The organism is Bacillus sp. LQ01 (genome assembly GCF_057624735.1).
In genome coordinates, this window is the sequence record NZ_JBYEZL010000002.1 from 915,813 (window position 1) to 1,031,155 (window position 115,343).

Annotated in this window: 106 protein-coding genes and 1 riboswitch (2 of these 107 cut by a window edge); of the genes, 100 read left to right on the forward strand and 6 right to left on the reverse strand. The window is 37.3% G+C overall.

Features of this window, described 5'->3' with window-relative positions; genetic code table 11:
* The 14 genes from ileS2 to pyrE all read left to right on the forward strand — a co-directional run.
* On the forward strand, positions 1-1,409 hold the 3' portion of the coding sequence (ileS2, locus tag AC22L0_RS17270; protein ID WP_000455952.1) for an isoleucine--tRNA ligase. 1,357 nt of this gene lie to the left of the window's left edge; the window shows 1,409 of its 2,766 coding nt (coding positions 1,358-2,766); its start codon lies beyond the left edge, outside the window; its stop codon occupies positions 1,407-1,409.
* Between the two features lie 155 nt (positions 1,410-1,564).
* Entirely contained in the window at positions 1,565-1,894 is a 330-nt protein-coding gene (locus tag AC22L0_RS17275; RefSeq protein WP_001002956.1) for a TraR/DksA C4-type zinc finger protein, read from the forward strand.
* 124 nt (positions 1,895-2,018) lie between these two features.
* Positions 2,019-2,477: a lipoprotein signal peptidase LspA gene (gene lspA, locus AC22L0_RS17280; RefSeq protein ID WP_000642184.1), complete on the forward strand. Its 459-nt coding sequence runs from the start codon at positions 2,019-2,021 to the stop codon at positions 2,475-2,477.
* Between the two features lie 4 nt (positions 2,478-2,481).
* Positions 2,482-3,390, forward strand: coding sequence for an RluA family pseudouridine synthase (locus AC22L0_RS17285; protein WP_000005830.1), 909 nt, complete (start codon positions 2,482-2,484; stop codon positions 3,388-3,390).
* 202 nt (positions 3,391-3,592) lie between these two features.
* Positions 3,593-4,135 (forward strand): bifunctional pyrimidine operon transcriptional regulator/uracil phosphoribosyltransferase, encoded by a 543-nt coding sequence (pyrR, locus tag AC22L0_RS17290; RefSeq protein WP_001156491.1) that lies wholly within the window; start codon positions 3,593-3,595, stop codon positions 4,133-4,135.
* A 146-nt stretch (positions 4,136-4,281) separates the two neighbouring features.
* Positions 4,282-5,565 carry a uracil permease gene (uraA, locus tag AC22L0_RS17295; protein WP_000435928.1) on the forward strand — a complete coding sequence of 428 codons (1,284 nt, stop codon included), beginning with the start codon at positions 4,282-4,284 and terminating at the stop codon, positions 5,563-5,565.
* Positions 5,566-5,713: 148 nt separating this feature from the next.
* Positions 5,714-6,628, forward strand: a complete 915-nt coding sequence (pyrB, locus tag AC22L0_RS17300) for an aspartate carbamoyltransferase (RefSeq protein ID WP_087967397.1) — start codon at positions 5,714-5,716, stop codon at positions 6,626-6,628.
* The gene (gene pyrC, locus AC22L0_RS17305; RefSeq protein ID WP_001108367.1) at positions 6,612-7,898 is read left to right on the forward strand and encodes a dihydroorotase; all 1,287 of its coding nucleotides are present in this window, start codon (positions 6,612-6,614) and stop codon (positions 7,896-7,898) included. The genes pyrB and pyrC overlap by 17 nt, the downstream gene beginning before the upstream one ends.
* Entirely contained in the window at positions 7,895-8,992 is a 1,098-nt protein-coding gene (locus tag AC22L0_RS17310; RefSeq protein ID WP_000828684.1) for a carbamoyl phosphate synthase small subunit, read from the forward strand. Before pyrC ends, AC22L0_RS17310 begins: the two co-directional genes overlap by 4 nt.
* A complete protein-coding gene (gene carB, locus AC22L0_RS17315; RefSeq protein WP_001126097.1) occupies positions 8,977-12,195 on the forward strand; it encodes a carbamoyl-phosphate synthase large subunit in 3,219 nt (1,072 codons plus the stop codon). The genes AC22L0_RS17310 and carB overlap by 16 nt, the downstream gene beginning before the upstream one ends.
* The gene (pyrK, locus tag AC22L0_RS17320; protein WP_000983359.1) at positions 12,192-12,971 is read left to right on the forward strand and encodes a dihydroorotate oxidase B electron transfer subunit; all 780 of its coding nucleotides are present in this window, start codon (positions 12,192-12,194) and stop codon (positions 12,969-12,971) included. The genes carB and pyrK overlap by 4 nt, the downstream gene beginning before the upstream one ends.
* Complete coding sequence (gene pyrD, locus AC22L0_RS17325) at positions 12,968-13,897, forward strand: dihydroorotate oxidase B catalytic subunit (RefSeq protein ID WP_001081049.1); 930 nt, start codon at positions 12,968-12,970, stop codon at positions 13,895-13,897. Before pyrK ends, pyrD begins: the two co-directional genes overlap by 4 nt.
* Positions 13,882-14,598 carry an orotidine-5'-phosphate decarboxylase gene (pyrF, locus tag AC22L0_RS17330; RefSeq protein WP_000083496.1) on the forward strand — a complete coding sequence of 239 codons (717 nt, stop codon included), beginning with the start codon at positions 13,882-13,884 and terminating at the stop codon, positions 14,596-14,598. Before pyrD ends, pyrF begins: the two co-directional genes overlap by 16 nt.
* Positions 14,595-15,227 carry an orotate phosphoribosyltransferase gene (gene pyrE, locus AC22L0_RS17335; protein ID WP_000711449.1) on the forward strand — a complete coding sequence of 211 codons (633 nt, stop codon included), beginning with the start codon at positions 14,595-14,597 and terminating at the stop codon, positions 15,225-15,227. Before pyrF ends, pyrE begins: the two co-directional genes overlap by 4 nt.
* 108 nt (positions 15,228-15,335) lie before the next feature.
* Here the strand turns inward: pyrE and AC22L0_RS17340 are convergent, their stop codons facing one another.
* The 4 genes from AC22L0_RS17340 to AC22L0_RS17355 all read right to left on the reverse strand — a co-directional run bounded on the left by AC22L0_RS17340 (position 15,336) and on the right by AC22L0_RS17355 (position 19,002).
* Complete coding sequence (locus tag AC22L0_RS17340; protein ID WP_001003933.1) at positions 15,336-15,590, reverse strand: YbeF family protein; 255 nt, start codon at positions 15,588-15,590, stop codon at positions 15,336-15,338.
* A 167-nt stretch (positions 15,591-15,757) separates the two neighbouring features.
* The gene (locus AC22L0_RS17345; RefSeq protein ID WP_000537865.1) at positions 15,758-17,143 is read right to left on the reverse strand and encodes a hypothetical protein; all 1,386 of its coding nucleotides are present in this window, start codon (positions 17,141-17,143) and stop codon (positions 15,758-15,760) included.
* Between the two features lie 181 nt (positions 17,144-17,324).
* The gene (locus AC22L0_RS17350) at positions 17,325-17,849 is read right to left on the reverse strand and encodes a DinB family protein (protein ID WP_001012043.1); all 525 of its coding nucleotides are present in this window, start codon (positions 17,847-17,849) and stop codon (positions 17,325-17,327) included.
* Between the two features lie 82 nt (positions 17,850-17,931).
* Positions 17,932-19,002 (reverse strand): M24 family metallopeptidase, encoded by a 1,071-nt coding sequence (locus AC22L0_RS17355; RefSeq protein ID WP_087967399.1) that lies wholly within the window; start codon positions 19,000-19,002, stop codon positions 17,932-17,934.
* 304 nt (positions 19,003-19,306) lie between these two features.
* On the opposite strand from AC22L0_RS17355, the gene AC22L0_RS17360 reads away from it, so the two are divergent.
* Positions 19,307-20,488 (forward strand): lysozyme inhibitor LprI family protein, encoded by a 1,182-nt coding sequence (locus AC22L0_RS17360; RefSeq protein WP_000736527.1) that lies wholly within the window; start codon positions 19,307-19,309, stop codon positions 20,486-20,488.
* Between the two features lie 50 nt (positions 20,489-20,538).
* Here AC22L0_RS17360 and AC22L0_RS17365 read toward each other — a convergent pair whose 3' ends face one another.
* On the reverse strand, positions 20,539-22,248 hold the full coding sequence (locus AC22L0_RS17365) for an Rqc2 family fibronectin-binding protein (RefSeq protein WP_087967401.1): 1,710 nt from the start codon (positions 22,246-22,248) through the stop codon (positions 20,539-20,541).
* A gap of 105 nt (positions 22,249-22,353) precedes the next feature.
* Between AC22L0_RS17365 and AC22L0_RS17370 the strand changes: the two genes are divergently transcribed.
* The 17 genes from AC22L0_RS17370 (at position 22,354) to spoVM (ending at position 40,294) form a co-directional block, all read left to right on the forward strand.
* Positions 22,354-25,077, forward strand: a complete 2,724-nt coding sequence (locus AC22L0_RS17370; RefSeq protein WP_001104775.1) for a calcium-translocating P-type ATPase, SERCA-type — start codon at positions 22,354-22,356, stop codon at positions 25,075-25,077.
* Between the two features lie 99 nt (positions 25,078-25,176).
* Positions 25,177-26,052: a YicC/YloC family endoribonuclease gene (locus AC22L0_RS17375; protein ID WP_000625869.1), complete on the forward strand. Its 876-nt coding sequence runs from the start codon at positions 25,177-25,179 to the stop codon at positions 26,050-26,052.
* Between the two features lie 67 nt (positions 26,053-26,119).
* Complete coding sequence (gene remA, locus AC22L0_RS17380) at positions 26,120-26,383, forward strand: extracellular matrix/biofilm regulator RemA (RefSeq protein ID WP_001251456.1); 264 nt, start codon at positions 26,120-26,122, stop codon at positions 26,381-26,383.
* 13 nt (positions 26,384-26,396) lie between these two features.
* Positions 26,397-27,014 (forward strand): guanylate kinase, encoded by a 618-nt coding sequence (gene gmk / locus AC22L0_RS17385; RefSeq protein ID WP_001257741.1) that lies wholly within the window; start codon positions 26,397-26,399, stop codon positions 27,012-27,014.
* Between the two features lie 2 nt (positions 27,015-27,016).
* Entirely contained in the window at positions 27,017-27,229 is a 213-nt protein-coding gene (gene rpoZ / locus AC22L0_RS17390; RefSeq protein WP_000933960.1) for a DNA-directed RNA polymerase subunit omega, read from the forward strand.
* 172 nt (positions 27,230-27,401) lie between these two features.
* Complete coding sequence (gene coaBC, locus AC22L0_RS17395) at positions 27,402-28,607, forward strand: bifunctional phosphopantothenoylcysteine decarboxylase/phosphopantothenate--cysteine ligase CoaBC (RefSeq protein ID WP_087967404.1); 1,206 nt, start codon at positions 27,402-27,404, stop codon at positions 28,605-28,607.
* The gene (priA, locus tag AC22L0_RS17400) at positions 28,604-31,009 is read left to right on the forward strand and encodes a primosomal protein N' (protein WP_000666715.1); all 2,406 of its coding nucleotides are present in this window, start codon (positions 28,604-28,606) and stop codon (positions 31,007-31,009) included. The genes coaBC and priA overlap by 4 nt, the downstream gene beginning before the upstream one ends.
* 11 nt (positions 31,010-31,020) lie before the next feature.
* The gene (gene def, locus AC22L0_RS17405) at positions 31,021-31,491 is read left to right on the forward strand and encodes a peptide deformylase (RefSeq protein ID WP_000279455.1); all 471 of its coding nucleotides are present in this window, start codon (positions 31,021-31,023) and stop codon (positions 31,489-31,491) included.
* Positions 31,492-31,514: 23 nt separating this feature from the next.
* Entirely contained in the window at positions 31,515-32,459 is a 945-nt protein-coding gene (fmt, locus tag AC22L0_RS17410; RefSeq protein WP_087967405.1) for a methionyl-tRNA formyltransferase, read from the forward strand.
* Positions 32,456-33,790, forward strand: coding sequence for a 16S rRNA (cytosine(967)-C(5))-methyltransferase RsmB (gene rsmB, locus AC22L0_RS17415; RefSeq protein ID WP_087967407.1), 1,335 nt, complete (start codon positions 32,456-32,458; stop codon positions 33,788-33,790). The genes fmt and rsmB overlap by 4 nt, the downstream gene beginning before the upstream one ends.
* Positions 33,791-33,794: 4 nt before the next feature.
* A complete protein-coding gene (rlmN, locus tag AC22L0_RS17420; RefSeq protein ID WP_000450541.1) occupies positions 33,795-34,883 on the forward strand; it encodes a dual-specificity RNA methyltransferase RlmN in 1,089 nt (362 codons plus the stop codon).
* A 4-nt stretch (positions 34,884-34,887) separates the two neighbouring features.
* On the forward strand, positions 34,888-35,640 hold the full coding sequence (locus AC22L0_RS17425) for a Stp1/IreP family PP2C-type Ser/Thr phosphatase (protein ID WP_000648703.1): 753 nt from the start codon (positions 34,888-34,890) through the stop codon (positions 35,638-35,640).
* A gap of 8 nt (positions 35,641-35,648) precedes the next feature.
* Positions 35,649-37,622, forward strand: a complete 1,974-nt coding sequence (gene pknB / locus AC22L0_RS17430; protein WP_087967409.1) for a Stk1 family PASTA domain-containing Ser/Thr kinase — start codon at positions 35,649-35,651, stop codon at positions 37,620-37,622.
* 246 nt (positions 37,623-37,868) lie between these two features.
* Positions 37,869-38,750, forward strand: coding sequence for a ribosome small subunit-dependent GTPase A (gene rsgA / locus AC22L0_RS17435; protein WP_001113932.1), 882 nt, complete (start codon positions 37,869-37,871; stop codon positions 38,748-38,750).
* A gap of 2 nt (positions 38,751-38,752) precedes the next feature.
* Positions 38,753-39,397: a ribulose-phosphate 3-epimerase gene (rpe, locus tag AC22L0_RS17440; RefSeq protein WP_000589974.1), complete on the forward strand. Its 645-nt coding sequence runs from the start codon at positions 38,753-38,755 to the stop codon at positions 39,395-39,397.
* A gap of 69 nt (positions 39,398-39,466) precedes the next feature.
* On the forward strand, positions 39,467-40,147 hold the full coding sequence (locus tag AC22L0_RS17445; protein WP_000752663.1) for a thiamine diphosphokinase: 681 nt from the start codon (positions 39,467-39,469) through the stop codon (positions 40,145-40,147).
* A gap of 66 nt (positions 40,148-40,213) precedes the next feature.
* Positions 40,214-40,294, forward strand: a complete 81-nt coding sequence (gene spoVM / locus AC22L0_RS17450; RefSeq protein WP_001213599.1) for a stage V sporulation protein SpoVM — start codon at positions 40,214-40,216, stop codon at positions 40,292-40,294.
* Positions 40,295-40,367: 73 nt separating this feature from the next.
* Here spoVM and rpmB read toward each other — a convergent pair whose 3' ends face one another.
* Positions 40,368-40,556, reverse strand: coding sequence for a 50S ribosomal protein L28 (rpmB, locus tag AC22L0_RS17455; protein ID WP_000124776.1), 189 nt, complete (start codon positions 40,554-40,556; stop codon positions 40,368-40,370).
* Between the two features lie 376 nt (positions 40,557-40,932).
* On the opposite strand from rpmB, the gene AC22L0_RS17460 reads away from it, so the two are divergent.
* From AC22L0_RS17460 to AC22L0_RS17795, 68 genes are all read left to right on the forward strand, one after another.
* Positions 40,933-41,295, forward strand: coding sequence for an Asp23/Gls24 family envelope stress response protein (locus AC22L0_RS17460; RefSeq protein WP_000021109.1), 363 nt, complete (start codon positions 40,933-40,935; stop codon positions 41,293-41,295).
* A gap of 22 nt (positions 41,296-41,317) precedes the next feature.
* A complete protein-coding gene (locus tag AC22L0_RS17465) occupies positions 41,318-42,994 on the forward strand; it encodes a DAK2 domain-containing protein (protein ID WP_487272368.1) in 1,677 nt (558 codons plus the stop codon).
* A 290-nt stretch (positions 42,995-43,284) separates the two neighbouring features.
* Complete coding sequence (gene recG / locus AC22L0_RS17470) at positions 43,285-45,333, forward strand: ATP-dependent DNA helicase RecG (RefSeq protein ID WP_001000813.1); 2,049 nt, start codon at positions 43,285-43,287, stop codon at positions 45,331-45,333.
* 88 nt (positions 45,334-45,421) lie between these two features.
* A complete protein-coding gene (gene fapR, locus AC22L0_RS17475) occupies positions 45,422-46,015 on the forward strand; it encodes a transcription factor FapR (RefSeq protein ID WP_000747349.1) in 594 nt (197 codons plus the stop codon).
* Positions 46,012-47,004, forward strand: coding sequence for a phosphate acyltransferase PlsX (gene plsX, locus AC22L0_RS17480; protein ID WP_000684098.1), 993 nt, complete (start codon positions 46,012-46,014; stop codon positions 47,002-47,004). The genes fapR and plsX overlap by 4 nt, the downstream gene beginning before the upstream one ends.
* Before the next feature lie 14 nt (positions 47,005-47,018).
* On the forward strand, positions 47,019-47,963 hold the full coding sequence (gene fabD / locus AC22L0_RS17485; RefSeq protein WP_000515903.1) for an ACP S-malonyltransferase: 945 nt from the start codon (positions 47,019-47,021) through the stop codon (positions 47,961-47,963).
* Complete coding sequence (fabG, locus tag AC22L0_RS17490) at positions 47,963-48,703, forward strand: 3-oxoacyl-[acyl-carrier-protein] reductase (protein WP_087967411.1); 741 nt, start codon at positions 47,963-47,965, stop codon at positions 48,701-48,703. The genes fabD and fabG overlap by 1 nt, the downstream gene beginning before the upstream one ends.
* Positions 48,704-48,772: 69 nt before the next feature.
* Positions 48,773-49,006 carry an acyl carrier protein gene (acpP, locus tag AC22L0_RS17495; RefSeq protein WP_000786062.1) on the forward strand — a complete coding sequence of 78 codons (234 nt, stop codon included), beginning with the start codon at positions 48,773-48,775 and terminating at the stop codon, positions 49,004-49,006.
* 58 nt (positions 49,007-49,064) lie between these two features.
* The gene (gene rncS, locus AC22L0_RS17500; RefSeq protein WP_001146875.1) at positions 49,065-49,802 is read left to right on the forward strand and encodes a ribonuclease III; all 738 of its coding nucleotides are present in this window, start codon (positions 49,065-49,067) and stop codon (positions 49,800-49,802) included.
* Positions 49,803-49,948: 146 nt separating this feature from the next.
* Entirely contained in the window at positions 49,949-53,518 is a 3,570-nt protein-coding gene (gene smc / locus AC22L0_RS17505; RefSeq protein WP_087967413.1) for a chromosome segregation protein SMC, read from the forward strand.
* A 15-nt stretch (positions 53,519-53,533) separates the two neighbouring features.
* A complete protein-coding gene (gene ftsY, locus AC22L0_RS17510) occupies positions 53,534-54,523 on the forward strand; it encodes a signal recognition particle-docking protein FtsY (protein WP_000007655.1) in 990 nt (329 codons plus the stop codon).
* Positions 54,524-54,656: 133 nt separating this feature from the next.
* Positions 54,657-54,989 (forward strand): putative DNA-binding protein, encoded by a 333-nt coding sequence (locus AC22L0_RS17515; RefSeq protein WP_000891062.1) that lies wholly within the window; start codon positions 54,657-54,659, stop codon positions 54,987-54,989.
* A 12-nt stretch (positions 54,990-55,001) separates the two neighbouring features.
* Positions 55,002-56,351 carry a signal recognition particle protein gene (gene ffh / locus AC22L0_RS17520; protein WP_000863460.1) on the forward strand — a complete coding sequence of 450 codons (1,350 nt, stop codon included), beginning with the start codon at positions 55,002-55,004 and terminating at the stop codon, positions 56,349-56,351.
* 101 nt (positions 56,352-56,452) lie between these two features.
* The gene (rpsP, locus tag AC22L0_RS17525) at positions 56,453-56,725 is read left to right on the forward strand and encodes a 30S ribosomal protein S16 (RefSeq protein ID WP_000268750.1); all 273 of its coding nucleotides are present in this window, start codon (positions 56,453-56,455) and stop codon (positions 56,723-56,725) included.
* Between the two features lie 14 nt (positions 56,726-56,739).
* Positions 56,740-56,967: a KH domain-containing protein gene (locus AC22L0_RS17530; RefSeq protein ID WP_000737401.1), complete on the forward strand. Its 228-nt coding sequence runs from the start codon at positions 56,740-56,742 to the stop codon at positions 56,965-56,967.
* Between the two features lie 120 nt (positions 56,968-57,087).
* Positions 57,088-57,603 (forward strand): ribosome maturation factor RimM, encoded by a 516-nt coding sequence (gene rimM, locus AC22L0_RS17535; RefSeq protein WP_087967416.1) that lies wholly within the window; start codon positions 57,088-57,090, stop codon positions 57,601-57,603.
* Positions 57,603-58,337: a tRNA (guanosine(37)-N1)-methyltransferase TrmD gene (trmD, locus tag AC22L0_RS17540; protein ID WP_000686903.1), complete on the forward strand. Its 735-nt coding sequence runs from the start codon at positions 57,603-57,605 to the stop codon at positions 58,335-58,337. Before rimM ends, trmD begins: the two co-directional genes overlap by 1 nt.
* Positions 58,338-58,483: 146 nt before the next feature.
* On the forward strand, positions 58,484-58,828 hold the full coding sequence (gene rplS / locus AC22L0_RS17545) for a 50S ribosomal protein L19 (protein ID WP_001186516.1): 345 nt from the start codon (positions 58,484-58,486) through the stop codon (positions 58,826-58,828).
* Positions 58,829-58,929: 101 nt separating this feature from the next.
* Positions 58,930-59,481, forward strand: coding sequence for a signal peptidase I (lepB, locus tag AC22L0_RS17550; RefSeq protein WP_000711851.1), 552 nt, complete (start codon positions 58,930-58,932; stop codon positions 59,479-59,481).
* 20 nt (positions 59,482-59,501) lie between these two features.
* Entirely contained in the window at positions 59,502-60,392 is an 891-nt protein-coding gene (gene ylqF / locus AC22L0_RS17555; RefSeq protein ID WP_000236702.1) for a ribosome biogenesis GTPase YlqF, read from the forward strand.
* Positions 60,393-60,448: 56 nt separating this feature from the next.
* On the forward strand, positions 60,449-61,222 hold the full coding sequence (rnhB, locus tag AC22L0_RS17560) for a ribonuclease HII (protein ID WP_001193513.1): 774 nt from the start codon (positions 60,449-60,451) through the stop codon (positions 61,220-61,222).
* A gap of 194 nt (positions 61,223-61,416) precedes the next feature.
* The gene (gene sucC, locus AC22L0_RS17565) at positions 61,417-62,577 is read left to right on the forward strand and encodes an ADP-forming succinate--CoA ligase subunit beta (protein ID WP_001020791.1); all 1,161 of its coding nucleotides are present in this window, start codon (positions 61,417-61,419) and stop codon (positions 62,575-62,577) included.
* 19 nt (positions 62,578-62,596) lie between these two features.
* Positions 62,597-63,499: a succinate--CoA ligase subunit alpha gene (gene sucD / locus AC22L0_RS17570; protein WP_000115178.1), complete on the forward strand. Its 903-nt coding sequence runs from the start codon at positions 62,597-62,599 to the stop codon at positions 63,497-63,499.
* 87 nt (positions 63,500-63,586) lie between these two features.
* Complete coding sequence (dprA, locus tag AC22L0_RS17575; protein ID WP_000818039.1) at positions 63,587-64,456, forward strand: DNA-processing protein DprA; 870 nt, start codon at positions 63,587-63,589, stop codon at positions 64,454-64,456.
* A 144-nt stretch (positions 64,457-64,600) separates the two neighbouring features.
* Positions 64,601-66,679: a type I DNA topoisomerase gene (gene topA / locus AC22L0_RS17580; protein ID WP_087967420.1), complete on the forward strand. Its 2,079-nt coding sequence runs from the start codon at positions 64,601-64,603 to the stop codon at positions 66,677-66,679.
* Between the two features lie 48 nt (positions 66,680-66,727).
* Positions 66,728-68,032, forward strand: coding sequence for an FADH(2)-oxidizing methylenetetrahydrofolate--tRNA-(uracil(54)-C(5))-methyltransferase TrmFO (gene trmFO / locus AC22L0_RS17585; protein ID WP_000213002.1), 1,305 nt, complete (start codon positions 66,728-66,730; stop codon positions 68,030-68,032).
* A gap of 65 nt (positions 68,033-68,097) precedes the next feature.
* The gene (gene xerC / locus AC22L0_RS17590) at positions 68,098-68,997 is read left to right on the forward strand and encodes a tyrosine recombinase XerC (RefSeq protein WP_001101241.1); all 900 of its coding nucleotides are present in this window, start codon (positions 68,098-68,100) and stop codon (positions 68,995-68,997) included.
* 42 nt (positions 68,998-69,039) lie between these two features.
* A complete protein-coding gene (hslV, locus tag AC22L0_RS17595; protein WP_000526272.1) occupies positions 69,040-69,582 on the forward strand; it encodes an ATP-dependent protease proteolytic subunit HslV in 543 nt (180 codons plus the stop codon).
* 22 nt (positions 69,583-69,604) lie between these two features.
* Positions 69,605-70,996, forward strand: coding sequence for an ATP-dependent protease ATPase subunit HslU (gene hslU / locus AC22L0_RS17600; RefSeq protein WP_000550087.1), 1,392 nt, complete (start codon positions 69,605-69,607; stop codon positions 70,994-70,996).
* Between the two features lie 77 nt (positions 70,997-71,073).
* Positions 71,074-71,853, forward strand: coding sequence for a GTP-sensing pleiotropic transcriptional regulator CodY (codY, locus tag AC22L0_RS17605; protein ID WP_000421290.1), 780 nt, complete (start codon positions 71,074-71,076; stop codon positions 71,851-71,853).
* Positions 71,854-72,202: 349 nt separating this feature from the next.
* A complete protein-coding gene (rpsB, locus tag AC22L0_RS17610) occupies positions 72,203-72,904 on the forward strand; it encodes a 30S ribosomal protein S2 (RefSeq protein ID WP_000111485.1) in 702 nt (233 codons plus the stop codon).
* A 103-nt stretch (positions 72,905-73,007) separates the two neighbouring features.
* Positions 73,008-73,895, forward strand: coding sequence for a translation elongation factor Ts (gene tsf, locus AC22L0_RS17615; RefSeq protein WP_001018578.1), 888 nt, complete (start codon positions 73,008-73,010; stop codon positions 73,893-73,895).
* Between the two features lie 66 nt (positions 73,896-73,961).
* Positions 73,962-74,684, forward strand: coding sequence for a UMP kinase (gene pyrH / locus AC22L0_RS17620; protein ID WP_000042668.1), 723 nt, complete (start codon positions 73,962-73,964; stop codon positions 74,682-74,684).
* Positions 74,685-74,686: 2 nt separating this feature from the next.
* Entirely contained in the window at positions 74,687-75,244 is a 558-nt protein-coding gene (gene frr / locus AC22L0_RS17625; RefSeq protein ID WP_000531501.1) for a ribosome recycling factor, read from the forward strand.
* A gap of 85 nt (positions 75,245-75,329) precedes the next feature.
* Positions 75,330-76,106, forward strand: coding sequence for an undecaprenyl pyrophosphate synthase (gene uppS / locus AC22L0_RS17630; RefSeq protein ID WP_000971296.1), 777 nt, complete (start codon positions 75,330-75,332; stop codon positions 76,104-76,106).
* Between the two features lie 17 nt (positions 76,107-76,123).
* Positions 76,124-76,915, forward strand: a complete 792-nt coding sequence (gene cdsA / locus AC22L0_RS17635; RefSeq protein ID WP_000813592.1) for a phosphatidate cytidylyltransferase — start codon at positions 76,124-76,126, stop codon at positions 76,913-76,915.
* A gap of 23 nt (positions 76,916-76,938) precedes the next feature.
* Positions 76,939-78,081, forward strand: coding sequence for a 1-deoxy-D-xylulose-5-phosphate reductoisomerase (gene dxr / locus AC22L0_RS17640; protein WP_000790377.1), 1,143 nt, complete (start codon positions 76,939-76,941; stop codon positions 78,079-78,081).
* Between the two features lie 17 nt (positions 78,082-78,098).
* Positions 78,099-79,355 carry an RIP metalloprotease RseP gene (gene rseP / locus AC22L0_RS17645; protein WP_001090243.1) on the forward strand — a complete coding sequence of 419 codons (1,257 nt, stop codon included), beginning with the start codon at positions 78,099-78,101 and terminating at the stop codon, positions 79,353-79,355.
* A 109-nt stretch (positions 79,356-79,464) separates the two neighbouring features.
* Positions 79,465-81,165 (forward strand): proline--tRNA ligase, encoded by a 1,701-nt coding sequence (locus tag AC22L0_RS17650; RefSeq protein WP_000814299.1) that lies wholly within the window; start codon positions 79,465-79,467, stop codon positions 81,163-81,165.
* A gap of 124 nt (positions 81,166-81,289) precedes the next feature.
* Positions 81,290-85,591 carry a PolC-type DNA polymerase III gene (locus tag AC22L0_RS17655; protein WP_087967422.1) on the forward strand — a complete coding sequence of 1,434 codons (4,302 nt, stop codon included), beginning with the start codon at positions 81,290-81,292 and terminating at the stop codon, positions 85,589-85,591.
* A 336-nt stretch (positions 85,592-85,927) separates the two neighbouring features.
* Positions 85,928-86,398 carry a ribosome maturation factor RimP gene (gene rimP / locus AC22L0_RS17660; protein WP_000359096.1) on the forward strand — a complete coding sequence of 157 codons (471 nt, stop codon included), beginning with the start codon at positions 85,928-85,930 and terminating at the stop codon, positions 86,396-86,398.
* A gap of 17 nt (positions 86,399-86,415) precedes the next feature.
* Complete coding sequence (gene nusA, locus AC22L0_RS17665) at positions 86,416-87,522, forward strand: transcription termination factor NusA (protein ID WP_000102604.1); 1,107 nt, start codon at positions 86,416-86,418, stop codon at positions 87,520-87,522.
* An 11-nt stretch (positions 87,523-87,533) separates the two neighbouring features.
* Positions 87,534-87,806, forward strand: a complete 273-nt coding sequence (rnpM, locus tag AC22L0_RS17670) for an RNase P modulator RnpM (RefSeq protein ID WP_000071127.1) — start codon at positions 87,534-87,536, stop codon at positions 87,804-87,806.
* A complete protein-coding gene (locus tag AC22L0_RS17675) occupies positions 87,807-88,118 on the forward strand; it encodes a YlxQ family RNA-binding protein (RefSeq protein ID WP_001286524.1) in 312 nt (103 codons plus the stop codon). It begins immediately after the preceding gene.
* Between the two features lie 4 nt (positions 88,119-88,122).
* Positions 88,123-90,183 carry a translation initiation factor IF-2 gene (gene infB / locus AC22L0_RS17680; RefSeq protein ID WP_000036343.1) on the forward strand — a complete coding sequence of 687 codons (2,061 nt, stop codon included), beginning with the start codon at positions 88,123-88,125 and terminating at the stop codon, positions 90,181-90,183.
* Positions 90,180-90,461 carry a DUF503 domain-containing protein gene (locus AC22L0_RS17685; protein WP_000582367.1) on the forward strand — a complete coding sequence of 94 codons (282 nt, stop codon included), beginning with the start codon at positions 90,180-90,182 and terminating at the stop codon, positions 90,459-90,461. The genes infB and AC22L0_RS17685 overlap by 4 nt, the downstream gene beginning before the upstream one ends.
* 15 nt (positions 90,462-90,476) lie before the next feature.
* Complete coding sequence (gene rbfA / locus AC22L0_RS17690) at positions 90,477-90,833, forward strand: 30S ribosome-binding factor RbfA (RefSeq protein ID WP_000776437.1); 357 nt, start codon at positions 90,477-90,479, stop codon at positions 90,831-90,833.
* Between the two features lie 86 nt (positions 90,834-90,919).
* The gene (truB, locus tag AC22L0_RS17695; RefSeq protein WP_087967423.1) at positions 90,920-91,843 is read left to right on the forward strand and encodes a tRNA pseudouridine(55) synthase TruB; all 924 of its coding nucleotides are present in this window, start codon (positions 90,920-90,922) and stop codon (positions 91,841-91,843) included.
* A 43-nt stretch (positions 91,844-91,886) separates the two neighbouring features.
* Positions 91,887-92,858 carry a bifunctional riboflavin kinase/FAD synthetase gene (ribF, locus tag AC22L0_RS17700; protein WP_000766704.1) on the forward strand — a complete coding sequence of 324 codons (972 nt, stop codon included), beginning with the start codon at positions 91,887-91,889 and terminating at the stop codon, positions 92,856-92,858.
* Positions 92,859-92,958: 100 nt separating this feature from the next.
* Positions 92,959-93,228, forward strand: a complete 270-nt coding sequence (gene rpsO / locus AC22L0_RS17705; RefSeq protein ID WP_001229392.1) for a 30S ribosomal protein S15 — start codon at positions 92,959-92,961, stop codon at positions 93,226-93,228.
* Between the two features lie 160 nt (positions 93,229-93,388).
* Positions 93,389-95,527 (forward strand): polyribonucleotide nucleotidyltransferase, encoded by a 2,139-nt coding sequence (pnp, locus tag AC22L0_RS17710; RefSeq protein WP_000076737.1) that lies wholly within the window; start codon positions 93,389-93,391, stop codon positions 95,525-95,527.
* Positions 95,528-95,681: 154 nt separating this feature from the next.
* The gene (locus AC22L0_RS17715; protein WP_087967425.1) at positions 95,682-96,581 is read left to right on the forward strand and encodes a polysaccharide deacetylase family protein; all 900 of its coding nucleotides are present in this window, start codon (positions 95,682-95,684) and stop codon (positions 96,579-96,581) included.
* Between the two features lie 86 nt (positions 96,582-96,667).
* The gene (locus AC22L0_RS17720) at positions 96,668-97,909 is read left to right on the forward strand and encodes a M16 family metallopeptidase (RefSeq protein ID WP_000592989.1); all 1,242 of its coding nucleotides are present in this window, start codon (positions 96,668-96,670) and stop codon (positions 97,907-97,909) included.
* Between the two features lie 134 nt (positions 97,910-98,043).
* On the forward strand, positions 98,044-98,295 hold the full coding sequence (locus tag AC22L0_RS17725; protein WP_087967427.1) for a YlmC/YmxH family sporulation protein: 252 nt from the start codon (positions 98,044-98,046) through the stop codon (positions 98,293-98,295).
* Positions 98,296-98,465: 170 nt separating this feature from the next.
* Complete coding sequence (dpaA, locus tag AC22L0_RS17730; protein WP_000954735.1) at positions 98,466-99,368, forward strand: dipicolinic acid synthetase subunit A; 903 nt, start codon at positions 98,466-98,468, stop codon at positions 99,366-99,368.
* On the forward strand, positions 99,365-99,964 hold the full coding sequence (gene dpaB / locus AC22L0_RS17735) for a dipicolinate synthase subunit B (RefSeq protein ID WP_000053596.1): 600 nt from the start codon (positions 99,365-99,367) through the stop codon (positions 99,962-99,964). Before dpaA ends, dpaB begins: the two co-directional genes overlap by 4 nt.
* Positions 99,965-100,114: 150 nt before the next feature.
* A complete protein-coding gene (gene asd, locus AC22L0_RS17740) occupies positions 100,115-101,161 on the forward strand; it encodes an aspartate-semialdehyde dehydrogenase (protein WP_000414846.1) in 1,047 nt (348 codons plus the stop codon).
* A 23-nt stretch (positions 101,162-101,184) separates the two neighbouring features.
* Positions 101,185-102,417: an aspartate kinase gene (dapG, locus tag AC22L0_RS17745; RefSeq protein ID WP_000692451.1), complete on the forward strand. Its 1,233-nt coding sequence runs from the start codon at positions 101,185-101,187 to the stop codon at positions 102,415-102,417.
* Positions 102,418-102,428: 11 nt separating this feature from the next.
* Positions 102,429-103,307 carry a 4-hydroxy-tetrahydrodipicolinate synthase gene (gene dapA, locus AC22L0_RS17750; protein WP_000564763.1) on the forward strand — a complete coding sequence of 293 codons (879 nt, stop codon included), beginning with the start codon at positions 102,429-102,431 and terminating at the stop codon, positions 103,305-103,307.
* A gap of 736 nt (positions 103,308-104,043) precedes the next feature.
* On the forward strand, positions 104,044-105,714 hold the full coding sequence (locus tag AC22L0_RS17755) for a ribonuclease J (protein ID WP_000823096.1): 1,671 nt from the start codon (positions 104,044-104,046) through the stop codon (positions 105,712-105,714).
* Between the two features lie 101 nt (positions 105,715-105,815).
* Positions 105,816-106,565: a translocation-enhancing protein TepA gene (tepA, locus tag AC22L0_RS17760; RefSeq protein WP_000139806.1), complete on the forward strand. Its 750-nt coding sequence runs from the start codon at positions 105,816-105,818 to the stop codon at positions 106,563-106,565.
* Positions 106,562-106,765, forward strand: a complete 204-nt coding sequence (locus tag AC22L0_RS17765) for a YlzJ-like family protein (protein ID WP_000605020.1) — start codon at positions 106,562-106,564, stop codon at positions 106,763-106,765. Before tepA ends, AC22L0_RS17765 begins: the two co-directional genes overlap by 4 nt.
* A 212-nt stretch (positions 106,766-106,977) precedes the next feature.
* Positions 106,978-109,359 carry a DNA translocase FtsK gene (locus AC22L0_RS17770; protein WP_001118776.1) on the forward strand — a complete coding sequence of 794 codons (2,382 nt, stop codon included), beginning with the start codon at positions 106,978-106,980 and terminating at the stop codon, positions 109,357-109,359.
* A 203-nt stretch (positions 109,360-109,562) separates the two neighbouring features.
* Positions 109,563-109,664, forward strand: a riboswitch (purine riboswitch).
* A 232-nt stretch (positions 109,665-109,896) separates the two neighbouring features.
* The gene (locus AC22L0_RS17775; protein WP_000114182.1) at positions 109,897-110,622 is read left to right on the forward strand and encodes a GntR family transcriptional regulator; all 726 of its coding nucleotides are present in this window, start codon (positions 109,897-109,899) and stop codon (positions 110,620-110,622) included.
* Positions 110,623-110,714: 92 nt separating this feature from the next.
* Entirely contained in the window at positions 110,715-111,800 is a 1,086-nt protein-coding gene (locus AC22L0_RS17780; RefSeq protein ID WP_000725771.1) for a BMP family lipoprotein, read from the forward strand.
* 117 nt (positions 111,801-111,917) lie between these two features.
* On the forward strand, positions 111,918-113,450 hold the full coding sequence (locus AC22L0_RS17785) for an ABC transporter ATP-binding protein (protein ID WP_000456908.1): 1,533 nt from the start codon (positions 111,918-111,920) through the stop codon (positions 113,448-113,450).
* Positions 113,443-114,501, forward strand: coding sequence for an ABC transporter permease (locus tag AC22L0_RS17790; protein ID WP_001085254.1), 1,059 nt, complete (start codon positions 113,443-113,445; stop codon positions 114,499-114,501). The genes AC22L0_RS17785 and AC22L0_RS17790 overlap by 8 nt, the downstream gene beginning before the upstream one ends.
* Positions 114,502-115,343 carry the 5' portion of an ABC transporter permease gene (locus AC22L0_RS17795; RefSeq protein ID WP_000008857.1) on the forward strand. 118 nt of this gene lie beyond the right edge of the window, so 842 of the gene's 960 nt are visible here — the first part of the coding sequence; it begins with the start codon at positions 114,502-114,504; the stop codon falls past the right edge of the window. It begins immediately after the preceding gene.

Sequence of the window (115,343 nt, forward strand, 5' to 3'; positions counted from 1 at the left end):
GTCAGCGTGCATGGGGTGTGCCAATTCCGGTATTCTATGCTGAGAATGGTGATCCAATTATTACGGATGAAACAATTAACCATGTAGCAGATTTATTCCGTGAACACGGTTCTAACGTATGGTTCGAGCGTGAAGCGAAAGATCTATTACCAGAAGGATTTACACATCCAGGTAGCCCAAATGGTGAATTCCGTAAAGAAACAGACATCATGGATGTATGGTTCGATTCAGGTTCTTCTCACCAAGCGGTATTAGAAGAGCGCGAAGATTTACAGCGTCCAGCTGATTTATATTTAGAAGGATCTGACCAGTATCGTGGTTGGTTTAACTCTTCATTATCAACAGCAGTTGCTGTAACAGGTAAAGCTCCATATAAAGGCGTACTAAGCCACGGTTTCGTACTAGATGGTGAAGGACGTAAAATGAGTAAGTCGATTGGAAACATCGTCGTACCGAAGAAAATCATGGATCAATTAGGCGGAGACATTTTACGCTTATGGGTATCTTCTGTTGACTATCAATCTGACGTACGTATTTCAGATGATATTTTAAAACAAGTAGCAGAAGTGTATCGTAAAATCCGTAACACATTCCGTTTCTTATTAGGAAACTTAGACGACTTTAAGCCAAGTGAAAATGCAGTAGCTGTAGCTGAACTTCGTGAAGTAGATCGTTACATGTTAGTAAAATTAAATGACTTAATTACAAAAGTTAAAGAAGCATATGAGACATACGATTTCGCTGCTGTGTATCATGCAATTCATAACTTCTGTACAATTGATTTAAGTTCATTCTACTTAGACTTTGCAAAAGACATCTTATACATTGAAGGTGCAAACCACGAAGATCGTCGTGCAATTCAAACTGTATTATATGATGTTCTTGTTGCGTTAACGAAACTTGTAACACCAATCTTACCGCACACAGCTGATGAAGTATGGCCATATATTCCAGGCGTAACAGAAGAAAGTGTACAATTAACTGATATGCCAGAAGCTGTACAATTAGATGACGCGGAAGCGTTAAAAACAAAATGGGATGCATTTATGACATTACGTGATGACGTGTTAAAAGCACTAGAAGTAGCTCGTAATGAAAAAGTAATCGGTAAGTCATTAAATGCAAGCATTACGCTATATCCAACTGCAGAAATGAAAGCTATGTTAGAGTCTATTAGCGAAGACTTAAAGCAATTATTCATCGTTTCTGAGTATAAACTTGGTGGTATGATGGATGAAGCGCCAGCAGATGCACCGAAGTATGAACATACAGCGGTTGTTGTTGTTCAAGCAACTGGTGAAACATGTGAACGTTGTTGGGTAGTTTCAGAAACAATTGGTAAAGATGCTGAACATGAAACATTATGTGAGCGTTGTGCAACAGTTGTTAAAGAAAACTATGTAAAATAATAAAAAACTGACTGCTATTGATGCGGTCAGTTTTTTTGTTGATGGTATATCAAGATCACTTTCAGACTCTTTCCTGTGAAGGAAAAATGTGTGTGAGGTAAGCAAATAAATTTCGGACACACTAACTGTACATTACAGCTAGGAGGAATGTACACGTGAATGAAATTTACATGGAAATAAAAGAAGAATTGCAATTGATGAGAAAAGAGTTGCAAGAGAGACTAGCTAAAGAAGTAATGCACAAATATGATGTCGAGTTCAGCCAAGAGCTTGGATATGAAATTAAGGAAGAGATAAAGAAAAAATTGCTATTACATGATATAAAAGAGGATTTAAAGGATGTAGAACGCGCATTATTTAAAATGGAAATAGACATGTATGGTATTTGTGAAGAGACGGGGAGATTAATTTCGACAAAGCAAATGAAGACAATGCCGACTGCCCGTACGATTCATGAATTCTTCTACGAAAAGGTAAATGTATGAATACGCACAACGATATTATATTACCTTTTTTTAATTTATTTTATTCTTCTATAAAGGTTCATTGTGAAAAGGTAGCAGCTATGCTAAAATTTTGAGGTACACTGTCTTTGTGGGGGAAATGAAAATGATATATTATGTAATAGCGTTATTCGTCATTGCTATCGATCAAATATCGAAGTGGTTAATTGTAAAGAACATGGAATTGGGTACGAGTATTCCGATTATCGACAATGTATTATACATAACATCACATCGAAATAGAGGCGCTGCTTGGGGTATTTTAGAAAATAAAATGTGGTTCTTCTACATTATTACAGTTGTTTTTGTAGTGTTTATTGTATTTTATATGAAAAAGTATGCGAAAACAGACAAGCTTCTAGGTATTTCGTTAAGCCTAATTTTGGGCGGGGCAATTGGTAACTTTATTGATCGTGTATTTAGACAAGAAGTAGTGGATTTCATTCACGTGTATATTTTCTCGTACAACTATCCAGTATTCAATATAGCTGATTCAGCATTATGTATTGGTGTTGTATTAATTATTATTCAAACATTATTAGAAGGCAAGAAAGCGAAGGAGTAATTGAATGAGTGAAGTAGTACAAGTAACAGTTGCAGCAGAGCAAAAAAACGAGCGAATTGATAAATTCGTTGCAGGGATAAATAACGAATGGTCACGTACGCAAGTGCAGCAATGGATTAAAGATGACGTTGTGACAGTAAACGGAAAAGCGGTAAAAGGGAATTATAAAGTAAAAGAAGAAGATGAAATTACAGTAACAATTCCTGAACCAGAAGAGTTAGATATTCAACCAGAGGATTTAAATTTAGAAATTTATTATGAAGATGCAGATGTGCTTGTTGTAAATAAGCCACGTGGTATGGTTGTACATCCAGCACCAGGGCATACAAGTGGTACACTTGTAAACGGCCTTATGCACCATTGTACAGACTTATCAGGCATTAACGGTGTAATGCGTCCAGGTATCGTGCATCGTATTGATAAAGATACATCTGGACTATTAATGGTTGCTAAAAATGATATGGCACATGAATCGCTTGTAAATCAGCTTGTAGCAAAAACAGTAACGAGACGTTACAAAGCGATTGTACACGGTGTGATTCCGCATGATAAGGGAACGATTGATGCTCCGATTGCTCGTGATAAGAAAGAGCGTCAAAGTATGACAGTTGATGAAAATGGTAAGAACGCTGTTACGCACTTCCAAGTGTTAGAACGCTTTAAAGACTTTACGCTTGTAGAATGTCGCTTAGAAACGGGACGTACGCACCAAATTCGTGTTCATATGAAATATATTGGCTATCCACTTGCAGGAGATCCAAAGTATGGTCCGAAGAAAACGTTAGATATGAATGGACAAGCACTTCATGCGGGTATTTTAGGCTTTGATCATCCTCGTACTGGTGAATATATTCAGTTTGAGGCACCGATTCCAGAAGTGTTTGAAGACGTATTAAATATTTTACGAAAATAGTATTGACAAATCATAAGAAAACTGAGATACTGACAACAGTTAAATAATGATCCTTTAACACAGCCCCGTGAGGTTGAGAAGGTAACGGTTTGAAATACTTAGGGTATGTTGTACCCTTTTTTCAAAAGTCCTCTCGCACACGCTGAGAGGACTTTTTTTATACCATTCTCTCACGCAAGAAAAAAGCTTGGAGGTGTAGAGCATGCAAGAGAAAGCTGTCGTTTTAGATGACCAAATGATTCGCCGCGCTTTAACACGAATTAGTCATGAAATCGTGGAACGAAATAAAGGTGTCGATAATTGTGTTCTTGTCGGAATTAAAACTCGTGGAATTTTTATTGCACAACGTTTGGCAGAACGAATTGGTCAAATTGAAGGAAAAGAAATGGAAGTTGGAGAGTTAGACATTACGTTATATCGTGATGATTTAACACTACAATCGAAAAATAAAGAACCACTTGTAAAAGGTTCTGATATCCCTGTAGATATTACGAAGAAGAAAGTTATCCTTGTGGATGACGTATTATATACAGGAAGAACAGTTCGAGCAGCAATGGATGCTCTTATGGATTTAGGTAGACCATCTCAAATCCAATTGGCGGTTCTTGTTGATAGAGGTCATCGCGAATTACCAATTCGCGCTGATTATGTAGGGAAGAACATTCCAACATCAAGTGAAGAGCGTATCGAAGTTGATTTGCAAGAGACAGATCAACAAGATCGAGTAAGCATATACGATAAGTAAAGCCCTTTTAAATGTAGTCCTGTGAGGCTGCCAAAGGGTCTTGGCTTTCATATGTCAAATTTGGCATACGAAAGTGTAGGACTCTTTGTGCACAGGCACAAAGAGTTTTTTTATTGCAAAGATTTAAACTGAAGGAGGATGTAACAATGGAACAAAAGCCAGTGTTAGACGTTAATGAAGTACCGAAACCGGGAAAATGGTTATTTTTAAGTATACAACATTTGTTCGCGATGTTTGGATCAACAGTGCTTGTTCCGTTTTTAACAGGATTGAATCCATCAGTAGCATTAATATCAAGTGGATTAGGAACGTTAGCGTTCCTTCTTATAACGAAAGGTCAAGTACCTGCCTATCTAGGATCATCATTCGCCTTTATCGCACCGATTATAACAGCGAAAACGGCAGGTGGACCGGGAGCAGCAATGCTTGGTGGTTTGCTAGCAGGACTTGTGTACATCTTAATCTCACTCGGAATTAAGAAATCAGGATCAGAGTGGATTATGAAATTACTACCACCAATCGTAGTTGGTCCAGTAGTAATGGTAATCGGTCTAGCTTTAGCACATACAGCAGTTAACATGGCGATGAACGGTGCGGATGGCAAATATAGCTTTACACACTTTTCAGTAGCATTAGTAACATTAGCAATTACCATTATATGCTCGATATTTGGAAGAGGATTTTTCAGTATAATACCAGTGTTACTTGGCATTATCGGCGGATATATCTTCGCTTACTTCCAAGGGCTAGTAGACTTAAAGCCGGTAGCTGAGGCAAAATGGTTTGTTGTACCAGATTTCACAGTACCATTTGTAACATATACACCAGAGTTTTCATGGAAGATTGTACTCTTGATGGTACCAGTTGCACTAGTAACAATATCAGAACATATCGGACATCAAATTGTTCTTGGAAATGTTATTAAAAGAGATTTAATTGAAAAACCAGGTTTACACCGTTCAATCTTCGGTGACGGAGTAGCAACATTAATTGCGTCACTAATCGGTGGGCCACCGAATACAACGTATGGGGAAAACATCGGTGTGCTAGCAATTACGAGAGCATACAGTGTATACTTATTCATCGGTTCAGCAGTATTCGCAATCATGTTCGGGTTTATCGGTAAGATTTCTGCACTGATTCATTCGATCCCAACACCAGTTATGGGTGGTGTATCAATCTTACTATTCGGTGTAATCGCATCAAGCGGATTACGCATGATGGTAGATGATAAAACAGATTTAAGTGACAAACGAAACTTAATGATTGCATCAGTAATATTAGTAATCGGTATTGGTGGAGCGGTACTTCACGTAGGAGAATCATTCCAAGTAGAAGGAATGGCACTAGCAGCAATTGTAGGTGTACTGTTAAATCTACTACTACCGGAAACGAAACAAATAAAACAATCTAAGCAGATTGCTTCATAATAATAACCTTTTAATTCAGTCCTGTGAGACCGGAAAGGGTGGCTTCTTTCTTGCACCCTAGTCTCACATGACTAGGGTATTTTTATGCAAAGGTTGTTATAAAAATTCAAAAGTGGTAACATAAAAATCAGAAAGATGAGGGATGACGATGAGCCATTTGTTAACGATGAGTGAATTATCGGAAGTAGAAATTTCAGAAATCCTAAAAGATGCAGAAGATTTTGCGAATGGAAAAGAGAGCAAAACGGCAGAGCAAACTTTTGTTGCGAACTTGTTCTTTGAGAATAGTACGAGAACGAGATTTAGCTTTGAAGTTGCTGAGAAGAGATTAGGACTTGATGTTTTAAACTTTTCAGCTGATGCATCTAGCGTACAAAAAGGAGAAACTTTATACGATACGATAAGAACACTAGAATCAATCGGAACAAAAGCAGTGGTCATCCGCCACGAGCAAGATCGCTACTTCGATGAACTAAAAGATCAGGTGAATATTCCAATCTTAAACGCTGGAGATGGATGCGGAAACCACCCAACGCAGTGCCTACTCGATCTTCTTACAATTAAACAAGAGTTTGGAAGATTTGAAGGTTTGAAGATTGCAATAGTAGGAGATGTTCGTCATAGCCGAGTAGCACGTTCTAATGCAGAAGCATTAACGAAGCTTGGTGCAACAATTTACTTTGCAAGTCCAGAAGAGTGGAAAGATGAAGACAACACATTTGGAACATACAAACCATTAGATGAACTTGTTCCAGAAGTTGATGTAATGATGTTACTCCGTGTACAACATGAGCGTCATGATCATTATGAAACAGACATTATGAAAGAATATCATGAGAAACACGGATTAACAGTAGAAAGAGAAAAGCGTATGAAAGAAGGAAGCATTATTATGCATCCAGCTCCTGTAAACCGTGATGTTGAAATTGCAAGTGAACTTGTTGAGTGTGAGCGTTCACGCATATTTAAACAAATGGAAAATGGAGTTTACGTAAGAATGGCTGTACTAAAACGCGCCTTACCAAATGTATTAGGAGGAATGAAACATGAATTATTTGTTTAAAAATGGTCGTTATATGAATGAAGAAGGAAAAATCGTAGCAACGGATCTTCTCGTACAAGACGGTAAAATCGCTAAGGTAGCAGAAAATATTACGGCAGATAATGCTGAAGTAATCGATGTGAACGGAAAGTTAATCGCACCTGGATTAGTAGATGTACACGTACATCTTCGTGAACCAGGTGGTGAACATAAAGAAACAATTGAAACAGGTACACTAGCAGCGGCAAAAGGTGGATTCACTACAATTTGCGCAATGCCAAATACACGCCCGGTACCAGATTGCAGAGAACATATGGAAGACTTGCAAAAACGTATTGAAGAAAAAGCTCATGTTAACGTACTACCATACGGAGCAATTACAGTACGTCAAGCTGGTTCTGAAATGACAGATTTCGAAACATTAAAAGAACTTGGAGCATTTGCTTTCACAGATGACGGCGTAGGCGTACAAGATGCGAGCATGATGTTAGCGGCTATGAAACGTGCAGCAAAATTAGATATGGCAGTAGTTGCGCACTGTGAAGAGAATACGCTTATTAATAAAGGTTGTGTACATGAAGGGAAGTTTTCTGAGAAACACGGATTAAACGGTATCCCATCAGTATGTGAATCTGTACATATTGCAAGGGATATACTGCTTGCTGAAGCAGCAGATTGCCACTATCACGTATGTCATGTAAGTACGAAAGGTTCGGTACGTGTAATCCGTGATGCGAAACGCGCTGGAATTAAAGTAACAGCAGAAGTAACACCGCATCACCTAGTGTTATGTGAAGATGATATCCCATCAGCTGATCCTAACTTTAAAATGAACCCACCGCTTCGTGGAAAAGAAGACCATGCAGCATTAATTGAAGGTTTATTAGATGGAACGATCGATATGATTGCAACTGACCATGCACCGCATACAGCGGAAGAGAAAGCACAAGGAATTGAAAGAGCACCGTTTGGAATTACTGGTTTTGAAACAGCATTCCCGCTTCTATACACAAACCTTGTGAAAAAGGGAGTTATTACGCTAGAACAGTTAATTCAATTCTTAACAGAAAAGCCAGCTGATACATTCGGCTTAGAAGCAGGTCGCCTAAAAGAAGGTAGAGCAGCTGATATTACAATCATTGATTTAGAACAAGAAGAAGAGATTGACCCAACAACATTCTTATCAAAAGGAAAAAATACACCATTCGCAGGTTGGAAATGCCAAGGATGGCCGGTAATGACAATCGTTGGTGGTAAGATCGCATGGCAAAAGGAGAGTGCATTAGTATGAAAAGACAACTTATCTTAGAAGATGGAACAGTATTAATTGGAACAGGTTTCGGAGGCGAAATCGAAAAGTCAGGTGAGGTTGTATTTACAACAGGAATGACTGGATATCAAGAAACATTATCTGATCCATCATATTGCGGTCAAATCGTAACATTCACGTACCCATTAATCGGAAACTACGGCATTAACCGTGACGATTTTGAATCCATTCACCCATCTGTAAATGGTTTAATCGTAAACGAAATTTGTGATCATCCATCAAACTTCCGTAATGAAATTTCGTTAAATGATTACTTGAAAGAAAGAAATATCCCAGGATTAGCAGGGATTGATACGAGAAAATTAACGAGAAAAATTCGTCAATACGGTACATTACGCGGACGCCTTTGTAATATGGATGCAGATGTAGAGTACATTGTAAGTCAATTAAAAGCGACAGTATTTACAGATCATGTAAAACGCGTATCAACGAAAGATCCATACCCAAGCCCAGGTCGTGGTCACCGAGTTGTACTAGTAGACTTCGGTATGAAACATGGTATTTTACGAGAATTAAATAAGCGTGACTGTGATGTAATTGTAGTTCCTTACAACACAACAGCAGAAGAAATTTTACGCCTTAGCCCAGATGGAATTATGTTAAGTAATGGACCTGGAGATCCGAAAGATGTATCAGAAGCAATTGAAATGTTAAAAGACATTATCGGTAAAGTTCCTTTATTCGGAATTTGCCTAGGACATCAATTGTTCGCTCTAGCATCAGGTGCAAATACAAGTAAGTTGAAATTTGGTCACCGTGGTTTAAACCATCCAGTAAAAAATCTTGCAACTGGAAAAGTAGCAATTACATCTCAAAACCACGGATACGCAGTAGAAGAAGAATCAGTTGAAAATACAGATCTTGAAATTACACATGTTGCTTTAAACGATGGAACGGTAGAAGGTCTTCGTCATAAGAAGTTCCCAGCATTTACAGTACAATACCATCCAGAAGCTTCAGCGGGACCAGAAGATGCAAATGATTTATTCGAAGATTTCTTAACAATGATTGAAAACTTCAAGAAAGAAGGGGAAGAGTTATGCCAAAACGCCTAGACATTAACACAATTTTAGTAATCGGATCAGGACCAATTGTAATTGGGCAAGCAGCGGAGTTTGACTACTCTGGTACACAAGCTTGTCAATCTCTTAAAGAGGAAGGTTACAAAGTAATCCTTGTTAACTCTAACCCAGCAACAATTATGACGGATACTGCAACAGCAGATAAAGTATACATCGAGCCATTAACATTAGAATTCGTAAGCCGTATTATTCGTAAAGAACGTCCTGATGCAATCCTACCAACATTAGGTGGTCAAACAGGTTTAAACATGGCTGTTGAACTTGCAAAATCAGGCGTACTTGACGAGTGCGGAGTTGAAATTTTAGGAACAAAATTATCAGCAATCGAGCAAGCGGAAGATCGTGATTTATTCCGTACATTAATGCAAGATTTAAATGAACCAACACCACCAAGTGAAATTATTCATAACCTTGATGAAGCATATGGATTTGTAAATGAAATTGGTTATCCAGTAATCGTTCGACCAGCGTTCACATTAGGAGGAACGGGCGGCGGAATTTGCCATAACGAAGAAGAGCTAATTGAAATCGTAACAAGTGGTTTAAAACATAGTCCAGTAACACAATGTTTATTAGAGAAAAGTATTGCTGGCTGTAAGGAAATTGAATATGAAGTAATGCGTGATTCAAATGATAACGCGATTGTAGTATGTAACATGGAAAACATCGATCCAGTTGGTGTTCACACAGGTGATTCGATTGTAGTAGCACCGAGCCAAACGCTAAGCGACCGTGAATATCAAATGTTACGTAACACTTCATTACGAATTATTCGTGCACTAGGAATTGAAGGTGGATGTAACGTTCAGCTTGCGCTTGATCCATATAGCTTCCAATACTATGTAATCGAAGTAAATCCACGTGTAAGTCGTTCATCTGCACTAGCATCTAAAGCAACTGGATATCCAATTGCGAAATTAGCAGCAAAAATTGCAGTCGGCTTAACGTTAGATGAAATTGTAAACCCAGTAACACAAAAAACTTACGCTTGCTTCGAGCCAGCGTTAGACTATGTTGTTTCAAAAATTCCACGTTGGCCGTTTGATAAGTTTGAATCAGCGAACAGAACGCTTGGAACACAAATGAAAGCAACTGGTGAAGTTATGTCGATCGGACGTAACTTAGAAGAATCATTACTAAAAGCAGTTCGTTCTTTAGAGCTTGGCATTTATCACTTAGAATTAGACCACTTAAAAGAACTTGATAAAGAAACGATGAAAAAACGTATCATTAAAGCGGATGATGAACGACTGTTTATTGTAGCAGAAGCAATTCGCCAAGGTGTAACGAAAGAAGAAATCAATGAATGGTGTGAAATGGACTTCTTCTTCTTACAAAAAGTTGAAAACATCGTAAATATGGAACGTGAAGTAAAAGCGAATGTAGGAAATATAGAAGTACTACAAACTGCAAAAGAAATGGGCTTCAGCGATCACTACATTGCAGCAGCTTGGAACAAAACGGAGCGCGAAATTTACGATATGCGTAAAGAAAATAATATGATGCCAGTATTCAAAATGGTAGATACTTGTGCGGCAGAGTTTGAATCTGCAACGCCATATTACTACAGCACATATGCGGACGAAAATGAATCGATTGTAACAGATCGTAAGAGTGTAGTAGTTCTAGGATCTGGTCCGATCCGAATTGGTCAAGGTGTTGAGTTTGATTACGCAACAGTTCACTCAGTATGGGCAATTAAAGAAGCTGGATATGAAGCAATTATCATTAACAACAACCCAGAAACAGTTTCAACAGACTTCAGTATTTCTGACAAATTATACTTTGAACCATTAACGATTGAAGATGTAATGCACATTATCGATTTAGAAAAACCAGAAGGTGTTATCGTTCAGTTCGGTGGACAAACGGCAATTAACTTAGCAGCGAAACTAGAAGAACACGGTGTGAAAATTTTAGGAACATCACTTGAAGACTTAGACCGTGCAGAAGATCGTGATAAATTCGAAGCTGCTTTAACAAAACTTGGCATCCCGCAACCAGTTGGTAAAACAGCAACGACTGTAGAACAAGCGGTAGCAATCGCAGAAGAAATTGGTTACCCAGTATTAGTAAGACCATCTTACGTACTAGGTGGACGTGCAATGGAAATCGTATATCGTCAAGAAGAACTGCTGCACTACATGAAAAATGCAGTTAAAGTTCATGCAGATCACCCAGTATTAATCGACCGTTACATGGTTGGTAAAGAAATTGAAGTAGATGCAATTTCGGATGGTGAGAATGTATTCATTCCAGGTATTATGGAACATATTGAACGCGCTGGAGTTCACTCTGGTGACTCAATTGGAGTATATCCACCACAAAGTTTATCTGAAAAACTAAAAGAACAAATCATTGAACATACAATTGCACTTGGAAAAGGATTAAACATTGTTGGATTACTAAATATCCAGTTTGTAGTATTCAAAGATCAAGTGTACGTAATTGAAGTAAATCCACGTGCAAGCCGTACAGTACCGTTCTTAAGTAAAATTACAGGCGTACCGATGGCGAATGTTGCAACGAAAGTTATTTTAGGGCAAGACCTAGTAGAGCAAGGATACGGAACTGGCTATCACCCAGAAGAGAAAGAAGTATATGTAAAAGCTCCGGTATTCTCATTCGCGAAACTACGCTCAGTTGATACAACATTAGGACCTGAAATGAAATCAACAGGGGAAGTAATGGGTAAAGACTTAACGCTTGAAAAAGCATTATATAAAGGATTAGTTGCTTCTGGAATTAACATCCCAACGCACGGCTCAGTAATCATTACTGTAGCTGATAAAGATAAAGAAGAAGCGATGGAAATTGCAAAACGTTTCCACGAAATCGGCTATAACTTATTAGCAACAGCTGGAACAGCACAATCATTAGAAGAGCAAAATATCCCAGTACAAGTTGTAAACAAAATTGATTCTGAAGACTACAACTTACTAGATATTATCCGTCAAGGAAAAGCACAGTTTGTAATTAACACATTAACAAAAGGTAAACAACCAGCGCGTGATGGTTTCCGCATTCGCCGTGAATCAGTAGAAAATGGTGTGGCTTGCTTAACATCACTTGATACAACGAGAGCAATCTTACGAGTATTAGAATCTATGACATTCTCAGCTCATTCAATGAAAGAAATTACGCAAACAAAGCGTCACGAGGTGGTACATGCATGATGCAAAAGCAAAATATGATCGTCGTTAATCAAAAAGAAATCGCAAAAAATATTTACGAATTAGTGCTTCAAGGAACGTTAGTACAGCAAATGAACGAACCAGGGCAGTTTGTACACATTAAGGTAGCAGAGGGCATTGCGCCCCTTCTGCGCCGCCCAATTAGTATTTGTAATGTAGATCAAGAGAAGAACGAATTTACAATGCTATATCGTGCCGAAGGACAAGGGACAAAAACATTAGCAACTAGAAAACAAGGTGAAATGGTAGATGTACTAGGACCATTAGGACACGGTTTTCCTGTAGAAGAAGCAGAAGCTGGTCAAACAGCTTTACTAGTAGGCGGGGGAATTGGTGTACCACCACTTTATGAATTATCACAGCGCCTCGTTGCAAAAGGTGTACGTGTTATTCACATCTTAGGCTTTCAAACGAAAGATGTAGTTTTCTATGAAGAAAAATTTGCAGAACTTGGTGATACGTACGTTGCAACAGTAGACGGTACACACGGTACAAAAGGATTTGTCACAGATGTAATTGATAATTACGGAATTGACTTTGATATTCTTTATTCATGTGGTCCGTTAGCGATGCTTCGTGCATTAGAAGGACGTTACAAAGAGAAAAAAGCCTATATTTCATTAGAAGAACGTATGGGCTGTGGTATTGGAGCTTGTTTCGCATGTGTATGCCACTTACAAGAAGATCCAAGTGGACATTCTTACAAGAAGGTGTGTAGCGACGGACCAGTATTTCCAATCGGGGAGGTTGTACTATGAACAGATTGCAAGTTGAATTACCAGGATTATCATTAAAAAATCCAATTATACCGGCATCTGGATGCTTTGGGTTTGGTCGTGAATATGCACAGTTTTACGATTTAAGTGTATTAGGATCAATCATGATTAAAGCGACGACAGAACAACCACGTTATGGAAATCCGACGCCTCGTGTTGCTGAAACACCAGGCGGCATGCTAAATGCAATCGGACTTCAAAACCCGGGATTAGACAAAGTAATGAATTCGGAATTACCATGGTTAGAACAATTTGACCTTCCAATTATTGCAAACGTTGCAGGCTCACAAGCTGAGGATTACGTAGCGGTTGCGAAGGAAATTTCTAAAGCGCCTAATGTCCATGCACTAGAATTAAATATTTCTTGTCCGAACGTAAAAACAGGTGGTATCGCCTTTGGTACAAATCCTGAAATTGCTGCTGATTTAACGAAGCGAGTAAAAGAGGTTTCTGAAGTACCTGTATACGTGAAGTTGTCACCGAACGTGGCAAACATTGTGGAAATTGCAAAAGCGATTGAAAATGCAGGTGCAGATGGTTTAACGATGATTAATACATTGCTTGGTATGCGTCTAGATTTAAAAACAGCTAAACCAATTTTAGCAAACCGTACAGGTGGATTATCAGGTCCTGCGATTAAGCCAGTAGCAATTCGTATGGTACATGAAGTAAGCCAAGCGGTAAACATTCCGATTATCGGAATGGGTGGTATTGAGACAGCGGAAGATGTAATTGAATTCTTCTATGCTGGCGCAAGCGCAGTTGCAGTAGGTACAGCGAACTTTATTGATCCGTTCGTATGTCCGACAATTATTGAAGAGTTACCAGCATTACTAGATGAATTAGGATTTGATCACATTTCGGAATGTCAAGGAAGGAGCTGGAAGCAAACATGTCACAGTCGTTAATCGTTGCATTAGATTTTCCAGGGAAACAAGATGTAGAACAATTCTTGCGCCACTTTGAAGGGGAAGAGTTATTTGTCAAAGTTGGTATGGAGTTATTTTACAAAGAAGGCCCTGCGATTATTACGTACTTAAAAGAAAAAGGACATAAGATTTTTCTAGATTTAAAACTTCATGATATTCCGAATACAGTAAAAAGCGCTATGCGTAGCCTAGCTAGTCTAGATGTTGATATGGTAAATGTTCATGCTGCAGGGGGAAGCAGTATGATGAAAGCTGCGATTGAGGGATTAGAGGAAGGTAAGCAAGAAGGAAAAGAGAGACCGATTTGTATTGCAGTTACACAACTAACAAGCACTTCGGAAGCTATGATGAAAAAAGAGATCGGCATTGAGAAAACGTTAGAAGAAGCGGTTGCTCATTATGCAAAACTAACGAAAGAAAGTGGACTTGATGGCGTTGTTTGTTCAACACTTGAAGTTCCAAAATTACGTGAAGTATGCGGAAATGAATTTGTAACAGTAACACCGGGGATTCGTCTTGCAAGCGATGATGTAAATGACCAGGTGCGCGTAGCAACACCGAAACGTGCGAGGGAACTTGGCTCAAGCTACATCGTAGTTGGACGTAGTATTACAAAAGCAGAAAATCCGCTTGAAGCGTATAAAACAGTAAAACAACAGTGGGAAGGTGTAACAGTATGAAAAAAGAAATCGCATCGCATTTATTAGAAATTGGAGCAGTATTTTTACAACCGAACGATCCATTCACATGGTCTTCAGGTATGAAATCACCAATTTATTGTGATAACCGTTTAACTTTATCTTATCCAAAAGTACGTCAAGCGATTGCAGCTGGATTAGAAGAGTTGATTAAAGAGCACTTCCCAACTGTAGAAGTTATTGCAGGAACAGCAACTGCTGGTATTGCGCACGCTGCATGGGTAAGCGATCGTATGGATTTACCAATGTGCTACGTACGTAGTAAAGCAAAAGGTCACGGTAAAGGGAACCAAATCGAAGGAAAAGCTGAAAAAGGTCAAAAAGTAGTAGTAGTAGAGGACCTAATTTCAACTGGCGGTAGTGCAATTACATGTGTAGAAGCACTTCGCGAAGCTGGCTGTGAAGTATTAGGGATCGTATCAATCTTCACATACGAGCTAGAAGCAGGAAAAGAAAAGTTAGAAGCAGCGAACGTAGCATCATATTCTTTAAGTGATTACAGTGCATTAACTGAAGTTGCAGCAGAAAAAGGTATGATTGGACAAGCTGAAACGAAGAAATTACAAGAGTGGCGTAAAAATCCAGCTAACGAAGCTTGGATCACAGCGTAACACGAAAAAAGACGACCGCGGGGGAACGCGGTCGTTTTTTATATCATTGTTAAAACTTCAAGTAAAGTTCCATCAATATCAAAGAAAATCATATTACAATCTCCTTAACTACTTAGCGCTTTCTGCAAGCTCATATCCTCTTACAAACAATAAAGTCATATAAGAAACAATAAATGAGAAGATGCTGTACATGCCAACCCAAAAGAAAAATTTTGGAGTAAAGGCGATAACACCTATTATTAAAAAACTAGCAAACGTTACAATCGGCATTACGTAATACGTTTTCGTCTTGCGCGTTCCAATAACAGAAACGATAAAGATAAGTAATGGACAAATTAATAAGACGAAAATCAATTCATTCATAGGTATGTCCCCTTTTCTAATTGCAGTAATCTGTTTCTCGTAAACGTTTTGAAATAATTACTCTCCTAATATAATTTCGCTAAGTAATAACGAATCCCTCTTGAAAACTGATAATTCATGATGAATTTTACAAGCAAAAAACGTAAGCAAGAGAACACTTGCTTACGTTATAGAATAAACATCGCAACGATCGTGGTGACAATTAAACCGATAACAACCGGTAAAAAGTTTCGGCGTGCAAGTTCAAATGGATCGACTTTACAAATCGCAGCAGCAGGAATAAGTGCCCAAGGAATTAACGTCCCGCCCCCGGTCCATATAGCTGCAATTTGCCCGAGTGCTGTTAATGTAGCTGTTCCATGGCCAAGTGCTGTTCCAAAAAGATTGGCAATGGAACCAGCAAGTGATATACCTGAAAAACCTGATCCATCTAAGCCGGTAATGACACCAACGATGGTTAATGTCCCTGCCGATACATATTGATTTAAAGGAACAGTTTGAGATAAAGCGATGCCTAAGTCGTTAATGATTCCGTGTGAACCTTTCGGTAAATAGTCCCCGATAATTTTTACAAATCCACTATCTCCTAAATAAAAGAGTGCAGCGATAGGAATAACTGGTCCGAAAATTTTAAAGCCAAATTGGAGCCCTTCTATGAAATAATCGGTCGTTTTATTCAGTCCATTTCCTTTGTAGGCGATGAGGGAAATGATGATAATCATAATAACAGTCGTTCCGCCGATAAGTGCAGTTGCGTCGCTTCCTTGTAATTTAAATTGAATCATGCAAAGGATATCAATGATATATATGATAGGGATACAAATAGCGAGCCATTTTTTTATGCGAGAAGATAATGAAGTGAGCGTTTTAGAAGACTCAGTTGATGGAATAGCTTCTTGTATAGATAAGCCTGTATGAAACTCTTTTCGTAAGAAGAAAAAAGCGACAGAAGTTGTCACAATGCCCATAACGATAACGAGTGGAACACTTGCAGATACGATGCTGGAAACAGGGAGACCAGCCGCGTCTGCAGTTAATTTCGGTGCACCTTGAATAACGAAGTCTCCAGATAAGGCGATGCCGTGTCCAAATAAGTTCATAGCAATTGCGACCCCAATTGGAGGAAGGCCGACACGTACAGCAACCGGTAATAAAATAGCTCCCATTAAGGCGACAGCTGGAGAAGGCCAAAAGAAGAAAGAAATGGTCATCATTAAAAGGCCGATAATCCAGTAGGCGAGTGTAGGTGTACGAATCATTTTTGTAAATGGTGAAATCATCGTATCATTTATGCCAGTATGAACGAGTAAATTGCTCATTGATACGATAATGGAGATGATTAATATAGTTGGTAATAGCTCAGTAATGGCGTAAATGAAACTTTGAAAAATTCCGCTAATGGCAAGAGGGATAGAACTTGTTGCAGTTAATGCTAATAAAAAGATAAAAACGATACAAATGATAGTCGTATCTTTTCGGAGAATAAAAAAGGTAATAATAGTGAGTAAACAAATAATGTAGAGAGCGTGTAATAGCGTTAATTCAACTCCCATAACATTCACATCCTTTAGGCATTCGTGTAGTGTATTGTATGAAAGCAGTGAAAGTATGTGAGTATAGGAAAAAGAAAAAATTTCATGTACTGTAATGGTGAGAACGATAAATGGATGTTACAATACAGTTAATCCTAAAAAATGAATAAAAGAAAGTGCCACCTTATATGGTGGCACTTTCTTATTTTACTGCATGAGCTTTTTGCATCTTTTTAATTAAACGAATTTGTCCACGATGATTGATTTCATCTTCAAAAACGTGAAACCACTTAAAATAGTTATTTGCTGGTTTGTCATACCAAAAGTCTGTCGTTTTAAATAACCATTCATCAGGTAACGATTGAAAAGTCTCGATTGTTTTGGAACGTACTTCTTGTAATGTATTTATGTAAAATTCTATAGCGTTTCCTTTTATTTTCTCACGTCCAAGATCGCCTAATTCAATGCCAGGTAACCAGCGTTCTAATTCAGCCTCCGTTGGTTCACGGTCTTCAAAAGTATGAATCTGGTAGTAAAATTCAATAGCGGCCATATGGTACAATAACATGCCAATTGAATTTGTGTCCTTATCATATAAATAATCAAGTTCCTCAATTGTTAAACCTTCCACCCCTTGCATTGTTGTATAGCGAGCGTAATTCATCATGGAAACAAGATTTGAAAATTCAGGCTGTAACCCATCTATCTTATCAATTACAAAATTCAATTTAAATTCCCCCTCTTAAACGATGACTCCAGAGAAAGAATTCTATGTGCAACGAAAAACTCCTTTAAAAAAGGTCGTGATTTCAACAAGAAATAACAATTAGTTCTCGATTTGATTTTGTAATAACTTCATATCCATCTTTTGTAATGACGATATCATCTTCAATTCTACAACCGCCCCAGTTCGGAATGTAAATACCAGGTTCAACTGTAACAACCATACCTTCTTCTAAAGTAGCCGTACTTTCTTGAGATAAGCGAAGAGGTTCATGTATTTCTAACCCAAGACCGTGCCCAGTAGAGTGGCCAAAGTATTGACCGTATCCATGTTCTGTAATGTAATCCCTCGTTATATCATCGATACTTTTCGCAGTTTCTCCAGGCTTAATCGCTTCAGTCCCACGTTTTAACGCTTCTCGTACAACATTGTATATTTTTTTGAATTCTTCCGATGGTTCCCCTATTGCTACAGTACGTGTTATATCGGAACAATATCCGTCGTAAAGTGCACCGAAGTCTAATGTAACGATATCCCCTCGTTCGATTATTTTATTTGATGCAACTCCATGGGGAAGTGAAGAACGAACGCCTGAGGCTACAATGATTTGGAATGAAGAAGATGTAGCCCCTTTTTTTCGCATGAAAAATTCTAATTCATCTCGTACAGCATTTTCACTTATTCCTGGTTTTAGAAACGTAAGAATGTGGTGAAATGCTTCGTCCGCGATATTAGCTGCAATTTTCATTGTTTCTATTTCAGGCGTGTCTTTAATGATACGAATATTTTCGATAATTTCGCACACTTGAATCATTTCCGCCTGTACGTATTTTTGCAAGTTTTTATATTGTTGCAATGTCATGTTGTTTTCTTCAATTCCAAGTTTTTGAATGTTTAATTTCGATACTTGATGTGCAATTTCTTTTTCTAAATTTCCTTTATGCATAATAATTTCAGCATCTTTTATTTGTGATTTCGCTTGATCTACATAGCGGAAATCAGTGATAAAAACAGCTTGATCGGCAGAGATTAAGACGACGCCAGCGCTACCTGTAAAGCCTGTTGCATATTGACGGTTTTCTTTCTTTGTAATAAGTAACCCGTCGATTCCGTAATTATGTAGTTGTTTTTGGATGTTAGTTATTCTTATATTCATTTTAATTCCTCCTTTTTACATTAATAAAGCAAGAATTGTGCCAATATATTTATTTAGAATAAAAGAGAAGAGGGTAGCTGTGTGTCAAAAAAACTAGACGGATGTAAAATAAATATATATATAATTTTTACAGTAAGTTTTTATGCGAATGAACAATAATGTAAACTTGCAAACAAAATCTTTTTAATTTAAGTATTATATTTTTTGTATAAATAAATTAAAAAATTGGTATAATAAGGGATTGTTACGTTTTTTTGTAGGTAAAGAGATGTAACGAAAAAATTGGGTTAAGGAATGTAAATGTATGAAGAAATTAAGTAAAGTAATGTCATTTTGTTTGGCCGCTAGTATGCTTGTTATAACGGGGTGTGAAACAAGTGAAAACAAAGTTCAAGTGAATAAAATGATTGACCAGCTTGATGAAGCGCCAGAAGTGACAGAAAAAGAAGCAAAAAAGATTGTAAGAAAGAGTGTAGATGGAATAGCAAACGCGTTTAGTGAGATGGAAAAAGAAAATGGATGGAGCCGAAATAATCCTGGGGATTTAGAGACAGTTAAAAAAGGAGTTAAGGGATTAGTTTCAAAAAAGTTTGTAGAGAATCAGCTTCCTGAATTGCTTAATAACTTTAATAGATCGAGAGAGACTGATATGTTACCATTCCCAAATTATTTTCAATCTGAAATAAGATTTTCTTCTTCACAAGATAAAGAAAATTTAACGGTACATACATTAAGTTTAGAAGATGAAATAGGTCATGCGGCCCAAGAATGGGAATTTCATTTGGTGTATAAAGAAGGGGAATGGTTAATGGATAAATGGTCATTCGTTTTTCCTGAAGATTTAAAACTTACAAAAGAAGAAGCAAATAGAATTTTACAAATGCCAGACGATAAGAATGTGTCATTTGTAAGTGAAGAAAATAGTGGCGATAAGAAATATATATTCAAAGATAGTAACGGATTAATTACTGTAAATGCGAAAACATCTCTTATTTCATACAATGTAGATGAAAATAGGTATGAAAAAGTAACGAAAGAAAGAAATATTCAAGAAACAGAACAAGTACAGAGAAAGGATTCCAGTGCGTATACAGGCTCAAAAGACGAGAAACAATCGCAAAAAGAATCTTCTTCAAAGATAGATAGAGCAAATGTTTTAAGCGAATTAGCTGCTATAGATAAACAAGAAAAACATACGAATGCTATGTCAACCAATGATATAGTAAATGAAATAGAAGGAAATTATGAACTGTGGGATAATAAACTAAATGAAATTTACAGTACATTAAAAAGTACGATGTCAGCTGATGCGTTCCAGTCGTTAAAAACGAAACAAATTGCGTGGGTTAAAGAAAAAGAAAGTAAAGTTAAAGCAATTGGTACTGATACAAATAACGGAACGATGAGGCGTATCGAAGCCTCAGAAGAGAAATATAAGATGACAAAAGCAAGGTGTTATGAATTAGTAAATGGGTATATGAATTAGTGTGAACGAATATAAAAAAATGCGTTGCTTATAAGCAACGCATTTTTTATTTACGCTTTTAATTTCATTACAATATCAGCATCTGGTGTTACATATACGGTTTGCTGATTGTCGTACGTAACAAAACCAAGTTTTGCACCACTCGGTTTTTTGACATGGCGTATTTTGGTGAAATCAACAGGTACAGAGCTAGACTCTTTCGCTTTACTGTAATAGGCAGCAATTTTGGCAGCTTCTAGTAAAGTTTCTTCAGCAGGTTCTAAAGAACGAATGACAACGTGAGAGCCAGGTATGTCTTTCGTATGTAACCAAATTTCATCACGGCGGGCAAACTTCGTTGTTAAATAATCATTTTGTTTATTGTTTTTACCAACGAAAATCTCTGTGCCATCACTTGCTACATATTTATCTAATACTGGTTTAGTAGGCTTTTTCTTTGCGTTTTTCGTTTTACGATTGCGCACATAACCTTCTTCAGCTAATTCCTCACGAATTTCTTCAATATCTTTTGAAGAAGCAGCTTCCATTTGTTGAAGTAAGCTATCAAAATAAAGAATTTCTTCATTTGTTTTTTCGATTTGTTCTTCTACAACAACAACTGAATTTTTTGCTTTTTGATACTTTTGGAAATAGCGTTGTGCATTTTCAGATGGTGTTTTTAAAGGATCTAATGTAATTTTTACAGTTCCACCATTCTCATCGTAATAATTAACGACCTCAATATCTTTATCGCCCTTTTTTAAAGCGTACATATTGGCTGTAAGTAGCTCTCCAAATAGTTGATATTTATCTGCTTTTCCAGCATCTTGCAGTGTTTTTTCGAGTTTAATGAGTTTTTTCTCGTTTTTATTTTTTTCGTTTTGCATAAAGCGTTCTAAATCATGAGCTTGTTGTTTTACACGATCACGTTCTGCTTTGCCAAAGAAGAAACGATCTAACAATTCGCTTACTGATGAGAATGTTTTTTCTTCTCCTTGCAAGTGTGTAAGAGGGAAAAGATAAAAGAATTCTTTTCCATTTGCAGTAATCATTGTAGGTGTATATGCATGAGATAGTAATGGTGTTTGTATAGAGAAAAATGCTTCTGATAATGCTTTCTCGTTTACCATACCGGCTTTCTTTACTACTTCTTTTGCAAATAATGGGGATATTCCCATGAAAGCACCGACGAGTTGTTTATCCATATTTCCAGATAGAAAGTCTAGCGGTCTAATAAAATTATCTGCGGTTTCAATTTGCAGAGGATTGATTTTATGTTGGGCTGGTGGCGCGACGTACTCAGCACCAGCATATACAGTTCGGTGACGGTTTACGGCTAATGAAACGTGTTTTAAGCTATCTAAAATCACGTTTGTTTTCGTATCTAATAAGATAATGTTACTATGTCGTCCCATTATTTCAATTACTAATGTTTTTAATGATTCGTCTCCGATTTCATTACGACTGCGAACTGTAATTTGAATAATGCGTTCTAAGTCGATTTGTTCAATTTTTTCAATAAATCCACCTTCTAAATGTTTGCGAAGAAGCATACAGAACATCGGCGGTATTGCTGGCGAATCGTAGTTTTGATTCGTTAAGTGCATACGCGCATATGTAGGATGAGATGAAAGAATTAGTTTTTGGTTCTTTCCATTCGCTCGAATATGTAATAAAATCTCGTATTTTGAAGGTTGATATATTTTGGAAATTCTTCCTGTGTAAAGAGAATTTTCAATTTCATGTGTAATCGCTCTTGTAAATAATCCATCGAATGCCATAAATGAACACTCCTTTCTAACTAAATGTTAATTATAGCATTTTTTTGGACGAGGCTGAATAAGCTTTCAATAGAGTATGTCTGGAATCAGGAGGTCGATAGCAGGATGAACTGGTATGGAATGCGAGCACATGAAGTGGAAGAAAGAACGAATACGAATGTAAAGGTTGGACTTACAGAGAAAGAAGCAGAAGGGCGAGTAAAGAAATTTGGTACTAATGAATTAGAAGAAGCAAAAAGGCCTTCTGCACTAATGGTATTTTTAGCACAGTTTAAAGATTTCATGGTACTCGTTTTGTTTGGAGCAACAATTGTTTCTGCGTTTTTAGGTGAATACATTGATTCTATTGCTATTGTTGCCATTGTTATTATCAATGGTATTCTCGGCTTTTTTCAAGAAAGAAAAGCTGAAAAATCATTGGAAGCTTTAAAGGAACTAGCCGCTCCGCAAGTTACTGTAATGCGGAATGGAAAGTGGGTAAAAGCACCATCTAAAGCACTTGTTTTAGGGGATATTATTAAGTTTTCCAGTGGTGATCGTATTGGGGCTGATGTGCGTCTTGTTGAGGCATCAAGTTTATATATTGAAGAGTCTGCTTTGACAGGGGAGTCCGTACCTGTACAAAAGAAGGTAGAAGCATTGCAAGGGCAAGATGTTGCAATTGGGGATCAAAAAAATATGGCTTTTATGGGGACAATGATTACGCGAGGATCTGGTACAGGAGTCGTTGTAGCAACTGGTATGAATACAGCGATGGGGCAAATTGCAAATATGTTGCAAAATGCAGAGCAAATGGAAACGCCACTGCAAAGAAGGTTAGAACAGCTCGGAAAAATATTAATTATTGTAGCTCTTATTTTGACAGCGCTCGTTGTATTGGCTGGTGTGTATCAAGGGAATGAAGTATATCATATGTTTTTAGCTGGCGTATCGCTAGCTGTTGCGGCTATTCCAGAAGGATTGCCAGCAATTGTTACAGTAGCTTTATCACTTGGTGTACAGCGTATGATAAAAAAGAGAGCAATTGTAAGGAAGTTACCGGCCGTAGAAACGTTAGGCTGCGCTTCTGTTATATGCTCTGATAAAACGGGAACAATGACGCAAAACAAAATGATGGTAACACATATGTGGTCAGGCGGAGAATTGTGGAAAGTGACAGGGCAAGGATATGAACCTAATGGCTCTTTTATGAAAGGTGAAAAAGAAGTGAATCCAGCTAAGACAAAATCACTTTATCAGCTACTTACATTTGGTTCACTATGTAACAATGCAAATATTATTCAAAAGAAAAAGGCGTACGTATTAGATGGAGATCCAACAGAGGGAGCGCTTGTAGCTGCAGCAATGAAAGCTGGGATAACACGTGAGGCATTGAAAGGGAAATTTGAAATTATTCGTGAATTCCCCTTTGATTCAACTCGAAAAATGATGAGTGTTATTGTACGAGATCGAGAGGGGAAAAAGTTTATTGTTACGAAAGGAGCACCGGATGTTCTTTTGCAACTGAGTCAAACAATCTTATGGGGGGATAAGCAGCAGCCGTTAAGTGAGCTATATAGAAAAGAAGTACAGGCGGCTATTCATAGCTTAGGTAGTCAAGCGCTTCGAACAATTGCAGTTGCGTTTAAACCTTTAAAAGTCACGGATTCTATTGAACATGAAAGAGACGTTGAAAAAGATTTTATGTTGGTTGGAATACAAGGTATGATTGACCCGCCAAGGCCAGAAGTGGCGCAGGCGGTAAAAGAGTGTAAAGAAGCTGGTATTCGAACAGTAATGATTACAGGTGATCATAAAGTGACAGCAATGGCGATTGCTGAACAATTAGGAGTTTTACCACCAGATGGACGCGTTGTTGAAGGAGTAGAACTCGCGAATATGGATGTGGAGGAATTAGAAAATGTTGTAGAAGATACGTATGTATTCGCTCGTGTATCACCTGAGCATAAATTGAAAATTGTTAAGGCACTGCAAAATCAAGGACATATAGTAGCGATGACAGGTGATGGAGTGAACGATGCTCCAGCGATAAAAACAGCGGATATTGGGATAGCGATGGGAATTACAGGGACAGATGTTGCGAAAGAAGCCTCTTCACTTGTTTTACTAGACGATAATTTTGCTACAATTAAATCAGCAATTAAAGAAGGAAGAAATATATATGAGAACATACGTAAGTTCATTCGCTACTTATTGGCGTCAAATGTTGGAGAAATTTTAGTTATGTTATTTGCGATGTTACTTGCATTACCACTGCCGATGGTTCCTATTCAAATTTTATGGGTGAACTTAGTTACTGATGGTTTACCAGCGATGGCATTAGGTTTGGATAAGGCTGAAGGAGATGTGATGAAGAGAACACCGCGTCACCCGAAAGAAGGGGTATTCGCTAGAGGGCTTGCGTGGAAAATAATAAGTCGAGGGTTTTTAATTGGAGCAGTGACGTTAGTGGCGTTTATTATTGCGTATAACCAACATCCAAATGAACTGAAATATGCACAAACTGTAGCGTTCGCGACGTTGGTACTTGCTCAGCTTATTCATGTATTTGATTGTCGTAGTGAGCATTCTGTCTTTCACCGTAATCCATTTGGGAACGTGTATTTAGTAGGGGCGGTTATTATTTCGTTACTACTCATGCTAGTGGTTATATATTATCCACCGTTACAACCAATCTTTAGCACAATGCCGATACAAGCAAGAGATTGGTTATTAATTGGAGGTTTGTCATCAATTCCGACTTTCTTACTAGTAGGTTCTTTATTAACAGGGAAAAAGGCTAAGAAGAAAAAGCCGATATTATATAAGAAGGGATTAAACTTGAAATAGTCAATGTTATGAAAATGTGATATAATTTACAGAAGGTAGTAGAGCCTTGTCTCTATTACCTTTTTCATTGAGTTATTTTATGGCTTGGATGTGATAAAAATGATTTCTAGTATGACAGGGTTTGGAAGATCGAAAGTAGAAAGTGATACTTTTCAAATTACAGTAGAAATGAAATCGGTGAACCACCGTTTTTTAGAGATGAGTATTCGACTTCCTAAGCAAATGATGGTATTTGAGGACAAAATTCGTAAAATAATTGCACAGCAAGTTCGACGTGGACGCATTGAAGTGTCTATTAGTATAGCGGGTGAAGGACTTGTTGAAAGAAAATTAAGTGTGAATTGGTCACTTCTTGAGCAGTACCAATCGATGATGGAAGATATAAAAGGAAAATTTCAATTACAAGATTCTATTACACTTCAGCAATTAATGGCAATGCCAGAAGTAACAGCAATTGAAGAAATAGAAAATGTAAATGAACATTTTGAGAACAGTTTATATGAGGCTGTTCGTCAAGCTGCTCATATGTTGAAAACGATGAGAGATGGCGAAGGAGAACGATTACATAAAGATATAGCGTATCGTTTACAAGAGATTAGCAATTGTGTAAATGCAATTATTCCACATGCACCAATTGTTACACAAAAATATCGTGAACGATTAGAAAATCGCTTAAAAGAATTACATAATCAAGATCTAGATGAACAAAGATTGCTAACAGAAGTCGCAATCTTTGCAGAGCGTTGTGATATTCATGAAGAGTTAGTTCGTTTGCAAAGTCATTTAGAGCAATTTCGTGAAACATTGCAGATTGAAGAGCCTGTTGGAAGGAAAATGGATTTCATCGTGCAAGAGATGCATAGAGAAATTAATACGATTGGTTCTAAGGCAAATGACTTAACAATTTCAAAATATGTTGTAGAAATGAAAAATAACCTTGAAAAAATTCGTGAACAAGTACAAAATATTGAGTAGCTTTCAAAAAATATATAAAGTTATACGTGGTGGAGAAATCGGATAGACTTACTAGGAGGCGCAAACTATGGCCATGCGGTTTTTAAATATTGGATACGGAAATATTGTATCTGCTCATCGAATTATTGCTATTGTAAGTCCGGAGTCAGCTCCTATTAAACGGACAGTACAGGAAGCACGCGAACATAATGCTTTGCTTGATGCTACGTATGGGAGAAAAACAAGGGCGGTTATTGTTATGGATGATGGGCATGTTGTATTAAGTCCAATTCAACCAGAGACGATTGCACATCGTTTGAATAATAAAGAAGATTTAAGTGAGGAAGGGTAGGTTTTACATATTTATGAGAAGTAGAAGAGGATTGCTCATCGTTCTTTCAGGGCCTTCTGGGGTTGGAAAAGGGACGGTTCGTAAAGAGCTGTTTAGCCATGAGGATACACGTTTTCAGTACTCTATTTCAGTAACGACACGTAAGCCGCGTGAAGGTGAAGTAGATGGTGTGGATTATTTCTTTAAAGAAAGAGAAGAATTCGAGGAAATGATTCGTAATGAAAAATTACTTGAGTGGGCTGAGTTCGTAGGTAATTATTACGGAACACCGATTGACTATGTTGAAAAAACATTACAAGAAGGAAAAGATGTATTCTTAGAAATTGAAGTGCAAGGAGCAATTCAAGTTAAGAAAGCTTTCCCAGAAGGTGTATTTATTTTCTTAGCACCTCCAAGTTTATCTGAACTAAAGAGCCGTATTGTCGGACGTGGTACAGAGACTGAAGATGTTATTGAAAATCGTTTAACTGTAGCGAAAGAAGAAATCGAGATGATGGACGCTTACGACTATGTAGTAGAAAACGATCAAGTTGAATTAGCTTGTGATAGAATTAAAGCAATTGTGGTTGGCGAACATTGCCGCCGCGAAAGGGTAGCAAAATATTATAAAGAAATGACGGAGGGTCTATAATTATGTTAAATCCATCAATTGACTCATTACTACAAAAAATCGATTCTAAGTACACATTAGTAACAGTAGCTGCAAAACGCGCGCGTGAAATGCAACTTGCTAATAACTGTGTTGTAGAAAAACCTGTTTCTCATAAATGTGTAGGTAAAGCATTAGAAGAAATCGATGCAGAAGCATTAAGCTACGTACCAAGTGAAGATAAAGTAGCTGAATAAGCCTTTGCCTTCGACAAAATAAAACATAGACTTTATAATTTTCTATGTAACGGTAACAACCTATTTACAAGTAGGTTGTTATTTTTTTACGAAAGGAATGAAATATTGGTACTGACGAGCTGAGAATTCTATTTCAGTATTATAAGTTTGAAAAAGAAAGAGGACGAGTCATATGCTAAAAGGGAAAAAGATACTTCTATGTGTAACAGGAGGCATTGCGGTTTTTAAAGCAGCTGCGTTAACGAGTAAATTGACACAATCTGGCGCGATTGTAAAAGTAATGATGAGTGAGTCGGCAATGAAGTTTGTTACGCCTCTTACATTCCAAGCGCTTTCTCGCCATGATGTATATACGGATACATTTGATGAGAAAGACTCAGCTGTTATTGCTCATATTGATTTAGCAGATTGGGCGGATGTTGTACTTGTCGCACCTGCTACTGCCAATTGTATTGGAAAGTTAGCTGGTGGTATTGCAGATGATATGATTACAACTACTTTGTTAGCTACTACAGCTCCGGTATGGATTGCGCCTGCTATGAATGTGCATATGTATGAAAATAAAATAGTTCAAAAAAATATGATGACATTGAAAACGCTAGGATATACATTTATTGAGCCTGGGGAAGGCTTTTTAGCATGTGGATATGTGGCGAAGGGACGACTAGAAGAACCTGAAGCAATTATTGCACGGTTAGAGGAAGCTTTCTCAGAACACAAACCATTGCAGGGAAAAAGAATGTTAATAACTGCTGGCCCAACACGTGAAAAGGTTGATCCAGTTCGTTTTATGACAAATTTTTCTTCTGGAAAAATGGGGTATGCGATTGCGGAAGTGGCAGCGAATTTAGGCGCTGATGTTATACTCGTTTCAGGACCGACAGCATTAAATCCACCGTTACATGTAACGACAGTGCAAGTGGAATCTGCACAAGATATGTTAGAAGCGGTTCTTCAACATTATCAAAACGTAGACGTTGTCATTAAAACAGCAGCAGTTGCAGATTATCGTCCGAAATATGTTCATGAGAATAAAATGAAAAAGCAAAATGGTGATGCTGTCATTGAACTTGAAAGAACGGTGGATATTTTAAAAACGTTAGGTCAGAAAAAGGATAAACAGTTACTTATCGGTTTTGCTGCTGAAACGACAAATGTAGAGGAATATGCAACGAAAAAACTACGTGAGAAAAATGCAGATATGATTGTCGCGAATGATGTAAAAGCGCAAGGAGCTGGATTTGGCACGGATACGAATATTGTAACAATGTATAGAAAAGATGGAAAAGTTATTGAGTTGCCAATTTTAATGAAAAAAGAGGTAGCTCGTGAAATATTGAAGCAAATTGAAATGATGTTAGAAGATGATCGTTTATGAAATTTGCAAGTGTAATTGTTGATGTACCTGCCCGTCAGACAGATCGACCATTTGATTACATTATCCCTAAAAAATGGGAAGATATTGTACAGACAGGAATGCGTGTAGTAGTTCCGTTTGGCCCAAGAAAATTGCAAGGTTTTATTATTGGGATTAAAGATTCGGTGGATGTAGAAAGTAAGAAGTTAAAGACAATCCATGAAATATTAGATGTAACACCGGTTTTAAATGATGAATTATTAAAGCTTGGATATTGGCTTACAAGTGAAACGTTATGCTACATGATTTCAGCTTTTCAAGTGATGCTTCCAACTGCGATAAAAGCAACGTATAAAAAACGTCTACAACTTTGTAAACAGGAAGAAATAGCACCTGAAATACTATATTTATTTCAGGATAAAGAAGCAATTGATTTTGAAGTAATCGAGCAACAGCCACATTTATACCGAACTATTCAACAAGAAATTAAAAATGGTACGGTTGAAGTCGTTTATCAAGTGAAAGATAAAGTACAAAAGAAGAAGCAAAGAGTGGTTCAGCCGGAGTTGCCAGAAGATAAATTGGAATTAGCGGCATTTGAACTGAAAAGTAAAAAACAACAAGATGTACTTTATTATTTTGTGGAAAATTATAAAAGTGCACCGTTGAAAGTAATTACAGAAGAGTTACAAATAACAGATGCTCCAATAAAAGCACTTGTTAAAAAGGGATTCATTTCAGAAAAGTATGTGGAAGTATACCGAAATCCGTATGACGATGATGATTTTGAACAAACAAAACCATTTCCACTTACGGAGGAACAAAAACAAGTTATTACACCGATTTTATCATCAATTACAAATGAAACTTATAATCCATTTTTACTATATGGTGTTACAGGAAGTGGAAAGACAGAAGTATATTTACAATCTATAGCAGCAGTGCTCAAGAAAGGAAAAGAAGCTATCGTTCTTGTTCCTGAAATTGCACTAACGCCCCAAATGGTGGATCGTTTTAAAGGTAGGTTTGGCTCACAAGTTGCAGTTCTTCATAGTGCGTTGTCTGTTGGAGAAAAGTATGACGAGTGGCGTAAGATTTTAAGAAAAGAAGTGAAAGTTGTAGTTGGTGCGCGTTCAGCTGTTTTTGCGCCTTTTGAGAATTTAGGGATTATTATTATTGATGAAGAGCATGAATCAAGTTACAAACAAGAAGATAATCCGAGGTATCATGCAAGAGATGTAGCTGTCTGGAGAGGACAATATCATAAATGTCCTATCGTTCTTGGTAGTGCGACACCAACACTTGAATCGTTTGCAAGGGCGAAAAAAGGTGTTTATGAACTATTAACAATGGAAAAACGTATGAATGAACAAGCTTTACCAACGGTAGAGATTGTTGACATGCGAGAAGAACTTCGTGACGGGAATCGATCAATGTTTTCTAAGGCGCTGCATGAAAAAATAGCAGATCGATTAGAAAAGAAAGAACAAATGGTACTCTTTTTAAATAGAAGAGGTCATTCTACATTTGTTATGTGCCGTGATTGTGGGTATGTTGTTCAATGTCCGCATTGTGATATTTCATTGACATATCATAAAATGAATCATCGTTTAAAATGTCATTATTGTAGTTACGAAGAGAATATGCCAACTGAGTGTCCAGCTTGTCAAAGTACATACATTCGTTTCTTTGGTACAGGTACACAAAAGGTAGAAGAAGAAATTACAAAACTATTTCCAGAGGCACGAGTCATTCGAATGGATGTAGATACGACAAGTCGAAAAGGAATGCATGAAAAATTATTAAAGGCGTTCGGGGAAGAAAAAGCAGATATATTACTCGGAACACAAATGATTGCTAAAGGATTAGATTTTCCGAAAGTAACGCTCGTTGGGGTGTTAACTGCAGATACGATGCTTCACTTACCTGATTTTCGGGCGAGTGAAAAGACATATCAGCTATTGACGCAAGTAAGTGGACGAGCGGGTAGACATGAATTGCCAGGGGAAGTTGTGATTCAAACGTATACGCCAGAACATTACAGTATAGAGTTAGCGAAGAACCAACAATATGATGTGTTTTTTGACCAAGAAATGCAAATGAGACGAACAAGACAATATCCCCCATATTACTATGTTGTACTCGTAACTGTATCTCATCCTGAATTATTAAAAGCGGTACAAGTGACGGAAAAAATTGCCTCGTATTTACGAACGCATTGCTCACAGCAAACAATGGTGCTAGGACCAGTTGCTTCAGCGATTCCAAGGATAAAAGATAGATATCGTTATCAATGCATGATAAAATACAAACGGGAACCAAACTTAAAGAACGTGCTCAAAATGGTAAATGAACATTATCAAGCAGAAATGCAAAAAGAGCTACAAATCTCAATTGATTTTAATCCAACAATGTTAATGTAGCGGAGGGAAATATGGCAGTTTTAGAAATAATAAAGCATCCAAATGAAGTGTTAGAAACACCATGCGAAAGAGTAATTAACTTTGATAAAAAGTTAGTGAAATTGTTGAAAGATATGCATGAAACAATGTTAATTGCGGACGGAGTCGGTTTAGCTGCGCCTCAAGTAGGTGTAAGCTTGCAAGTAGCGGTTGTTGATGTCGATGATGATACTGGGAAAATCGAGTTAATCAATCCATCAATATTAGAAAAACGTGGTGAACAAGTAGGTCCCGAAGGCTGTTTAAGCTTCCCGGGACTTTATGGTGAAGTAGAACGTGCCGATTATATTAAAGTAAGAGCGCAAAATCGCCGTGGGAAAGTATTCTTATTAGAAGCGGAAGGATTTTTAGCGCGTGCAATTCAACATGAAATTGATCATTTACACGGTGTTTTATTTACATCGAAAGTGACAAGATATTATGAAGAAAACGAACTAGAATAGGTGTTAAAAGGAGCGGTTTTTAAATGATAAAAGTAGTGTTTATGGGAACACCGGACTTTTCAGTGCCGGTGCTTCGTCGTCTTATTGAAGATGGCTATGAGGTAGTAGGTGTTGTGACGCAACCTGATCGTCCAGTAGGTAGAAAAAAAGTATTAACACCTACACCTGTTAAAGTTGAAGCGGAAAAACATGGTATCCCTGTGTTACAGCCGTTAAAAATTCGTGAAAAAGATGAATATGAAAAAGTATTGGCATTAGAGCCAGATTTAATTGTAACAGCTGCATTTGGGCAGATTGTACCAAATGAAATTTTAGAAGCACCGAAGTATGGATGTATTAATGTTCACGCTTCTTTACTTCCTGAACTTCGTGGTGGTGCACCAATTCATTATGCAATTATGGAAGGTAAAGAAAAAACAGGTATTACAATTATGTATATGGTAGAAAAATTGGATGCTGGTGATATCTTAACGCAAGTGGAAGTTGAAATTGAAGAGCGTGAAACGACAGGCTCATTATTTGATAAATTAAGTGAAGCAGGAGCACACCTTCTATCTAAAACAGTACCTTTATTAATCCAAGGTAAGTTAGAACCGATTAAACAAAACGAAGAAGAAGTAACGTTTGCGTACAATATAAAACGTGAGCAAGAGAAAATTGATTGGACAAAAACAGGTGAAGAAGTATACAATCACATTCGCGGATTGAATCCATGGCCAGTTGCTTATACAACTTTAGCGGGACAAGTTGTTAAAGTATGGTGGGGAGAAAAAGTGCCTATAACTGAACCGACTGAAGCAGGTACGATTGTTGCAATCGAAGAAGATGGTTTTGTTGTAGCAACGAGTAATGAAACAGGTGTTAAAATTACTGAATTGCAACCTTCTGGTAAAAAGCGTATGAGTTGTTCACAATTTTTACGTGGAACAAAACCTGAAATTGGAACGAAGTTAGGAGAAAATGCATGAGACAAAATGTTCGTGAATTAGCTCTTGATGGTTTAATTCAAGTGGAAAAAAGTGGTGCATATAGCAACTTACTTTTAAATAATCTAATTGAAAAAAGTGCAATTGATAGAAAAGATATTGGTTTATTAACTGAAATTGTATATGGAACGATTCAACGTCGTGACACATTAGATTATTATTTACAGCCTTTTTTAAAAAAGAAGGTTGAGGCGTGGGTAAGAGTATTGCTTCGCTTATCTTTATATCAAATGATTTATTTAGACCGAGTGCCAGAAAGAGCGGCTATTCATGAAGCGGTTGAGATTGCAAAGCGTCGCGGGCATAAAGGAATTGCTGGTATGGTGAACGGTGTATTACGTTCGATTCAGAGAGAAGGTGTACCTTCTGTAGATGAAATCAAGGATCCAGTAGAACGTCTTGCAATTACAACAAGTCATCCAGTTTGGCTTGTCCAAGAGTGGACTTCAGAATACGGTTTAGAAACTGCAGAAAAAATGTGCGAAGTAAACATGTTACCCCCTGTACCAACAGCGCGTGTGAATGTTGATAAGGTAACGGTAGAAGAAGCGATTGAGTTGTTGGCAAGTGAAGGTATAGAAGCAAAACGTGGTGACTTATCAGATGATGCAATTCAGATTGAAAGAGGAAATGTAGCGCATACAGAAGCGTTTAAAAAAGGATTTCTTTCTATTCAAGATGAAAGTTCTATGCTTGTAGCACGCGCTTTAGAACCGAATACGGGAGATGCAGTTCTTGATAGTTGTGCTGCTCCAGGCGGAAAAACAACGCATATCGCGGAACGATTAAAGGGAACTGGTAAGGTTATGTCCCTTGATTTACATGCACACAAAGTACGTTTAATTAAACAGCAAGCAGAGCGACTTGGTCTAGAAAATGTCGAAACTAAAGCGCTAGATGCTAGAAAAGTGCAAGAGCACTTTGCAAATGAAACGTTTGATAAAATATTGGTAGATGCACCGTGTTCTGGATTTGGTGTAATTAGACGTAAGCCTGATATTAAGTTAGGAAAAGATAAAGGCGATAGTGAAAGATTATCGACGATTCAAATTGCAATACTAGAAAAAGTAGCACCATTATTAAAACAAGGCGGTCGTCTTGTTTATAGTACGTGCACAATTGAGAAAATAGAAAATGAACAAGTAATAGAGAAATTTTTACAAGAACATCCTGAATTTGAATGGGATACTACGCTTAAAGAGCGTATGCCAGAAAAATTAACTCCGTATATTGATGAAGGTCAAGTACAAATTTTACCGCATTATTTTGCGACGGATGGCTTTTATATTGCTTGTTTAAGGAAGAAGGTGTAGCATCATGGAAACGACTGTAAGAAAACAAAAGAAAAATTTAGAAACGAAGAAACCATCAATTTACTCTTTACAACTTCATGAAATGCAAGATTGGTTAAAGGAACAAGGAGAACCGAAGTTCCGTGCTGGACAAATTTTTGATTGGTTATATAAAAAACGTGTAAAAAATTATGAGGATATGTCAAACCTTTCTAAAGGATTGCGTGATAAATTGTCGAATTCCTTTGATATTACTACTTTAAACACGTTAGTAAAACAAACGTCTTCGGATGGAACAATTAAATTCTTATTCCAATTATATGACGGATATTCTATTGAAACGGTATTAATGCGACACGAATATGGAAATTCCATTTGTGTAACAACGCAAGTTGGTTGTCGTATTGGGTGTACGTTCTGTGCTTCGACACTTGGTGGATTAAAGCGAAACCTAGAAGCTGGAGAAATCGTAGCGCAAGTAGTAGAAGTTCAGCGTGCGCTTGATGAAACAGAAGAACGTGTAAGTTCTCTTGTTGTTATGGGGATTGGAGAACCATTTGATAACTATGATAATTTAATGGGATTCTTACGCATCATTAACCATGAAAAAGGACTTCATATTGGTGCAAGACATATGACTGTTTCGACAAGTGGAATTATCCCGAAAATTTATAAGTTTGCTGAAGAAGATCTACAAATTAATTTTGCGATTTCATTGCATGCTCCAAACTCAGAATTACGTTCAAAATTAATGCCGATTAACCGTGCTTATAAATTACCAGATTTAATGGAAGCTATTAAATACTATGTAAATAGAACAGGGCGTCGTATTACTTTTGAATATGGATTATTTGGAGGAGAAAATGACCAAGTAGAGCATGCTGAAGAGCTTGCTGCGCTCTTAAAAGGTGTAAAATGTCATGTGAACTTGATTCCGGTAAACTACGTACCTGAACGTGATTATGTACGTACGCCACGTGAACAAATTTTCTTGTTCGAGAAAACGTTAAAAGATCGTGGAGTGAATGTAACGATTCGCCGTGAACAAGGTCATGATATTGATGCAGCCTGCGGTCAGTTGCGTGCGAAGGAGCGCAAAGAAGAGACGAGGTGACGAGATGAAAGCCGTATTTCTATCGGATAAAGGAAAAGTTCGTCAACATAATGAAGATAGTGCAGGAGTTTTTCACAATTTAGATGGAAATGTATTAGCGGTAGTAGCAGATGGAATGGGAGGTCATCGAGCTGGTGATGTAGCTAGCTCGATGGCCATTCAATTATTCCATGATTATTGGAAGCAAACACATAATATGAATGAGCCGAAAAAAGTAGAACAATGGTTACATACTAGTGTTGGGATTATTAATGAGCGTATATATGAATACGCTCAGCAAAATGCAGAATGTAATGGTATGGGAACAACGCTTATAATAGCTGTTTGTACACCAAGCTTTGTGACAATAGGGCATATAGGAGATAGTCGTTGCTATATGGTATCAGAAGGAGAAATGACGCTAGTAACGGAAGATCATTCACTTGTAAATGAGCTTGTGAAACATGGTGAAATTTCAAAGGAAGACGCAGAGTATCATCCGAAAAAGAATGTGTTATTAAGGGCATTAGGAACAGAAGAAAAAGTTGGGTTAGATGTTAAAACGTTGGTGATTGAGGAAGATGATCAATTACTTCTTTGCTCTGATGGGTTATCAAACAAAGTTTCTATTGATGATATGCGACAAATTTTACAGTTAAATGAACAGCTTGAAGGTAAAGGGCAGTGTCTCATTCAATTGGCAAATGATCGCGGTGGAGAAGATAATATCACACTTGTTCTTATTGATTATGCGGGTTCGACAAACGAAAGTAGGTGAAGTGCAACGTGCTGATTGGAAAACGCTTAAATGACCGTTATAAGCTGCTGAAAATGATTGGTGGTGGCGGAATGGCCAATGTATATTTAGCTCATGATGATATACTTGGCCGAGATGTAGCGGTAAAAATATTAAGACTCGACTACTCAAATAACGAAGAGTTTATTAAACGTTTCCATCGAGAAGCGCAGTCTGTTACAACGTTGTCGCATCCAAATATTGTGAATATGTATGATGTCGGAGAAGAAGATGGTATATACTATCTTGTCATGGAATATGTACCAGGGCAAACATTGAAGCAATACATAATTGAGCGAGGGATGTTACCTATAGGAGAAGCTCTTGATATTATGGAGCAGTTAACATCCGCTATGGCACATGCCCATCATTTTGAAATTGTGCATCGTGATATAAAGCCGCACAATATTTTAATTCGAGCTGATGGAATAATAAAAGTAACAGATTTTGGAATTGCGACAGCTACAAGTGCAACAACAATTACACATACAAATTCAGTGCTCGGTTCAGTCCATTATTTATCACCAGAACAGGCACGTGGCGGGATAGCAAATAAACAATCAGATATCTATTCTCTTGGAATAGTTATGTTTGAATTGTTAACAGGAAGACAACCGTTTTCTGGCGAATCTGCTGTTGCCATAGCTTTAAAACATTTACAAAGTGAAATTCCATCACCAAAAAGATGGAATGAAAATATTCCGCAAAGTGTTGAAAATATTATATTAAAGGCAACTGCAAAAGATCCGTTTCACCGATATCAATCTGCCAATGCGATGAAGCGAGATATTGAAACTGCGCTATATCCAGAGAGGATAAATGAGCAACCATTTTACATACCGGAAGATATGGAAGCGACGAAAGCGATTCCGATTATTCAACAAGAACAATTATTTGAAAATGTAAGTGATGAAACGATTGTTTTAAATGGGAGTAAGATGGAAGAACCGATAAGAGCAGAAGCAGCTGAGTTAGATAAGAAGAAAAAACGGAGTAGCAAGTGGCTTAAAGTTTTAATTTCAACATTTTTATTTTTAGCAATAGGAATAACATTAGCACTTACGGTTATTCCAGGATTATTTATTCCGAAAGATGTGAAAGTTCCTGATGTGGCTGGTATGAAATACACGACAGCTGTAAATACATTAGTAGAAAAGGGCTTTGAGGTGACGGAGCCTAATATTGTATATACAGATGATGTTGAGGTTGGGGATGTAATAAAAACGGATCCTGTAGCAGGAAGAGTCGTAAAAGAAAACGCTAAAATTACTATCTATCAATCAGGTGGAAAAAAGAAAAGTAAGATGGCAAATTTCACAGGTCAAAACTTTGAGAGTGTAAAAGCTGAGTTAGAAGAAAAATATAAACAAGTTACGGTAAATTATATTGAAAATGATAAGCCGAAAGGTGAAATTGTAGAACAAATTCCGACGCCTGATCAAATGGTTATAGAAGCGGAGCAAGAACTGAAAATCTGGGTAAGTAAAGGCCCTTATCAAATTAGACCAGGTGACTTTTCGGGGTGGACTGAAAATAGTGTAACTGGTTATTTGAATGAGAGAAAACTAACGTCAGATATAAAACGAGAGTATTCAGATACAGTCGAAAAAGGACTTGTAATTTCGCAATTTCCAAAACCAGGTACACCATTAAAAGAGGGAGATAAAGTAACTATTATTATCTCTGATGGTCAAAAGCCTAAAGTGACTAAAACGGTAAAAGTGGACAATATCTCTATCCCATATGAGCCTGCTGTAACAGGTGAAAAAAAGCCGCAAACAATAGAAATTTATAAAGAAGACATGCAGCAAAAAATGGATAGACCGGTTGAAACGAGAACAATTACTGAATCAGCGACTATTTCTTTAGAATTTGTAATTCAAGAAGGTTCAAAGGGACACTATAAAATTGTACGGGATGGAGTAACGATTATTGATAAAGAAGTACCATATCCAACTCAATAATAGTGAAAGTCTACTTATTATTATTGCCTGTTATGCTGTCTACAAAGTGGACGGTATAGCAGGCAAAAATATATGATTCAAAAAGCTAGTAAAGTGATGCAGCTGTAAATGTTTTTTTGCATTTAATGGGAAATTTAATATATATTAGCGAAAGTATATATGGTAGGTTTTGAAATCGTTATTTGGAAAATTTAAATCTATTCATTTTTAAATTCAGCATCACCTTATACAAAAAAGGAGAATTCTATGCCAGAAGGAAAAATTATAAAAGCTTTAAGTGGGTTTTATTACGTGCAGCATGAAGAAGGGGTTACGCAATGTCGTGGGCGAGGTGTATTTAGAAAAAATAAAATTACACCACTTGTAGGAGACCAAGTTGTTTTTCAGGCAGATAATCCAACTGAAGGTTATGTGCTTGAAGTGTTTGATCGAAAAAATGAACTTGTTAGACCTCCTATTGCTAATGTCGATCAAGCGATCCTTGTGTTCTCTGCAGTAGAACCAGATTTTAATCCTGGACTGTTAGATCGATTTTTAGTGCTGATTGAATATCATAACATTAAGCCAATTATTTGTATTAGCAAGATGGATTTAGTAGATGAAAAAATGAAAGCAACTGTTGAAGCTTATGCGAATGATTATCGTGAGATGGGTTATGATGTTTTATTTACTTCTATTAATACGTCAGAAAGTATTGATATATTAAAACCATACTTAGAAAATTGTGTTTCTGTCGTTGCGGGTCAATCTGGTGTTGGGAAATCTTCAATGCTTAATGTGCTACGTCCAGAATTAGAGCTGAAAACAAATGATATTTCCTCCCATTTAGGACGCGGGAAGCATACGACAAGACACGTAGAATTAATTGCAATTGGGAGTGGACTAGTAGCAGATACACCGGGTTTTAGTTCACTAGATTTCATTGATATAGAAGTAGAAGATCTTACATATTGTTTTCCAGAGTTGAAAGAAGCGAGCCAATACTGTAAATTTAGAGGGTGTACACATCTTTCTGAACCGAAATGTGCGGTGAAAGCTGCGGTTGAAGAAGGGAAGATTACAGAATATCGCTATAAGAACTATAAACAATTCGTAGAAGAAATTAGAGAGAGAAAGCCGAGGTATTAGTTATGATTAAAATTGCACCATCGATTTTATCAGCAGATTTTTCAAAATTAGGGGAAGAGATTAAAGATGTAGAAAAGGGCGGAGCGGATTACATTCACGTTGACGTAATGGATGGACATTTCGTACCAAATATTACGATTGGACCGTTAATTGTAGAAGCAATCCGTCCGATTACATCATTACCATTAGATGTACATTTAATGATTGAAAATCCTGATAACTATATCCCGACTTTCGCACAAGCGGGAGCGGATATTATTACTGTTCACGTAGAGGCGTGTCCGCATCTACATCGTACAATTCAGTTAATTAAATCTCATGGTATTAAAGCGGGCGTTGTATTAAATCCACATACGCCAGTTTCAGTGATTGAGCATGTATTAGAAGATATAGATATGGTATTACTTATGACAGTAAACCCTGGATTTGGTGGACAGAAGTTTATCCATTCTGTATTACCGAAAATTAAACAAGTTGCAGACATGGTGAAAGAGCGCAATCTAGAAGTGGAAATTGAAGTTGATGGTGGTGTAAATGCTGAAACAGCAAGACTTTGTGTGGAAGCAGGAGCAAATGTACTTGTAGCTGGGTCAGCAGTATACAATCAAAAAGACCGCGGTGAAGCAATTCGCGTAATTCGTGGGTAGTGATGAACTTTTATCCTGGTAAGGCATTTATAGGATAGGATAAAAATATGTAAAAAGGCAATCTACCAAATGGCAGATTGCCTTTTTACAATGGAAGGAGAAGAAAAAATGATTATTCATATTTTGGCAGGAGGACCTTCGGAATATTGCGCAGATTTTGCTCGATACGAGAATGAGGAAGTAGTGTGGGCAGCGGTTGATAGGGGAGTATACCGTCTATTAAAGAAAGGGATTACCCCGGCTGTTGCGTTTGGAGATTACGATTCAGTTACTGAAGAAGAATTAGTATGGATGGGACAGCAAACGAACGAATTACATATTGTTCCGCGGGAAAAAGATCAAACGGATTTAGAAATTGCAATCAACTGGGCATTAGAACAGAAGCCGGCACTAATTCGTATTTTTGGTGCTACTGGTGGAAGGCTTGATCACGGTTTGGCAAATATACAGATGCTTTTAAAAGGGTTAGAAGTAGAGATAGAAATGTGTATTGTGGACAATAAAAATGAAATAACAGTTAAAAAAATGGGTACACATATAATTGAAGAAAATAAAAATTTTCCTTATGTATCTTTTGTACCAGTTACTGAAATAGTGGAAGGGATTACATTGTTTGGTTTTAAGTACCCTCTTACTAATAAAACAATAGAGTGGGGATCAACACTTTGTATTAGTAACGAACTCGTTGAGGAAAAAGGTACTTTTTCATTTACTTCTGGCATATTAATGTTGATAAGAAGCACTGATTGAAGAAACAATTTTGCTCCTTACATCATATAGTGACCAAGTGGAGTAATAGGGATTAGGAGGGAAACCATGAGATTTTATACAATTAAGTTACCTAAATTTCTTGGTGGAATAGTTCGTGCAATGTTAAATACCTTCAAAAAAGATTAAAAAAAGCACCTATCACCGGTGCTTTTTCCATTGTTATAGTAAAAAAAGAGCCTATCGGCTCTTTTTTTTATTATTAAACACGTTCGATTTTGCCAGATTTTAATGCTCTAGCAGAAACGTAAACACGTTGAACTTTTCCGTCGATGCGTACGCGAACTTTTTGAAGGTTAGCGCCCCATTTACGTTTTGTAGCGTTCATTGCGTGAGAACGAGAGTTACCAGAACGAGCTTTTCTTCCAGTAATAGCACAAACACGAGCCATTTATATTTCCCTCCCTTGATACCTTACCATACGTAATTTTTCAATGTTAGTCTTTTATGCGATGCTAAAAACACTACTATAATTTAACACAACTAAAAAGAGAATGCAACACCGTAGAAAAAAGAAATCAAGAAAATTTACTTGACACTATATGTCAATGAAGAAAAGTTGAAATCCATAAAAATTGCTTGACATATTATAGTGGTACATGTTGTATAATAACAATGGACTATTTTGCTCATCATAAAAAAGTGTAATTTAAAACATAAAATATGAGAGTGAAAAGAAAGAACGATGGAATTTTCTTTAAAAAGATTATATGATAGTAACTAAAGTAGTCTAGCTCACTTTCACCATTTATGAAGGGGGAAACGAGATGTCAATTGAAATTAAAACGAAGTACGGTCAAATTGATATTAGTACAGATGTAATTGCAACAATTGCTGGAGGTGCCGCGGTAGATTGCTACGGTATCGTAGGTATGGCATCAAAAAATCAGTTAAAAGATGGATTAACAGACATTTTACGAAAAGAAAACTTCACTAGAGGTGTTATTGTTCGTAAAGATGAAGATGAAGTACATATTGATATGTATATTATTGTGAGCTATGGTACGAAAATTTCAGAAGTGGCACATAATGTGCAGACGAAAGTGAAATATACATTAGATCAAACTGTAGGACTAGCAGTAGATTCTGTAAACATCTACGTACAAGGAGTTAAAGTAATAAACTTGTAATGTGCATTAAGGAGGAAAATCTGTGTCAATTCAAAAAATTGATGGAAAACGTTTATCACAAATGATCATGCAAGGAGCGAATAATTTAACAAACAATGTTCAGCTTGTTGATGCATTAAACGTATTTCCAGTTCCAGATGGCGATACCGGTACAAACATGAACTTATCTATGACTTCAGGTGCGCGTGAAGTGAAAGCAAACCCTTCACAGCATGCTGGTAAAGTCGGCGTAAGTTTAGCCAAAGGATTATTAATGGGAGCTCGTGGTAACTCTGGAGTTATTTTATCTCAGTTGTTCCGTGGTTTCTCTAAATCCATTGAACAAAAAGAAGAATTAACAACAGTTGATTTTGCTGCAGCACTAGAAGCTGGAGTAGAGGCGGCTTATAAAGCGGTTATGAAACCGATTGAAGGAACGATTTTAACGGTTGCAAGAGAAACGGGTAAATATGCAGTAACAGTTGCGAAAAAACAGCGCGACTTTGTTTTGTTTATGGAAGACGTTGTGAAAGAAGCAAACGCATCGTTAAATCGTACGCCAGATTTATTACCTGTATTAAAACAAGTTGGCGTTGTAGATAGCGGTGGTAAAGGTCTTGTAGTGGTATACGAAGGATTTTTAGCTGACTTAAAAGGAGAAACGATTTCTTCTGATGCACCGACGCAACCATCTATGAATGAAATGGTACGCGCAGAACATCACCGTAGTGTACAAAGCCAATTGAGTACAGAAGATATTAAGTATGGATATTGTACGGAATTCATGGTGAAATTAGAGGCTGAAAAGGTGAAAGAGCATCATTTCTCTGAACAAAAATTCCGTGAAGATATTAGTGTATATGGTGATTCTCTACTAGTTGTGTCTGATGATGAAATTGTAAAAGTTCATATCCATGCAGAACATCCTGGAGACGCTATGAACTACGGGCAAAAATACGGTAGTTTAATTAAGATTAAAGTAGAAAATATGCGTGAACAGCATACTGCTTTATTAGATGAACCTACTATGGTTCCTGAACAACCAGCTCAATCGAAAGAAAAACAACCATATGGTATCGTAACTGTAGCTATGGGGTCTGGTATTAAAACTTTATTTGAGAGCATCGGCGCAACGAAAGTTATCGAAGGTGGTCAAACGATGAATCCAAGTACGGAGGATATCGTGAAGGCAATTGAAGAAGCAAATGCTGAAAAAATCATTATTTTACCGAATAACGGAAATATTGTAATGGCAGCAGAACAAGCGGCATCAGTTGTAGATCAAGAAGTTATTGTTGTTCGTTCGAAAACAGTTCCTCAAGGTATGGCAGCAATGTTAGCATTTAACCCAGTTGGAACGTTAGAAGAGAATGAAGAAAACATGCAAGAAGCTTTATCTCATGTGAAAACAGGTCAAATTACGTATGCTGTACGTGATACGGAAATTGATGGTGTAGCAATTCAAAAAGATGATTTCATGTGTATTGCAGATGGGAAAATTGTATCTACAAATGCTGAAAAAGTAGGAGCTGCGAAGCAATTACTAGAAGCGCTTATTGATGAAGATTCTGAAATCGTAACGATTCTACAAGGTGAAGATGCAACTGACGAAGAAGTAGCGGAGTTAGTTGAATTTGTAGAAGAGAAATTTGAAGATGCAGAAGTAGAAGTGCATGCTGGAAACCAACCAGTGTATTCTTTCATCTTCTCTGTAGAATAAGATAAGATTCGTTTTGAAAATAAATGGATTACTTACTTGCTAATGGATAAGAAGTAGTAATATGAAGTTTATTACTAGTTTTTATTCAAAAGGCTAGCATATTGAAGAGAGAAAAGAGCCTTGCTGCTAATAGTGAGGCTCTTTTTTACTTGTTTTATATAAGGGATTTGAGTAGTTTCTCTTAGAATGCCTATGATAGAATATATAAGGTGAAAGAGAGCGATTACAGATGCTAATTGGTACTCAAATAAAATGCAATAAAGAAAATAATGTGACGGGGTGTGAGAATCTTGAATGATGTTGTACAAGTTCCTGTTACGGATGTAAAGGGGATCGGAGGAGAAACATCTGAGTTACTACATGAGATGGGTATTTATACAGTTTCTCATCTATTAGAACATTTTCCATACCGTTATGAAGATTATGCGATGAAAGATCTTGCTGAAGTAAAGCATGATGAACGTGTAACGGTTGAAGGGAAGATTCATAGTGCTCCTTTGCTGCAATATTATGGTAAGAAGAAATCGCGTTTAACAGTTCGTGTTCTCGTCGGTCGTTATTTAATTACGGCGGTATGTTTTAATAGGCCTTACTATAAGCAAAAATTAAAGTTAGATGAAACGGTAACGATTACTGGTAAATGGGATCAACATCGTCAAACAATTGCTGTATCAGAACTTCATTTTGGGCCGGTTGTACGTCAACAAGAAGTGGAACCTGTTTATTCAGTAAAGGGGAAACTTACAGTAAAACAGATGCGTCGTTTTATTGCTCAAGCGTTAAAGGAATATGGAGATTCTATAGTCGAAGTGTTACCGGATGGTTTGTTAGGGCGATATAAATTATTACCAAGATATGAAGCGCTTAGGGCATTGCATTTTCCGGTAGGACAGGAAGATTTGAAGCAAGCGCGTCGCCGTTTTGTATATGAAGAATTTTTCTTATTTCAGCTGAAAATGCAAACGCTCCGGAAAATGGAGAGGGAAAATTCAAAAGGGACGAAGAAAGAGATTCCGTCAGTAGAATTACAAGAATTTATCGATGCACTGCCGTTTCCATTAACGGGTGCGCAGCGCCGAGTTGTAGATGAAATTTTGAAAGATATGACATCTCCTTATCGGATGAACCGACTATTGCAAGGTGACGTTGGTTCTGGGAAAACAGTTGTTGCTGCGATTGGCCTTTATGCATCGAAATTAGCTCATTATCAAGGTGCTTTAATGGTTCCTACAGAAATTTTAGCTGAGCAACATTATCAGTCGCTTGCTGAAACGTTTTCGCATTTTGGTATGAAGGTGGAACTGTTAACAAGTTCTGTTAAAGGTGCGAGACGTCGAGAAATTTTAGCGAAGTTAGAACAAGGAGAAATAGATATTCTTGTTGGAACGCATGCCTTAATTCAAGATGAAGTTATATTTCATAGGTTGGGTCTCGTTATTACAGATGAACAGCATCGATTTGGTGTAGCGCAGCGCCGAGTTTTACGGGAGAAAGGTGAAAGTCCAGATGTATTATTTATGACAGCGACACCAATTCCGCGTACGCTTGCAATTACTGCATTTGGAGAGATGGATGTTTCGATAATCGATGAGATGCCAGCAGGTAGAAAGGTGATTGAAACATATTGGGCAAAACATGATATGTTAGATCGCGTTCTCGGTTTTGTTGAAAAGGAGATAAAAAAAGGAAGACAGGCATACGTTATTTGTCCTCTAATTGAAGAATCTGAGAAACTTGATGTGCAAAATGCTATCGACTTACATAGTATGCTGACGCATCATTACCAAGGGAAATGCCAAGTTGGATTGATGCATGGGAGATTATCGTCTCAGGAAAAAGAAGAGATAATGGGACAGTTTAGTGAAAATAAAGTGCAAATTCTTGTATCGACAACAGTTGTTGAAGTAGGTGTGAACGTACCTAATGCGACTGTAATGGTTATTTATGATGCAGAACGTTTCGGTTTATCGCAGCTTCATCAGCTTAGAGGGCGTGTCGGCCGTGGTAGTGAGCAATCATATTGTTTATTAATAGCAGACCCTAAATCAGAAACAGGGAAAGAAAGAATGCGCATAATGACTGAAACAAACGATGGATTTGTATTGTCAGAAAAAGATTTAGAATTACGAGGTCCTGGAGATTTCTTTGGGAGTAAGCAAAGTGGCTTACCAGAATTTAAGGTTGCTGACATGGTACATGATTATCGAGCGTTAGAAACAGCAAGGCAAGATGCGGCGATACTAGTAGATTCAGAAGCGTTTTGGCACAATGATCAGTACGCTGCCTTGCGTACGTATCTTGATGGGACAGGGGTGTTCCAAGGAGAGAAGCTCGATTAAAGGGAGTCAACAAAAGTTTTTGTTGCATTCTACTTTTAATGATTATATACTACTGTTAGTACCTAGTCATAAAAATGGATGGTGCGGTATGAAAAAAAGAAGAAGTAAAAAAGAAAGACAAGAGTTATTACAACAAACAATCGAATCAAATCCTTTTATTACGGATGAAGATTTAGCGGAAAAATTTCAAGTGAGTATACAAACAGTACGACTTGATCGTATGGAATTGTCTATTCCTGAATTAAGAGAGAGAATTAAACATGTAGCTACAAAGCAACATGAAGAAGATGTGAAATCTTTACCGTTAGAAGAGGTTGTTGGAGAAATTATTGATATTGAATTAGATAGACATGCAATCTCTATCTTTGAAGTAAAGGTAGAACATGTATTTAAAAGAAATCAAATTGCCCGTGGGCATCATCTGTTTGCGCAAGCAAACTCACTAGCTGTTGCAGTTATTGATGAAGAATTAGCTTTAACTGCAAAGTCTACCATTCGATACATTCGCCCTGTAAAATTAGGAGAGCGTGTTGTTGCAAAAGCGCGCGTTGAAGATGTAGAGAATGATAAGGGACGGACGGTTGTCAAAGTGCGTAGCTTCGTTGGAGAAGAACTTGTTTTTACAGGCACTTTTGAAATGTATCGATCTAGTAATTATAGTGAGGAAGGTAACAACTTATGAAAATCGCAATAGATGCAATGGGCGGAGATCACGCTCCAAAGGCTGTAGTATTAGGGGCAATGAAAGCTATTAAGGAATATTCTGATTTACATATTACGTTAGTAGGGAAAGAAGAGGAAATTCGTCAATACTTAACGAGTGATGAACGAATTACTATTCTTCATACAGACGAAAAAATAGAATCAACGGAGGAACCAGTAAGAGCGGTTCGTCGAAAAAAACAAGCTTCAATGGTGCTTGCGGCACAACAAGTAAAGGATGGAGAAGCAGACGCTTGTATATCCGCAGGTAGTACAGGAGCTTTAATGGCAGCTGGATTATTTGTTGTCGGTCGTATGGAAGGAATTGAGCGACCAGCTTTATCGCCTACAATGCCAACTGTAGATGGAAAAGGTTTTGTTATGTTAGATGTTGGAGCAAATGTTGATGCAAAACCAATTCATTTATATCAATATGCAGTAATGGGATCTGTTTATGCTGAGAAGGTAAGAGGAATTGAAAATCCTCGCGTTGGACTATTAAACGTTGGAACAGAGGATGGAAAAGGAAACGAGCTTTCAAAGCAAGTATTTGCAATGCTTAAAGATGCGCCAATTAATTTCGTTGGGAACATTGAATCAAGAGATTTATTGCAAGGTGTAGCAGATGTTGTTGTATGTGATGGTTTTACAGGGAATGTAGCGTTGAAATCATTAGAGGGAACAGCACTTGCGCTATTCTCTATGTTGAAAGAACAATTAATGAGTTCATTTACGAGTAAATTAGCAGCGGCGGTATTAAAGCCAAAACTTATGGTATTAAAAGATAAAATGGATTATTCGGAGTATGGAGGAGCTGCATTATTTGGATTGAAAGCACCTGTCATTAAGGCTCACGGTTCTTCTAATGACCAGTCGATATTTAGTGCGATTCGTCAAACGAGAGAAATGGTAGCGAAAGAAGTAATTCCTACGATTTCAAGCGTAATGGAGAAAGAGTCACTCCAATAAGAGGAGGATTTGAAATGGGAAAAATAGCATTTCTTTTTCCGGGCCAAGGTTCACAGGCAGTTGGAATGGGTAAACAATTAGCAGAGAATAATAAAGAGGTTGCAAAAGTGTTTGCAAAAGCAGATGAGGTGTTGCAAGATTCACTTTCAGAAGTGATTTTTGAAGGACCGCAGGAAAAGCTTACATTAACAACAAATGCGCAGCCTGCATTATTAACAACGAGTTTTGCTATTTTGACAGCTTTGAAAGAGTATGACATTACACCTGACTTTGTCGCTGGTCATAGTTTAGGTGAATATAGCGCTCTTGTAGCAGCTGGTGCATTAACTTTTGAAGATGCGGTATATGCTGTAAGGAAACGCGGGGAATATATGGAAGAAGCTGTTCCGGGCGGGGAAGGTGCAATGGCAGCTATATTAGGTGCTGACCCACATATGCTGAAACAAGTTACAGAAGAAGTAACAAGTGAAGGATATGCAGTGCAAATCGCTAATATGAATAGTACGAAGCAAATTGTAATTTCTGGAACGAAGCAAGGCGTAGAGGTTGCTTCTCAAAGAGCGAAAGAAAATGGTGCAAAGAGAGCAATTCCACTAAAAGTAAGTGGGCCATTCCATTCTTCACTTATGAAGCCGGCAGCTGAGAAGTTTCAAAGTGTTTTGAATGAAATTACAATTCATGATACGAACATTCCTGTTATTGCAAATGTTACGGCGGATGTTATTACACGTGGTGCCGACATTCAAGAAAAGTTAATCGAACAGCTTTATTCGCCTGTATTATGGTACCCGTCTATTGAATGTATGGTGAAGCAGGGAGTAGATACATTTATTGAAATTGGGCCTGGAAAAGTACTTGCTGGACTTATGAAGTCAATTGATTCATCAGTGAAAGCATATGCGATATATGATGAAGAGACATTAAAAGATACCATTTCAAATTTGAGAGGAGAAAACTGATGTTAAAAGGGAAGGTAGCATTAGTAACTGGCGCTTCACGTGGAATTGGTCGCGCGATTGCGATCGATTTAGCGAAACAAGGGGCAAATGTAGTAGTAAATTATGCAGGTAATGAACAAAAAGCAAATGAAGTAGTAGATGAAATTAAGAAATTAGGTTCTGATGCAATTGCGGTAAAAGCAGATGTTGCAAATGTTGATGATGTTACAAATATGGTGAAACAAACAGTAGATACATTTGGACAAGTTGATATTCTTGTAAATAATGCTGGTGTAACAAAAGATAATTTATTAATGCGTATGAAAGAAGAAGAATGGGATACAGTTATTAATACAAACTTAAAAGGTGTATTCTTATGTACAAAAGCAGTATCTCGTTATATGATGCGTCAACGTCACGGTAGAATTATAAATATCGCTTCTGTTGTGGGTGTTATAGGAAACCCAGGGCAAGCTAATTATGTTGCTGCTAAAGCGGGTGTTATTGGATTAACAAAAACATCTGCAAAAGAGTTAGCAAGTCGAAATATTACTGTGAATGCAATTGCGCCGGGCTTTATTGCGACTGATATGACGGATGTACTAGATGAGAATATTAAAGCTGAAATGTTAAAAGTTATTCCAGCTGCTCAATTTGGTGAAGCGAAAGATATCGCGAATGCTGTAACGTTTTTTGCTTCTGATCAAAGCAAATATGTTACAGGTCAAACGTTAAATGTTGATGGCGGTATGGTAATGTAATAAAAGAATCGATTTCACCTAGTTTTTTTGGTCAATATTTAATATAATATTTGAGGGGAGGTGAATGGAATGGCAGATGTTTTAGAGCGCGTAACAAAAATCATCGTTGATCGTTTAGGAGTAGAAGAGACTGAGGTAGTACCAGCTGCAAGCTTCAAGGAAGATTTAGGAGCAGACTCCCTAGATGTAGTAGAACTTGTAATGCAATTAGAAGATGAATTCGAAATGGAAATTTCTGATGAAGATGCTGAAAAGATTGCTACTGTTGGCGATGCTGTGACTTACATAGAGAGTCATCTATAATGCTTAAGTGAAGTCCCGTTTTTTAGCGGGGCTTTCTGGCTTATATCTGGAGGGACCTATGCCGTACCGAAAATATAGAGAAAAAAAATACGAAACAAAATATCGTGAAGCATTTAAAGTGTTTCAAGAAAAGATAGGTATTACGTTTACAGATGAAAAATTATTGATTCAAGCATTTACGCATTCATCGTATGTGAATGAGCATCGAAAAAAACCGCATGAAGATAATGAGCGTCTTGAATTTCTTGGAGATGCAGTATTGGAACTGACTGTATCACAGTATCTGTTTCAAAAATATCCGACAATGAGCGAAGGAGAGTTAACAAAACTACGTGCAGCTATTGTATGTGAGCCATCTCTTGTTCGTTTTGCGAACGAATTGTCATTTGGCAGCCTTGTTTTATTAGGAAAAGGTGAAGAAATGACAGGTGGACGTGAACGACCAGCTTTATTAGCGGATGTCTTTGAAGCGTTTATTGGTGCCCTTTATCTTGATCAAGGGCTAGAAACAGTTTGGGAATTCTTAAAAGAAATTGTATATCCGAAAATTAATGAGGGTGCTTTTTCTCATGTGATGGATTATAAGAGTCAGTTGCAAGAATTGATTCAGCGTGATGGCAGTGGCAATGTTGAGTATCAAATTTTGCAAGAAAAAGGACCAGCTCACAATCGAGAATTTGTGTCACGTGTTACGTTAAATAACGTAGCTTTAGGTCTTGGTAGTGGTAAGTCGAAAAAAGAAGCAGAGCAACAAGCTGCTGCAGAAGCATTGAAAAAATTAAAAGAACAACTATAAGGAATCCCCCTTTGAATGAGGGGGATTCCTTATGCATAGAATGAAACTTTCTTTTTGTTTATAAAGAAAAAGAAGGTAAATCCGTATAATACTTGTTTTTATATAGAGAACATTTATAATGACGGAGAATAGGAGGAAGGCCTTTCGTGTTTTTAAAAAGATTAGAAATAGCAGGGTTTAAGTCTTTTGCTGAGCGTGTATCTGTTGATTTTGTCCCAGGTGTAACTTCTGTAGTAGGACCTAATGGAAGCGGGAAAAGTAATATTACTGATGCAATTCGCTGGGTACTTGGTGAACAATCTGCAAAATCATTACGTGGTGCAAAGATGGAGGATATTATTTTTGCAGGCAGTGATACGAGGAGAGCGGTTAATGTTGCTGAAGTAACAATAACTTTAAATAATGAAGATCAACGTTTACCAATTGAATACAATGAGGTGTGTGTAACACGTCGTGTATCTCGTTCAGGTGATAGTGATTTTTATATTAATAAACAATCATGTAGATTGAAAGATATTATCGATTTATTTATGGACTCTGGTATGGGAAGAGAAGCTTTTTCAATTATTAGCCAGGGGAAAGTGGAAGAGATTTTAAGTAGTAAGTCAGAAGAGCGTCGAGGTGTATTTGAAGAAGCGGCAGGCGTACTAAAATACAAACTTCGCAAAAAGAAAGCTGAAGGGAAACTAGCAGAAACACAAGAAAACTTAAATCGTGTACAAGATATAATTCATGAATTAAGTAGTCAAGTAGAACCTTTAGAAAGACAAGCTTCTATTGCGAAAGATTATCTTGAGAATAAAGAAGAATTAGAGAAAGTAGAAGCTGCGCTTATTGTTCATGAAATTGAAGAATTGCATGAGAAATGGGAAGCGCTTCGAAATCAGTTTGGGCATAATAAAAACGAAGAAGCTAAAATGTCAACGAATTTACAAAAAAGTGAAGAAGAGCTTGAGGAATTACGAGGACAATTACAAGCGGTAGACGAGTCTGTAGACTCGTTGCAAGAAGTACTTCTTCTTTCTAGTAAAGAGCTAGAAAAACTAGAAGGGCAGCGTGAGTTGTTAAAAGAAAGAAAGCAAAATGCTACGACGCATTGTGCGCAACTTGAGCAGTTAATTGTTGAATTAACTGAGAAAGCTAAAAGTTACGATGGTGAGATTGAGTCAAGTACAGAATCTTTAATGCAATTTGTGAATGAAGTAAAAGAGTTGGAGCAAAAATTGCATGATAATGAGCAACTGATTGCTACTTTTGCTGACAATTTAGAGGAACAGATTGAGAATTTAAAAGGTGACTATATTGAGCTTTTAAATCAACAAGCTAGTCATCGTAATGAATTATCTATGATTGAAGAACAATCGAAACAGCAAACGTCTAAAAACGAGCGTCTAGATGAAGAGAATGCGAAATATGTAGAAATGCGTATGGAAATTACAGCGAAAAAGACGAAACTTGTAGAAAGTTACGAACAAGCGAAAGAAAAAGTAGCTGGCATTCTCTCAAATATACAGAAGACAGAGGCGGCGCTTGGGAAATGTAAGACGCAGTATAGTGAAAATGAAACAAAACTGTATCAAGCATATCAATTTGTGCAACAGGCACGTTCTCGAAAAGAAATGCTTGAAGAGATGCAAGAAGATTATTCTGGATTCTATCAAGGTGTACGTGAAGTATTGAAAGCTAGAGAAAATAGGTTGCAAGGTATCGAGGGTGCTGTTGCGGAACTGTTAACGGTACCGAAAGAATACGAAGTTGCAATGGAAATCGCTCTAGGTGCAGCGATGCAGCATATTGTTGTACAAACAGAGGAACATGCTCGTAATGCGATTGCATTTCTAAAGCAAAATAAACATGGACGTGCAACGTTTTTACCGCAAGCTGTTATTAAAAGCAGATCGTTATCATTTGAGCAATTACGCATTGCAAATCAACACCCATCGTTTGTAGGTGTGGCGGCAGAACTTGTGCAGTACAACAATAAATATGAAAATGTAGTTTCAAATTTATTAGGTACTGTTATTGTTGCGAAAGATTTACGTGGAGCAAATGAGTTGGCGAAACAACTGCAATACCGTTATCGCATTGTAACAATCGAAGGTGACGTAGTGAATCCTGGCGGTTCTATGACTGGTGGGGCGGTAAAGCAAGCGAAATCTTCTTTATTAGGACGCCAACGTGAACTGGAAGAGTGGACTCGCAAGTTAACTGATATGGAAGAAAAAACAACGAAGTTAGAAAACTTTGTTAAAGCAGTAAAACAAGAGATTCAAGAAAAAGAAGTGAAAATACGCGAACTAAGGCAAACTGTAGAAGCAGATCGTGTAGATGAGCAGAAATTAAGAGAAGAGATTAATCGTTTAGAATTAGAAGAACATCGTATTAATGATCGGTTGTCTATTTATGATTTAGAGATTGAAGGGTTTTTACAAGATCGAGTAAAAATGCAAGGGCGTAAAGAGGAGTTAGAAGGGGTTTTAACGAATCTTCAAGCTGAAATCACTAAGTTAGATAGTAAAATTGTAGCTTTAACAAAACAAAAAAGTGAGCAACATTCTTCGAAAGAAAAAGTTCAAAAAGAAATGACTGAGTTAAAAGTGCTGGCAGCTGAAAAGCAACAACGCTTATCTAATCAAAAAGAAAAAGTTGAACGATTGACGAAGGAAAAAGAAGAAACGGATGCGACACTTGTAAAAACGAAAGAGGATTTAGCGTTCTTAAAACAAGAAATGACATCTAATTCAAGTGGTGAAGAGCAAATTACGAATATGATTGAGAAGAAAGCATATGATCGTAATCAAACTTCAGAATTAATTCGCTCTCGTCGTGAACAACGTGTATCGTTGCAAGAGAGAGTAGAACATTTAGAGCGCAATTTGAAAGAAACGACAGGTAAACATAAATATGTTCTTGAAATGTTGAAAGATCAAGAAGTGAGAATAAATCGACTGGATGTAGAGTTGGAAAATAGATTACAACATTTACGTGAAACATATACGATTTCATTTGAAGCGGCAAAACTAAAATATACAATGACAATGCCTGCAGAAGATGCGCGTAAGAAAGTAAAATTAATCAAATTATCCATAGAAGAGTTAGGTACAGTGAACCTAGGGGCAATTGATGAATATGAACGTGTAGCGGAGCGTCATACATTCTTACTAGAGCAGAGAGACGACTTAGAAGAAGCGAAAGCGACATTGCACCAGCTTATTACCGAAATGGATGAAGAAATGAAAAAACGCTTTTCTACTACGTTTGAAGGCATTAGAATGGAGTTTCAATCGGTATTCTCTGAATTATTTGGAGGCGGTAGAGCGGATTTAGTAATGACTAATCCAGAGGATTTACTAAATACGGGTATTGATATTGTAGCACAACCGCCAGGGAAGAAACTGCAGAACTTAGGTTTACTTTCAGGTGGAGAGCGTGCTTTAACAGCAATTGCGCTTTTATTTGGTATTTTAAAAGTACGCCCAGTACCGTTCTGTGTACTAGATGAGGTAGAGGCAGCCCTTGATGAGGCGAATGTAGCTCGTTTTGCACAGTATTTAAAGAAATTCAGTGATGAGACGCAGTTTATTGTAATTACACATAGAAAAGGTACAATGGAAGAGTCTGATGTGTTGTACGGTGTAACAATGCAAGAATCGGGGGTATCTAAACTTGTTTCGGTTCGTTTAGACGCCGGAGAAGAACTTATTGCAAGTGAATAGGAAGGATGGGAAAGTATGAGTTTTTTTAAAAAACTAAAAGAAAAAATTTCAAAACAAACGGATACAGTTACAGAGAAATTTAAACAAGGATTAGAAAAAACGAGAAATTCATTTGCGGATAAAGTGAATGATTTAGTGTATCGTTACCGTAAAGTGGACGAAGATTTCTTCGAAGAGTTAGAAGAAATTTTAATCGGTGCAGACGTTGGCGTTGCGACGGTAATGGAATTAATTGACCAATTGAAAGAAGAAGTACAACGTCGTAACATTCAAGATCCAAAAGAAGTACAAGCTGTTATTTCAGAAAAACTAGTAGGAATTTACAAAGGTGACAGCGATTTTAGTAACGAAATTAATATGCAAGAGGACCAATTAACGGTCGTTTTATTTGTTGGTGTTAATGGTGTAGGAAAAACGACGACAATTGGTAAACTGGCGCATAAGTTTAAATCAGAAGGTAAGTCAGTCCTATTGGCGGCAGGAGACACATTCCGTGCTGGAGCGATTGAACAATTAGAAGTATGGGGCGATCGCGTTGGTGTAGAAGTGATTAAACAAGGATCTGGATCTGATCCAGCGGCGGTTATGTATGACGCTGTACAAGCAGCGAAAGCACGTAAGGTAGATGTATTACTATGTGACACAGCAGGACGCTTGCAAAATAAAGTGAACTTAATGAAAGAGTTAGAGAAGGTGAAGCGTGTAATTGAGCGTGAAGTACCAGGTGCTCCTCATGAAGTATTGCTTGTTATTGATGCAACAACAGGACAAAACGGTTTAAGCCAAGCGAAAACATTCCGTGAAGCAACGAATGTAACTGGTATTGTTTTAACGAAGTTAGATGGAACTGCTAAAGGTGGTATTGTATTAGCGATTCGTAACGAAATGGATGTACCGGTGAAGTTTGTTGGATTAGGAGAGCAAATGGATGACTTGCAGCAGTTTGATCCAGAACAATATGTGTATGGTTTATTTGCGAACTTAGTAGAAACAGAAGAAGTATAAGCGAAAGAAGCGGTATTTCCGCTTCTTTTTCTATAAAAAATATATGATGTTAAGAAAAAAACTTGACACTCTTTTGGACTACATGTAAACTAATTCATGTAAAGGGAAATCACTTAACAAAGGATGATCCAACATGCTCGAAAAAACAACGAGAATGAACTATTTATTTGATTTTTATCAATCGTTGTTAACGCAAAAACAAAGAAGTTATATGTCGCTTTATTATCTAGATGATTTATCTCTTGGTGAAATTGCGGAAGAATTTGATGTAAGTCGCCAAGCCGTGTATGATAACATTAAACGGACTGAAGCGATGCTTGAAGAATATGAAGAAAAATTAGTATTACTTCAAAAGTTTCAAGAGCGACAGCGACTTGTTGCAAAGCTAAAACAGCTAATCAGCGAAGAAGAGCATGTGAATGAAGAAATGAAACAAGTTGTTGAAGCTATCGAAAAATTAGATTAGGAGGGCGGCAATATGGCATTTGAAGGATTAGCCGACCGACTTCAACAGACAATGCAAAAAATCCGCGGCAAAGGAAAAGTTTCTGAAGCCGATGTGAAAGAAATGATGAGAGAAGTTCGTCTAGCTCTTTTAGAAGCGGATGTTAACTTTAAAGTAGTAAAAGATTTTGTGAAGCGTGTGTCTGAACGTGCTGTCGGACAAGATGTAATGAAAAGTTTGACACCTGGACAACAAGTAATTAAAGTTGTACAGGAAGAACTTACAGAACTTATGGGCGGAGAGCAAAGCAAAATTGCTGTTGCTAATAAGCCACCGACTGTTATTATGATGGTTGGTCTGCAAGGTGCGGGTAAAACAACGACGACAGGTAAGCTTGCGAATTTGCTTCGTAAAAAGCATAATCGTAAACCGATGCTTGTTGCAGCGGATATTTACCGTCCAGCAGCGATTAAACAGCTTGAAACATTAGGGAAGCAATTGGACATGCCTGTATTTTCTTTAGGAGATCAAGTAAGTCCTGTTGAAATTGCGAAACAAGCGATTGCAAAAGCAAAAGAAGATCATCACGATTATGTTTTAATCGATACAGCGGGTCGCCTGCATATTGATGAAGAATTAATGGATGAATTAGCGAAAGTGAAAGAAGTTGCGAAACCGGATGAAATTTTCCTTGTTGTCGATGCGATGACGGGGCAAGACGCGGTAAATGTTGCACAAAGTTTCCATGAACAGTTAGGTTTAACAGGTGTTGTATTAACGAAATTAGATGGTGATACGCGCGGTGGTGCTGCATTATCTATTAAGGCTGTAACAAACACGCCGATTAAATTTGCTGGTATGGGTGAAAAACTAGATGCAATTGAAGCGTTCCATCCAGAGCGTATGGCATCCCGTATTTTAGGGATGGGCGATGTCTTAACGTTAATTGAAAAAGCGCAAGCTACAGTTGATGAAGAGAAAGCAAAAGAACTTGAGCAAAAAATGCGTACGCTTTCGTTTACGCTTGACGATTTCCTAGAACAACTTGGACAAGTGCGCCAACTTGGGCCGCTTGATGAATTGTTAGGAATGCTTCCTGGTGCAAATAAAATTAAAGGGCTGAAAAATGCGCAAGTTGATGAAAAACAAATTGGGCATATTGAGGCAATTATTCGTTCTATGACTAAATTAGAACGAGAACAACCGGAAATAATCAATGCTAGTCGCAAAAAGCGCATTGCCAAAGGTAGCGGTACAACTGTACAAGAAATCAATCGTCTAATTAAGCAATTCGATGACATGAAAAAAATGATGAAGACGATGACGGGAATGCAAAAAGGTAAGAAAAAAGGACTAGGTGGATTGAAGTTTCCATTCATGTAAGGAAAAAAAGATGGCTCTGTTAAGAAAAAATACTTTACAAAGCAATAGTCTTTTTGCTAATATAATTATCTGTGTGAAATAAATTCGGAGGTGCTTTATAAATGGCAGTTAAAATTCGTTTAAAACGTATGGGAGCTAAAAAAACTCCTTTCTATCGTGTAGTTGTTGCAGATTCTCGTTCTCCTCGTGACGGACGTTTCATTGAGGAAATCGGAACTTACAATCCAGTTGCTCAACCAGCTGAAGTTAAGATCAACGAAGAAGCAGCATTAAAATGGTTAGGAAATGGTGCTAAACCATCTGATACAGTTCGTAACTTATTCTCTAACCAAGGTATCATGGAGAAATTCCACTTATCTAAACAAGGTAAGTAATTGAGGCAATGACTATGAAGAAGTTAGTCGAGACGATTGTCAAGCCTCTTGTCGATTATCCTGAAGATGTAAAAGTTACACAGGAACTTTGCAACGGAGAGATAAAGTATCGATTAACTGTACATCCTGAGGATGTTGGAAAAGTCATTGGAAAGCAAGGGAGAGTTGCGAAAGCGATTCGAATGCTCTTGTATTCAGTGGGACATCATAATGATGAAAAAGTAACACTGGAAATTCAATAAACGTAAAAAGGGCGAGGAGTTATTCCTCTCCCTTTTTTAACATTTAAATAGAGATTGCATGTTCCATCTGCGAAATGGAGATGCTTAATTTATATAGAAACCAGGGGTGACATACTATTTATGACAAAATGGTTTAACGTAGGGAAAATTGTAAATACTCATGGCGTAAGAGGAGAAATCCGTGTTATTTCTCGTACTGATTTTCCAGAAGAGCGATATAAAGTAGGAAACATGCTATACATATCGAATGAGAAAGGCACAGACTATCTTCCGGTGAAGGTAACTTCTCATCGCCAACATAAGACATTCGATTTATTAACATTTGAAGGATATAACAATGTAGATGAAGTAGAGAAGTTTAAAGGTTCTTTAATAAAAGTACCAGAAGAGCAGTTAGGCGAACTTGCTGAAGGTGAATACTACTATCATGAAATTATTGGTTGCAGTGTTGTAACGGAAGAAGGAGAAGCGCTAGGGACAATCAAAGAGATTCTATCTCCTGGTGCAAATGATGTTTGGGTAATTAAACGCCCGAAGGGTCAAGATCTCTTAATTCCTTATATCGATGATGTTGTACTTCAAGTTAATATTGAAAATAAATTAGTAACCATTCATGTAATGGAAGGGCTGCTATAATGAAAATTGATATTTTAACGTTGTTCCCAGACATGTTTACCGGTGTATTTGGATCTTCTATATTAAAGAAGGCGCAAGAAAAAGAAGCGGTAAACCTTCGTGTTGTTAACTTTCGTGATTATACAACAAGTAAGCATAATAGCGTAGACGATTATCCTTACGGCGGAGGAGCTGGTATGGTGCTTACTCCTCAGCCTATTTTTGATGCTGTAGAGGATTTGACGAAAGAGACAGAGCGTAAGCCGAGAGTTGTCTTAATGTGTCCGCAGGGCGAAAGATTTACGCAGAAGAAAGCGGAAGAGCTTGCAGGGGAAGAACATTTAATCTTCGTATGTGGGCATTATGAAGGATATGACGAACGAATTCGTGAGCATCTCGTAACGGATGAGATTTCTATTGGTGACTATGTATTAACGGGCGGAGAATTAGCCTCTATGGTTATTACTGATAGTGTGGTACGTCTCTTGCCAGGTGTGCTAGGAAATCATGCTTCACAAGTAGAGGATTCGTTTAGTACAGGTTTATTAGAGCATCCTCATTATACACGTCCAGCTGATTTTCGTGGTATGAAGGTACCGGATGTATTAATGTCAGGGAATCATAAAAACATTGATGAATGGCGACATAAGGAATCTTTGCGCCGAACGTATACGCGTAGACCTGATTTATTAGATGAGAGAGAGCTATCTAAACAAGAGAAAAAATGGCTTGAGGAAATAAAGCGAGAGCAGTAATAACTTCATATATTTGCTATTGCAACAGGCCTAGTAATATGCTATTATAACATTTGTGCTACTGAAATCAGTAGCCGTATTAACGATGTTCCGCTGTAATTTATTAAGACTTTATAAGAGCATCTGTTTAAAGGAGAGAATTTAATATGCAACAATTAATCGCAGAAATTACAAAAGGCCAATTAAAAACTGACCTTCCTTCATTCCGTCCTGGTGACACTTTACGTGTACACGTAAAAGTTGTTGAGGGAACTCGTGAAAGAATTCAGCTTTTCGAAGGTGTTGTAATTAAACGTCGTGGTGGCGGAATCAGTGAAACATTCACAGTTCGTAAGATTTCTTACGGTGTAGGTGTTGAGCGTACATTCCCAGTTCACACGCCAAGAATCGCGAAAATCGAAGTACTTCGCCGTGGTAAAGTACGTCGTGCTAAGTTATACTACTTACGTAACCTTCGCGGTAAAAAAGCACGTATTAAAGAAATTCGATAAGACATGTATGGGAGCTTGTAAATGCACAAGCTCCCTTTTTCCAATCTATATGAAATTTTGGTATAATACGAGCAGTTTACATAACCGTGGAGGGGAAATGCATGAAAAAAGAGAAGAGTTCACTTTGGGAATGGATTAAAGCAATTTTGATTGCTGTTGTATTAGCTGGTGTTATTAGACAGTTTTTCTTTGCGCCAATTCTCGTAGACGGGGTATCGATGGCACCTACTTTACATGATCGTGATCGAATGATTGTGAATAAAATTGGTTATCACATTGGAGATCCAAAACGCTTTGATATTATCGTATTTCGAGCAACAGAAGATAAAGATTACATTAAGCGCATTATAGGCCTGCCAGGCGATGAAATAGAGTATCGTAATGATAAACTGTATATTAACGGAAAGGCTTATGAGGAGCCGTATTTAGACAAGCAGAAAAAGCAAATTGCTGACGGACCGCTTACATATGATTTTAATCTTGAAGAAATGACAGGCAAGAAAACCGTTCCAAAAGATCAATTATTTGTTTTAGGTGATAATCGTCGTTTTAGTAAAGATAGCCGTTCAATCGGTACGATTTCAATGGATCAAGTAATTGGTAAAGCTAATATGTTATATTGGCCGTTAGAAGACGCACGTATTGTGAAATAAATGAAAAAGAAGGTGGCAACATGGTAATTCAATGGTTTCCAGGGCATATGGCGAAGGCTAGACGCCAAGTAACGGAGAAATTAAAATTAATTGATGTTGTAATTGAACTTGTAGATGCTCGATTACCATTATCATCTCGAAACCCAATGATTGATGAAATCATTACACATAAGCCAAGGCTTGTTGTTTTAAATAAAGCGGATATGGCAGATGATCGTTTAACAAAACAATGGATCGCATATTTTAAAGAAAAAGGCCATATGGCAATTTCAATTAACGCACAAGCTGGACAAGGTATGAAGGAAATTGCAGCAGCTTGTAAAGTGCTTGTTAAAGAAAAATTTGATAAAATGGTTGCAAAAGGTATTAGACCGAGAGCGATTCGTGCATTAATTGTAGGTATACCAAATGTTGGTAAATCTACATTGATTAATAAATTGGCAAAGAAAAATATTGCTAAAACAGGAGATCGTCCAGGTGTGACAACAGCTCAACAATGGATTAAAGTTGGGAAGGAAATGGAATTGTTAGATACACCAGGTATTCTGTGGCCTAAATTTGAAGATCAATTAGTGGGTCTTCGCTTAGCGACAACGGGTGCAATTAAAGATTCAATTTTAAATTTACAAGATGTAGCTGTTTACGCATTACGTTTTATGGAGAAACATTATCCAGAACGCTTGAAAGAACGCTATAATTTAAATGAGATTCCAGAAGATATTGTGGAATTATTCGATGCAATTGGAAAAAATAGAGGCTGCTTAATGGGCGGCGGAATGATTGATTATGATAAGACATCTGAGCTTGTGCTTCGTGAGCTTCGTGGTGGCAAACTTGGAAAAATGACGTTTGAAACACCGGAAGAGTTTGCAGAGCAAGTAGAAGATGTGGAAAAAATAGAAGAAGTATAAGACGTGCGTTTGTGCGTCTTTTCTTTTTGGATATGTTTAAAAAGGAGCTTGTATAAATGCAAACTATAACGATAAAAGAAGCAGAAAATGTATTGAAAGAAATTATGAATGAAGAAGATGATCGCTTTCAACTGTTAATGAAAGATGATCGAAAAGGTGTTCAAAAGCTCGTTTTGAAGTGGTATAAACAAAAAGAGTTAGAACAGAAAGAAAAAGAGAAGTTTTTTGAAATGTCCAAGTATGAAAATGCTTTGCGTGAAAAAGGGGTCACATATATCGCGGGTATTGATGAAGTAGGGCGCGGGCCATTGGCTGGGCCTGTTGTGACGGCAGCTGTCGTTCTTCCTGAGGATTTTTATATTCCAGGGTTAAATGATTCGAAAAAGTTGAGTGAAGCGAAACGTGAGCGTTTTTATGATGAAATAAAAGTACAAGCAATTGCAATTGGAGTAGGAATTGTATCGCCGCAAGTTATTGATGACATTAATATTTACCAAGCAACGAAACAAGCGATGTTAGATGCAGTTGCGAATTTATCTTGTACACCCCAACATTTATTAATTGATGCGATGAAACTTCCTACACCAATTCCGCAAACATCAATTATTAAAGGTGATGCGAAAAGTGTTTCGATTTCAGCCGCATCCATTATCGCAAAAGTAACGAGAGATCGTATGATGAAAGAACTGGGAGAGAAGTATCCTCAATATGGATTTGAGCAACATATGGGATATGGCACAAAGCAACATTTAGAGGCAATTCAAGTGCATGGAGTATTAGATGAACACCGAAAGTCATTCGCGCCAATTAAAGATATGATTCAAAAATAAGCTGTAAATATACAGCTTATTTTTTTATTTTGGCATATAAACATTACTATTTCCGAAAAAGAATAAAGCGATTTCAGTTTTCTGACACTTTATTGTAGACAGCGTGCCAATCATCTTATACAATGGCAATGTAATGTTTTTTAAACATTAAAAAACTTTTCGAGTAAAACAGGAAAACAGGGGAGGATGGGACCATGAATATCCATGAGTACCAAGGTAAGGCAGTCCTTAGAAGCTATGGGGTTAGCGTTCCGAACGGGAAGGTTGCATTTACAGTAGAAGAAGCTGTAGAAGCGGCGAAAGAATTAGGAACAGATGTATGTGTAGTGAAAGCACAAATTCACGCTGGTGGACGCGGCAAAGCTGGCGGAGTAAAAGTTGCAAAAAATTTAGATGAAGTTCGTACATATGCAGAAAGCATTTTAGGAACTACACTTGTGACACATCAAACAGGTCCTGAAGGTAAGGAAGTAAAACGCTTACTTATCGAAGAAGGTTGCGATATTAAAAAAGAATATTATGTAGGTCTAGTTTTAGATCGTGCAACTTCTCAAGTTGTTTTAATGGCGTCTGAAGAAGGCGGAACAGAAATTGAAGAAGTAGCAGAAAAAACACCTGAAAAAATCTTTAAAGAATATATTGATCCAGCAGTAGGCTTACAAGGTTTCCAAGCGCGCCGAATCGCATTTAACATCAATATTCCAAAAGAGCTTGTAGGACAAGCTGTGAAGTTTATGATGGGCTTATACCGTGCGTTTATCGAAAAAGATTGCTCTATCGCTGAGATTAACCCACTTGTTACAACAGGTGAAGGTAAAGTTATGGCATTAGATGCAAAATTAAACTTTGATTCTAATGCATTATATCGCCATAAAGACATTTTAGAGCTTCGTGATCTTGATGAAGAGGATTCAAAAGAAATTGAAGCTTCAAAATACGACTTAAACTACATTCCTTTAGATGGAAATATCGGTTGTATGGTTAATGGTGCAGGTTTAGCGATGGCTACAATGGATATCATTAAACATTACCACGGTGACCCAGCTAACTTCTTAGATGTTGGTGGCGGTGCAACTGCAGAAAAAGTTACAGAAGCATTCAAAATTATCCTTTCTGACAAAAATGTAAAAGGTATCTTTGTTAACATTTTTGGTGGCATTATGAAGTGTGATGTTATTGCAGAAGGTGTTATTGAAGCAACGAAACAAGTAGGTCTTGAGTTACCTTTAGTTGTACGTCTTGAAGGTACAAACGTAGAACTAGGTAAGAAAATTTTAAATGAGTCTGGCTTAAATATTGTTGCAGCAGAATCTATGGCAGACGGTGCACAAAAAATTGTTTCACTAGTGGGCTAATAGAAAGCGGGGGAGAAAAATGAGCGTATTAGTTAATAAAGATACAAAAGTTATTGTTCAAGGTATTACAGGTTCTCAAGGTTTATTCCATACAAAACAAATGATTGAATACGGTACGAAAATTGTCGGTGGTGTAACACCAGGTAAGGGCGGCACTGATATTGAAGGTGTACCAGTATTTGATACAGTAGAAGATGCAGTGAAAGCAACAGGCGCAAACGCTTCAGTTGTATACGTTCCACCCGCTTTTGCGGCAGATGCAATTATGGAAGCTGTTGATGCAGAAATTGATTTAGTAGTATGTATTACTGAAGGGATTCCTGTATTAGATATGGTAAACGTAAAGAGATATATGGCGGGTAAACATACACGTTTACTTGGACCAAACTGCCCAGGTGTAATCACACCGGATGAATGTAAGATTGGTATTATGCCAGGATATATTCATAAAAAAGGTCATGTTGGTATCGTATCTCGCTCTGGTACATTAACGTATGAAGCTGTACATCAGTTAACACAAGAAGGTATTGGCCAATCTACTGCTGTAGGTATCGGCGGAGACCCTGTTAACGGTACAGACTTTATTGATGCTTTAAAAGCATTTAATGAAGATGAAGAAACACATGCTGTAATTATGATTGGTGAAATCGGCGGTACAGCAGAAGAAGAGGCAGCTGAATGGGTAAAAGCTAATATGACAAAACCTGTTGTAGGCTTCATTGGTGGTCAAACAGCGCCTGCTGGCAAACGTATGGGCCATGCTGGTGCAATCATTTCTGGCGGTAAAGGAACTGCTGCTGAAAAGATTAAAACAATGGAAGCTTGTGGTATTAAAGTAGCTGAAACTCCAGCAGTTATGGGAGAAACGCTAATCTCTGTTTTAAAAGAAAAAGGTTTATTTGAGACTTGTAAAAACTATTAATCTGTTGAAAGACACCTTCTTACTTGAGGGTGTCTTTTTAGACTTTTTCTGTTTACATAATAAAAATTATGGGTAAGGAGAATCAAGATGAAAAGAGAGAGATTATTACATCTTCATTACTTGCTAGCAGATTATTGGAAAGCGATGGAGAGGCTACTATATGTCGATCCAGAATTAGAGAACATATATAATTTTAACGAAAAACAAATGGAACACTACACTGGAATATCCTCGAAAAAATCTTCAGAACTAGTAAAATTTCTTCAAAGTTCAAATCTTCCGCAATATATATCTTATTTAGAGAAAAATCGTATTTTTTATATAACGATATGGGATGAAAATTATCCGCAATTATTACGTGAAATACAAGACCCTCCCTTCGTTTTATATGGAAAAGGAGAGAAAGATTTCCTGAATAAAGTAAATAAATTAGCAGTTGTTGGAACGAGAGAACCATCATTATATGGTCATGAGAGTTTGAAGTTTATTTTACACCCTTTATTAGAAAGAGAGTGGCTTATTGTCAGTGGGTTTGCAAAAGGGATAGATACAATGTCTCATGAGATTACAGTAAGGCATCATTGCCCGACTATTGCGATATTAGGGCATGGATTGTCTTTTATGTATCCGAAAGAAAATAGACCTTTATATGAAATGTGGAAGGAATATATATTGTTATTGACAGAGTATCCGCCGCACTATGCACCGAAAAAATGGTATTTTCCAAAAAGAAACCGGATTATTAGTGGTATAAGTAAAGGTGTTTTAGTTGTAGAAGCGAAATCGAGAAGTGGAACACTTATTACTGCGGACCTTGCGTTAGAGCAAAGTAGAGAGGTATTTGCGCTTCCTGGACCTATATTTATAGAGGGGGCATCGGGAACGAATCATCTTATTCAGCAAGGAGCAAAACTAGTAAGGAATGCAGAAGATATCTTGGAAGAGATTTTAAATTAACCTTATATTTTTATGTTTTTATTAAACAATTATTGACAAATGGTAGATTGGCACTGTATGGTATATTCATTCTTGATTGACAAAAACAAGAGAAATCAATAAGATTAATGAAGACTTGAATCCACCTCTTAAGGAGGCACTAGCATGTCAGATTACCTCGTAATCGTGGAGTCGCCTTCTAAGGCGAAGACCATTGAGAAATATTTAGGGAAAAAATACAAAGTTGTCGCGTCTATGGGACATGTTCGCGATTTGCCAAAAAGTCAAATGGGGATAGAAGTAAAGAACAACTTCACCCCGAAGTATATTACCATTCGTGGTAAAGGTCCCGTCTTAAAAGATTTAAAATCAGCGGCCAAAAAAGCAAAGAAAGTCTATCTCGCGGCCGATCCAGACCGTGAAGGGGAAGCGATTGCTTGGCATTTAGCGAATACGTTAAATGTGGACGTTGAATCAGATTGTCGGGTTGTGTTTAATGAGATTACGAAAGATGCGATCAAAGAATCATTTAAACATCCTCGTGCAATTAATATGGATTTAGTGGATGCACAACAAGCAAGACGTATACTTGATCGTCTTGTTGGTTACAATATTAGTCCTTTATTATGGAAGAAAGTAAAAAAAGGATTAAGTGCAGGACGTGTACAATCTGTAGCAGTTCGTTTAATCATCGAGCGTGAAAGGGAAATTCAAAACTTTGAACCTGAAGAATTCTGGACAATTAAAACAGAATTTGTAAAAGGAAAAGACACATTTGAAGCAAGCTTTTACGGTGTAGATGGTGAAAAAGTTCAATTAACAAATGAAACGCAAGTGAATGAAATAATTGAACAGATGAAAGACAATGCGTTTTCAGTTGAAAATGTAACGCGCAAAGAGCGAAAACGTAACCCTGCATTACCGTTTACAACATCTTCCTTGCAACAAGAAGCAGCCCGTAAGTTAAACATGCGAGCAAAGAAAACAATGATGCTTGCACAGCAATTGTATGAAGGGATAGATCTTGGAAAACAAGGAACTGTAGGTCTTATTACGTATATGAGAACTGATTCAACACGTATCTCAGAAACAGCTCAAACAGAGGCTCGTACTTACATCACTGAAGCGTATGGTACGGAATACATAGGAACAGAAAAGAAGAAAGAAACGAAAAAGTCAAATGCACAAGATGCGCATGAGGCAATTCGTCCTACTTCGGTAATGAGAAAGCCAGAGGAACTAAAAAGTTTCTTAGGTCGTGATCAACTTCGATTATATAAATTGATTTGGGAGCGATTTGTTGCAAGTCAAATGGCGTCTGCTATAATGGATACTGTGACAGCGAGACTCATTAATAACAATGTTCAGTTCCGTGCAAGTGGATCGATTGTAAAGTTCCCGGGATTTATGAAAGTGTATGTAGAGTCAAAAGATGATGGTGCTGAAGAAAAGGATAAGATGTTGCCGCCTTTAGAAGTAGGGGGAACTGTATTTTCAAAGGATTTAGAACCAAAGCAACATTTTACACAACCTCCTCCGCGCTATACAGAGGCTCGCCTAGTAAGAACACTTGAAGAACTTGGAATTGGAAGACCGTCGACATATGTACCTACACTTGAAACGATTCAAAAGCGTGGGTATGTAGGCTTGGATAATAAACGCTTCGTTCCGACTGAACTTGGTGAAATAGTAATTGAACTTATTTTAGAGTTTTTCCCAGAAATTATTAACATTGAATTTACTGCCAATATGGAGCAAAGCCTTGATGAAGTAGAAGAAGGAAATGCGAATTGGGTAAAAATTGTTGATGATTTCTACGTAGGTTTTGAACCGCGTTTAGAAAAAGCGGAAAAAGAAATGCGTGAAGTGGAAATTAAAGATGAACCAGCTGGGGAAGATTGTGAATTATGTAATCACCCAATGGTCTTTAAAATGGGTAAATACGGGAAATTTATGGCTTGCTCGAATTTCCCAGATTGTCGTAATACAAAGCCGATTGTGAAAGAAATCGGTGTTACTTGTCCAAAGTGTGATAAGGGTCAAATTATTGAACGCCGTAGTAATAAAAAGAAACGTCTTTTCTATGGGTGCGGTACGTATCCGGAATGCGACTTTGTATCTTGGGATAAGCCAATTGGTCGTAAGTGTCCGAAGTGCGAAGGCATGCTTGTAGAGAAAAAGTTGAAAAAAGGCGTGCAAGTACAATGTATTTCGTGCGATTATGAAGAAGAACAACAAATGTGAGCGTAACTGCTCACATTTTTTTCGGGAAGAAAAGGAAAGGTGATATAAATGACAACACAAGTAGTAAACGTCATTGGCGCAGGTCTTGCAGGAAGTGAAGCAGCTTATCAAATTGCAAAACGTGGTGTCCAAGTTAGATTATATGAAATGAGACCGGTAAGGCAAACGCCAGCTCATCACACAGATAAATTCGCTGAATTAGTATGTAGTAACTCACTTCGTGCAAACACTTTAACAAATGCAGTTGGAGTTATTAAAGAGGAAATGCGCTTAATGGATTCTGTAATTATTCGTGCGGCGGATGAGTGCTCTGTACCAGCTGGAGGCGCTTTAGCTGTAGACCGTCATGAGTTCGCAGCTAAAGTAACAGAATACGTAAAGAACCATCCAAATGTAACTGTAATGAATGAAGAAATTACAGATATTCCAGAGGGACCGACAATTATTGCTACAGGTCCATTAACATCTCCTGATCTTTCTGCAAAATTGAAAGAATTAACAGGAGAAGATTATTTCTACTTCTATGATGCTGCAGCCCCAATCGTAGAAAAAGACAGCATTGACATGAATAAAGTATATTTAAAATCGCGTTATGACAAAGGTGAAGCTGCATATTTAAATTGCCCAATGACAGAAGAAGAGTTTGATCGTTTTTATGAGGCTCTAATTGCTGCTGAGACAGTGCCTTTAAAAGAGTTTGAAAAAGAAATTTTCTTTGAAGGTTGTATGCCAGTAGAGGTTATGGCAAGTAGAGGGAGACAGACGTTAGTATTTGGACCTATGAAACCTGTTGGATTGGAAGATCCAAAAACAGGGAAAACGCCATATGCTGTTGTTCAGTTACGTCAAGATGATGCAGCGGGAACTTTATACAATATCGTAGGTTTCCAAACACATTTAAAGTGGGGACCGCAAAAAGAAGTGTTACAGTTAATTCCAGGATTAGAAAATGCAGAGATTGTACGTTATGGTGTAATGCATCGTAATACGTTTATTAATTCACCTAATTTGCTTCGTCCAACATATCAATATAAACAACGGGATGATTTATTCTTCGCTGGTCAAATGACTGGAGTAGAGGGATATGTTGAATCGGCAGCATCAGGATTATTAGCAGGAATTAATGCTGCGCGTCTTGTGCAAGGTGAAGAGCCAGTTGTATTACCGCCAGTAACTGCGATGGGTAGCATGGCAAATTACATTACGGCAACGAACGCTAAAAACTTCCAACCGATGAATGCGAACTTCGGTCTATTTGCTCCGTTAGAGAAGAAGATTAAAAAGAAAGCAGAACGAAATGAAGCGTACGCAGCACGCGCTTTAGAAACGATTCGAAATTTTGTAAATATTTAGTTAAATTTCTTGCAAAGGCTACTAAGTTGTGATACGATTTAGTAGCCTTTATTGAGGTGAGTTGTGTGAATGTGAAGAAATTGTTACAATTATTCGTTGGATATTTACAAATTGAAAGAAATTATTCAAAATATACAATTGCAAGTTATCAAAATGATTTAGAACATTTTGTGCAATTTATGGAACGAGAAGGCATATCCTCTTTTTTAGACGTTACATACGCGGATGTTCGTTTGTACTTAACGACGTTGCACGATGAGAAGTTAGCCCGTAAATCTGTCGCAAGAAAAGTATCAAGCTTACGAAGTTTATATCGTTTTTTGATGCGTGAAGGTTATCGAAAGGATAATCCGTTTGCACTTGCGTCACTCCCCAAAAAAGAATTGTCAATCCCAAAGTTTTTATATGCTGAAGAGTTAGAGGAATTATTTGAAGTTTCTGACACAGAAACACCATTAGGTCAAAGGAATCAAGCTTTGTTAGAGTTGATGTATGCGACTGGGATCCGTGTGAGTGAATGTGTCAATTTACAACTTACCGATATTGACTTTGCGGTGGGAACAATTTTAGTAATGGGAAAAGGAAAAAAACAAAGGTATATTCCGTTCGGAAGCTATGCGCAAGATTCTTTAATTACTTATATAGAGAATGGGAGAAAACAGTTAGTTAATAAGACTGACGAAGACTCTCATATGGTATTTTTAAATGCGAAAGGTAAACCGCTAACAAGTCGTGGAGTTCGTTATGTTTTAAATGAACTCATTAAAAAGGCTTCGCTGACAATGCGGATAAGTCCCCATATGTTAAGGCATACATTTGCTACACATATGCTAGATGAAGGGGCGGATTTACGTACTGTACAGGAGTTATTAGGCCATGAAAATTTGTCGACGACACAAATTTATACGCATGTCTCTAAAGAAAGATTGCGTTCTGTTTACATGAAGCATCACCCGCGGGCATAAATTGCTTTAAAAGCTATAAAAACAAATAAAGGAGTTTTTTCTATGGGAAATTTCCACGCTACAACGATATTTGCAGTTCATCATAATGGAGAATGTGCAATGGCTGGAGATGGCCAAGTGACAATGGGAAATGCTGTTGTAATGAAACATACAGCTCGTAAAGTTCGTAAACTTTTCCAAGGTAAAGTTTTGGCTGGTTTCGCAGGATCAGTTGCTGACGCATTTACTCTTTTTGAAATGTTTGAAGGGAAATTAGAAGAGTATAATGGCAACTTGCAGCGTGCTGCTGTTGAAATGGCCAAACAATGGCGTGGCGATAAAATGTTACGTCAGCTAGAAGCAATGCTCATTGTCATGGATAAAACAACTATGCTCCTTGTTTCAGGTACAGGAGAAGTAATTGAACCGGATGATGGTATTTTAGCAATTGGATCTGGTGGGAATTATGCACTTTCTGCAGGTCGTGCTTTAAAGCAATATGCAAGTGAACACTTAACAGCGAAGCAAATTGCGAAAGCGAGTTTAGAGATTGCTGGCGATATTTGTGTTTATACGAATCACAACATAATTGTTGAAGAATTGTAGAATCGTAAGGGAGGCATTTTATATGCATTTACATTTTACTCCGCGCCAAATTGTGGAAAAATTAGATCAATACATCATCGGTCAAAAAGACGCAAAGAAAGCGGTTGCTGTAGCGTTGAGAAATCGATATCGTCGCAGTAAATTAGCTGAAAATTTACGTGACGAAATTGCACCTAAAAATATCTTAATGATTGGACCGACAGGTGTTGGGAAAACAGAGGTAGCACGACGAATGGCGAAACTCGTTGGAGCACCTTTTATTAAGGTTGAGGCTACAAAATTCACAGAAGTTGGATATGTGGGTAGAGATGTAGAGTCGATGGTACGTGACCTAGTGGAAACATCGGTTCGTATCGTAAAAGAAGAAATGGTAGTGAAAGTTCAAGATAAAGCCGAAGAGCAAGCGAATCAACGTCTTGTTGAAATTTTAGTGCCGAGTCCAGAGAAACAATCTGGATTCAAAAATCCATTAGAGATGCTTTTTGGAGGCACTCAAAATTCGAATCAAACGTCTGATACACAAGAAGATGTTGAAATCGAAAAGAAGCGTCAAGATGTGGAGAGAAAGCTTGCTGCAGGGCTTCTTGAAGACGAAATTGTATCGATTGAAGTGACTGAACAACAGTCTTCCATGTTTGATATGTTACAAGGAACTGGCATGGAGCAAATGGGAATGAATTTCCAAGATGCGCTAGGAAGTTTTATGCCGAAAAAAACGAAAAAACGTAAACTTTCTGTAAAAGAAGCAAGAAAACTCTTGACAAATGAAGAGGCACAGCGCTTAATTGATATGGATGAAGTTACACAAGAGGCTGTTTATCGTGCTGAACAGCTCGGGATTATTTTTATCGATGAAATTGACAAAATTGCTGGTAAGCAGTCGAATAGCGTAGATGTATCACGTGAAGGTGTGCAACGTGACATTTTGCCGATTGTAGAAGGGTCGAATGTTGCGACAAAATACGGATCAGTAAAAACGGATTATATTTTATTCGTTGCAGCTGGAGCGTTCCATATGTCTAAACCGTCGGATTTAATTCCGGAATTGCAAGGGAGATTTCCGATTCGAGTAGAATTAACAAAATTATCGACAGACGATTTTGTTAAAATACTAATCGAGCCTGACAATGCGTTAATTAAACAATATATGGCATTATTAGCGACTGAAGGTATAGAAATTGAATTTTCAGACGAAGCTATTCGTAAGATTGCTGAGATTGCTTATCAAGTTAATCAGGATACAGATAATATTGGAGCAAGAAGACTTCATACGATTATGGAGAAGCTCCTTGAAGATTTATCGTTTGAAGCATCTGAAATTACGTTAGAGAAAATAACGATAACACCTCAATACGTTGAGGAGAAATTAGCAACAATTGCTAAAAATAAAGATGTGAGCCAGTTTATTTTGTAATAGTGTCATCAGGTGACTCGCCCTAGTTTCCAAGTGATGAAAAAATATGTGAGTAACATGTAGGAGGAACTTTTGAAATGGAATTATTAGCAAAAACGAGAAAATTAAATGCGTTATTACAGAGCGCAGCAGGGAAGCCTGTAAACTTTAGAGAAATGTCTGACACAATGTGTGAAGTAATCGAAGCAAACGTATTCGTAGTTAGCCGTCGTGGTAAATTACTAGGTTATGCAATTCACCAACAAATCGAAAACGAACGCATGAAGCAAATGCTTGCAGAACGTCAATTCCCAGAAGAATATACACAAAGCTTATTCAACATTACAGAAACATCTTCAAACTTAGATGTGAACAGTGCTTACACAGCATTCCCAGTAGAAAACAGAGAATTATTTGGTCAAGGTTTAACTACAATCGTACCAATCGTTGGTGGCGGTGAGCGTCTAGGTACATTAGTATTAGCTCGTCTTGGTCAAGAGTTCTTAGATGATGATTTAATCCTTGCTGAGTACAGCTCAACTGTTGTAGGTATGGAAATCTTACGTGAAAAAGCAGAAGAAATCGAAGAGGAAGCACGTAGTAAAGCTGTTGTTCAAATGGCGATCAGCTCATTATCTTACAGTGAGTTAGAAGCAATTGAGCACATCTTCGAAGAATTAAATGGAACAGAAGGTTTACTTGTTGCAAGTAAAATTGCTGATCGCGTAGGAATTACTCGTTCTGTAATCGTAAATGCACTACGTAAATTAGAAAGTGCTGGTGTTATTGAGTCTCGTTCTTTAGGTATGAAAGGAACATACATTAAAGTGCTAAACGACAAGTTTCTACAGGAACTTGCTAAATTAAAAACAAACTAATTTATAAAAAACTCTCCTCGATTGAGGAGAGTTTTTTATGTGCAATGGATAGATGGTGCTTGTGAAAAGTGTCATAAGCGTGTTTTCTGGGAAAACTATTAATTGTATTTATTTTTTTTGCTTAAAAGAAATGAAGGTTGGTAATACTAGAATTCGAGTATGAACAAAGAAAGTTTTACATTGTTCGCATTTTCGACTTGATTGTAATATTTCAGTATGATATAGTAAGCAGTGGTGTCAGTACAAAGTACACACGTTTACTGATTTAAGTGTTGGTGCTACGTTTGTAGTTTCGCTTAGAGATGAAGTAAACGGAGGATATCAAAAACCATTTAGGAGGAACTATATTATGTCAGTAATTTCTATGAAGCAATTGCTTGAAGCTGGTGTTCATTTCGGACATCAAACTCGTCGTTGGAACCCAAAAATGAAGCGTTACATTTTCACAGAGCGTAACGGTATCTACATCATCGACTTACAAAAAACTGTGAAAAAAGTTGAGGAAGCTTACAGAACGATGCGCGACATCGCTGCTGAAGGCGGAGACATCTTATTCGTAGGTACTAAAAAACAAGCACAAGAAGCTATTAAAGAAGAAGCAACTCGTGCTGGTATGTACTTCGTTAACCAACGTTGGTTAGGCGGAACTTTAACAAACTTCCAAACAATCCAAAAGCGTATCAAGCGTCTTAAAGACATCGAAAGAATGCAAGAAGATGGTACTTTCGAAGTACTTCCTAAGAAAGAAGTTGTTCAACTTAAAAAAGAGTTAGAGCGTCTTGAGAAATTCTTAGGCGGTATTAAAGATATGAAAGGTCTTCCAAGTGCATTATTCGTAGTAGACCCTCGTAAAGAGCGTATTGCAGTTGCTGAAGCACGCAAATTACACATTCCAATCATCGGTATCGTTGATACAAACTGTGATCCAGACGAAATCGATCACGTTATCCCAGCAAACGATGATGCAATTCGTGCTGTAAAACTTCTTACATCTAAAATGGCAGACGCGATCCTTGAAGCAAAACAAGGTGAAGAAACTGTTACTGCGTAACAAAGTTGGAAAGGTGATAAGGGGTTCGGCCTTTTATCACCTTTTTTAAGGTATAAACACCTTTATAAAAGGTATAAATACATATTTTAGGAGGATGAAAAGTATGGCAATCACTGCTCAAATGGTAAAAGAATTACGTGAAAAAACTGGCGCAGGTATGATGGACTGCAAAAAAGCTTTAACAGAAACTAACGGCGACATGGAGAAGGCAATTGACTTCTTACGTGAAAAAGGTATTGCGAAAGCTGCTAAAAAAGCTGACCGCATTGCTGCTGAAGGTTTAACTTTCATCGAAACAAACGGTAACGACGCTTTAATCTTAGAATTAAACTCTGAAACTGATTTCGTTGCGAAAAACGAAGGTTTCCAAACACTAATTAAAGAATTAGCTGCTCACTTATTAACTAACAAACCAGCTAACGTTGAAGAAGCTATGGCTCAAACAATGGAAAACGGTAAAAAAGTTGAAGAGCACATCAACGAAGCAATCGCTAAAATTGGTGAAAAACTTACACTTCGTCGTTTCGAAATCGTATCAAAAACTGATGCAGATGCATTCGGCGCTTACCTACATATGGGTGGACGCATTGGTGTATTAACAGTTCTTGAAGGTTCTACTGATGAAGCTGCTGCTAAAGATGTTGCAATGCACATCGCTGCAGTTAACCCTAAATACATCGACCGCGATGCTGTAACAGCTGAAGAAGTTGAGCATGAGCGTCAAGTATTAACACAACAAGCATTAAACGAAGGCAAGCCTGAGAAAATCGTTGCAAAAATGGTTGAAGGCCGTTTAGGCAAATTCTTCGAAGAGATTTGCTTACTTGACCAAGCATTCGTTAAAAACCCTGATATGAAAGTTCGTCAGTTCGTTGAGTCTAAAGGCGGAACATTAAAAGGATTCGTTCGCTACGCTGTTGGTGAAGGTATCGAAAAACGCGAAGACAACTTTGCTGAAGAAGTAATGAACCAAGTAAAAGGTAGCAACTAATACAGATTAGGGAACACATTGTGTTCCCTTTTTTAAAATAAAGATGTAAGCAATTGGAGGTTCATTATGAGTAAACCGAAATATAATCGTGTCGTTTTAAAGCTAAGTGGAGAAGCTTTAGCTGGAGAGCAAGGATTTGGAATTAACCCAACTGTTATTAAGTCAGTTGCGGAACAAGTAAAAGAAATTGCAGAACTTGATGTAGAGGTTGCTGTTGTTGTTGGTGGCGGTAACATTTGGCGTGGGAAAATTGGAAGTGAAATGGGCATGGATCGTGCAGGGGCAGATTACATGGGCATGTTAGCGACAGTTATGAATTCATTAGCTCTTCAAGATAGCTTGGAGAATATCGGAATTCAAACTCGTGTACAAACTTCAATTGAGATGCGTCAAGTTGCAGAACCTTACATTCGTCGTAAAGCAGTTCGTCACTTAGAGAAAAAACGTGTTGTTATCTTTGCAGCAGGTACAGGTAACCCATACTTCTCTACAGATACAACAGCAGCATTACGTGCGGCAGAAATTGAAGCAGATGTAATTTTAATGGCGAAAAACAATGTAGATGGTGTATATAATGCGGATCCATCTATTGATCCAACAGCTACGAAATATGAAACGCTTACTTACTTAGACGTATTAAAAGAAGGTTTAGGTGTAATGGATTCTACAGCTTCTTCTCTATGTATGGATAATGATATTCCATTAATTGTATTCTCAGTTATGGAAAAAGGTAATATTAAACGTGCCGTTTTAGGCGAAAATATCGGAACAGTGGTAAGGGGGAAATAAATATGGGACAACAAGTATTGAAGTCTTCAAATGAAAAAATGGAAAAAGCAGTTGCTGCTTATTCTCGTGAATTAGCAACAGTTCGTGCTGGCCGTGCAAACGCGTCTGTATTAGATAAGGTACAAGTTGATTACTATGGTGCACCAACACCAGTTGTGCAATTAGCGAACATTACAGTTCCAGAAGCGCGTTTACTAGTAATTCAACCTTATGATAAAACTTCTATCGGTGATATTGAAAAAGCAATTTTAAAAGCAGATTTAGGCTTAAATCCTTCTAATGATGGAACTGTAATTCGTATTGCATTCCCTGCATTAACAGAAGAACGTCGTCGTGATCTTGTAAAAGTTGTGAAAAAATATGCTGAAGAAGCTAAAGTTGCTGTTCGTAACGTACGTCGTGACGGAAATGATGATCTTAAGAAGCTTGAAAAAGCTGGCGAGATTACAGAAGATGATTTAAGAGGATATACTGAAGATATCCAAAAAGAAACAGATAAATATATTGCAAAAGTTGACGAAATCGCAAAAAACAAAGAAAAAGAAATCATGGAAGTGTAATAGCGATAACTTCGCAATTATGACCCTCTTCTTAAGGGGGTCTTTTTACACTTTTAGGCATACGTCTGCTTGCTGGAGGGTATGAATGATGTTTAAAAACTTTCCTTTTTTTAAAGGTAAAAAGGACACATCGTTTGATCATCTCGTTGAAGAAGTGAAAAAAGGATATATCCCAGAACATATTGCCATCATTATGGATGGGAATGGAAGATGGGCAAAGAGGAGAGCAATGCCTCGTATTGCGGGACATCATGAAGGTATGCAAGTTGTAAAGAAAATTACAAAATTTGCAAGTAAACTTAATGTGAAAGTGTTAACTCTTTATGCTTTTTCAACTGAGAACTGGAAAAGACCGAAAAAGGAAGTTGATTATTTAATGAAGCTTCCAGAAGAATTTCTAGGTACATTTTTACCAGAATTGATTGAAGAAAACGTACAAGTCCGAGTAATAGGGCAAAAAGATCGTCTTCCTACGCATACACGCAGAGCGATGGAGAAAGCCATGGAAGATACGAAAGAGAATACGGGATTAATTCTTAATTTCGCGTTAAACTATGGAAGTCGAGATGAAATCGTTTCTGCTGTGCAACATATGATGAAAGATAATGAGGAAGGAAAAATTCGTTCTGAAGAGGTAAGTGAAGAAATGCTTTCCTCCTACTTAATGACGAGTTCTTTACCTGATCCAGAGTTGTTAATCCGAACAAGCGGAGAGCTACGTATTAGTAATTTCATGTTATGGCAAATTGCATATTCGGAGTTTTGGTTTACAGACGTGTATTGGCCAGACTTCAAAGAAGAACATTTGCTAAATGCGATTACTGACTTTCAACATAGAGGGCGCAGATTCGGAGGCGTGTAGAAAGAGAGGGTTTGGTAGTGAAACAGAGAATTATTACTGGAGTGGTTGCTGCCGCGCTATTCATTCCCATCGTAATATACGGTGGCGTGCCTTTTACGGTTTTAGTGTATGCACTTGCTTCTATAGGTTTATATGAATTAATTCGTATGAATAAGCTTACGCTTATTTCAGTACCGACAGTTTTAGCTGCAGTATTATTGTGGATTCTTTTAATTCCAAGTAGTGCATCAGAACTGTTTACATGGATTGGATTAGGTAAATTGGAAATCACATTTGTGATTGTTTTATTACTTTTATCATATACAGTCCTTTCTAAGAATACATTTACTTTTGATAATGCTTCATTTTTACTGATGGCAACGACATATGTGGCAATGGGATTCTTATATTTAAATGAAACGAGAATATTAGGAATTAAATATGTATTTTGCGCATTATTTGTTATATGGGCTACTGATTCAGGCGCATATTTCGTAGGAAAAGCATTGGGCAAGAGAAAATTGTGGCCAGAAATCAGTCCAAATAAAACGATTGAAGGTTCATTAGGGGGCATCGTTTGTGGAATTATTGTGGCACTTGTTTACAACGTGTTCTTCCCAGTCGAATCGAATGTAGTAATTTTAATTGTGCTGACAATTATTATTTCTATTTTTGGACAAATTGGTGATTTAGTACAATCTGCTTTTAAACGTCATTATGGCGTAAAGGATTCAGGTACAATTTTACCTGGGCATGGTGGTATATTAGACCGAACAGATAGTTGGTTATTCGTTTTACCAATTCTCTACTTCTTATTACAATATAATTAATAAATGAACGAGGGGTTGGAGTCATGAAAAACATTAGTTTATTAGGTGCAAGCGGATCAATTGGTACACAAACTTTAGATGTATTACGCTCGCACCCAGACCAATTCCGTCTCGTTGCTTTTTCTGTAGGGAAAAATATTGACTACGCAGTAAAGGTAATTCAAGAATTTTCTCCGCAAATCGTCTCTGTGCAAAGAGAAGAAGATGTTTTAAAATTACAATCTGTTTCTGGTAATACAAAAATTGTATATGGTAGTGAAGGACTTTTAGAAGTAGCACTACATCCAGATGCGGAGATTGTAGTAAATGCTGTTGTAGGTAGCGTAGGGTTGTTACCAACACTTCGTGCAATTGAGGCGAAAAAAACAATTGGAATTGCAAATAAAGAAACGTTAGTAACTGCAGGACATCTTGTAATGGAAGCAGCACGAAAACATAATGTTTCGTTACTTCCAGTTGATAGTGAACATTCGGCTATTTTTCAATGCTTGAATGGTGAAAATGAAAAAAGAGTTTCTCGTCTTATTATAACGGCTTCTGGTGGAAGTTTCCGCGATAAAACGAGGGATGAATTGCATCATGTGACCGTAGAAGATGCGCTTCGACATCCAAACTGGTCAATGGGTTCGAAAATTACAATTGATTCTGCTACAATGATGAATAAGGGACTAGAAGTAATTGAAGCACATTGGCTTTTTGGTATCCCTTATGAGCAAATCGATGTTGTTTTACATAAAGAAAGTATTATCCATTCTATGGTTGAATTTGAAGATCGTAGTGTAATGGCGCAGCTTGGTTCACCTGATATGCGAGTACCAATTCAATACGCACTTACATATCCGGATAGATTGCCTCTTTCAGACACAAAACAGTTAAACTTATGGGAAATAGGGACGTTGCATTTTGAGAAAATGGACCAAGAACGATTCCGTTGTTTACGTTTTGCGTATGAAGCTGGAAAAGCAGGTGGAAGTATGCCAGCTGTAATGAACGCAGCGAATGAAGTAGCTGTTGAAGCCTTTTTACAAAAGAGAATTGATTTCTTAACAGTGGAAGACCTCATTGAAAAAGCAATGAACCATCACAATGTCATTGCACGACCGAGCTTAGAGGAAATTTTGGAAATTGATGCGGCCACAAGACGGTTTGTGATGGAACAAATTTAGCAAAGGTGGTTATGGAATTGAATACAGCGATTGCCTTTATATTAATTTTCGGTGCACTCGTATTTTTCCATGAGCTAGGGCATCTATATTTCGCAAAAAGAGCAGGTATTTTATGCCGCGAGTTTGCGATTGGTTTTGGTCCGAAAATATTCTCATTTGAAAAGAATGAAACGGTGTATACGATTCGATTACTGCCCCTTGGTGGCTATGTAAGAATGGCTGGCGAGGATGCGGACACAGTTGAGTTAAAGCCTGGGAAAAAGGTTGGCCTTGTATTAAATGAAAAAGACGAAGTTGTGAAATTAGTTTTTGATGGATATGAAAAGTATCCAAATGTTCGTGTTATTGAAGTCGAACAAGCTGATTTGGAGCATAATTTAACAATTTCGGGCTATGAAGAGTACGAGGAAGAGCTTCAAACATTCCGAGTGAATGAAAAGGCTCGTATTATTACTGCGGGGGAAGAAATTCAAATTGCCCCGTATAATAGACAATTTGGCTCGAAAAAACTAGGGCAACGCGCTTTAACAATCTTTGCGGGTCCTGCAATGAACTTCATTTTAGCATTTGTTATTTTTGTGATTCTTGGATTTGTACAAGGGGTCCCTATTGACAAACCAATGGTCGGAAAAGTGATGGATAACAGTGCAGCACAGCAAGCTGGATTGAAAGAGAATGATACAATTCAAGCTATTGATGGGAAAAACACAAGTACATGGAAAGATGTTGTTACTATTGTACGTGAAAACCCAAATAAAGAAATTACGTTACAAGTAAAGCGTGATAATGAACAGTTTAATGTGAAAGTAACGCCAACACTCGATAAAGAAGGAAAAGACGAAGTTGGTAGAATCGGTGTTTATTCTCCTGTAGAGAAAACAGTGATGGGTTCTATTAAATCAGGATTTGAACAAACGTACCAATGGACGAAACTAATTTTTGAATCTCTTGTTAAATTAGTAACTGGTCAATTTTCTATTAATGAGTTATCAGGTCCAGTAGGAATTTATAATCTAACAGATCAAGTTGTAGATTATGGGTTTACGCGTGTACTAAGTTTAGCTGCAGTTCTAAGCATTAATCTTGGTTTATTTAATTTATTACCAGTTCCTGCTTTAGATGGTGGCCGTTTATTCTTCTTCTTAATTGAAGCGTTACGAGGGAAACCAATTGATCGCCAAAAAGAAGGAATGGTTCACTTTATTGGTTTTGCATTATTAATGTTACTTATGTTAGTTGTAACTTGGAATGACATTCGTAAGTTTTTCTTGTAAAATAAAGTGAAACTTATAATGAAATAGAGCTCGTAGAGTAAAATCCCTCACCTAACTCGAGGTGAGGGGTTTTACTGCGTGTAAGAGTAAAATGAAGAGGTGCAAATAAATGAAACAAAGTATGGTATTCAGTCCTACATTACGTGAAGTTCCAGCTGATGCTGAAATTAAGAGTCATCAGCTATTACTTCGTGCAGGTTTTATGCGTCAAAATGCTTCTGGTATTTATAGCTTTCTACCATTTGGATTAAAAGTATTACACAAAGTAGAACGTATCGTTCGAGAAGAAATGGAGCGCGCAGGAGCTGTAGAATTATTAATGCCAGCTATGCAAGCTGCAGAATTATGGCAAGAATCAGGTCGTTGGTATTCTTACGGATCTGAATTAATGCGTATGAAAGATCGTAACGCTCGTGAATTCGCATTAGGAGCGACACATGAGGAAGTAATTACGGATCTTGTGCGTGATGAAGTGAAATCATATAAAAAATTACCGTTAACATTATACCAAATTCAAACAAAATTCCGTGATGAGCAAAGACCTCGTTTCGGCTTATTACGTGGAAGAGAGTTTCTAATGAAAGATGCCTACTCTTTCCATGCTACACAAGAGAGCTTAGATGAAGTATACGATCGCTTATATAAAGCATACTCTAACATTTTTGCTCGCTGTGGCTTGAATTTCCGTGCAGTTATTGCTGATTCTGGAGCAATGGGCGGAAAAGATACACATGAATTTATGGTATTATCTGATGTTGGTGAAGATACAATTGCATACTCTGACACATCTGATTATGCAGCAAACATCGAAATGGCTCCTGTTGTAGCTACGTATACGAAGAGTGACGAAGCAGAAAAAGCACTTGAAAAAGTAGCAACACCAGACCAAAAAGCAATTGAAGAAGTATCTGCATTCTTAAACATTGCAGCTGACAAGTGCATTAAGTCTATGGTGTTTAAAGTAGATGAGAAATTAGTAGTTGTACTTGTTCGTGGTGATCACGAAGTAAACGATGTGAAAGTGAAAAATGTATACGGCGCTTCAGTTGTTGAGCTTGCTTCTCATGAAGAAGTAAAAGCATTATTAAATTGTGAAGTTGGTTCATTAGGACCGATTAATGTAACAGGTGATATCGAAATTATTGCTGATCACGCTGTAGCATCAATTGTTAACGGATGTTCAGGAGCGAATGAAGAAGGGTTCCATTATGTAAATGTAAATCCAGAACGTGACTTTAAAGTAAGTCAATATACAGATTTACGCTTTATTCAAGAAGGAGACCAATCTCCAGATGGAAACGGAACAATTCTTTTCGCACGCGGAATTGAAGTTGGTCATGTATTCAAATTAGGAACTCGTTATAGTGAAGCAATGAACGCAACATTCCTAGATGAAAATGGAAAAACACAACCACTTATTATGGGTTGTTACGGTATCGGTGTATCTCGTACAGTAGCAGCAATTGCAGAGCAATTTAACGATGAGAACGGCTTAGTTTGGCCAAAAGCGGTAGCACCGTTCCATGTGCATGTAATTCCAGTAAATATGAAATCTGATGCACAACGTGAAATGGGTGAAAATATCTACAACTCATTACAAGAACAAGGCTATGAAGTGTTATTAGACGATCGTGCAGAACGTGCAGGTGTTAAATTTGCAGATGCAGATTTATTCGGTCTTCCAGTTCGTGTTACAGTTGGTAAAAAAGCAGACGAAGGTATTGTAGAAGTGAAAGTACGTGCTACAGGTGAGTCTGAAGAAGTAAAAGTAGAAGAACTTCAAACATATATTGCAAATATTTTAAAATAAGAAGAGGTACCTCGTAATGGGGTACCTTCTCTTTCTTTGTAAACGTATTTTGTAAAAGAAGAGGTGAGAAATCTTTCTTTGTGGTACGTTTCAATTTATAATAGCAAATGGAAGGAGAGTGCTTATGTCTTTAACAAATGAACAACAAGAGCGATTTCAAATTTTGCTCCAGCAGTTGCAAATACCAGACGACCTTATAAATCAATATTTACAAGGCGGTGGTATTGAAAGGCTCGTTATTGATAAAACGAATAAAAGTTGGCATTTTGATTTACAAGTGCCACGTATTTTGCCTACAGAATTATATGAATTGCTAGAAACAAAGCTTAAGCAATCATTTTCTCATATTGCAAGAACAACATTTGCATTAGAAACAGAGAATAAACAATTTACAGAAGAAGAAGTGAGGGCGTATTGGCCGCTTTGTACGGAACGAATTACATTTTCACCTATGTTCGCATACTTAAAGAAGCAGCTTCCACAGGTGAATGGAGTGAAGTTGTTAATAAATGTAAATAACGAGCTGGAGTCTACGGCTTTAAAGAAAAACGTTGCGAAACCAGTAGGGGATCAATACGAAGTTTTTGGATTCCCGCGTTTTCAGTTAGACACACATATACAGCAAAATACAGAAGAAATGCAAAAGTTTCGTGAACAAACGCAGCAAGAAGACCGTGAGCGTGTTATACAAGCTATGGAAGAAATGGCGAAGAAGCAAGCTGAAGAAAGCAGCGTTGTGTATGAAGGACCGATTACACTCGGGTATCTTATTAAGCCAGATGAAGAGATTACACCGATGCGAGAAATTCAAGATGAAGAAAGAAGAAAAACGGTTCAAGGATATGTCTTCCATGTAGAAACAAAAGAGCTTCGTAGTGGGCGTACGTTATTAACTTTAAAAATAACGGATTATACGGATTCTATTATGATCAAAATGTTCTCGCGTGACAAAGAAGATATTCCAATGCTGCAATCCTTGAAAAAAGGAATGTGGGTGAAAGCGCGTGGTTCTGTTCAAAACGATACATTCGTTCGAGATTTAGTAATGATTGCAAATGATATTAATGAAATAACAGGACCGTCTCGTAAAGATAAAGCACCAGAAGGCGAAAAACGAGTAGAGCTGCATCTCCATACTCCGATGAGTCAAATGGACGCTGTCACTCCAGTTTCTAAGCTTGTTGCTCAAGCTGGTAAATGGGGACATGAGGCTATCGCGGTTACAGATCATGCCGTGGCTCAGTCCTTCCCAGAGGCGTATTCTGCAGGGAAGAAGGCTGGTGTTAAAGTTATATATGGTGTAGAAGCAAATCTAGTTAATGATGGTGTACCGATAGCGTATAACGAAGCGCATCGTTTACTTGCAGAGGAAACGTATGTTGTTTTCGACGTTGAGACGACAGGTTTATCAGCTGTATACGATACAGTCATTGAGTTGGCTGCCGTAAAAGTAAAGGGTGGCGAAATTATTGATCGCTTTGAATCTTTCGCAAATCCACATCAACCATTATCAGCGACGATTATTGAATTGACAGGTATTACGGATGATATGTTAACTGATGCACCTGAAGTGGACGAAGTGTTTAAAAAGTTTGAGGAATGGATGGGCGACCATACACTTGTTGCCCATAACGCGAGCTTTGATATGGGCTTTATTAACGTAGGTTTTAAAAAGGCTGGACTAGAAAAAACGAATAATCCAGTTATTGATACGTTAGAACTTGCACGATTTTTATTCCCAGAAATGAAAAATCATCGATTAAATACGATGTGTAAAAAACTTGATATTGAATTAACACAACATCACCGTGCGATTTATGATACAGAAGCGACGGGATATTTACTTGTGAAAATGTTGAAAGACGTAATTGAAAAGGGATTTGAATATCACGATCAATTAAATGATAACATGGGACAAGGGGATGCGTATAAGCGTGGCCGTCCAAGTCATATGACGTTACTTGCCACATCAGATGTTGGATTGAAAAATTTATATAAACTTGTTTCATATTCTCACCTTAATTACTTTTACCGTGTACCACGTGTGCCGAGATCACTATTAAAAAAATATCGTGAAGGGATTTTAGTAGGAACGGCTTGTGATAAAGGTGAAGTGTTCGAGGCAATGATGCAAAAGGCACCTGAAGAGGTAGAAGAAATTGCCCAGTTCTATGATTACATTGAAGTAATGCCTCCAGAGGTGTTGCGTCATTTAGTAGAACGTGAGCTTGTTCGAGACGAAGGTCAATTAAAAACAATTATTTCTAACTTAGTAAAACTAGGTGAGACGTTAGATAAACCAGTTGTTGCTACAGGAAACGTGCATTATTTAGACCCTGAGGATGCGATGTATCGTAAAATTTTAGTCAGTTCGCAGGGCGGAGCCAATCCGTTAAATCGACATTCATTACCGCCAGTACATTTCCGTACAACTGATGAGATGTTAGAATGTTTTTCATTCTTAGGTGAAGACAAAGCGAAAGAAGTTGTTGTAACAAATACACAAAAGATTGCGTCATTAATTGGTGATGTGCATCCAGTAAAAGACGATCTATACACACCGAAAATTGAAGGTGCTGATGATGAAACGCGTGATATGAGTTATAAAATGGCGCGTAGCATTTATGGTGAAGAGCTACCGGAAATTGTAGAAGCACGTTTAGAAAAAGAATTAAAAAGTATTATTGGGCATGGATTCGCCGTAATTTATTTAATTTCACATAAGCTTGTGAAAAAATCGTTAGTAGACGGATATCTAGTAGGTTCGCGTGGATCGGTAGGGTCATCATTTGTTGCAACGATGATGGAAATTACAGAAGTAAACCCATTACCACCACACTATGTATGTCCGAAGTGTAAGCAATCAGAATTCTTTAATGATGGTTCTGTAGGTTCTGGTTTTGACTTACCAGATAAAGAATGTCCTGCTTGTAATATTCCATATGTAAAAGATGGACATGACATTCCTTTCGAAACGTTCCTTGGATTTAAAGGAGATAAGGTGCCCGATATCGATTTGAACTTCTCCGGGGAATACCAACCACGTGCCCATAACTATACGAAAGTACTGTTCGGTGAAGACTATGTATATCGTGCAGGAACGATTGGTACAGTTGCGGAAAAAACTGCTTACGGATATGTAAAAGGTTATGCAAATGATCATAACTTAACGATTCGAAATGCAGAGATTGATCGCTTAGTAGCAGGGTGTACCGGTGTAAAACGTACAACAGGACAGCATCCAGGCGGTATTATCGTTGTGCCAGATTACATGGATATCTTTGATTTCTCACCAATACAGTACCCAGCTGATTCAATTGGTGCTGAATGGAGAACAACGCATTTTGATTTCCACTCGATTCATGATAACTTATTAAAACTTGATATACTAGGACACGATGATCCGACCGTTATTCGTATGTTACAAGATTTAAGTGGTATTGATCCGAAAACAATCCCAACGGATGATCCAGAAGTAATGAAAATTTTCTCTGGTCCAGAATCGTTAGGGGTAACGGAAGAGCAAATTAACTGTAAAACAGGTACACTTGGTATACCAGAGTTTGGTACAAAATTCGTAAGACAGATGTTAGAAGAGACAAAACCAACGACATTCTCAGAGTTAGTCCAAATTTCTGGACTATCACATGGTACTGACGTATGGCTTGGTAATGCAAACGAGTTAATTTATAACGGTACATGTACGCTGAGCGAAGTTATCGGTTGTCGTGATGACATCATGGTATATTTAATCTATCAAGGTCTAGATCCATCATTAGCCTTCAAAATCATGGAGTCGGTTCGTAAAGGTAAAGGTGTACCGGAAGAATGGGAAGAAGACATGAAAAATAATAATGTACCAGGTTGGTATATTGATTCATGTAAGAAGATTAAATACATGTTCCCTAAAGCCCATGCGGCTGCTTACGTACTTATGGCTGTACGTATCGCATACTTTAAAGTACATTTTGCACTGTTATTCTATGCCGCATATTTTACAGTTCGTGCAGATGATTTTGATGTAGAGGCAATGGCGAAAGGTTCAGCATCTATACGTGCAAGAATTGATGAAATTGCTCAAAAAGGATTGGATGCAGCGCCGAAAGAGAAAAGTTTATTAACAGTACTAGAAATGACACTTGAAATGTGTGAGCGTGGATACTCATTCCAAAAGGTGGATTTATACCGCTCACATGCAACAGAATTTATTATTGATGGAGACACATTAATTCCTCCATTTAATGCGGTACCTGGTCTTGGTACAAACGCAGCTTTAAGTATTGTGGAAGCACGTAAAAATGGAGACTTCTTATCAAAAGAGGACTTGCAGCAGCGTAGTAAGGTTTCGAAAACAATTATTGAGTATTTAGATAGTCAAGGTTGTTTAGGAGATTTACCGGATCAAAACCAGTTATCACTGTTCTAGTAGGTAGGAAAAGTCTTTGCAAATCAACATTTCCTATGATATACTATTAACCGAGATAACCATGTCATGTATATTGTGTAAAGAAAAGAGTGGGGAAACCCACTCTTTCGTGTTACTATCTATGTTTTCTCTACGTAGATAGGTAAAAGATTTCTGTCGTATATACATATTTTGTTACAAGTTTTACTTCTTAAATTTGGTAATACTAAGACAGATAATCCCTGCTGAACAGCAGGGGCTTTTGTTAGCTAACGAGAAAGAATAAGATAGACCGTTTTTAAAGTGGCGGGGTCTTCTTCTTTTAAATGGTACATGACGGCAGGAAGGAGGCTGTTTATGGATAAGAAAGTCACAGAAGTTGTAGAAGCATTTGCGCAGCCGATCGTTGAAGAGTTAAATCTTGAACTTGTAGATGTAGAGTATGTGAAAGAAGGACAAGACTGGTTCTTACGCGTATTCATCGATTCTGAAAAGGGAGTCGACATTGAAGAATGCGGTGCGGTAAGTGAACGTTTAAGCGAAGCTTTAGATAAAGAGGATCCAATTCCTCATCTTTACTTTTTGGATGTATCATCTCCTGGAGCGGAACGCCCATTAAAGAAAGAAAAAGACTTCCAGCAAGCGGTAGGAAAACAAGTGGCAATTAAAACATATGAGCCGATTGATGGTGAAAAGATGTTTGAAGGAAAACTGCTTTCTTACGATGGTACAACAATAACATTATTATTAACAATTAAAACACGTAAAAAAGAAATCCAAATTTCGATGGATAAAGTCGCAAATGCGCGACTTGCTGTTACGTTTTAGTTAGAAGGGGGATCTTCATGAGCACTGAGTTATTAGATGCTTTGCTCGTATTAGAATCTGAAAAAGGCATTAGCAAAGACATTATTATTGATGCGATTGAAGCAGCTTTAATCTCTGCTTATAAGCGCAATTTTAATCAAGCACAAAACGTTCGTGTGAGCTTTAACCCAGAAGTGGGAACAATTCAAGTTTTAGCACGTAAAGACGTAGTAGACAATGTGTTTGATCCACGTCTTGAAATTTCTGTAGAGGAAGCAAGACAAATTAATCCAAACTACCAAGATGGTGACGTACTAGAAATTGAAGTAACACCAAAAGACTTTGGTCGTATTGCAGCACAAACTGCAAAACAAGTTGTCACACAACGAGTGCGTGAAGCAGAGCGCGGTGTTATTTACTCTGAGTTTAGTGACCGTGAAGAAGATATTATGGTAGGTATTGTACAACGTCAAGATGCTCGTTTCATCTATGTAAGCTTAGGAAAAGTAGAAGCTTTATTACCTGTAAGTGAGCAAATGCCTAATGAGCAATACAAACCACATGATCGTATTCGCGTATTCATTACGAAAGTAGAAAAAACGACAAAAGGACCACAAATTTACGTATCACGTACACATCCTGGTCTTTTAAAACGTTTATTCGAAATGGAAGTTCCTGAAATCTATGATGGAACTGTAGAAATTCGTTCTGTAGCACGTGAAGCTGGCGATCGCTCTAAGATCTCTGTATATGCAGAGAACACTGATGTTGATCCAGTTGGTTCTTGTGTAGGACCAAAAGGGCAACGTGTACAACGCATTGTAGACGAATTAAAAGGTGAAAAAATTGACATTGTCCGCTGGTCAAATGATCCAGTTGAATATGTTGCAAATGCATTAAGCCCATCACAAGTTGTTAAAGTACTTGTAGATGAAGAAGAAAAAGCGACAACAGTAGTTGTTCCAGACCACCAGTTATCATTAGCTATCGGTAAGCGTGGACAAAATGCACGTCTTGCAGCTAAATTAACAGGCTGGAAAATTGATATTAAGAGTGAGTCTGATGCGAAACAACTTGGTATTGTAACAGAAGAAGATAGCGTAATCGCATTTGGATTCGATTCAGTGGAAGACGAAATCGAATAGAGGTGATGAGTATGAGCAATCGAAAAGTTCCGTTACGAAAATGTGTTGCAACGCAAGAAATGAAATCAAAACGAGAGCTCGTTCGCATTGTTCGTTCCAAAGAGGGAGAAGTGTCCATTGATTTAACTGGGAAAAAATCAGGACGAGGTGCTTACTTGTCGAAGGACAAGGAGAGCATTCTTCAAGCTCAAAAGAAAAATGTTTTGGAACATCATCTAAAAGCGAAAATCGACGGTTCTTTATATGAAGAGCTTCTTGAGCTTGTTGAGAAGGAGTCGAAATAAGTGTCCGATTGGAAATCGTTTTTAGGACTAGCAAACCGGGCTCGGAAAATTATTTCGGGTGAAGAACTCGTTTTAAAAGAAGTACGAAGTGGCAAAGCAAAACTTGTATTGCTATCTGAAGATGCGTCAGTAAATACTACAAAACGCATCACAGATAAAACTACGTACTACAACGTACCAATGAGAAAGGTCGAAAATCGACAACAATTAGGGCATGCGATTGGGAGAGATGAGCGAGTCGTTGTAGCTGTGTTAGATGTAGGCTTTGCGAAAAAGCTGCGTAGCATGCTCGATACAAATTACCGGGGGTGAAGGTATGAGTAAAATTCGAGTGCATGAATATGCAAAAAAACATAATATCTCAAGTAAAGATCTTATGACAAAACTAAAAGAAATGAATATCGAGGTTTCGAATCATATGACAATGTTAGACGATGAAGTAGTAAATAAATTAGATAATGAATATCAAACTGAAAAACCTTCTGTTGCAGATGAGTTTGAAGTAGAAGAAAAAGTTGTTCGCAGTAAAAAGAACAGCAATAAGAAAAAGAAAAAAGGCAAAGGAAACGAAGACAAACGTCAAGAGAACTTTGCTGGTAGACAACAAACTCAAATTGTAGAAACACCAGATAAAATTACTTTCTCTGGAAGCCTTACAGTAGGAGATCTTGCTAAAAAATTAAGCAAAGAGCCATCTGAAATTATTAAGAAGCTCTTCATGCTTGGAATTATGGCAACAATTAACCAAGACTTGGATAAAGATACAATTGAGTTAATTGCTAACGACTACGGTATTGAAGTAGAAGAAGAAGTAATTGTAAGCGAGACTGAGTTTGAAACATTCATTGATGAGCAAGATGATGAAGAGAACTTAAAAGAACGTCCAGCTGTAGTTACAATCATGGGACACGTTGACCATGGTAAAACAACATTACTGGATTCTATTCGTAACTCAAAAGTAACTGCAGGCGAAGCGGGTGGAATTACTCAGCATATCGGTGCATATCAAGTTGAAGTAAACGATAAGAAGATTACATTCTTAGATACACCTGGTCACGCAGCATTTACAACGATGCGTGCTCGTGGGGCACAAGTAACGGATATTACAATCCTTGTTGTTGCAGCGGATGACGGTGTTATGCCACAAACGGTTGAAGCAATTAACCATGCGAAGGCAGCAGGAGTACCAATTATTGTTGCTGTGAATAAAATGGATAAACCAGCTGCAAACCCTGATCGCGTAATGCAAGAACTAACTGAATATGAATTAGTTCCAGAAGCTTGGGGCGGAGATACTATTTTCGTACCAATTTCTGCAATTCAAGGCGAAGGCATTGACAACTTACTAGAAATGATCCTTCTTGTAAGTGAAGTAGAAGAATATAAAGCAAATCCAAACCGCTATGCAACTGGTACAGTAATCGAAGCACAGCTTGATAAAGGTAAAGGAACTATCGCGACATTACTTGTTCAAAATGGTACGCTTCGAGTTGGAGATCCAATCGTTGTTGGAACTTCATTCGGACGTGTTCGTGCAATGGTAAGTGATATTGGTCGTCGTGTAAAAGTTGCTGGTCCATCAACTCCTGTTGAAATTACTGGTTTAAACGAAGTACCACAGGCTGGAGATCGTTTCATGGCATTTGCTGATGAGAAGAAAGCTCGTCAAATTGGTGAATCACGTGCACAAGAAGCGTTAGTTGCACAACGTGGTGAGAAATCTAAATTAAGCCTTGAAGATTTATTCCAACAAATCCAAGAGGGCGATGTAAAAGAAATTAACTTAATCGTAAAAGCAGACGTACAAGGTTCTGTTGAAGCGATGGCAGCATCACTTCGTAAAATTGATGTTGAAGGCGTAAAAGTTAAAATCATTCACACTGGTGTAGGTGCGATTACAGAATCTGATATCATTTTAGCTTCTGCATCTAATGCAATTGTAATTGGATTTAACGTACGTCCAGATGTGAACGCGAAGCGTACAGCTGAATTAGAGAACGTTGATATTCGTTTACACCGTATTATTTATAAAGTAATCGAAGAGATTGAAGCAGCTATGCAAGGTATGCTTGATCCAGAATTCGAAGAAAAAGTAATCGGTCAAGCAGAAGTTCGTCAAACGTTTAAAGTAACAAAAGTTGGAACAATCGCAGGTTGTTACGTAACAGACGGTAAAATTACGCGTGATAGTGGCGTACGTATTATCCGTGACGGCGTAGTAATTTTCGAAGGACAACTTGATACGTTAAAACGTTTCAAAGACGACGTAAAAGAAGTTGCACAAAACTATGAGTGTGGTATTACAATTGAGAGATATAATGATCTTAAAGAAGGGGACATCATTGAAGCGTACATTATGGAAGAAGTGAAGCGATGATTATCGCTTCACTCTCATTCGAGTGTATGATTTACGATGTGCATTCTTTAAAAGAGAAACGTGCAATTTTACAACGTGTGTTAACTCGTGTAAAACAGCGCTATAATGTAGCTGTTTCTGAAGTTGGGCACCAAGATGTATGGCAACGTACAGAAATTGCAGTTGTTTCCGTATCCTCAAATCGTGTTATCTGTGAGAAAGAAATGAATCGTGTACTTGAGTACATCGATTCATTTCCTGAAATTGAACGTACAATAACACATTTGGAATGGTATTGAATGAGGTGAAGAGTTATGAAATTACGTGCGAACCGTGTGGGCGAGCAAATGAAAAAAGAATTAGGCGACATTATCAGTCGTAAAATTAAAGACCCACGTATTGGATTTGTTACAGTAACTGATGTACAAGTGAGTGGTGATTTACAAATTGCTAAAGTATATATTTCTGTTTTAGGTGATGAAGAACAGAAAGAAAATACTTTAAAAGGTTTAGCGAAGGCAAAAGGCTTTATTCGTTCAGAAATTGGCCAACGTATTCGTCTTCGTAAAACACCAGAAATTACCTTTGAGTTTGATGAGTCTATCGGATATGGTCATCGAATTGATACACTTTTACATGAAATTAATAAAGACGGTAAACGTGAAGAATAATGGATAGACATTTGTCTATCCATTTTTTCAATGCAAAATAAGTTTTGGATATTTACTACGAGAGAATTATGATGAGGTGAACATATATGGAAGGTGTAGTATTATTACATAAGCCAAAAGGCATGACATCACATGATTGTGTATTTAAATTAAGAAAGATATTGCGAGAAAAGAGAATTGGTCATACGGGAACATTAGACCCTGATGTAACAGGAGTATTACCAATTTGCGTTGGAAGAGCAACGAAAATTGCACAATTTTTAACAAGTGAAACGAAAACATATGAAGGTGAAGTAACATTAGGGTTTTCAACGACAACTGAAGATGCTTCTGGTGAGGTTGTTGAAACGAAAAATGTAGATCGTACTATTACTCGTAAGGAAGTAGAGAAAGTCCTTGCGGAATTAACAGGCACGATTGAACAAATGCCACCAATGTTCTCGGCTGTAAAAGTAAACGGGAAAAAATTATACGAATATGCAAGAGCAGGGCAAGAGGTGGAACGTCCAGTTCGTACAATTATAATTCATGAATTCATATTACTTGATGATCGTGAAGTTTTTGAAGGAGAAAATATTTCATTCCGTTTCCGTGTAACGTGTAGTAAAGGAACATATGTAAGAACGTTAGCTGTAATGATCGGGGAAAAACTTGGTTTCCCATCACATATGTCGCACCTTATAAGAACGGCATCTGGTGAATTTTTATTAGAAGATTGCATATCATTTGAAGAAATTGAAGAAAACGTGCAAAATGGAACAGTAGAGTCTATCTTCATTTCAATTGATGAAGCATTAAGTAAGTTTCCAAAAATGGTTGTAGATGAAAAGCAAGCAGAGAAAATAAAGAATGGTATGTTCTTAAAAAATGAATTAGAAATAACAGCACCATTTATTACAGTGTTTGATAAAAATGATCGTTGCTTAGCAATTTATGAACATCATCCGAAACATCCTGGTATGTTAAAGCCGATGAAAGTACTTGTGAATAATCAAGAACTAAAGCTATAATGAATTATTGGAAGGATTATTACAGAAAAAGGTGAATTCAAGCGTGAAACTTATTCATTTAACTCATCCACATGAACAAAATAAATTAGAATTACCACCTACTGTAATGGCATTAGGATTTTTTGATGGCATTCATTTAGGACATCAATGTGTAATTCGAACTGCGAAAAAAATAGCGGACGACCGAGGATATAAAAGTGCAGTTATGACATTTCATCCTCATCCATCTGTTGTTTTAGGAAAAAAGGATGCGCATGTGGAGTATATTACACCGATGCGCGATAAAGAAAAAATAGTCGAAAGCTTAGGAATCGATATATTATATGTAATTAAATTTGATGAATCATTTGCAGGGTTATTACCGCAACAATTTGTAGATGATTATATTATTGGTTTAAATGTAAAGCATGTAGTAGCGGGGTTTGATTATTCATATGGACGTTTAGGAAAAGGAAAGATGGAGACTTTACCATTTCATGCAAGAGGGGAGTTTACACAGACTGTGATTGAAAAAGTTGAATTTCAAGAAGAGAAAGTAAGTTCTACAGCATTACGAAAGTTAATTCGAAATGGCGAAATGGAGCAAATTCCATCTATTTTAGGTAGAGCCTATACTGTAGCGGGAACAGTTATACACGGCGACAAACGTGGACGTCAAATTGGTTTTCCAACAGCTAATGTAGGTTTAAGTGATGAGTATTTATTGCCACCTGTAGGTGTTTATGCAGTGAGATTAAAAGTTCACGGTGAATGGTACGATGGTGTATGTAATATTGGATATAAACCGACTTTTAAAGAAGATGAGCGTCAATTATCAATTGAAGTGCATTTATTTGAATTTAACAAAGATATATACGATCAAAATGTTACAGTAGAGTGGCATATGCGTATAAGAGCAGAAAAGAAATTCAACGGTATTGATGAGTTAGTTGAACAAATCGCAAAAGATAAGAAAACAGCCCAAGAATATTTTGTGAGCGAAAAGAATATACTTGCTTTTTCAAATGAAAAGTAGTATTCTATGTTATGTACTTTATGACAACCATTGCTTGGCATTGCGACTCACCGACGCTTGCTAGGTAATTGGGGGTTTAATTAATAGGAGGTGAAATAGGATGGCTTTAACACAAGAGCGTAAAAATGAAATCATTGCACAATTTAGAACTCATGAGACTGATACTGGTTCTCCAGAGGTTCAAATTGCTGTCCTAACGGAGCAAATTAACACTCTAAACGAGCACTTACGTACTCACAAGAAAGATCATCATTCACGTCGTGGTCTATTAAAGATGGTTGGTAAACGTCGTAACTTACTAACTTACCTTCGTAATAGCGATATCACACGTTACCGTGAATTAATCACAAAGCTTGGCTTACGTCGATAGTCAAAGAAGCGGGAATATTCCCGCTTTTTTGTTAGGTAAAAATATATCTTCTACGCTTTATAGCTTACTTAATTTTAGGCAATACTAGAGGTAGAATATTGTGATATACTATCCATTTACATAGAAGAATTGAATACTTTAAATTGAGAGGGGTACTTAAATGAGTCAAGAAAAGCAAGTCTTCTCGATAGATTTAGCTGGTCGCCAGCTAACAGTTGAAACTGGTCAGCTTGCAAAACAAGCGAACGGAGCAGTATTAGTAAGATATGGCGATACAGCGGTTCTATCTACAGCAACTGCATCAAAAGAAGCAAAAAATGTAGATTTCTTCCCACTTACAGTAAACTATGAAGAGCGTTTATATGCAGTCGGAAAAATTCCTGGCGGTTTCATTAAACGTGAAGGTCGTCCAAGTGAAAAAGCAATTTTGGCAAGTCGTTTAATCGACCGTCCAATCCGTCCACTTTTCGCAGATGGTTTCCGTAACGAAGTACAAGTTGTCAGCATCGTAATGAGTGTTGATCAAGATTGTTCTTCTGAAATGGCAGCTATGCTTGGTTCTTCATTAGCGTTATCGATTTCAGATATTCCATTTGAAGGTCCAATCGCGGGTGCAACAGTTGGTCGTATTAACGGCGAATTCGTTATCAACCCAACAGTAGAACAGCAAGAACAAAGTGATATTCACCTTGTTGTAGCTGGTACGAAAGATGCAATTAACATGGTTGAAGCAGGAGCAGATCAAGTGCCTGAGGAAACAATGTTAGAAGCAATTATGTTTGGTCATGACGAAATTAAACGTCTAATTGCATTCCAAGAAGAGATTGTACAAGCTGTAGGTAAAGAGAAATCAGAAGTGAAACTTTATGAAGTTGACGCTGATCTTAACCAAGCTGTACGTGAAATGGCTGAAGAAGATATGCATTCAGCAATTCAAGTACATGAGAAACATGCACGTGAAGATGCAATTAACGAAGTGAAAAAGCGTGTTATTGAGCATTACGAAGCGCAGGAAGCTGACGCTGATACATTAGGACAAGTAAATGAGATTTTATATAAAATTGTAAAAGAAGAAGTACGTCGTCTTATTACAGTTGAAAAAATCCGCCCAGATGGCCGTAAAGGTGACGAAATCCGTCCATTAGCATCAGAGGTTGGCATTTTATCTCGTACACACGGTTCTGGTTTGTTCACTCGTGGACAAACACAAGCATTAAGTATTTGTACATTAGGTGCATTAGGCGATGTGCAAATTTTAGATGGTCTTGGTGTAGAAGAATCAAAACGCTTTATGCACCATTACAATTTCCCATCATTTAGTGTTGGTGAAACTAGACCAATGCGTGGACCAGGTCGTCGTGAAATCGGTCACGGTGCACTAGGAGAACGCGCACTTGAGCCTGTAATTCCATCTGAAAAAGATTTCCCATACACAGTACGTCTTGTATCTGAAGTTTTAGAATCAAATGGTTCTACTTCACAAGCAAGTATTTGTGGTAGTACTTTAGCAATGATGGATGCTGGTGTTCCACTTAAAGCTCCAGTTGCAGGTATTGCAATGGGTCTAGTTAAAACTGGTGAGCATTACACAATTTTATCTGATATTCAAGGTATGGAAGATCATTTAGGTGATATGGACTTTAAAGTAGCAGGTACAGCACAAGGTGTAACTGCACTACAAATGGACATTAAAATCGATGGTCTATCTCGTGAAATTTTAGAAGAGGCATTACAACAAGCGAAAGTTGGTCGTGTGCACATTCTAAATCATATGTTATCTGTTATTCCAGAGCCACGCACTGAATTATCAGCGTACGCTCCAAAGATTATTACAATGACAATTAATCCAGATAAAATCCGTGACGTTATCGGACCGAGCGGTAAACAAATCAATAAAATTATTGAAGAAACTGGCGTTAAAATTGACATCGAGCAAGATGGCACAGTATTCATTTCTTCAATAAACCAAGAAATGAACGACAAAGCTAAGAAAATTATCGAAGATATCGTTCGCGAAGTACAAGTAGGTGAAATCTACGAAGGAAAAGTGAAACGTGTTGAGAAATTCGGTGCTTTCGTTGAATTATTCAGCGGTAAAGATGGATTAGTTCACATTTCTGAACTTGCACTTGAGCGTGTAGGTAAAGTAGAAGACGTTGTAAAAATCGGTGACGTAATTACGGTTAAAGTTATCGAGATTGACAAGCAAGGTCGTGTTAATCTATCTAGAAAAGTATTGCTAAAAGAAGAGCAAGAAAAAGAAGCTGCTAAAGAAGAAAACAAACAAGAGCAGCAATAAGCGAAAGCCAGTTTAACTGGCTTTTTTTGTTATGTAAAAATATGATTTATATATATTTTTATGTCAGTATAGGTATAGTTTTCATTATAACGCTCAAATTAACAAAGATAAGAAGAAAAATGTTTTTTTATATAGTTAATTTGGGAGGGTTTATATGAAAGTTCGTATATTGGCATACATATGTATATTTTCTTTATATGTCAGTTTAGGCTCTTATTCTGTTTTTGCACAGGATAACTTATATGAAGAAATTCAAAAGCATGCAAAACAATATGAGATTGCACCTCAAAATGCGATGATTGATAAGATATGGAAAGCAACACCAGGATATAATGGAAGACAAGTTGATATGGAAGCATCCTATAACAATATGAAGAAGCTAAAGGAATTTGATCAAAAACACCTTGAATTTAAGGAAGTATCACCGAGTGTCCACTTAGAAGATTTATCACCTGCTCCAATTTATAGGGGGCATCCGAATAAAAAGATGGTGGGATTAACAATAAATGTGGCATGGGGAAACGAGTATTTGCCTCGTGTATTAGAAATATTGAAAAAGCATGATGTGAAGGCGACTTTCTTTTTAGAAGGACGTTGGGTGAAAGAAAATTTACGATTTGCAAAAATGATTGTCGATGCAAATCAAGAAGTCGGAAATCATTCTTATACGCACCCTAATATGAAAACGCTATCGTCTGATGAAATACGAGAGCAGTTACAAAAAACAAATCGAATGATTGAAGCTGCTACGAATCAAAAGGTGAGATGGTTTGCCCCGCCGAGTGGAAGTTTTCGGGATGAAGTCGTGAAAATCGCTGATGATTTCCAAATGGGAACGATTATGTGGACTGTCGATACAATCGATTGGAAGCGACCTGAGCCAGATGTACTATTGCAGAGAGTAATGAGAAAAATACACCCAGGTGCTATCGTATTAATGCATCCTACTTCGTCAACGGCAGAAGCATTAGATACAATGATAAAAAAATTGAAGGAACAAGGATATAAAGTAGGGAATATAACAGAATTACTGGATGAAAAACGTGTGGATTAAATACATTTGCATGACATTCATCCTTAAACTTGTTATCATTAAATAATAGCACTTATTTAGAGAAACTGGCAGTAGGAGGAAAGTTTTTGATTAAAAAATATACTTGTAAAAATGGTGTAAGAATAGTTATGGAAAATATACCAACTGTAAGATCGGTTGCGATTGGTATTTGGATCCATGCGGGATCAAGAAATGAAAATGAAAAAAATAACGGGATTTCTCACTTTTTAGAGCATATGTTCTTTAAAGGGACAGAAACACGTAGTGCACGCGAAATTGCAGAATCATTTGATAGTATTGGTGGGCAAGTGAATGCTTTTACTTCAAAAGAGTACACTTGTTACTATGCAAAAGTGCTAGATGAACATGCTAAATATGCTTTAGATGTATTAGCTGACATGTTCTTTAATTCAACATTTGATGAAGAAGAATTGAAAAAAGAGAAGAATGTCGTATGTGAAGAAATTAAAATGTACGAAGATGCTCCAGACGATATTGTGCATGATATGTTAACGAAAGCAACATATGAAACGCATCCGCTTGGATATCCTATTTTAGGAACAGAAGAAACACTTGATACGTTTACAGGTGATACGCTACGCCAATATATTAAGGATCATTATACACCTGAAAATGTAGTTGTTTCAGTTGCAGGAAATATTGATGAAGCCTTCTTACAAACGGTAGAGCAATATTTCGGTAGTTATGAAGGAACAACAAACCGTGAACAAGTACATAGTCCAATTTTCCATTTTAATAAAGTAGCACGTAAAAAGGAAACAGAACAAGCTCATTTATGTTTAGGATATAAAGGCTTACAAATGGGACACGAAGATATTTATAACTTAATTGTATTAAATAACGTTTTAGGCGGTAGTATGAGTAGCCGTTTATTCCAAGAAGTACGTGAGCAACGTGGGTTAGCTTACTCAGTATTTTCTTACCATTCTTCTTATGAAGATACAGGTATGTTAACACTGTATGGTGGAACAGGTAGTCAACAATTAGATACACTGTATGAAACAATGCAAGAAACATTAGAAACATTGAAAAATACAGGTATTACAGAAAAAGAGCTTATTAATAGTAAAGAGCAATTAAAAGGAAACTTAATGTTAAGTTTAGAAAGTACGAATAGTCGTATGAGCCGTAATGGTAAAAATGAATTGCTACTTCGTAAGCATCGTTCACTTGATGAGATTATCGAAAGTGTAAACACTGTAACAAAAGAAAATGTAGATGGGTTAATTCGTAACATGTTTACAGATGAATTCTCTGCAGCATTAATTAGTCCAGATGGAAAACTTCCAAAAGGAATAAAACTATAATCAACTTTTACGATGTATCTGAAAATAACCTTCTCTCTTTTTAAATGAGAGAAGGTTATTTTTTTTATACATATAGAATAGGTACTAATTATAGACAATGCAAATGAAAAATTTAGTAGGGGAGTGGAGTGAGTATGCGATTAAGTGAATTAAGCGGTAAAGAGGTTGTAGATATAGAAAAAGCGGAAAAAATGGGAGCCTTAGGTTATATGGATTTAGAGATTGATGAGAAAGACGGACAAATACAAACACTTATAATACCTGTAGGGAAGTGGGGAGGTTTTAAAAAGGAACCACAAGAAGTAAGAGTGGCATGGAGTCAAATAAAGAAAGTCGGACACGATATGCTTCTTTGTGATAGTATAGATCGTTCAAATTCGGAGTGAAGGATGGCCATTTTGGTCATCTTTTTTTGTATCTACATAGAAACCTGATAAATCATATGTGCATTTGGATTTTCAATCACCATAAACTCGTACATTACATATGATGTGGAGGAAAAAGAAAAAGTAGGCACTTTTCTTATAAATGACAGAAAAAGAAGGTGAATTAGGGAATGTTGACTGAGATGCATATTGCTGTCATAGGAGGAGATGCAAGGCAGCTAGAAGTAATTCGTAAGCTAGTTGAATTGGATGCGAAACTTTCTTTGATAGGTTTTGATCAGTTAGATCATGGTTTCACAGGGGCAGCAAAAGAAAGTATACAAAATTTAGATTTCACTTCTGTAGACGCAATTATTTTGCCGGTTGCCGGTACAAATGCCAAAGGAGAAGTAGATACTATTTTTTCAAATGAAAAAGTTTCAATAACGAAAGAACAAATTGAAAATACACCAGAACACTTTACTATATATTCAGGTATTGGTACACCTTACTTGGAAAATCTCGTATCTACTACGAATCGAAAACTTGTTAAATTATTTGATCGTGATGATGTAGCAATATACAATTCTATTCCAACGGTAGAAGGTACATTAATGATGGTAATTCAACATACCGACTATACAATTCATGGGTCCAATGTAATGGTTCTAGGATTTGGGAGAACAGGAATGAGTGTTGCGAGAGCATTTCAATCATTAGGAGCCCATGTCAAAGTTGGAGCAAGACGATCTGAACATATTGCACGTATTACAGAAATGATGTTTTCTCCTTTTCATATGCAAGACATAGAGAAAGAAGTAGGAAATATCGATATTGTAATTAATACGATTCCGCATCTCGTTGTAACAGCGAATGTTATTGCAAAAATGCCAGCTCATACGTTAGTGATTGATTTAGCTTCTAAACCAGGCGGTACCGACTTTAGATATGCGGAAAAAAGAGGAGTCAAAGCATTGCTAGCACCTGGATTACCAGGTATTGTTGCCCCAAAAACGGCTGGGCAAATTTTAGCAAATGTTCTTTCTCAGTTATTAGCAGCAGATGCAATTGCAAAGGAGGAGGAAAAGAAATGAGTTTGAAGGGGAAACGAATTGGTTTCGGATTTACAGGTTCACATTGTACGTACGAAGAAGTAATGCCTCATTTAGAAAAATTAATTGCTGAGGGAGCAGAAGTACGTCCTGTTGTTTCTTACACTGTTCAATCAACAAATACTAGATTTGGAGAAGGAGCAGAGTGGATTAAGAAGATTGAAGAAATAACAGGTTTTAAAGCAATTAATTCAATCGTTGGTGCAGAACCACTAGGACCTAAAATTCCACTAGATTGTATGGTAATTGCACCACTAACAGGGAATTCTATGAGTAAATTTGCAAATGCAATGACAGACTCTCCAGTACTAATGGCAGCGAAAGCGACGTTAAGAAATGGCAAGCCTGTCGTATTGGCTGTTTCGACGAATGATGCTTTAGGGCTTAATGGAGTAAATCTCATGCGCCTAATGGCAACAAAAAACATCTACTTCGTCCCATTCGGCCAAGATGCACCAGAGAAAAAACCGAACTCAATGGTAGCTCGCATGGAGCTGCTGGAAGATACAGTGTTAGAAGCGCTGCAAGGGAAGCAATTGCAACCGGTGGTCGTAGAAAAATTCAGATATATGAATTAAAAAACGAAAAAAAACGGACAATTTTTGATGAAACCATCATTCTTACTGTAGAATATGATAAAATTAACGTTATTAAGATCAGAAGGGGTATTGTATACTCCTTCTGATTCTAAGTTATAGAAGGATTGGTATCTAGAAAGGGGCATAGTGATGGAAAAGCAAAAAACTTTTCATGTCGCTGTAGTTGGAGCAACCGGCGCAGTTGGTGAACAAATGTTAAATACTTTAGAGAAACGAGAATTTCCAATCGGGAAATTAACGTTACTTTCATCTAAACGATCTGCAGGTAAGAAACTTGTATTTAAAGGCGAAGAATTTACAGTTCAAGAGGCAACTCCTGAAAGCTTTGAAGGAGTAGATATCGCACTATTTAGTGCTGGTGGATCTGTATCGAAACAATTAGCGCCAGAAGCAGCAAAACGCGGTGCGATTGTTGTTGATAATACAAGTGCATTCCGTATGACAGAAAACGTGCCACTTGTTGTACCTGAAGTAAATGAAAACGACTTAAAAGAGCATAATGGTATTATTGCAAATCCAAACTGTTCTACAATTCAAATGGTAGTAGCTCTTGAGCCAGTTCGTCAGCAATATGGTTTAAAACGAGTAATCGTTTCCACATATCAAGCTGTATCAGGTGCTGGTGCGGCAGCTATTGAAGAACTGCATGAACAATCACAAGCAATCTTAAATGGCGAAGAAGTTAAGGCAAATGTTCTTCCTGTATCAGGTGATAAGAAGCATTTCCCAATTGCTTTTAATGCGATTCCACAGATTGATAAATTCCAAGATAATGGATTTACGTTTGAAGAAATGAAAATGATTAACGAAACGAAAAAAATTATGCATATGCCTGAATTAGAAGTAGCGGCAACATGTGTACGTTTACCAGTTGTATCAGGACACTCTGAGTCTGTTTACATCGAAGTAGAAAAAGAAGGCGTAACAGTAGCAGAATTAAAGAGCTTACTTGCAAATGCGGAAGGTATTGTTCTGCAAGATAATCCAGAAGAGCAGTTATATCCAATGCCAGCTACTGCAGTAGGTAAAAACGAAGTATTCGTTGGAAGAATCCGTAAAGATTTAAATAACGATAAAGGATTCCATCTTTGGGTCGTATCTGATAACTTATTAAAAGGCGCTGCATGGAATTCTGTTCAAATTGCAGAGCGCTTAGTAAAATTACAATTAGTGTAAACGGCTAAGAGAAGGTGCAAAATATGAAAATAATTGTTCAAAAATTTGGTGGCACATCAGTACGTGATGACAATGGACGTAAGCATGCGCTTCATCATATAAAAAAATCATTAGCTGCTGGTTATAAAGTAGTTACTGTTGTATCTGCTATGGGCCGTAAAGGTGAACCATATGCAACGGATACGTTATTAAGTCTTGTAAATCAAGAGGAATCTACTATTTCTAAACGTGAGCAAGATTTATTATTATCATGCGGAGAGTTAATCTCTGCAATTGTTTTCTCTAATATGTTGAATGAGAACGGTATAAAAGCAGCAGCATTAAATGGTGCACAAGCTGGTTTTGTAACGAATGATGACTTTACGAATGCAAAGATTATTGAAATGAATTGCGATCGTATACATGAAGAGTTAGAAAATGTAGATGTAATCGTCGTTACAGGATTCCAAGGGCAAACGAAAAAAGGTGATACGACAACACTTGGACGCGGAGGTAGTGATACTTCAGCTTCAGCATTAGGTGTTGCACTTCATGCTGAATACATCGATATATTCACTGATGTAGAAGGTGTTATGACTGCAGATCCTCGTATTGTAAAAGATGCACGTCATCTTCAAACTGTAACGTATAACGAAATTTGTAACATGGCTTATCAAGGTGCGAAAGTCGTTCATCCACGTGCAGTTGAAATTGCGATGCATGCAAAAGTGCCACTTCGTGTACGTTCTACGTATTCTGATAGTGAAGGTACGCTTATTTCAGCATATGACGGTGCTACAAGAGGTCGTGATGTAGAAGAACGTCCTGTTACGGGCATTGCTCACGTATCAAACGTAACGCAAATTAAAGTGCTTGCAAAAGAAACGGCATATGATTTGCAACAACATGTGTTTAAAGAGATGGCGAACGAAGGAATAAGTGTTGATTTAATTAATATTTCACCTACTGGCGTAGCATATACGGTGAGTGATAATGTATCAAGTCATGCAGTTAAATTATTACAGAACCTTGGATATGAGCCAATTGTGACAGAACATTGTGCGAAAGTATCTATCGTTGGAGCTGGAATGGCAGGATACCCAGGGGTTACTGCGAAAATCGTTACAGCTTTAGCGGAAAAAGGTATTCAAATCCTGCAATCGGCAGATAGTCATACAACAATTTGGGTTCTTGTAAAAGAGACTGATTTAGTGGAGGCTGTAAATGCATTACATAGTGCGTTTGAGCTTTCAAAAGAAAAGCAACTGGAACAATAAGGAGTGAGACCATGATAGATTTTGGGACAATTGCAACCGCGATGGTAACACCGTTTGATATAAACGGGAATATCGATTTTGCAAAGACAACGAAATTGGTAAATTATTTAATTGATAACGGTACAACAGCAATCGTGGTAGGAGGAACGACAGGAGAATCTCCTACATTAACTTCAGAAGAGAAAGTAGCGTTATATCGCCATGTCGTATCTGTTGTCGATAAAAGAGTGCCCGTAATCGCTGGAACAGGTAGCAATAATACGCATGCTTCTATTGACTTAACTAAAAAGGCAACAGAAGTTGGTGTGGATGCAGTAATGCTAGTAGCACCGTATTATAACAAACCGAGTCAAGAAGGAATGTATCAGCATTTTAAAGCAATTGCTGAAAGCACGCCGCTTCCGGTTATGCTATATAACGTTCCAGGACGATCTATTGTACAAATCTCCGTTGATACAGTTGTTCGTTTATCAGAAATAGAAAACATTGTTGCTATTAAAGATGCTGGCGGCGATGTGTTAACAATGACAGAAATCATTGAAAAAACAGCGGACGACTTTGCGGTATACAGCGGTGATGACGGTTTAACGTTACCAGCTATGGCAGTTGGAGCGAAAGGTATCGTTTCGGTAGCCTCTCATGTTATCGGAAACGAAATGCAAGAAATGATTACAGCATTTCAAGCAGGAGAATTTAAGAAGGCACAAAAATTACATCAATTACTTGTAAGAGTAACTGATTCATTATTTATGGCGCCAAGTCCAACTCCAGTAAAAACAGCGTTACAAATGGTTGGATTAGATGTAGGTTCTGTACGTTTACCACTTCTTCCATTAACAGAAGAAGAAAGAGTAACGTTACAATCTGTAATGCAATCTATCCCTCGTTAATAAAAAATGACCTAGTGTAGAACTAGGTCATTTTTTATTATATGCAAATCTTTTCCTCTTTTTCTCACTTATATGTGTTCTTATAAGAATATTAATCGCTTCTTCATTATGTGTATAAGAAAATAATTGTACCCCTTTAACTGAGTCAAAAAATGATAGATATTATGGCATAAACGTAATAAACTACGGTGTCTGTTTTTAGAGAAATCCCCTCAAATGTGACGTAATTCATAAAAAAACTCCATTTTGTAAGTGTTTTTGTTAGATTCTAGAAAAATAAATCTTGAAACTCCCTATTATGAAATGAATTTAGCGTATGTATGGCTAGTTTTTCAAAATAATATGGAGTATAAAATCGGAGTAAATATAAAGGAAATACGTTCGATACTTTTGTTGTCATTCCGTTCTTTTACTCTTTCTTTCGCACGATTTAACTTGTGTTCTATTTCTTGTATCAGGTATAATATGGCTAAGTAGCTTAGTACGGGTATGCTTAGCAAAATTGGGAAAAATTATAATTTAATTAAATTTTCATATCATATCGAATAAGATATTTGATTTATATAATGAAAGAGAGGTGAAACCTGGTTTAAAAAATAAACAAGGACATGATATCGCATAACGGTAAGGACATTCGTCTTGGACGGTGAAAATATGGTGGTTGTAGAGTTTCCCCTGGTGTCTCTGCAATTTTAGTGAAATCAGTGTTTGCAAGATTTTTAAACCAGGCAACAACATGAAGAGAAAAGAGAATGAGTCTGTTAAAGTATTTGCTCTTGGTGGAGTAGGTGAAATTGGGAAAAACATGTACTGTGTTGAAATTGATTCTGAAATCTTTATCGTAGATGCAGGGTTAATGTTCCCGGGAGATGAAATGTTTGGAATTGATATCGTTATTCCTGATATTACATATTTAGTGGAAAATCAAGAGCGAGTAAAAGGTTTATTTATTACTCACGGTCATGAAGATCATATTGGTGGAATTGTGTATGTACTTCGTAAATTATCTATTCCAGTCTATGCAACGAAATTAACAGTAGGACTTATACAAGAAAAACTTGGTGAAGCGGGCATGTTAGGCCGTGTAGACCTAAAAACAATCGATTCAAATTCAACAGTAGAATTTAACACTACAACGGTGTCATTCTTCGGAACGACACATAGTATTCCGGATTCTGTTGGCGTTTGTTTCCATACATCAAAAGGTGCAGTCGTATATACGGGAGACTTTAAATTCGATCAAACTCCAATTGGAAATAGTGGAGCAGACCTTGGGAAAATGGCGCAAATCGGAAATGAAGGCGTACTTTGCTTATTATCTGATAGTACAAACGCAGAGCGCCCAGGCTATACAGGTTCAGAAAAAGAAGTTGGTGTAGAAATCTCTAAAGTGTTCTACGGCGCAGAAGGTCGTATTATCGTTGCTTCATTTGCATCGAATGTACATCGTATTCAACAAGTATTTGATGCAGCTGCTGAAACAGGGCGAAAAGTAGCGGTAGTAGGACGTAGTATGGTGAAAGTAGTAGACATTGCAAGACGTCTTGGTTATTTAGATGTTCCAGAAGGTATGGTTATTTCATTACAAGAAGTAGACAACTTTCCAGAGAAGAAGGTAGCTATTTTAACGACAGGTAGTCAAGGTGAACCGATGGCTGCTCTATCTAGAATGGCAAAACAAGCACATAAACAAATTTCAATTCGTAAAGGTGATACTGTTATCATTGCTGCTTCGCCAATTCCGGGTAATGAAATATCTGTATCAAAAATTATTGATTTGTTATTTAGAGCTGGAGCTGAAGTTGTTTATTACGGCGAACGAAAAGTTCACGTGTCAGGTCACGGTAGCCAAGAAGAATTAAAATTAATGTTAAATTTAATGAAACCAAAGTACTTTGTACCCGTACATGGTGAGTTCCGTATGCAAAAAGCACATGCATATTTAGCTGAAGATGTAGGGATTACAAGAGAAAATATCTTTATCGTAGAAAAAGGCGATGTAATTGCTTTTGGTGACGATGAAGCGAACTTAGTCGGTAAAGTACAAGCTGGTAATGTTTTAATTGATGGATTAGGTGTAGGTGACGTTGGTAATATCGTTCTTCGAGATAGAAAGATGTTATCTCAAGATGGAATACTAGTAGTTGTTGTAACGCTTGGTAAAGATGAAAAGAAAATTATCTCTGGTCCAGAAATCATTTCACGTGGTTTCGTATATGTTCGTGAATCAGAAGCGTTAATTGAACGATCTACAGAGATTGTACGTATGATTGTTGAGCAGTCAATTAAAGAATATTCAATTGAATGGTCAATGTTAAAACAAAATATTCGTGAATTATTAGGACAGTTCTTGTACGAAGAGACAAAGAGAAAACCTATGATTTTACCGATTATTATGGAAGTATAAAAAGATCACCCTTATGGGTGATCTTTTTTCTTTTTAACCCTATCGAATGAAATTTATAACTTAAGAAATAATAGTTATATACGAGTGAAAGGGGATGCGAAATGACAGAACGTGATCGATATACAAATGAAGAAAAAGAAGCTGAGCCAAAAGAAGCTGGAAAAGAGGCTTCAATAGTTGAAAAAATTCAACAGCTTGGACAGACAAATGTACCACAGATGAATGAATCACGTATTCATTGTTTAACGATTATCGGACAAGTGGAAGGTCATGTTCAATTACCACCGCAAAATAAAACAACAAAATATGAGCATATCATTCCGCAAATTGTTGCGATTGAACAAAATCCGAAAATTGAAGGTTTGCTTTTAATATTAAATACGGTTGGAGGTGACGTTGAAGCTGGGCTAGCAATTTCTGAAATGGTAGCTTCACTTTCAAAACCAACAGTATCTCTAGTTTTAGGTGGGGGACATTCCATCGGTGTACCGATTGCTGTTTCTACTGACTATTCGTTTATTGCGGAAACTGCGACGATGACAATTCATCCAATTCGTTTAACAGGTCTTGTCATAGGTGTGCCACAAACATTTGAGTATTTGGATAAGATGCAAGAAAGAGTCATTCGTTTTGTGACGAAGCACTCGAAAGTAACAGAAGATCGTTTTAAAGAGCTTATGTTTGCGAAAGGAAATTTAACGCGAGATATTGGGACGAATGTAATTGGTGGGGATGCAGTAAAGTACGGTCTTATAGATGATGTCGGCGGTATTGGAAATGCAATTCGAAAATTAAACGAATTAATAGATGTTCGTGCGGAAGATAGTACAGAAGGGACAATGCTACAATGATTTTATATACAATTATGCCAGAGCAACTTGTGTATCCGGCCGATTATTCACAATGTGAAAGTCAAAAAGTTGTAAATATAAATGGTGTGGAATTAATGGTTTCTGAAGAGGAACATGGATGTTATTCTATTGTACGTGTGCTAAGTACGGACCCACTTCACTATTTAGAGTTTGAGCCCGGTCAGAAAATAACCTTTTAGCAAAAAGAAGGATTTTGTTTAGAAGCTATGGTATAATATAAAAAACAAGACGGTTGAGCAGCCATGAGTAGGCTGCTTTCTTCTGTTTATTTAGCATTTTACAAGAAGTGTAAAAATAGAAGATATAAAGACCTGAAAAATAGAGAAAACAGACATATAAATAGAGCATTTTGAGGGGAGCTTTATTTATATGTAGAACGCGAGGTGAAGAAATGGCAAAACAAAAGCAAAGAGGGACGAAGGCAAAGGCAAGGCGTACGATAAAGCCAACTTTGTATTATGAAATTGTCGGTTTAACTCTTTTTGCACTTTCAATCATTACGATTTTACAGCTAGGCGTTGTAGGAAAATCGTTTGTGTTATTTTTTCGCTTCTTCTTTGGTGAGTGGTACATAATTGGTGTGTTAGGTGTAATAGCTTTATCGGTTTCCTTTGTTATAAAACGCGGATGGCCGAACCTTTTAAATAAACGATTAATTGGATTTTATTTAATTGTATTGGCGATATTAATGTTTAGTCATATTACATTATTTAACCTTCTTACAAAAGATGGAGCAGTGCAAAATACTTCTGTTATTGTGAGTACGAAAGATAACTTCTTTCTTGAAATGAAAAAGGGGCCAGATAGCGTTCATTTAGGTGGTGGTATGTTTGGTGCGCTTATGTTCGCAACATGTTACTTCTTATTTGACGAAGTAGGAGCTTATATCATTGGTATTATTCTAGTTATTCTCGGTATACTTTGTATAACAAATAAGCATATTGGAGAAGTGTTAGCGCCAGTTGGTAGAATTCTTAGAAGTCAATTTCAAGTGATGCAAGGGGATTATAAAGATTGGAGAGCTAAAAGAACGGCTGAACAAACAGAAAAGAAAAAAACAACAAGAAGCACAAGAAGCAAACGTGCTGCAGAACAAGAAGAAATTATTGAGCCGATGGAAGAAATTTCAATTGATCCTCCGATTATTTCGAATTTCACTGAGAATTATCCTGTAAATGAAGAAGAGGATAAACGAATCGAAGTAGAGGAAGAAGATTTGATCACTTCACCGTTTATTGAAGAGACTCCGCCAATTGAAGAACCAAAGAAAAAGCGTGGAGAAAAAATTGTTGAATCGTTAGAGAGTGAAGCGCAAGCACCTCCTATGCAATTTTCAAATGTAGAAAATAAAGATTACAAGCTTCCTTCACTTGATATATTAAAATTTCCAAAGAATAAGCAAGTTACAAATGAAAATGCGGAAATTTATGAGAATGCTCGTAAATTAGAACGTACATTCCAAAGTTTCGGAGTGAAAGCGAAAGTAACAAAAGTACATAGAGGTCCTGCAGTTACAAAATATGAAGTGTATCCTGATATGGGGGTAAAAGTAAGCAAAATTGTCAGTTTAAGTGATGATTTAGCCCTTGCTTTAGCTGCAAAGGACATTCGTATTGAAGCGCCAATTCCCGGGAAATCAGCTGTAGGGATCGAAGTTCCGAACTCAGAAGTTTCGATGGTAACACTGAGGGAAGTGCTTGATTCTAAGGCTAATAACCATCCGGAAGAGAAGTTGTTAATTGGTCTTGGCCGAGATATTACAGGTGAAGCTGTATTAGCCCGTCTAAATAAAATGCCCCATTTACTCGTAGCTGGTGCGACAGGTAGCGGGAAAAGTGTATGTATTAACGGTATTATTGTTAGTATTTTAATGCGTGCAAAACCACATGAAGTAAAATTAATGATGATTGACCCGAAAATGGTAGAGTTAAATGTATATAACGGTGTGCCTCATTTGTTAACGCCAGTTGTAACTGATCCGAAAAAAGCATCGCAAGCATTGAAAAAAGTTGTGAGTGAAATGGAACGTCGTTATGAATTGTTTGCTCATAGTGGTACACGTAACATTGAAGGATACAACGATTATATAAAAGAGCATAATAGTCAATCAGAAGCGAAACAACCCGAATTACCTTATATTGTAGTAATTGTGGACGAGTTAGCAGATTTAATGATGGTTGCTTCGTCTGATGTAGAGGATGCGATTATGCGTCTAGCGCAAATGGCTCGTGCTGCTGGTATTCATTTAATTATTGCAACGCAACGTCCGTCAGTTGACGTTATTACGGGTGTTATTAAAGCAAATATTCCATCACGTATTGCATTCGCTGTATCTTCTCAAACAGATTCTCGTACAATTCTTGACGGTGGTGGTGCAGAGAAGCTACTAGGTCGTGGAGACATGCTGTTTATACCAATTGGTGCATCGAAACCTGTACGTGTACAAGGCGCATTTTTATCAGATGATGAAGTTGAGAGAGTTGTAGAATATGTTATTGGACAGCAAAAAGCACAATATCAAGAAGATATGATTCCGCAAGATGTTCCTGATACGAAGCAGGAAGTAGAAGATGAATTATATGATGAAGCGGTTCAACTTGTAGTGGAAATGCAAACAGCATCTGTTTCTATGTTACAACGTAGGTTTAGAGTAGGTTATACGCGAGCTGCTCGCCTAATTGATGCAATGGAAATGAATGGTGTAGTAGGTCCGTATGAAGGTAGTAAACCGAGAGAAGTGCTCATTAATGATGTACAAGAAAAAAGTTCTTAAAAAAAGCCTAATTGTTTTTACAATTAGGCTTTTTTATATAGTGTTTTTGTTATATACTATACTCAGTAATAAAGAAAGGGCTTACATTTAGGGGGGCTCTTTAGAATACGAATACTTTGATTATGTTTTATGTAAATGTTCGATATTTAATGCAGAAAAATGTTGGATTTTGTTGACACGTATGAGAGCAAGTGGTAAGATTACTTCGAAAAGAATCACTGCCTCATATAATCTTGGAGATAAGGTCCATAAGTTTCTACCTGGCAACCATGAATTGCTAGACTATGAGGGGAAAAGTGTGTAACAAAGGATGTAAAGGATCTTTGTGCCGAACTTTTTCTCGAAATGAGGAATGTTTATGGTGCAAAGTTTTTTTTATGCAATAAAGAGTGAAAATTTCATTAAAAAAAATTATTATTATTTATTCGACAATTACGCTTATTTTGGTGTTTAGTCATTTGTACTATGTTGTAAGTTGAAAAAAGAGAAAAGAAGTCTTACATCAGAGGTCGAATAATTGAAATGCGGGGGAGTCTTATGTCAGTAAAATCCGATAGTCGTCACCTATATCTACGGGTGATTGATCACATCAAAGAAAAAATTAAAGATGGGGCTTATAAAGAACGACAAAAGTTACCATCAGAGTTTGATTTAGCGAAAGAACTTGGCGTAAGTAGAGCGACTTTAAGGGAAGCGTTGCGTATTTTAGAAGAAGAAAATGTTGTCATTCGTAGACATGGTGTAGGGACATTTGTAAATGCAAAGCCATTATTTTCTTCTGGAATAGAACAACTTTCTAGTATTACAGATATGATTTCTAGTGTGGGGAAAACACCAGGAACAATCTTTTTATCATCATCTACTACAACTTTAACAGAAGAGGAAAAAGAGAAGTTTAATAGTGAAGATGGTTTTAATGCAGTGATGATTGAACGCGTGCGTACAGCAGATGGGGAACCTGTTGTGTATTGTATCGATAAACTTGCAAAAGAAATATTGCCAGATTTATCGGGTTACAATGAGGAATCATTATTAACGGTGATACATAATAACACACATAAGCGCATAACATATGCGGTTGCCCACATTGAGCCAATTGGCTATCACCCTAAAATCTCACCGATTTTAGAATGTGAGCCTGAAACAGCACTGCTTGTATTAAAACAAATGCACTATGATCAAAATGATGAGCCAATCTTATATTCTATCAATTACTTTAGAGCTGATAAATTTAGCTTCCACGTATTAAGAAAGCGTATGTAGGTAAATTCCTTTTTAGGGAGGTGACAGCAAGAAGTAAGGAACAGCAGCGTAAGAATAAATAAATATATATCATTTTTGGAGGGGTTTCTAGTATGAAGAAAAAAGCAGGCCTTTTATTATCATTAACATTAGCAGCAAGTACAGTTTTAGGTGCATGTGGTAACTCGGATAAGGCGAGCAGTGACAAGAAAGACACGAAAGACAATAAAGACTTCAAGGTTGGTCTTGTAACGGATGTTGGGGGCGTTGATGATAAGTCATTCAACCAATCTTCTTGGGAAGGGTTACAAAAGTTTGGTAAAGATAATGGTTTAAAAGAAAAGACAAATTATCGTTACCTTCAGTCTGAAAAAGAGGCTGATTATATTCCGAATTTAAAAAAATTCTCGAAAGATAAATATGATTTAACATTCGGAATTGGTTATAAATTAGAAGGTGCAATTAAAGAAGTAGCAAAAGAATCTTCAAAACAACAATTTGCAATCGTAGATACTGTTGTAGATGCACCGAACGTAACGAGCATTACGTTTAAAGATCATGAAGGATCATTCCTTGTAGGTGCGGTAGCAGCTATGTCAACAAAATCGAATAAAGTAGGATTTGTTGGTGGAATGAAAAGTGATTTAATTAGTAAATTTGAAAATGGATTTAAAGCTGGTGCAAAGGCAGTAAATCCAAACATTGAAATCGTATCTGAATATGCAGAAGCATTCGATAAGCCTGAAAAAGGTACAGTTCTTGCTTCAGCAATGTATGGTCAAGGCGTAGACGTAATTTATCATGCTGCTGGTGGTACAGGTAACGGTGTGTTCACAGAAGCGAAAAACCGTAAGAAAAAAGGTGAAAATGTTTGGGTAATCGGTGTTGACCGTGACCAACATCAAGAAGGTATGCCTGAAAATGTAACATTAACTTCAATGATTAAACGTGTTGATGTAGCGGTAGAAAAAGTAGCTAAAGAAGCAAAAGATGGGAATTTAAAAGGTGGGAAAATTGAAGAGTTTGGCTTAAAAGATGACGGTATTGGTATTTCAAAAACAACTGATAACGTGAAAAAAGTTAACCCTGAAATTTTAACAAAAGTAGAAGAGCTTGAAAAGAAAATTACAGCCGGTGAAATTAAAGTGCCAGCTACAGATAAAGAGTATAAAGAATACGAAGCTTCTCTAAAAAAATAAATAGAGAAATAGCAAAGGTTAGTTCATAGAACTAACCTTTGTATGTATAAAACTTCCGAATTGCTTAATAAGTTAATAGTGTAATAGGGAATGTTCCCTGTTAAAAGGAGGAACACAATGGAATACGTAATTGAGATGAATAACATTACGAAAGTATTCCCAGGCATTGTAGCGAATGATGATATTACGCTGCAAGTAAAGCAGGGTGAGATACATGCTTTACTTGGAGAAAATGGTGCAGGGAAATCCACATTGATGAATGTACTATTTGGTTTGTACCAACCAGAGCAGGGTGAAATTAAAATTAAAGGTAAACCTGTAAAAATTACAAATCCGAATATAGCAAATGACCTTGGTATTGGAATGGTCCATCAACACTTTATGCTTGTTCATAATTTTACAGTTACAGAGAATATTATTCTTGGAAATGAACCGAAGAAAAAAGGGAAAATTGCTGTTGAGGATGCTGCTAAAGAAATTCAAAAACTGTCTGAACAATACGGTTTGGCTGTAGATCCATATGCGAAAATACAGGATATTTCAGTTGGTATGCAACAGCGTGTTGAGATTTTGAAAACTCTTTACCGCGGTGCAGAAATTTTAATATTTGATGAACCGACAGCTGTGTTAACACCACAAGAAATTCATGAGCTAATTCAAATTATGAAAAAGCTTGTACAAGAAGGAAAATCTATTGTTCTTATTACACATAAGTTGAAAGAAATTATGGAAGTTTGCGATCGTTGTACGATTATTCGTAAAGGAAAAGGGATTGGAACGGTTGACGTTGCAAATACGGATGAAAATAAACTTGCAGAATTAATGGTCGGACGTCAAGTGAATTTTAAAACAGAAAAAATAGACGCGAAGCCAAAAGAAGAGGTACTTTCAATTGAAAACCTTGTTGTTCACGATGCACGTCAACTACCTGCTGTAAAAGGCCTTGACTTAACTGTTCGTGCGGGGGAAATTGTTGGGATTGCAGGGATTGATGGAAACGGACAAAGTGAATTAATAGAAGCGATTACTGGTTTACGAAAAGTTGAGTCAGGTTCTATTGCAATTAAAGGAAAAGAAATAACAAATTGGCCTGTTAGAAGAATAACAGAAGAAGGAATTGGTCATATTCCAGAAGATCGTCATAAACACGGACTCGTTCTTGATTTTTCTGTTAGAGATAATATAGTTCTTCAAACGTACTATAAAAATCCGTTTTCAAAGAAAGGGATTTTAAATTTCAGCAAAATTACAGAAAAAGCAAAGGCTCTTATTGAACAGTTTGATGTACGTACACCTAGTGAGCAAACGTTAGCACGCGCTCTATCTGGGGGCAATCAACAAAAAGCAATTATTGCACGTGAAGTAGACCGAAATCCAGATTTATTAATTGCGGCACAGCCAACACGTGGTTTAGATGTAGGAGCAATTGAATTTATTCATAAGAGATTAATAGAGCAAAGGGATAAAGGAAAAGGTGTATTACTTTTATCATTAGAGTTAGATGAAATCTTAAATGTTAGCGATCGAATTGCTGTTATTTATGAAGGGGAAATTGTAGCAATAGTTGATGCGAAAGAAACGAATGAACAACAGCTTGGATTGTTAATGGCTGGAGGAACAAAGAAGGAGCAGGTGGGTACAAATGGCTAAAAAACTTTTAACAGAACGAACGATAAATATTTTAGTCCCAGTACTATCCGTTATTTTCGGCTTACTTGTAGGAGCGATTGTAATGCTAGTTAGTGGCTATGATCCAATTGTTGGTTATAGTGCACTTTGGACAGGAATGTTCGGCAGCGCAAGTGCGATTGGTGAAACGCTCCGTACAATGATACCGCTTATTCTTGCTGGCTTATCGGTGGCGTTTGCATTTCGTACAGGTTTATTTAATATCGGGGTAGAGGGTCAATTGTTAGTTGGTTGGCTTGCGGCGGTTTGGTTCGGTTATGCAGTCTCACTACCAGCGTTCCTTCATATTCCATTATCGATTTTATTTGCCGCATTGGTGGGCGGAATTTGGGGCTTCATTCCGGGATATTTAAAAGGGAAGTTTCAAGTGAATGAAGTTATTGTAACTATTATGATGAACTATATTGCGTTGTATGTAACGTATGACATCATTAAGCGTTTCTTACATGCGGGTAATGACAAAACGTATGATATTAAAGAGAGTGCGTCACTATCTTCAGACTGGCTTGCTTCTATTACTGACGGTTCACGTCTACACTGGGGAATTATTGTAGCAATTTTAATCGCTATTTTAATGTGGTTCTTATTAGATCGAACAACTTTAGGTTACGAATTAAAGTCTGTAGGATTTAATCAGCATGCTTCTCAATATGCAGGTATGAAAGTTTCTCGTAATGTAGTATTCTCTATGACAATTGCTGGTGCATTTGCGGGGATTGGTGGAGCGATGGAAGGATTAGGGACATTCCAGAGTATGACAGCGATGTCTTCGTTTACAGGAGTAGGATTTGATGGGATTGCCGTAGCATTACTTGGAGGGAATAATCCGTTTGGTATAATCCTTTCAGCTTTATTATTTGGTGGTTTGAAAAGTGCTTCCCCTCAAATGAACTTTGAGGCAGATGTACCGTCAGAGCTTATTAATGTAATTATTGCATGTATCATCTTCTTTGTTGCATGTAGTTATGTGTTAAGATGGGCGCTTACACGCATGAGCAAGGAGGGGAAATAAATGAGCTTTTTAGATATATTAGCCATTCTTGTGACGGGTACGTTATATACATCGGCACCTATCATTTTCACAGCACTAGGTGGTGTATTTAGTGAACGATCAGGTGTTGTAAATATCGGATTAGAAGGACTAATGCTATTTGGTGCATTTATTGGAGTTGTTACAAACTTATTAATGGGTGATACTTGGGGAACGATGACTCCATGGATTGCGTTATTATTTGCGGCAATTGGTAGTGGATTATTTGCATTACTTCATGCGGTAGCTTCTATTACATTCCGAGCAGATCAAGTTGTAAGTGGTGTAGCCATTAACTTCTTATCTCTTGGTTTAACAGTATTTGCAATTAAGAAGATTTTTGATAAAGGGCAGACTGACTTTATTCAGTATCGTATTGAAAAGATTGATATTCCAGGCCTTTCGGATATTCCGGTTTTAGGGAAAATATTTTTCTCGAACGTACCAATAACGTCGTATATTGCCATTATTTTAGCATTCGTTGTTTGGTATGTTATTTATAAAACACCGTTCGGTCTTCGTCTACGTGCTGTTGGTGAACACCCAATGGCAGCGGATACGATGGGGATTAATGTATATAAAATGCGTTATATTGGAGTCTGTATTTCAGGAGTGTTTGCTGGAATCGGTGGAGCGATTTTTGCAATGTCAATTTCTAATAACTTCTCAGGGGCAACTATTACAGGACAAGGTTTCTTAGCTTTAGCTGCTATGATTTTTGGGAAGTGGAATCCACTAGGCGCATTAGGTGCAGCTCTATTCTTTGGTTTTGCGCAATCTCTAAGTGTAACGGGCGGAACAATTCCTGTATTAGATCAAATTCC

What these genes read in the sequence shown, in the direction of transcription:
- rimM (WP_087967416.1), top strand. Translation starts at nt 57,088, where the DNA reads ATGACAAAATGGTTTAACGTAGGGAAAATTGTAAATACTCATGGCGTA.
- dapA (WP_000564763.1), top strand. Translation starts at nt 102,429, where the DNA reads ATGATAGATTTTGGGACAATTGCAACCGCGATGGTAACACCGTTTGAT.
- rpe (WP_000589974.1), top strand. Translation starts at nt 38,753, where the DNA reads ATGATTAAAATTGCACCATCGATTTTATCAGCAGATTTTTCAAAATTA.
- remA (WP_001251456.1), top strand. Translation starts at nt 26,120, where the DNA reads ATGGCCATGCGGTTTTTAAATATTGGATACGGAAATATTGTATCTGCT.
- pyrC (WP_001108367.1), top strand. Translation starts at nt 6,612, where the DNA reads ATGAATTATTTGTTTAAAAATGGTCGTTATATGAATGAAGAAGGAAAA.
- fabG (WP_087967411.1), top strand. Translation starts at nt 47,963, where the DNA reads ATGTTAAAAGGGAAGGTAGCATTAGTAACTGGCGCTTCACGTGGAATT.
- ffh (WP_000863460.1), top strand. Translation starts at nt 55,002, where the DNA reads ATGGCATTTGAAGGATTAGCCGACCGACTTCAACAGACAATGCAAAAA.
- nusA (WP_000102604.1), top strand. Translation starts at nt 86,416, where the DNA reads ATGAGCACTGAGTTATTAGATGCTTTGCTCGTATTAGAATCTGAAAAA.
- fmt (WP_087967405.1), top strand. Translation starts at nt 31,515, where the DNA reads ATGATAAAAGTAGTGTTTATGGGAACACCGGACTTTTCAGTGCCGGTG.
- dxr (WP_000790377.1), top strand. Translation starts at nt 76,939, where the DNA reads ATGAAAAACATTAGTTTATTAGGTGCAAGCGGATCAATTGGTACACAA.
- topA (WP_087967420.1), top strand. Translation starts at nt 64,601, where the DNA reads ATGTCAGATTACCTCGTAATCGTGGAGTCGCCTTCTAAGGCGAAGACC.
- AC22L0_RS17340 (WP_001003933.1), bottom strand. Translation starts at nt 15,590, where the DNA reads ATGAATGAATTGATTTTCGTCTTATTAATTTGTCCATTACTTATCTTT.
- rpsB (WP_000111485.1), top strand. Translation starts at nt 72,203, where the DNA reads ATGTCAGTAATTTCTATGAAGCAATTGCTTGAAGCTGGTGTTCATTTC.
- AC22L0_RS17345 (WP_000537865.1), bottom strand. Translation starts at nt 17,143, where the DNA reads ATGGGAGTTGAATTAACGCTATTACACGCTCTCTACATTATTTGTTTA.
- AC22L0_RS17530 (WP_000737401.1), top strand. Translation starts at nt 56,740, where the DNA reads ATGAAGAAGTTAGTCGAGACGATTGTCAAGCCTCTTGTCGATTATCCT.
- codY (WP_000421290.1), top strand. Translation starts at nt 71,074, where the DNA reads ATGGAATTATTAGCAAAAACGAGAAAATTAAATGCGTTATTACAGAGC.
- rncS (WP_001146875.1), top strand. Translation starts at nt 49,065, where the DNA reads ATGCCGTACCGAAAATATAGAGAAAAAAAATACGAAACAAAATATCGT.
- hslV (WP_000526272.1), top strand. Translation starts at nt 69,040, where the DNA reads ATGGGAAATTTCCACGCTACAACGATATTTGCAGTTCATCATAATGGA.
- AC22L0_RS17365 (WP_087967401.1), bottom strand. Translation starts at nt 22,248, where the DNA reads ATGGCATTCGATGGATTATTTACAAGAGCGATTACACATGAAATTGAA.
- AC22L0_RS17285 (WP_000005830.1), top strand. Translation starts at nt 2,482, where the DNA reads ATGAGTGAAGTAGTACAAGTAACAGTTGCAGCAGAGCAAAAAAACGAG.
- rlmN (WP_000450541.1), top strand. Translation starts at nt 33,795, where the DNA reads ATGGAAACGACTGTAAGAAAACAAAAGAAAAATTTAGAAACGAAGAAA.
- rsmB (WP_087967407.1), top strand. Translation starts at nt 32,456, where the DNA reads ATGAGACAAAATGTTCGTGAATTAGCTCTTGATGGTTTAATTCAAGTG.
- AC22L0_RS17715 (WP_087967425.1), top strand. Translation starts at nt 95,682, where the DNA reads ATGAAAGTTCGTATATTGGCATACATATGTATATTTTCTTTATATGTC.
- AC22L0_RS17775 (WP_000114182.1), top strand. Translation starts at nt 109,897, where the DNA reads ATGTCAGTAAAATCCGATAGTCGTCACCTATATCTACGGGTGATTGAT.
- dprA (WP_000818039.1), top strand. Translation starts at nt 63,587, where the DNA reads ATGAAAAGAGAGAGATTATTACATCTTCATTACTTGCTAGCAGATTAT.
- infB (WP_000036343.1), top strand. Translation starts at nt 88,123, where the DNA reads ATGAGTAAAATTCGAGTGCATGAATATGCAAAAAAACATAATATCTCA.
- rsgA (WP_001113932.1), top strand. Translation starts at nt 37,869, where the DNA reads ATGCCAGAAGGAAAAATTATAAAAGCTTTAAGTGGGTTTTATTACGTG.
- frr (WP_000531501.1), top strand. Translation starts at nt 74,687, where the DNA reads ATGGGACAACAAGTATTGAAGTCTTCAAATGAAAAAATGGAAAAAGCA.
- spoVM (WP_001213599.1), top strand. Translation starts at nt 40,214, where the DNA reads ATGAGATTTTATACAATTAAGTTACCTAAATTTCTTGGTGGAATAGTT.
- def (WP_000279455.1), top strand. Translation starts at nt 31,021, where the DNA reads ATGGCAGTTTTAGAAATAATAAAGCATCCAAATGAAGTGTTAGAAACA.
- tepA (WP_000139806.1), top strand. Translation starts at nt 105,816, where the DNA reads ATGACAGAACGTGATCGATATACAAATGAAGAAAAAGAAGCTGAGCCA.
- AC22L0_RS17655 (WP_087967422.1), top strand. Translation starts at nt 81,290, where the DNA reads ATGTCTTTAACAAATGAACAACAAGAGCGATTTCAAATTTTGCTCCAG.
- hslU (WP_000550087.1), top strand. Translation starts at nt 69,605, where the DNA reads ATGCATTTACATTTTACTCCGCGCCAAATTGTGGAAAAATTAGATCAA.
- AC22L0_RS17425 (WP_000648703.1), top strand. Translation starts at nt 34,888, where the DNA reads ATGAAAGCCGTATTTCTATCGGATAAAGGAAAAGTTCGTCAACATAAT.
- coaBC (WP_087967404.1), top strand. Translation starts at nt 27,402, where the DNA reads ATGCTAAAAGGGAAAAAGATACTTCTATGTGTAACAGGAGGCATTGCG.
- AC22L0_RS17765 (WP_000605020.1), top strand. Translation starts at nt 106,562, where the DNA reads ATGATTTTATATACAATTATGCCAGAGCAACTTGTGTATCCGGCCGAT.
- rplS (WP_001186516.1), top strand. Translation starts at nt 58,484, where the DNA reads ATGCAACAATTAATCGCAGAAATTACAAAAGGCCAATTAAAAACTGAC.
- pyrR (WP_001156491.1), top strand. Translation starts at nt 3,593, where the DNA reads ATGCAAGAGAAAGCTGTCGTTTTAGATGACCAAATGATTCGCCGCGCT.
- AC22L0_RS17310 (WP_000828684.1), top strand. Translation starts at nt 7,895, where the DNA reads ATGAAAAGACAACTTATCTTAGAAGATGGAACAGTATTAATTGGAACA.
- trmFO (WP_000213002.1), top strand. Translation starts at nt 66,728, where the DNA reads ATGACAACACAAGTAGTAAACGTCATTGGCGCAGGTCTTGCAGGAAGT.
- carB (WP_001126097.1), top strand. Translation starts at nt 8,977, where the DNA reads ATGCCAAAACGCCTAGACATTAACACAATTTTAGTAATCGGATCAGGA.
- AC22L0_RS17515 (WP_000891062.1), top strand. Translation starts at nt 54,657, where the DNA reads ATGCTCGAAAAAACAACGAGAATGAACTATTTATTTGATTTTTATCAA.
- AC22L0_RS17685 (WP_000582367.1), top strand. Translation starts at nt 90,180, where the DNA reads ATGATTATCGCTTCACTCTCATTCGAGTGTATGATTTACGATGTGCAT.
- AC22L0_RS17755 (WP_000823096.1), top strand. Translation starts at nt 104,044, where the DNA reads ATGAAGAGAAAAGAGAATGAGTCTGTTAAAGTATTTGCTCTTGGTGGA.
- pyrD (WP_001081049.1), top strand. Translation starts at nt 12,968, where the DNA reads ATGAACAGATTGCAAGTTGAATTACCAGGATTATCATTAAAAAATCCA.
- rimP (WP_000359096.1), top strand. Translation starts at nt 85,928, where the DNA reads ATGGATAAGAAAGTCACAGAAGTTGTAGAAGCATTTGCGCAGCCGATC.
- truB (WP_087967423.1), top strand. Translation starts at nt 90,920, where the DNA reads ATGGAAGGTGTAGTATTATTACATAAGCCAAAAGGCATGACATCACAT.
- rpmB (WP_000124776.1), bottom strand. Translation starts at nt 40,556, where the DNA reads ATGGCTCGTGTTTGTGCTATTACTGGAAGAAAAGCTCGTTCTGGTAAC.
- trmD (WP_000686903.1), top strand. Translation starts at nt 57,603, where the DNA reads ATGAAAATTGATATTTTAACGTTGTTCCCAGACATGTTTACCGGTGTA.
- rbfA (WP_000776437.1), top strand. Translation starts at nt 90,477, where the DNA reads ATGAAATTACGTGCGAACCGTGTGGGCGAGCAAATGAAAAAAGAATTA.
- pyrE (WP_000711449.1), top strand. Translation starts at nt 14,595, where the DNA reads ATGAAAAAAGAAATCGCATCGCATTTATTAGAAATTGGAGCAGTATTT.
- AC22L0_RS17780 (WP_000725771.1), top strand. Translation starts at nt 110,715, where the DNA reads ATGAAGAAAAAAGCAGGCCTTTTATTATCATTAACATTAGCAGCAAGT.
- dpaB (WP_000053596.1), top strand. Translation starts at nt 99,365, where the DNA reads ATGAGTTTGAAGGGGAAACGAATTGGTTTCGGATTTACAGGTTCACAT.
- plsX (WP_000684098.1), top strand. Translation starts at nt 46,012, where the DNA reads ATGAAAATCGCAATAGATGCAATGGGCGGAGATCACGCTCCAAAGGCT.
- rpoZ (WP_000933960.1), top strand. Translation starts at nt 27,017, where the DNA reads ATGTTAAATCCATCAATTGACTCATTACTACAAAAAATCGATTCTAAG.
- rpsP (WP_000268750.1), top strand. Translation starts at nt 56,453, where the DNA reads ATGGCAGTTAAAATTCGTTTAAAACGTATGGGAGCTAAAAAAACTCCT.
- sucC (WP_001020791.1), top strand. Translation starts at nt 61,417, where the DNA reads ATGAATATCCATGAGTACCAAGGTAAGGCAGTCCTTAGAAGCTATGGG.
- rnpM (WP_000071127.1), top strand. Translation starts at nt 87,534, where the DNA reads ATGAGCAATCGAAAAGTTCCGTTACGAAAATGTGTTGCAACGCAAGAA.
- AC22L0_RS17460 (WP_000021109.1), top strand. Translation starts at nt 40,933, where the DNA reads ATGTCAATTGAAATTAAAACGAAGTACGGTCAAATTGATATTAGTACA.
- sucD (WP_000115178.1), top strand. Translation starts at nt 62,597, where the DNA reads ATGAGCGTATTAGTTAATAAAGATACAAAAGTTATTGTTCAAGGTATT.
- AC22L0_RS17725 (WP_087967427.1), top strand. Translation starts at nt 98,044, where the DNA reads ATGCGATTAAGTGAATTAAGCGGTAAAGAGGTTGTAGATATAGAAAAA.
- acpP (WP_000786062.1), top strand. Translation starts at nt 48,773, where the DNA reads ATGGCAGATGTTTTAGAGCGCGTAACAAAAATCATCGTTGATCGTTTA.
- uraA (WP_000435928.1), top strand. Translation starts at nt 4,282, where the DNA reads ATGGAACAAAAGCCAGTGTTAGACGTTAATGAAGTACCGAAACCGGGA.
- AC22L0_RS17785 (WP_000456908.1), top strand. Translation starts at nt 111,918, where the DNA reads ATGGAATACGTAATTGAGATGAATAACATTACGAAAGTATTCCCAGGC.
- AC22L0_RS17360 (WP_000736527.1), top strand. Translation starts at nt 19,307, where the DNA reads ATGAAGAAATTAAGTAAAGTAATGTCATTTTGTTTGGCCGCTAGTATG.
- fabD (WP_000515903.1), top strand. Translation starts at nt 47,019, where the DNA reads ATGGGAAAAATAGCATTTCTTTTTCCGGGCCAAGGTTCACAGGCAGTT.
- AC22L0_RS17770 (WP_001118776.1), top strand. Translation starts at nt 106,978, where the DNA reads ATGGCAAAACAAAAGCAAAGAGGGACGAAGGCAAAGGCAAGGCGTACG.
- pyrH (WP_000042668.1), top strand. Translation starts at nt 73,962, where the DNA reads ATGAGTAAACCGAAATATAATCGTGTCGTTTTAAAGCTAAGTGGAGAA.
- tsf (WP_001018578.1), top strand. Translation starts at nt 73,008, where the DNA reads ATGGCAATCACTGCTCAAATGGTAAAAGAATTACGTGAAAAAACTGGC.
- gmk (WP_001257741.1), top strand. Translation starts at nt 26,397, where the DNA reads ATGAGAAGTAGAAGAGGATTGCTCATCGTTCTTTCAGGGCCTTCTGGG.
- AC22L0_RS17790 (WP_001085254.1), top strand. Translation starts at nt 113,443, where the DNA reads ATGGCTAAAAAACTTTTAACAGAACGAACGATAAATATTTTAGTCCCA.
- rnhB (WP_001193513.1), top strand. Translation starts at nt 60,449, where the DNA reads ATGCAAACTATAACGATAAAAGAAGCAGAAAATGTATTGAAAGAAATT.
- rpsO (WP_001229392.1), top strand. Translation starts at nt 92,959, where the DNA reads ATGGCTTTAACACAAGAGCGTAAAAATGAAATCATTGCACAATTTAGA.
- fapR (WP_000747349.1), top strand. Translation starts at nt 45,422, where the DNA reads ATGAAAAAAAGAAGAAGTAAAAAAGAAAGACAAGAGTTATTACAACAA.
- lspA (WP_000642184.1), top strand. Translation starts at nt 2,019, where the DNA reads ATGATATATTATGTAATAGCGTTATTCGTCATTGCTATCGATCAAATA.
- AC22L0_RS17355 (WP_087967399.1), bottom strand. Translation starts at nt 19,002, where the DNA reads ATGAATATAAGAATAACTAACATCCAAAAACAACTACATAATTACGGA.
- pyrF (WP_000083496.1), top strand. Translation starts at nt 13,882, where the DNA reads ATGTCACAGTCGTTAATCGTTGCATTAGATTTTCCAGGGAAACAAGAT.
- uppS (WP_000971296.1), top strand. Translation starts at nt 75,330, where the DNA reads ATGATGTTTAAAAACTTTCCTTTTTTTAAAGGTAAAAAGGACACATCG.
- asd (WP_000414846.1), top strand. Translation starts at nt 100,115, where the DNA reads ATGGAAAAGCAAAAAACTTTTCATGTCGCTGTAGTTGGAGCAACCGGC.
- dpaA (WP_000954735.1), top strand. Translation starts at nt 98,466, where the DNA reads ATGTTGACTGAGATGCATATTGCTGTCATAGGAGGAGATGCAAGGCAG.
- pyrK (WP_000983359.1), top strand. Translation starts at nt 12,192, where the DNA reads ATGATGCAAAAGCAAAATATGATCGTCGTTAATCAAAAAGAAATCGCA.
- ftsY (WP_000007655.1), top strand. Translation starts at nt 53,534, where the DNA reads ATGAGTTTTTTTAAAAAACTAAAAGAAAAAATTTCAAAACAAACGGAT.
- ylqF (WP_000236702.1), top strand. Translation starts at nt 59,502, where the DNA reads ATGGTAATTCAATGGTTTCCAGGGCATATGGCGAAGGCTAGACGCCAA.
- pyrB (WP_087967397.1), top strand. Translation starts at nt 5,714, where the DNA reads ATGAGCCATTTGTTAACGATGAGTGAATTATCGGAAGTAGAAATTTCA.
- AC22L0_RS17650 (WP_000814299.1), top strand. Translation starts at nt 79,465, where the DNA reads ATGAAACAAAGTATGGTATTCAGTCCTACATTACGTGAAGTTCCAGCT.
- lepB (WP_000711851.1), top strand. Translation starts at nt 58,930, where the DNA reads ATGAAAAAAGAGAAGAGTTCACTTTGGGAATGGATTAAAGCAATTTTG.
- dapG (WP_000692451.1), top strand. Translation starts at nt 101,185, where the DNA reads ATGAAAATAATTGTTCAAAAATTTGGTGGCACATCAGTACGTGATGAC.
- pnp (WP_000076737.1), top strand. Translation starts at nt 93,389, where the DNA reads ATGAGTCAAGAAAAGCAAGTCTTCTCGATAGATTTAGCTGGTCGCCAG.
- AC22L0_RS17370 (WP_001104775.1), top strand. Translation starts at nt 22,354, where the DNA reads ATGAACTGGTATGGAATGCGAGCACATGAAGTGGAAGAAAGAACGAAT.
- AC22L0_RS17445 (WP_000752663.1), top strand. Translation starts at nt 39,467, where the DNA reads ATGGCAGATTGCCTTTTTACAATGGAAGGAGAAGAAAAAATGATTATT.
- priA (WP_000666715.1), top strand. Translation starts at nt 28,604, where the DNA reads ATGAAATTTGCAAGTGTAATTGTTGATGTACCTGCCCGTCAGACAGAT.
- AC22L0_RS17375 (WP_000625869.1), top strand. Translation starts at nt 25,177, where the DNA reads ATGATTTCTAGTATGACAGGGTTTGGAAGATCGAAAGTAGAAAGTGAT.